A 111,388-nucleotide genomic window follows, 5' to 3' on the forward strand; every position below is an offset into this window, starting at 1 on the left:
GGCTCTTGTAAACGCAGCACACCGAAGTCTCGTTTGACTTGCCCGTAAGCAAGTCCGCAAGAACTTCGCCGTCCACGTTTCTCTTTCTGTCTTCAATTTTCAAACAGCGTGCACTCTACAAATTCCGACAGGAACCCGCCCGGTTACCCGGACATCAGCCCCAGCGTCCTTAGGAAGCGCAGAAGAGGCGCCGCTCAGCGGCGGCGCCGTCTCGATGGGCGGTTTATAGGCCACGGCCGGATCCGATGTCAACACGCTCGATGAAGTTTTTTTGACGGAACGCATTTCTGTCTTCCAGGCGGCTGGAATGGCGACTTTTCGCCTGCTTTTGCAGCTTCCCTTCCACGCAGGGCTCGGCTCCCCGCTTCGGCCCCGCGTCGGGACATCGCCCCTCGCGACCGCCCACGGAGAGAATTGAGCAATCGCCTCTTTAGACAGAGCCCCAGTTCGAGCTGGATATCGCTTGAGTATTGAAACCGCGCGCGCTTGCGTACGCGTTTCGCGGGGGGAGCTCGTGCAGCGCTTCCCAAAACAGCCGCAATCTGCCCGCACAGGAGATCGTCCACGGCTGAACGGATTGATTCCCGCTGCCGGCACGGGCATGGTCTTGGCGCGCTTTCGTCAGGACGCGTTCAAGGCATCTTCGCTGCGGCGGAGTTCGCTATCGAGGTTTCAAGACACCCCGCACGCAGCATAGCCCGCTCCGAGACATGAACGCCCATCCCGAGTTCGCACAGCCGCTCGAGCCGCTCTCCCCCGAGTCAGCCGCCCTGCTCGTCGATCTCGGCATCGAGCCGCCGATCCAGCCGGTCGATTCGCGCCAGCAGCCGCTCGACCGGCGCGGCGTCTCGCTGCGCTGGCTCTTCGCCTGCGCCCTGGTCGGGTCCTGCGGCGCGGCCTTGCTGGGTGCGGCGATCCTCGTCGCCATGCGGGGCGACACAAGCTATCCCGAGCAGCCCGAGACCGTCGCCGTGCGCTCATCCTCGGCGGCGGGAGAGGGCGGCGGCGCGCGCAAGGCCGACAAGCTGGTCGCCGATCAGCCGATCATGTCGGCGCGCCATACGCTGCGTGCGCCGATGTCCCAGAAAGTCGGCAACCGCGAGGTGATCCGCGTACGCCCCTTCGTCCGGCTCGCATCGGACCTGTCACTGACCACCGGCGTCTATGCGAGCAATATCCCGCCTTTCAATCCGCTCCGCCTTTTCGCCGAAGGCGGGCAGCCGGAAGAGCGCTATGCCGAGCCGGCCCAGGATATGCCCGACGCGGACGTCACCATCGTCAAACGCGATCTCGGCGACATCGTCATCCCCGCGGGCAAACCGCAGCTGAGCGACACCGACGTCATCTCCCAGATCGAGGAAGAGCGCGCGAACCTGGCGAATTCGGGCCGCCAGCGCGCCCTGCCGATCCCGCCGCAGCTGATGCTCAGCCGCACCCTGACCGGCGGAGCTGTCGGTGGCGGCGATATCCTCGCCTATGCGCCGGCAACCGATACGCGCTTTTCCGGCATCGAGGTCCGCGTCGTTCCCGAGAACGTCACCAACGCGCCGAAGACGCCGATTCCGGCCTCCCGCGAACCGCTCGTCGAGGACAAGCTGGTGATGGCCAAGCGCGGCGAGAACTTCGAGCAGGTCATGCGCGGCACCGGCGCCACGCCCGAGCAGATCCGCACCATGATCACGGCCTTCGGCGGCAAGGTCCGGACCACCGCCCTGCCCGACGGCCAGGTCCTTCAGGTGCTCTACGCACCCGGTCCGCGCCCCGGCGATGCGCGCCAGATCATGCGTGTCTCGCTGCTGAGCAACGGCCAGCCGGATGGCATGATCGCCATGAACGACAAGGGCGCCTTCGTCGCCGTCGACCTGCCGCGTCAGAATCTGGCCATCCCGCGGCCGCAACGGCAGGAGACCGAGGAAGAGGACGAGAATGAGGGCGCCGGTGGCGCACGACTCTATGAGAGCCTCTACGAGACCGGCGCGCGCCACGATCTCCCGCGGCCGCTCATCGACGAGCTCGTCCGCATCTTCTCCTACGATCTCGATTTCCAGCAGCGCGTCCATGGCGGCGACAATCTGGAGGTGATCTTCACCGAGGAGGACGAGGGCGAGCGGGCCGAGATCCTTTCCGCGTCGCTGACGGTGAATGGCGAGACGCGCCGGGTCTTCCGCTACCAGGCGCCGGATGACGGGCTGATCGAGTATTTCGACGACGAGGGCAAATCGCTGAAGAAGTTCCTGCTGCGCAAGCCGATCGCCGATGGCGAGCTGCGCTCGGGCTTCGGCATGCGCTACCACCCGATCATGCGCTATTCGAAGATGCATACCGGCATCGACTGGGCCAACCGGATCGGTACGCCGATCCTCGCCGCCGGCAACGGCGTCGTCACCAAGGCGGGCTGGTCCTCAGGCTACGGCAAGCACACCGAGATCCAGCACGCCAACGGCTACGTCACCACCTATTCGCACCAGTCGAACTTCGCCTCCGGCATCGTGCCCGGCGCCAAGGTCCGCCAGGGCCAGATCATCGGCTATCTCGGCTCCACCGGCCTGTCGACCGGCCCGCATCTACATTACGAGGTGCTGGTCAACGGCAACTTCGTCAATCCGATGAAGATTCGCGTGCCCCGCGGGCGTGAGCTGCAGGGTCCGACCCTCGGCGAATTCAAGCGCCAGCGCGACGAGATTCGCGGCCTCATCGAGAAGGCGGGCGGAGCGGTCGCACAGTTGCGCTGAGCGCATGCCCGCCTGGCAATCGGGCGCTCGCCACGCTTCTGCCGCTTGACACCATCGCCTTGAGACGACACCGCCTGATCAGGCGCCTTTCTCTCGTGATGCGGGTCCCCCGCCGATGCTCGCTTCCCTTCTCGTCGTCCTGCCCGTCTTCGGGCTGATCGGCCTCGGCTATGTCGCGCGCTGGACGAAGCTCCTGCGCGAGACGACGGGCGAAGGCCTGTCCGATTTCGTCTTCGTGCTGGCCGTTCCCTGCCTGCTGTTCCGGACGCTGGCCAAGGCGGACATTCCGGTGACCCAGCCCTGGGGCTACTGGATCGCCTATTTCGCGGGGCTCGCGGTAGTCTGGGCGCTGGCGATGCTGATCGCCAGCAAGTTCTTCGCGCGGAAGGGACCGGAGTTGGTGGTCTCCGGCTTTGCCGCCGCGCAGTCGAACACGGTTTTCGTTGGCGTCCCGATGATCCTGAAGGCCTATGGCGATGCCGGCGCGGTGCCGCTCGGCCTGCTGCTCGCCATCCATCTTCCCGTGACGATGACGGTCGCGACGCTGCTGGCCGAAGGCCGCTCCGCCTCGGTGCCGCAGCTGATCAAGCGGCTCTTCACCCACCCGATCATCATCGGCATTCTCCTCGGCTCCGCCGTGCGCCCCTTCATCGGCCTGATCCCGGAGCCGGCCTGGACGCTGGTCGATCTGCTGGCGGGAGCAGCCGTTCCCTGCGCGCTGATCAGCCTCGGCATCGCCATGCGCCGCTACGGGCTGGAATCGGGCCTCGCCCTGCCGGCCGTGCTGAGCGGGCTGAAACTCGGCCTGCACCCGCTGCTGGTCTATTGGCTCGCGACGAAGGTCTTCGAGATGCCGGCCCATTGGTCCGGCGTCGCCGTGCTGTTCGCGGCCTGTCCCTGTGGCATCAACGCCTATCTCTTCGCCGAGCGCTACCGGCAGGGCGTCGCCGATGCGTCGAGCGCGATCACGCTTTCGACCCTGCTGTCGCTGTTCACGACCGCGGCTTGGCTGACCTATCTCGGCGTCGGCTGATTCGTTCAGGCGAAGCCGAGCCGCCGCCGGATTTCGGCCGGCCCGACGCCATCTGCTCTCAGCTCCGCGAGGCTTTCCGACCGCCGGCTCTTGGCGAGCTTGCGCCCGTCATCGTCGAGCAGCAGGCGATGAAAATGATAGAGCGGGGTCGGCAGCCCGAGCACGCGCTGCAGCACGACATGGATATCGGTCGCGGCTTCGAGGTCGCGGCCGCGCACGACATGCGTCACGCCCTGCAAGCCGTCGTCGACGACGACCGCAAGGTGATAGCTCGTCGGCACGTCCTTGCGCGCGAGCACGACATCGCCCCAGCGCCCGGGCCTGGCCGGTGCGACCTGGCTGGAACCTGCAGCGTCGAAAACCGTGTAGCTCAACTCCTCTCCGGCCAAAGCGATGGCGCTGGACATATCGAGGCGCAGCACATGCGGCTCGCCGGCCGCGACGCGCATGGCTGCTTCGTTTGGATCCAGTACCTTGCAACGGCCGGGATAAAGGGGCGCGCCATCGGGATCGAGTGGCCAGGGCGGCCCGGATGCCGCTTCGCGCTCCATCACTTCGGCACGAATCTCCTGCCGCGAGCAGAAGCAGGGATAGACCAGCCCACGCGCCTGCAGGACACCGAGAGCCTCCGCGTAATCGTCGAAATGCTGCGATTGCCTGCGGACATCCGGCTCGAAGGCGATCCCGAGCCAATCGAGGTCCGCGACGATCCCTTCGACGAATTCCGGCCTCGAGCGGGTGAGATCGATATCCTCGATCCGCAGCAGGAGATGCCCGCCCACCTGCCGGGCAAGCGCCTCGTTGGTCAGCGCCGAAAGGGCATGGCCGAGATGCAGCCTTCCGTTCGGGCTCGGCGCGAAGCGGAAGACCGGCTTGCCGGAATCGGGTGGAATGGACGCCATCGACCCTGTCTAGGGATTGCCATGCCGCGCGCCAAGCGGCTCCCTCGCTGCTGACGCAACCCGGCTCCTGCGCCATCAAGGCTCTCGTCATGACCGAACGAATCACCTGCGACAGCGACCTCGAAGAAGGCATGGCAGCTCTGGCCGCGATGCATCCGCATTGGAACGCCGTCGTCGCGCGCACCGGCCTGCCCCCGCTCAGGTTGCGCGAAGGCGGCTTCCCCGGCCTCGCCGCCATCATCGTCTCGCAGCAATTGTCGGTCGCGAGCGCCCGCGCCGTCTGGAACCGCTTCGAAAGCGTCTTCGTCCCGTTGACGCCGGAACGGGTGCTGGCTGCGACCGACGACGATATGCGCCTCTCCGGCCTGTCGCGGCCGAAACAGCGCACGCTGCTCGCCCTCGCCGCCGCGCTTGCCGAGAAGCGCTTCGCCTTCGAGGCGCTCGAGCTGGCAACGCCGGAAGAGGTCCACGCCCGGATGACGGCGATCTCCGGCATCGGCCCGTGGACGGCCGATGTCTATCTGCTGTTCTGTCTCGGCCATCGCGACGGCTTCGCTGCCGGCGATCTCGCCATTCAGGAAGCCGCCCGCCATGCCTTCGGCCTCGCGGAGCGGCCGAAGCCGGTGGAGCTCCAGGCCATGGCGGAGGCCTGGCGGCCCTGGCGCGGCGTCGCGGCGCGATTGCTCTGGGCCTATTACGCCGTCCTGAAGCGCCGCGAGGGTATCAACGCCTGATAGCGCGCTCTAGCTGCGCACGATCTTCAGGGCCGTCTGCGTCGCCGCGCGCAGCAGGGCCGAATCGCTCATCACCGTGACCATGCGCGCGCCCATGGCCAGACCCTGCTTGGCGCGCTCGGCCGTCGCCGCATAGAGCGCGACCGGCTTGTTGACGGCGGAAGCCCGGGCGACGACGTGCTTCAGCGCCGCGTCCACTTCGGGCGCAGTCGCATCGACTTGCGCACCGCCGGACAGCGCGATCGACAGATCGGACGGTCCGACAAACAGGGCGTCGATGCCGTCCAGAGCGAGGATGTCGTCGACGATCGCCATCGCCTCGCGCGTCTCGATCATCGCGAAGGTCATGGAGAAGCCGTTGGCCGCCTTGAGATAGGCGTTCTGGTCGAGGCCGGAGGCGATCAGGCCGCCATAGCTGCCCCAGCTGCGCTCGCCCATCGGCGGATATTTGGCATAGGCGGCGAAGCGGCGCGCATCCTCCATGGTGTTGATCATCGGCGCGATCACACCGGAAACGCCGGAATCGAACAGCTTCGAGACGTTCTGGAACTCGCCGACCGGAATGCGCGCAAGCGCCGGCTTGCCGGCCGCATTGATCAGCGGGATCGCGCGGATGACTTCGCCCAGCGTGATCGGCCCGTGCTGCATGTCGAGCGTGATCGCGTCGAAATCCTCCTGCGCCAGGATCGCCGAGATCGAGGGATCGGGCAGGCCGCACCAGGCCGAGACGACGCTGTCGCCCTTGGCGAAGCGGTCGGCGAGGGAAGAGAGGACGGTGGGTTTGGCCATGGTGCGTTCATCCGTTCAAAGCCCGCGCTTCAGACGGCGCGGCGGCTGATGCACGTTGGACCGGCCCGGCCCGGAAATGCAAACGGGCGCCCATGCGCCCGTTTCAGAGACGTCCTGCGTCTGCCGGGATGCGCCCGGAGCCCGATTGAGAATTCGCTGCGGAGAGACAAATGGCGGCGTCTTCGAGAACCGGAGCGGAGCGTACCGGAGTACGTGAGCACCGGAAGCGCAGAAAACGCCGTCAGTTGGCCGCCGCAGTAGAATTCTCGATCAGTCTCTCAGCGCCCGGCCTGAATGTCCTCGGCCGCCTTGATCAGCAGCTCGGTCATCACCGTGCGGATCTCGGTGTCGGACGCGTTGACGTTGGCCAGCACGAAGTCGTTCTTGACCTTGCGCACCACATCCTCGTCGCCGGCCTCCTCGAAATCGGCAACGACGACAGACTTGGCATAGGCATCCGCATCGGCACCGCTCTTGCCGAGCTTCTCGGCGGCCCAGAGCCCGAGCAGCTTGTTGCGCCGGGCGGTCGCCTTGAAGCGCAGCTCCTCGTCATGGGCGAACTTGTTCTCGAAGGCGTCCTTGCGCTGATCGAAGGTCGTCATGCGGCGTCCATATCCTCTCGCGGGCGGGAATTCCTGTATGTCCGACCATATAGGGTGTCGGCGCGGCGAGAGCCAGCCTCCCCGCCGGTTACAGCCGCGCTTAAGCCTTCTGGAGCCTCCGAAAGGCGTTTTGTTGCGTTTGCGGCCGAGACACTCCATATAGCAGGCGCTGCGGGTGCCTTCGGGCACCCTATGCACAACCGGCGCCTGTGCCGGCCCGAAGATCGATCCCCATGGGATCGCCGGGTTGTGCTACAAGACCGACAGTTCAGGGGCCAAGATCCCGCCGCGACCTCATCGCGTCCAGAGAAGGGCCGACCTTTGGATTTCCTCAAGCCACGGTACATCCCCATGAATCGCCGCCGTCGCATCTACGAAGGCAAGGCGAAGGTCCTCTATGAAGGACCCGAGCCCGGTACGCTGATCCAGCATTTCAAGGATGACGCGACCGCCTTCAATGCCAAGAAGCATGAAGTGATCGATGGCAAGGGCGTGCTCAACAACCGCATCTCCGAGCACATCTTCTCGAATCTGAACGATATCGGCGTGCCCACGCATTTCATCCGCCGGCTGAACATGCGCGAGCAGCTCATCCGCGAGGTCGAGATCATCCCGCTCGAAGTCGTGGTGCGCAACATCGCCGCCGGCTCGCTGGCGACCCGCCTCGGCCTCGAGGAGGGCACGCAGCTGCCGCGCTCGATCATCGAGTTCTACTACAAGAACGATGCGCTCAACGACCCGATGGTCTCGGAAGAGCACATCACCGCCTTCGGCTGGGCCACGCCGCAGGAGATCGACGACATCATGGCGCTGGCGATCCGCGTCAACGACTTCCTCTCCGGCCTCTTCCTCGGCGCCGGCATCCGCCTCGTCGATTTCAAGATGGAGACCGGCCGGCTCTGGGAAGGCGAGATGATGCGCATCGTCGTCGCCGACGAGATCAGCCCGGATTCGTGCCGGCTCTGGGACATCAAGTCGAAGGACAAGATGGACAAGGACCGCTTCCGCCGCGACATGGGCGGCCTGATCGAGGCTTACTCGGAAGTCGCCCGCCGTCTCGGCATCCTCGGCGAGAACGAGAACCCCGGCCCGACCGGACCGCGCCTGGTGCAGTGAGGGTCGTCACCCGGCCACAATCGCAGATGAAGCGGGAGCGCATGCGCTCCCGTTTTCATGTCGCGACCCTGATTCTCGCTGCCGGCCTGCTGCTCGCCGGCTGCACGAACCAGTTCGGCGCCGGGATCGCCGACCTGCCGGCCTCGGAGGGCTGGAACCGGCTGCCGATCGGCTCCTGGGTGCTGAATGACGGGCTGGAAGCCCGCGCGATGGTTTTCTGCCCGCGCGAAGCTTGTGTCCAGCAGGGCTTCGCCGCGGTGATCGCCCTTGAAGGTGAACAGGCCAGGCAGATGGAGCAAGCCCTGTCCGAAAGCCCGGCGCGCCTTGGACAGGCCTTCGCCCAGATGGCGGCAGCGAAGGCGGCCGAACGCCGCAAGGCCCAGCGGAACCAGAAGAGGAAGGCCGAGCCGAAGGCGGCCCGCAGCGCGACGGATGTCGCCCGGTTCGATTCGGCGGAAGCGCGCGGCATCCTCGTCACCATCCGCTCGCTCGATACGCCCGGCCGAGAGGCCGTCACCGCCATCCTCTATGCCCGCGAGGCCGACAAGCTGGTCGTCGCGCTCGCCATAAGCGACAGGGCGGACGCCGCCCGCCGCGACGCGGAAGCCGCCTGGCGCAGCCGCTGATTCACGTGAAACGGCGGGAAACGGTTGAGCCCGCCCCGATTCATCGTTAAGGCACGCCCCAACAACGCTCGTCCGGAGATCCCCATGAAAGCCCGCGTCACCGTCACCCTGAAGAACGGCGTGCTCGATCCGCAGGGCAAGGCGATCGAAGGTGCGCTGAAGTCGCTCGGCATCGACGGCGTCGATTCGGTTCGCCAGGGCAAGGTCTTCGACATCGAGCTCTCGGGCTCGGACAAGGCCGCCGCCGAGGCCGCGCTCAAGGCAGCCTGCGACAAGCTCCTCGCCAACACCGTGATCGAGAACTACCGCGTCGAGATCGGAGCCTGAGCAATGAAGGCCGCCGTCATCACCTTTCCCGGCTCCAACCGTGACGGCGACGTCGCCAAGGCGCTGAAGCAGGCTGGCGCCGAAGTCGTCCATGTCTGGCACGGCGATACCGAGCTGCCGGCCGGGATCGACCTCGTCGTGCTGCCGGGAGGCTTCTCCTATGGCGACTATCTGCGCACCGGCGCCATCGCCGGCCGCGCCCACATCATGGACGCAACCCGCGCCCACGCCGCCCGCGGCGGCTATGTGCTCGGCATCTGCAACGGCTTCCAGATCGCCTGCGAGGCGGGCCTTCTGCCCGGCATCCTCGTGCGCAACGCGCATTTGAAATTCGTCTGCAAGCGCCAGCACCTCACGGTCGAGCGCAACGACACGCCCTATACCCGCGCCTATGCCAAGGGGCAGGCTATCGATGTCTGCATCGCACATGGCGAGGGCAACTACATCGCCGATGCCGAGACGTTGGCACGCCTTGAGGGCGAGGGCCTCGTCGCCTTCCGCTACGCCGATGCCGACGGCAAGGTCACGGCCGAAGCGAACCCGAACGGCTCGCTGAACAACATCGCCGGCATCTATTCACCCGGCTTCAACGTGCTCGGCCTGATGCCGCATCCCGAGAATCTGATCGATTCGCTGGTCGGCGGCACCGATGGGCGCGGCCTGTTCGAGAGCCTCGTCTCCAGCCGCAAGGCGGCCTGAACAGCGTCATTCTCGGGCTCGCCCCGAGAATTTCTTCCAGAAGAGACCGCCTCTTTCGGCATGAGATGCTCGGGTCGAGCCCGAGCATGACGCGCTGATCAGCGCGCCTTCAGCGCCCGCGCAAGCAACTTCGCCGCAGCCGCCTGGTCGAGCGGGCCGACATGCTTGTCGAGGATGCGCCCGTCCGGCCCGATGACGAAGGTTTCGGGCACGCCGTAGACGCCCCATTCGATCGCCGACCGCCCGCTGCGATCCACGCCGACGGCCGAGAACGGGTTGCCGAGCGCGCCGAGGAAGCGGCGGGCATTCTCCGCCTCGTCCTTGTAGTTCATCCCGACCAGCGCGATCTTGCCCTGCTTCACGGCGTCCGTTTCGGCGAGGCCGACGAGCACGGGATGCTCGACCCGGCAGGGCGCGCACCAGCTCGCAAAGACGTTGACCAGCGTCGCCCGCCCCTTGGCCAGGTCGGCATTGCCGAAGGCAGGGACCGGCTGCCCGTCGCGCTGCAGGCCTTCCAATGGCGCGAGCGTGATCGCGGGGGCGACGCGCCCGACCAGCGCGGACGGAATCTTGCTGGCATCGCCCGAGAACAGGCCGATGCCGAAGACGATCGCCAGCGCCCCGAAGATGATCAGCGGCACGAGGAAGACGAGCGGCGAACGGCGCGGAGGCAGGGTCTCGATCTGGCTCATGATGCCTCCCGGCCCGAGCGGCGGCCGGCACCGCGCTGCTCCAGCGCGTCGAGCGCGCGCTTCTGGGCGCGGTGATCGCGCAGGATCGAGAGCGTCAGCCCGGCGAGGATGATCACGGCCGCGCCATAGGATGCGAGGATGAAGCCGGCATGCGGCCCGAGGCTGTCCGTGAGTGCGGTCATGCCGGCACGCCCTGCGAAGCGAGCCGGTCGAGCCGCTCCGCTTCGAGGATCGTCAGCGTCCGCACGCGCCGGCGCATGATCTCGGCGCGCATCGCGACCATATGCAGCGCCAGCGCGAACAGCGTGAAGCCGACGGCGAGGATCAGCAGCGGCCACAGCATGGAGGGATGGATCGTCGGCCCGCCCAGGCGCAGCACCGAGGCCGGCTGGTGCAGCGTGTTCCACCAGTCGACCGAGAACTTGATGATCGGCACATTGACGAAGCCGACCAGCGTCAGGATGGCGACGGCGCGCGCCGCGCGCGACGGCTCGTCCAGTACGCGCCAGAGCGCGATAATGCCGAGATAGACCAGCAGCAGCACGAGGACGGAGGTCAGCCGCGCGTCCCATACCCAGTATGTGCCCCACATCGGCTTGCCCCAGAGCGCGCCGGTGATCAGGCAGACCAGCGCGAAGCACGCACCGATCGGCGCCGCCGCCTTCTGCGCGACATCCGCCAGGGGGTGGCGCCAGACCAGCGTGCCGAGCGCCGAGAGCGCCATCAGCGAATAGAACATCATCGCCAGCCAGGCGGCGGGCACATGGATGAACATGATCCGGATCGTCTCGCCCTGCTGGTAATCGGCCGGCGCCACGAACCAGGCGAGATAGAGACCGACGGCGATAAGCAGCAGCGACGCCCCTGCCACCCAAGGCAGGATCGTTGCGGAAAAGCGCATGAAGCGCGTCGGATTGGCCAGATCGATCAGGCGTTGCATGGCGTCGCGGAGCGTCGTTATCGCAGGAAACCGCGTCGAGCGGACGCGGCCCTGATCTAGCAATCGCCTCGGTCCCGCGCAATCGGCCGCATCGGCGCTGCGACAATCGGGCTGAATCAAGCCTCTTCGTCGGACGAAGCTTCAGCTCCCCGGCGGTCGACAATGCCGAATTCTTGAGAACGGACACCTTCGCCCGCGAGGTCGAAGCCCTCGGCCGCGAGGCCGCGTCGCAACAACTCACGCACGGCCGCAGCTCTGCTCGGCATGCGCTTTTCGAAGCGCCAGTTTTCCAGCGCTCGCAGCTCTTCCTGGCTCAGCATCACCTGCAGACGCTCGGCGCGTTCGTCTTCCATCATTTTACTGCGACCACGTCGAATGAGTAAGTGATGTTAACAACGCAAACGGCGTGCATGCAAGCGCTGACGCTTGCGGTGCCCCCGCCTCAGTCGGCGCCGATTCGGCCAGTTTCTAATTTTGCTAAGCCATTGAATATAATGATTTTTCACCAATTCTTAACTTGCTTGGCGGACCTGTCTGGGCTAAACCTCGCTCGTTAGGAGAGCGATGATGTTGATCAAACTGTCGGATGATATGCAGCGCGCCGTGGAGCTGAAGGTGCGCAGCCGTATCGACGAGACACCCGTGCTCGACGTGAACGCCACCGCCGAGGAAATCCGCATGATTTTCGCAGAGCGCAACGTGGCGCGTGAGGACATAGCGGTCTCCGTCGCTCAGTTCGCAACGCAATGCGGCTTCCCGATCGCGTTCGTGGCGCTGGCGCCGCCCCGCGACTGAGCCTACTCGCTCGATCTCAGCGCCGCAGCCGCGGCGACTGTGCCAATCACGACAGCCGCGAGCGAAATCGCGCACAGGATCAGGAAGGGCGTCAGGAACGGCACCGTGCCGCCCTGCGCCGCGTTTGCCGCCGAAACCCCGAAGATCAGCACCGGCACGGTCAGCGGCGCCACGAGCACTGGCACGATCAGCCCCCCGCGCCTGAGGCTTGCGGCGAGCGCGGCCCCGGCGGCGCCGATAAAGCTGAGCGCCGGCGTGCCGACCAGCAAGGTCGCGATCAACGGCAGCACGCCCTCGCCCGGTAACGCCACGAGCAGGCCAAGCAGCGGCGAGACCAGCGCCAGTGGCAGCCCTGTCGTCAGCCAGTGCGCCAGCCCCTTGGCCAGCACCGCCAGTTCGAGCGGCAGCGCCGAGGCACGGATCAGGTCGAGCGAACCGTCTTCCTCGTCGCTCTGAAACAGCCGGTCCAGCCCGATCAGCACCGAGAGCAGCGCGCCTAGCCAGAGAATCGCCGGCCCGATCCGCGACAGCAGATTGAGATCGGGCCCGAGCGCGAAGGGGACGAGCACTACCAGCGTCAGGAAGAAGACGAGCGCCAGCTCGCCCCCGCCGCCGGCCCGCGACGCCAGCGCAAGATCGCGCCTGAGGATGGCAAGGAAGGCGCGCTTCATGCGCCGATCCTGAGTTCACGCGCGCCATCGAGGCCGAGCGGACCGTGCGTCGCCGCTAGGATCGCGCCGCCCGCGAGCAGATGATCGCGCATCAACCCGGCAAGCATGGTCTGGGAGGCCGCATCGAGCGCCGACATCGGCTCGTCGAGCAGCCAGTAGGGCCGGCGCGAGATTAGAAGCCGCGCCAGCGCCACGCGCCGCCTTTGCCCCGCCGACAGGTAACCGACGGGCAATTCGGCCGCGTGAGCGAGGCCGACCGTCGCCAGCGCCTCCCTGGGCGTCAGGGCATCGTCGCCGAGCACCGCCTGGGCGAATACGAGGTTCTCCTGCGCCGTCAGCGCCGTCTTGAGCCCGTCGCGATGGCCGACGAGATGCGAGACCTCGGCCAGATCGGGCTCCTCATCGCCACCCTCGAGCCGGATGCTCCCGCCATCGGGCCGCAGCCGGCCGCACAACATCGCGATCAGGCTGGATTTGCCGGCGCCGTTGCGGCCGGTCAGCGCGATCGCCTCTCCGGGACCGAGATCGAAGCTCAAGCTCTCGAAGATCAGCCGGCCGCCACGGCGGCAAACGAGATTCTCGGCGCGAAGGCGTGTCGGAGGGAACGAATCTTGCGTCAAGGCAGCTCTGCCGCCCATGCATGCGACCACATTTCGTTCATCTAGCGCGCTTCTTGGAATTGCTCTATAGAACCCGCGGCTACGCCGCACGCCGATCCGGCGCGGGGCTCGGGCACTCCCGAGGCGGCGCGCGCGTCATGCGCATTAGGCCTTCGAACGGCGCTGTCCGCAAGGGCATGCCGGTCGCGACCGCAACCCCTTGATCAGGATCAAGCCCGAATGGCCTCGCTCGACTCATTCAAAGCCCGCAAGACGCTCACCGCCGGCGGCAAGACCTACACCTATTATTCCCTTCCCGATGCCGAGAAAAACGGCCTGCCGGGCATCTCGAAGCTGCCCTTCTCGATGAAGGTGCTGCTCGAGAACCTGCTGCGCTTCGAGGACGGCCGCTCGGTCACGAAGTCTGACATCGAGAACTTCGTCGGCTGGCTCGACGACAAGGGCAAGGCCGGCAAGGAGATCGGCTTCCGCCCCGCCCGCGTGCTGATGCAGGACTTCACCGGCGTGCCGGCGGTGGTCGACCTCGCCGCGATGCGCGACGGCGTCAAGGCGCTCGGCGGCGACCCGCAGAAGATCAACCCGCTCGTCCCGGTCGACCTCGTGATCGACCACTCGGTTATCGTCGACGAGTTCGGCTCGCCCAAGGCCTTCGCCCGGAACGTCGAGCTCGAATACGAGCGCAACGAGGAGCGCTACAAGTTCCTGAAATGGGGCCAGGGCGCCTTCGACAATTTCCGCGTCGTGCCGCCCGGCACCGGCATCTGCCACCAGGTCAATCTCGAATACCTCTCCCAGACCGTCTGGACACGTAACGAGACGATCGACGGGCAGGAGGTCGAGGTCGCCTATCCCGACACCCTCGTCGGTACCGATTCGCACACCACCATGGTCAACGGCCTCGCCGTTCTCGGCTGGGGCGTCGGCGGCATCGAAGCCGAGGCCGCGATGCTCGGCCAGCCGCAGTCGATGCTGCTGCCCGAGGTGATCGGCTTCAAGCTGACGGGCTCGCTCAAGGAAGGCATCACCGCCACCGACCTCGTGCTGACCGTCACCCAGATGCTGCGCAAGAAGGGCGTCGTCGGCAAGTTCGTCGAGTTCTTCGGCCCCGGCCTCTACAACCTGACGCTGGCCGACCGCGCCACCATCGCGAACATGGGCCCGGAATACGGCGCGACCTGCGGCTTCTTCCCGGTCGACACCGAGACGCTGGACTACCTGACGACGACCGGCCGCAAGTCCGACCGCATCGCGCTGGTCGAGGCCTACAGCAAGGCGCAAGGGCTGTTCGCCACGCCCGAGACGCCCGACCCGGTGTTCACCGACACGCTCGAGCTCGATCTCTCGACAGTGCAGCCCTCGATGGCCGGCCCGAAGCGTCCGGAAGGCCGCGTCGATCTCGGCGCCGTCGCCAAGGGCTTCGCCGCCGCGATGGAGACCGACTACAAGAAGGGCGCCGAGCTTTCGCGCCGCGTGCCGGTCGAGGGCGAGGACTTCGACCTAGGCCATGGCGACGTCGTCATCGCCGCGATCACCTCCTGCACCAACACCTCGAATCCCTCGGTGCTGATGGCGGCGGGGCTGCTCGCCCGCAAGGCAGTCGCCAAGGGCCTGACGGTGAAGCCCTGGGTCAAGACCTCGCTGGCCCCCGGCTCGCAGGTCGTCGCGGAGTATCTGGCCAAGGCCGGCCTCCAGGAGGACCTCGACAAGCTCGGCTTCAACCTGGTCGGCTTCGGCTGCACCACCTGCATCGGCAATTCCGGCCCGCTGCCGGCGCCGATCTCGAAGACGATCAACGAGAAGGGCCTGATCGCGGGCGCCGTCATCTCCGGCAACCGCAACTTCGAAGGCCGTGTCTCGCCGGACGTGCAGGCGAACTACCTGGCGTCGCCGCCGCTGGTCGTCGCCTATGCGCTCGCCGGCTCCGTCCAGATGGACCTGACGACTCAAGCCATCGGCCGCGGCTCAGACGGCAAGGACGTGTTCCTCAAGGATATCTGGCCCTCCAACAAGGAGATCCAGGACTTCATCCAGCAGAACGTCACCCGCGCGATCTTCGAGGCCAAATATGCCGACGTCTTCAAGGGCGACGAGCATTGGCAGGCCGTGAACGCGCCGACCTCCGAGACCTATGTCTGGGACGACGACTCGACCTATGTGCAGAACCCGCCCTATTTCCGCGGCATGGGCAAGCAGCCGGCGCCGATCACGGACATCAAGGGCGCCCGCATCCTCGGGCTGTTCGGCGACAAGATCACCACCGACCACATCTCTCCGGCCGGTTCGATCAAGGCGGCCTCTCCGGCCGGCGCCTATCTCACCGAGCATGGCGTCGCGGTTGCCGACTTCAACCAGTACGGCACGCGCCGCGGCAACCATGAGGTTATGATGCGGGGCACCTTCGCCAATATCCGCATCCGCAACCACATGCTTGGCCCGAACGGCCGCGAGGGCGGCTACACCATCCACTACCCGTCGAAGGAAGAGCTGCCGATCTACGACGCCTCCATGCGCTATCAGGAGGAGAAGGTCCCGCTGGTGATCTTCGCCGGCGTCGAATACGGCAACGGCTCCTCGCGCGACTGGGCGGCCAAGGGCACCAACCTGCTCGGCGTCAAGGCGGTGATCGCCCAGAGCTTCGAGCGCATCCATCGCTCGAACCTGGTTGGCATGGGCGTGGTCCCCTTCACGCTGGTCGAAGGTACGAGCTGGGCCTCGCTCGATCTCAAGGGCGACGAGTTCGTCACCATCCACGGTTTGGCGAACGTCAAGCCGCGCCAGATGATGGAAGCCGAGATCACCTATGCCGACGGCACGGTGAAGAAGGTCCCGATCCTCTGCCGCATCGATACGCTGGACGAGATCGATTACTACAAGAATGCCGGCATCCTGCATTACGTGCTGCGCGGCCTCGCCGCCTGAGCACGATCACACGGCACTGAAACGGATCATGGCCGGCGCAAGCCGGCCATGACGCATGGGGCCTTGGCCCCGGTTGTCCTCGCGCCCGCTGCAGTGTAAGGGGGCGGTCCAGTCATCCACGGCGGAGGCTTGGGGCAGGCGCTGGCGATATAGCCGCGCTCGGATGTCGTCCGCCATCATCGACAAGAGACGGGAGCACCCGCAGCATGTCCGCCACGTTCGAGACGGTCGCCGGCATCATTTCCGAAACCTGCGATATTCCGCGCGAGAAGATCACGCCGCAGAGCCACGCGATCGACGATCTCGGCATCGATTCCCTCGCCTTCCTCGACATCGCCTTCGCGATCGACAAGGCTTTCGGCATCAAGCTTCCGCTCGAGCAGTGGACGCAGGAGGTCAACGAGGGCAAGGCGCCGGCCGAGCAGTATTTCGTGCTCGAGAACCTCTGCAAGCGCATCGACGATCTGGTCGCCGCCAAGAAGGCGTAAGGCCGAGGTCGAGGCTGCCGGACTTGAGCCGGCGCCCCGCTCCCGATAGAGCATAGGGCCGCTGTGCGGATCGTTCCGATCCGTGCCGCGGCCGCGTGCCGTTCTGGCGCGCCCAGCTGGTCAAGGATCGCATGCGCCTCGAATATTTCGACATGATCGACAGGGTCGTGACCTTCGATCCGTCGCAGAAGCGCATCGTCACGCGCTCCACCGTGCCCACGCAAAGCCCGGTCTTCGAAGGACACTTCCCGGGCCACCCGCTGGTGCCGGGGGTGCTGCTGACCGAAACCATGGCGCAGGCCTCGGGCTATCTCCTGCTCGGCCTCAACGGCCTCACGCAGATGCCGTTCCTCATGACCGTCGACAAGGCCCGCTTCCGGACGTTCGTCGAACCGGAGACCGAGCTGGAAGCCAGCGCCGAACTCGTCATCGAGGGTTCGGGCTATGCGGCGACCAAGGCGAAGCTGACGAGCGGCGGCAAGCCGATCTGCGATGCCGAATTGCGCTTCCGCCTGATGCCCTTCCCCGCCGATATGCGCGCGCTCATGCAAAGCCGCATCGACGCCATCGGCCTGACGCCGGAGCCTGCGCGATGACCAGCGCCCTACCCCGCCGCGATGTGGTCATCACCGGCATCGGCATCGCCTCCAGCCTCGGCGAAGGCGTCGAGGCCCATGCCGCCGCGCTCGCTGCCGGCGGCCCGCCGATCGTCGAGACTGAGGCGTTCAAGCCCTATCCGGTCCATTCGCTGAAGGCGCTGGAGCTGGACAAGCAGATCCCGAAGAAATCCGACCAGCGCCAGATGGAGCCCTGGCAGCGCCTCGGTGTCTATACCGCCGGGCTCGCGCTCGATTCCGCCGGGCTGAAGGACGATCCCGCGGCCAAGAGCGAGCTGCAGGTCATCGTTGCCGCCGGTGGCGGCGAACGCGACCATGCCGTCGATTCCGCCATCCTGAGCGGCCTGCGCGGTGCCAACGAGCCGGGCGCCTTTCTCAACGAGCGGCTGATGGGCGATCTCAGGCCCACGCTCTTCCTGGCCCAACTCTCGAACCTGCTGGCCGGCAACATCGCCATCGTCCATGGCGTCACCGGCGCCTCACGCACCTTCATGGGCGAGGAACAGGCCGGCGTCGACGCGATCCGCACCGCCCATGCCCGCATCGCGTCGGGCCAGTCGGACGTGATGCTCGTTGGCGGCGCCTACAACGCCGAGCGCCGCGACATGCTGCTGCTCTTAGAGCTAGGCGGCTATCTGCGCCATGGCAGCTTCGCCCCCGTCTTCGAGCGGGGCGACGCACCGGGCCTGATCACCGGCAGCGCCGGCGCCTTTCTCGTGCTTGAAGCAGCCGAGCGCGCCGCGGCGCGCGGCGCCAAGGCCTATGCCAGGCTGAGTCATGCTGGCGCCGCCCGCAGCCGTCGCGCAGCGGGCACGGTCGAATCCGCTTTGACGAAACTCGTCGGCGGGTTCGGCACCATTGGCCCCGATAGCCTTGCCATCTCCGCCGCCACCGGCTGCGCGGACATCACGGGCGAAGAGGCCGCAGCGCTCGCCAAGGCGGCTCCCTCCGCCAGGCGCATCGCCGCCGGCGACCTCGTCGGCCATGGCATCGAGGCGGCCTTCCCCGTCTCGGTCGCGCTGGCGGCAATCGCCCTGTCAGCCGGACAGGCGAAGGAAGCCGTGGTGACCGGGGCCGGTCACTGGCGCGGCGAAGGCGCCGCGCGCCTGGTTCAAGCGTAGAGGTCGAAGCCATGAGCACGCATCGTGACGCCAAGGGTCGCCCGCTCGTCGCCGTCACCGGCCTGGGCATCGTCACCTCGCTCGGCCAGGGCAAGGACGCCAACTGGCAGGCGCTGACGGCCGGCAAGTCCGGCATCCACCGCATCGAACGCTTCCCGACCGAGGGCCTGCGCACGACGATCGGCGGCACCGTCGATTTCCTGTTCGATGGCTCCTTTACTGCCCCCCAGCTCTCCGAGAAGCTCGCCACATTGGCGGCCGAGGAGGCTGTCGGCCAGAGCGGCATCGCCAAGGCCGGCGATTTCCCGGGCGAGCTCTTCATGGCCGTCCCGCCCGTCGAGATGGAATGGCCGCAGAAGCAGGAGCTCGCCCAGGCCATCGATGGCGAGGTCGACTATGACGGCCTGCTGCGCACCGCCGCCACCGGCAAATACGCCGCGATGCACGAGCTCTTCGTGTTCGGCGGCGTCGCCGACCACATCGCCGACCGTTTCGGCACCAGGGGCTCGCCGATCTCGCTCTCGACCGCCTGCTCCTCCGGCGCGACCGCGATCCAGATGGGCCTCGAGGCGATCCGGCGTGGCGAAACCGAAGCCGCGCTCTGCATCGGCACCGACGGCTCGATCCACGCCGAGGCGCTGATCCGCTTCTCGCTGCTCTCGGCGCTCTCGACCCAGAACGACCCCGCCGAAGGTGCGGCCAAGCCCTTCTCGAAGAACCGCGACGGCTTCGTCATGGGCGAAGGAGCCGGCGCGCTGGTGCTGGAGGATTACGACCACGCGCTGGCGCGCGGCGCCACCATCCTCGGCATCGTCGCCGGCTGCGGCGAGCGTGGCGACGGCTTCCACCGCACGCGTTCGAGCCCGGACGGCAAGCCCGCCATCCTCGCCATGCAGGACGCGCTGGCGGATGCGGGGCTGACGCCCGACGATGTCGACTACATCAACGCCCACGGCACATCGACGCCGGAGAACGACAAGATGGAGGCGATGAGCTGCGCCGCCGTCTTCGGCGAGCGCATGGCGAAGCTGCCGATCTCCTCCAACAAGTCGATGATCGGACACACGCTGACGGCGGCGGGCGCGGTCGAGGCGGTGATCTCCTTCCTGACCATCGCCAACGGCAAGATTCCGCCGACGATCAACTATGCCAATCCCGACCCGGCGATCACGCTCGACGTCGTGCCGAACACGGCCCGCGACGCCAAGGTGCGCACCATCATCTCCAACTCCTTCGGCTTCGGCGGCCAGAACACCTGCCTCGTGCTGACGGCGCCCCCGGAGGCGGCATGACCAAGATCCTCGTGACGGGCGGCGCCAAGGGTGTCGGCGCCGCGATCGTGCGCGCGCTGGCGGCGGCCGGCCACGATGTCGATTTCACCTTCCGCTCTTCCGCCGACCAGGCGAAGACGCTGGCGAAGGAGATCGCGACGGCCCATCCCGGCCGCACGGTGACCGCGCTGCCGCTCGATCTCTCCGACAAGGCAGCGCTCGACACCTTCTGCGAGGAGCGCGAAGGCGAGAGCTATTTCGGCCTGATTCACAATGCCGGCCAGCCCTATGATTCGCTGGCGGCGATGATGGCGCAGGACAAGGCCGAGGCCGCGATGCAGGTCAATTTCTGGGCCTTCACCCGCCTCGCCAAGAGCCTGATGCGCAACATGATCCGCGCCAGGGCCGGGCGCATCGTCGCCATAGGCTCGGTCGCGGCGCTGCGCGGCAACCCCGGCAACGCGGCCTATGCCGCCTCCAAGGGCGCGCTGATCTCCTATGCGAAGACTCTTGCCGTCGAGACCGGCAAGCGCGGCGTCACCGTCAACGTCATCGCGCCGGGCTTCGTCGACACCGACATGATGGCGCCCTATGCCGCGTATCGCGACAAGATGCAGGCGCAAATCCCGGCCGGCCGCTTCGCCAAGCCGGAGGAGGTCGCGGGCCTCGCCGCCTTCCTGATGAGCGAGCCCGCCGCCTATATCACCGGCACCGTGCTGCCGATCGACGGCGGCGTGACGGCGCATCTCGGCGTGCATCGCTAAGTTCGACTTGCACGGGCAGTTCTGCTAGGTTCATGATGAACCGGAGAGAACCATCCATGACGGCCGCTTTCACTATCCGCCTCGACGACGAAATGCTGGCCAAGCTCGATTCGCTTGCCGCCGATACGGATCGCTCGCGCAGCTGGATCGCGGCGAAGGCGATCGAGAGCTATGTCGAGCTGAATGCCTGGCAGATCGAGCAGATCAAGGCCGGCCTTGCGGAAGCCGATCGCGGTGAGTTCGTCAGCGAGGCCGATCTTGATGCGATCGAAGCCGAGATTCAGGCCAAGATCGACCAGCAATGAATATTGTCTGGACGCCGAGAGCGCAGCGTAACCTGCGCGATACGGCACGCTATCTGACGCAGTTCAACCCATTCGCAGCGTTGTCCGTGATCCGCACGATTCGTATCGCGCCGAAGCAACTTCTGCGTTACCCCGCCAGCGGGCGGCCAGGACGGATTGACGGAACCCGCGAACTCGTCGTCGGCGGAACTTCGTACATCTTGCCGTACCGTGTCCATCAGGACGCCATCGAAATCCTCGCGGTTCTCCATACCTCCCGGCAGTGGCCGGACAAGCTCTGAAAGACCGATTGCCCGATGCGCTCCCTCCAGCTTCATGGTGACCGCGATCTCCGCCTCGAGGAGATCGAGCCGCCGCCGCCACCCGCAGCCGGCGAGGTGCAGATCCGCATCAAGGCGGTGGGCTTGAACTATCTCGATCTCTGGGGCTTTCGCGGCATGGCCTTCGCCAAGCGCAAGATGCCACAGGCCGCTGGCGTCGAGGCAGCCGGCGAGATCGTCTGCGTCGGCGAGGGCGTGACCGGCTTCGCGCCCGGCGACGTCGTCACCGCCTATGGCGCCGACACCTGCGGCCAGTGTAAGGCCTGCCGCGAGGGCCGCGACAATCTCTGCGAGAACGTCGCCGGCATCATGGGCTTCCATATCGACGGTTTCGCCCGCGAATTGCTGAACCGCCCGGCGCGCCTCACCATCAAGGCGCCGAAGGGCGTCTCCTTCGAGGACGCCGCCTGCGCGCCGATCGGCTTCGGCACGGTCCAGCACATGCTGTTCGACAATGCGAGGGTGGAGCCCGGCGAATCAGTGCTCGTCCATGCCGGCGGCTCCGGCATCGGCACGGCCGCGATCCTGATGGCGAAGGCGATCGGCTGCACGGTCTACACCACCGTCGGAGACGATGAGAAAGGCGCCAAGGCCAAGGCGCTCGGCGCCGACCACGTCATCAACTATCGCGAGGACCGCTTCGAGGGCGTCGTCCGCAAGCTCACCGGCCGCAAGGGCGTCGATGTCGTGTTCGAGCATGTCGGCGCCGATACCTGGAACGGCTCCCTGCTCTGCCTGAAGCGCGGCGGCCGGCTCGTCACCTGCGGCGCCACCTCCGGCCCCTCGGCGACGATCAACCTGATGCAGCTCTTCCAGCAGCAATACCGCATCACCGGTTCCTTCGGCTGCCGCATCGAGAATATCGCCCAGTCACTGGCGAAGATGGCCGGCGGCATGAAGCCGGTGATCGACTCGGTCTTCCCGCTCGCCGAATTCGAGAAGGGCCTCGCCCGGATCGAGGGCCGCAAGGTCTTCGGCAAGGTCGTCATCGCCTTCTGAACGACGCCTCCGCCCAGCCAAAGACTTGACGGCAGCGCTTTCCTGCCCCAGATCGCCCCTCTCAAGCCCGGTCTAGCTCTCGGACGGGCGAGCTAGAGCATTTTCAAGCGAAGTCGATCCCGGTTCGCGTGAAGAAAATGCGACCAAACGAAGGGACACAGCAGGTGTGCGTTGCGCAGAAACGCGGACCTGCTCTGGAGCTGGACCGACCTTGAAACGATTGAAGGCAATCGCCGCGCGCGCCGGCGCGGCGGCGATGATCGGCGTGATCCGCGCGCTGTTCGCATTCCTGCGCCTGCTCGGCCCCGAACGCTCCAGCGATGTCGGCGGCTGGCTGCTGCGCACGGTGAGCCCGCTGATCCCGGTTAACGGCGTCGCGCTCGCCAATATCCGTGCAGCCTTCCCCGAGAAGGACGAGGCGGAGGTGAAGCGAATCGCGCGCGGCGCCTGGGAGAATCTCGGCCGCACGGCCGCCGAATACGCGCATCTCAAGACGCTGTTCGATTACGACCATGACAACCCCGACAGGCCCTCCCGCGTCGAGGTCGAGGGTATCGAGCACTTCATCACGCTCAAGGAAGACGACAGGCCCGGCCTGATCTTCTCGGCGCATCTCGCGAATTGGGAACTGCCGGCGATCTGCGCGGCGACCTATGATCTGGAGACGACGGCCGTCTTCCGTGCCCCCAACGATCCTGCGATTGCCGCGATCGTCCACGAAATCCGCTCCGGCGCCATGGGCGGCCTCGCCGCGGCCAAGCAAGGCGCCGCCTTCGCCATGCAGGGCGTGCTGGAAAAAGGCGGCCATCTCGGCATGCTCATCGACCAGCACTTCACGCGCGGCGTTGTGGTACCTTTCATGGGCCGCCCCGCGCTGACCAATCCGATCATGGGCAAGTTCGCCCGCCGCTTCGATTGCCCGGTCCATGGCGTGCGCGTCATCAGGCTGCCGAACCAGCGCTTCCGCATCGAGCTGACGCCACCGCTCGACCTGCCCCGCGATGCCGCCGGCGAGATCGACGTTCAGGGCGCCATGGCGATGATGACGGCGGTCGTGGAGGGCTGGGTGCGCGAACATCCCGAGCAGTGGCTCTGGATGCATCGCCGCTGGCGACCCAATATGATTTCTGCCGCTGCGCTGGCCGGTTTCGATCACGCCCGCGCGACCATGCCCGTTTTCAAGGCAACGTGATTTCCCTCTGCGCCCAATAGCTGGCTTTGGTAACCTCCGGAAAATAAATCGCCCTCAAAGTCGAGCTCATGTTCTCCGTCCTCAGCCAATCCGCTGCGACTATCGCGTTTCTCGTCCTCGGCATGACGATTGCCCAGGCGCAGACGGCTGCGAAATCGCCCAAGGCCGTGATCGAGCTGTTCACCAGCCAGGGTTGCTCATCCTGCCCGCCTGCGGATGCGCTGGTGGTCGAGCTGGCGAAGGACCCCGAGCTGATCGCGCTGACCCTGCCGGTGACTTATTGGGACTATCTCGGCTGGAAGGATACGCTCGGCAAGGATTCCTTCGCGAAACGCCAGAAGTTCTACGCCAAGTCGCGTGGCGACGGGCAGGTCTATACGCCCCAGGTCGTCATCAACGGCGCCGCTCACGCGATCGGCTCCGAGAGGGCGGAAATCGAGAAGGTGGTGAACCAGCTGGCCGTGACCGGCTTCGCCGCGAAACTGGCCCTGAAGGAAGAGAACGGCAGCCTTCAGATCAGGATCGCGCCCACCGGGAGCACGAGCGAGGAAAAGGCCGGCGTCTGGATCATTCCGACGACGCGCCAGGCGACGGTTCCGGTCACGCGCGGCGAGAACCAGGGCAAGACCCTGGCCTACGCGAATGTCGTGCGCGGCATGGTGCGCGTCGGCGACTGGAACGGCCAGGAAGCGACCATCACCGCGCAGCTGACGGCGTTGCAGGCACCGGAGGCCGATGGCTACGTCGTCATCATCCAGGCCGAACGGCCCGGCAAATACGGCATGATGCCGGGCGCCATTCTCGGCGCCGCCCAGGGTCTGGCCTCGCGCTGACGCTTGCGCCCAAGCCTCCCGATCCGGCTGTCCTTCAGAGCAGGATGACCTTGTTCGACAGCTCGTCGACATCGCCCGGCAGCGGCGGAACATGCTGCGCCAGCACCGCGCCGACCCCGTCGACCGCCTTGATCAGCCCCTCGGCCAGCCTGTCCTCGCGCGCCGCGGCCAGCAGCGGCTCGATGATGCCGCGCCAGGTATCCGCAGCGACCAGGCCGTCGATTCCACTATCCGCCAGCACCTCGGCATAGCGCTCCTGTAAGGCGATGTAGAGCAGCACGCCGGTGCGCCCCTTGGTCCGAGTCAGGCCGCGCGCCGTGAACTCCCGCAGCGCCGCCTCATGCGCCCGCCGCCGCTTGACGAAGCCGGGAACGAAGCGGCCGCCACGCCCGTACCAGAGCAGCGCGCCGAGCAGCACCGCCGCGCAAAAGAGCTGGACCATGAAGATGCGCTGGGCGCTCATCACCGTCATCGAGAGCAGCGGCCACGGCACGAACAAGGCCAGCGTCAGAGCCATCATCACCGGCACGTTGCGATAGCTCGACGCCGCCCGGTCGATCACGACGACGATCTCGCCGGCCGTCTGCAATTCGGCGCGGCGCACGGCCTCCGCGATCGCATCCCTGTCCGCATCGTCCATCACCAGTCTCCCGAAGCTCCGCCGCCACCGGAGGAGCCGCCACCGCCCGAGAATCCACCGCCGCCGGAACTCCAGCCACCCCCGCCGCCGCTCCAGCCCGAGCCGGAACCCGTGCCCCAGCTCGTGCTCGGCGGCAGGGTCACCCACTGCCCGTTCCGCAGCCGGTGGCGACGCGCGCCTCCCTGTTGGCTCAAGCCGCGCAGGAAGGCGACGATGAACAGGAAGATGAAGACCATCGCGATGATGACGGCGATATCCTCGCCCAGCGTGCTCTCGTCGGAGCGCACCTCCGCGCGGCGCTGCCATTCCTCGGCATCTCCGGCAAGGATGGTCAGGATGGCATCGACGCCCGCCTCGATGCCACCAGCGAAATCGCCGGTCTTGAATTTCGGCGCGATCGCCGTGGTGATGATGACCTTGGAAAGCGCGTCGGTGAGTGCGCCTTCGAGGCCGTAGCCGACCTCGATGCGGACCTTGCGCTCCTTCGGCGCGACGATCAGCAGCGCGCCGTTGTTCTTCGCCTTCTGGCCGAGCTGCCAGTGGCGGAACAGGCCAATGGCGAAATCCTCGATCGTCACATCCTGCAGCGATGGCACGGTCGCGACCACGACCTGATCCGAAGTCTTGTCCTCATGCGCCTTGAGCTTGTCCTCGATCCGCTGCCGGACATCGGGAGCGAGCAGGTTCGCGCCGTCGACGACGCGCCCCGTCAGCGCGGGATAAGTCGGCTCCGCAGCGTACGCGAGGCCGCTCCACAGGATCAGGAACAGGGCTATGACCCCACGCAACGCCGTCATTCTCGGGCGAAGCGCAGCGCAGACCCGAGAATCTCTGGCAGGAGATGCTCGGGTCGAGCCCGGGCATGACGAGCGAACCGATTTCACAGGCCTCTGCCGCTAGCCTCAGAACTTCACCGCGGGCGGCCGCTCGGCGCCGGACGTGGCCGTGAAGGTCTCCATCGGCTTGGCGCCCCAGAACAGCTTGGCCCAGATCACGCCGGGAAAGGTGCGGATCTCGGTGTTGAAGGCCTGGACCGCCTGGATGTAGTCCCGCCGCGCCACCGCGACCCGGTTCTCGGTGCCTTCGAGCTGGGACTGCAGGGCGAGGAAGTTCTGGTTCGACTTCAGCTCGGGATAGCGCTCGACCGTGACGAGCAGCCGCCCCAGCGCGCCGGTGAGTTGGTTCTGCGCGTCCTGGAATTCCTTGAACTTCGCGGGGTCGTTGATGGTCGAGGCATCGACCTTGACCTGCGTCGCCTTGGCGCGGGCCTCGACGACGGCGGTCAGAACCTCGCGCTCCTGCGCCGCATAGCCCTTCACGGTCTCGACGAGGTTCGGGATCAGGTCGGCGCGGCGCTGATACTGATTCTGCACCTCCGACCAGGCCGCTTTCGCCCTCTCCTCCAGCGTCGGCACGTTGTTGTAGCCGCAGCCGGCGAGCGCAAGGCCCACCAGCCCCAGCGCGAGCCAGGCAAAAGGACGGCGAAGATGGGCGGAAAACGTCATGCCGAAAACCCCTTTTGGCAGCGTCAGAACGGTCTCGATTCGGAACTCTACCTGCCGTGGCCCGCAGGTCCAAGCTGTCAGGCCGCGGCGAATGGCCTATCCTGCCGCCGTACTCGGAGATGAGCCATGCGCCTGCCCGCCCTTCTGCCGCTGACAGTGGCCCTGCTGACCGCCCAGATCGCAACCGCCCAGACGTTCGCACCGGCACCGGAAGCCGCGACCGGGCGCGCAACCAAGACGCTCGGCACGGCCCAGCGCTTCATGGCGGCAGCCGCCAACCCGCTCGCCGCCACGGCCGGCCGCGATATCCTGCGCGCCGGCGGCAGCGCGACCGACGCCGCCATCGCGATCCAGCTCGTGCTCAATCTGGTCGAGCCGCAGAGCTCCGGCATCGGGGGCGGCGCTTTCTTCGTCCATTGGGACGAGGCCGCCCGCAAGGTCACGACGTTGGACGGACGCGAGACGGCGCCCGCCGCGGCGACGCCCGAGCGCTTCATGAAGGACGGCAAGCCGATGCCGTTCCGAGAGGCAGTGGTGGGGGGCCGCTCGGTCGGCGTTCCCGGCACGCTGAAGCTGCTGGAAGAAGCGCATCGCCGCTGGGGCAGATTGCCCTGGGCCGATGTCGTCGCGCCCGCGCTGAAGCTGGCGGAGGAAGGCTTCGCCATTTCGCCGCGTCTCAACGGCCTGCTCGCCGGTGAACGCGACCTGCCAAAGAACCCGATCGCCGCTGCCTATTTCTACGAGCCGGATGGCAAGCCGAAAGCCGTCGGCACGATCCTGAAGAACCCCGCCTTCGCGGCGACGCTGCGCGCGATCGCTGCCAGTGGCGCAAAAGCCTTCTACGAAGGAGCCGTCGCCGAGGACATCGTCGCGACCGTCACCGGCCACCCGAGCAATCCCGGCGACATGACGCTGGCCGACCTCGCCGGCTACAAGGTCGAGGAACGCGAGCCGGTCTGCGGCGCCTACCGCATCTGGCGGCTCTGCGGCATGGGCCCGCCGAGTTCGGGCGCCATCGCCATCCAGCAGATGCTCGGAATGCTGGAGGCTCAGGATCTGCGCCGGCTCGGCCCCGGCGCCGAAGCGGCGCACTGCTTCAGCGAGGCCGGCCGCCTCGCCTTCGCCGACCGCGCGCTCTATCTCGCCGATCCCGCGTTCATCAGCGTCCCCGTGCGCGGCCTGATAGACCGCGACTATATCCGTTCACGCGCCGGCCTGATCGGGCCTGAGCGCTCCATGGGCCGCGCCAAGGCCGGCGACCCACCCCATAGGCGCGCCCAGCTTCTCGCCCCCTCCGACGGCATCGAGAACGGCACCAGCCATATCTCGGTGGTGGACGCCGACGGCAACGCCGTCGCGATGACCACGACGATCGAGGACGGCTTCGGCTCGCGCCTGATGACCAAGAGCGGATTCCTGCTCAACAACGAGCTGACAGACTTCAACTTCGCCCCGGAAGAAGACGGCAAGCCCGTGGCCAACCGCGTCGAGCCCGGCAAGCGGCCGCGCTCCTCGATGGCGCCGACGCTGGTCTTCGATGCCTTCGGGCGGCTTTATGCCGTGGTCGGCTCGCCCGGTGGCAGCCAGATCATCGGCTATGTCGCCAAGACCCTCGTCGCGCTGCTCGACTGGAAGATGGACCCGCAGCAAGCCGTCGATTTCGGCAATTTCGGCAGCCGCAACGGCCCGACCGAGCTGGAGAAGGGCACCGAGGCAGAAGCCTGGAAGGCCGTGCTCGAAGCGAAAGGCCACGAGGTCCGCTTGCTGGAGATGACCTCGGGCACCCAGGCCATCGTTAAGACGCCGGAAGGCTTTTTGGGTGGCGCCGACGGCCGGCGAGAGGGTGTGGCGATTGGGAATTAATCCGCATTGCTTCTGACATGATCGGCCCAGATTGCAGACCTGACGGGACAGAAAGCACGATCTGTCCTAGCCGATTGGAGGGTTAGGAACACCATGGACAGAATCGCCGGCTGGGCTGTCGCTAATCCTTCCGCCGCGGCATCGATTGCATCGGCCATAATCGCTGCGTCGGTAGCCCTGATTGTTTTTACGATTACGCAGATGATCGCACGGAAGCGCGAAGCGACCCAGCTTCTCATGCCAAAGCTCGAACAAGTCTATCTGCTACTCAACGAGCTTTCGGAGCATAATGCCCGTATGTTTAAGCTCTACCATCTCGCGTTGGAAGGTGACGTTGAGGCACAGAAGAAACTAAATGAGATTGACGATCTGACGCACTACGGGCTCGATAGGGCGAAGAAGATCATCATGCACATACGTCTCTACTTTCCTGCGCTAAGCAGAGTTCATCAGATTTTGTTCAATGCGGAACGCCATTTGAACATGTTGCGATATCAAGTCAATTCCGACGATACGGTCGATTCAGAGGCCTTGTTGATGGCGAGCGGCAATGTAGGCCATCTTCTGCAACTGATGGAGAGTGAGATAATTAACAACAGAGATATATTACTGAAGACGAACTGGCTTCCGCGATGGTACAGAGCCGTCACCCAAGAGCAGATCGATAATCCCTCTCCACGACCTGAAGGCCCATATATTCATAAAGCGCAGCCTAGCAAAGGCAAATAGGCACCTACCGGACCCGATATGTATGTTATCCGCTAGAATGTGTTGCTTATGCTAGGGCATAAATATTGCGTTGTTTGGAAAGTACTCAGGCCAAGGCTGATTTTGCAGGATGCGTCAGAAAACGCGCGCGGCGCCGACTTCGAACGAAACTACTGCACCACCGCTACGCCTGACTCACTCGCTGCTCGCCGCCGGCTCCGCGCCCTGCGATCAGCCAGTAGACGAAGCCCGTCGCCGCGCCGACCAGGAAGAGCCCGGAGATGATCTGGAGCTCGGCCGGGCTCGGCGTGCGCGACAGCCTGAGCATGGCGAGCGGCAGCAACGCCGCGAGCAGCCCAGTGAAGCCGGCCTGGAGCAGCCCGCTGCGCAAACGGAACAGCTCCGAGCCGATCGCGACCAGCACGACAGGCGCGACGATGATCGCCAGCCCCAATCGCCCGATCAGCCCGAAGGCCGCCTGCGCGGCCGGCGCCGGATCGATACCGCTCTCGGCCAAGCCGAACAGGATGTCCAATAGCCGCTCGATGCCGCCGCCGATCAGCAGCGCCACGGCCGGCGAGGCAACGCTCGCCATCGCCAGGAAGAACAGAGCCGCCCCCATCGCGACGAGACAGGCGAAGGGCATCAGCAGAATCCAGCGCAGCAAGCGGCTCACTCCGCCGCGACGGCCGGCACGGCTTCCACCTGATCCTGATCCAGCATCAGCCGGGCGCGGGCGGAGAGCTTCTCCGTCTCGCTCTTGAGCTGACCGCAGGCGGCGAGGATGTCGCGCCCGCGCGGGGTGCGCACCGGCGAGGCATAACCGGCGCGGAAGACGATATCGGAGAAACGCTCGATCCGGTCCCAATCCGAGCACTCGTATTTCGTGCCGGGCCAGGGATTGAACGGGATCAGGTTGATCTTGGCCGGAATGCCCTTCAGCAGCCGCACCAGCTCGCGCGCCTCGGCGTCGGAATCGTTAACGCCCTTGAGCATGACGTATTCGAAGGTGATCCGCTTCGCGTTGGAGAGACCCGGATAATTCCGGCAGGCCTCGAGCAGATCCTTGATCGGGTACTTCTTGTTGAGCGGCACCAGCTCGTTGCGCAGCTCGTCGCGCACCGCATGCAGCGAGATCGCCAGCATCGTGCCCATCTCGCCGCCAAGCGGGCCGATCTGCGGCACCACGCCCGAGGTCGAGACGGTGATGCGCCGGCGCCCGATCGAGAGCCCCTGGTCGTCGGACATGATGGCGATCGCATCGCGCACGCCGTCGAAATTATAGAGCGGCTCGCCCATGCCCATGAAGACGATGTTCGTGACCAGGCGCCCGCCATCGTTCGGCACGAAGGCGCCTTCCGGCGGCTTGCGGTTGGGGAAATCGCCGAGACGCTCGCGCGCCACCATCAGCTGTGCGACGATCTCCTCGGCCTTGAGGTTGCGGACGAGACGCTGCGTGCCGGTGTGGCAGAAGGTGCAGGTCAGCGTGCAGCCGACCTGGCTGGAAACGCAGAGCGTGCCGCGGTCGACCTCGGGGATGTAGACGCATTCGATCTCGGCGCCGCGGTCATGCGGCCCGGTCGAGGGCATGCGCATCAGCCATTTGCGCGTGCCGTCGGTCGAGACCTGCTCTGCCGTCACCTCCGGCAGGTCGAGCGAGAAATGCGCGGCGAGTTGGCCACGCAGCCCCTTGCCGATCGTCGTCATCGCGTCGAATTCGCGCACGCCGTAATGGTAGATCCAGTTCCAGAGCTGGCCGACGCGCATGCGCCGCTCCTTCTCGGGAACGCCGATCTCGGCCAGGGCCTCGGCGAGGCCCGCGCGGGTGCGCCCGGCCAGCGACGGGCGCCGCAAAACGGTTTCAGCCGCCGGAGCGGCAGGTGCGGAAACGGACACGGTCATCGGAGCTCTGTCGTCGCCCATACGGGAAGGCGCGGGATTTCCCGCTCCCTAGCACAATTGCCGGAAAACCGGAACCCCGCCGTCATTCTCGGGCGGAGCGAAGCGTAGACCCGAGAATCTCCGGACGAGAAGGCGCCGGGAGTTTTTCCGGCATGAGATGCTCGGGTCAGGCCCGAGCATGACGCGCCCGGTCTCACGGCGGCGCCATGCGCCTTACTTGCAGGCGTCTTCGGCCCGCTTCACGATCTGGCTGATGCCGGCGAGCGAGTATTTGTCGCTGGTCGGGTTGCCGCGCTTCGAGGTGCCCTTGATCTCCAGCCCGGCGCCGCGCCGCATCGAGTCGAGCATGCGCGTCTCCTCGGCCGGGTTCTTCAGCCACATGTTCTGGCCCTTGGCGACCAGCGCGAAGCGGTCCGTGCCGATGAGCGCCTGATGCTCGACGCCTTCCTTGAGGTCGAAGTTCATCACGAAGCTGATCTCGTTGCGCACGCCCTCGCCCGGCCGGCTGGAGACGAAGAGCAACCCTTCGACCTCCTTGAGATTCGCAGGTATGCGGGTTTCGGCCTTGGACAGGGCGTAGCAGACCTTGGAGCGGCCTTGCTGCGACGAGAAGGCCTGCCATTTGCCGGCCGTTTCCAGCAGCATCGCCTGCCCCTGCCCGGAGCTGGCGGCAGCCGGCGTGGCGGCCGGCTTCGGCTTGGCCGGAGCGGCCTGGGCCGACAGCGCGGGCAGACCGAGCAATCCGGTCATCAGGCCGAGCGCGGCGAGGCGGAAAAGAGCGGCGTCGCGGGTACGGAGGAACGAGCTGATCATGGACCGCCATCAGTCACTAAAAATCTTAACACCGCGTTTACCACGAGTGGATCGCGCGGGACGGCGGCATAGAGTGTCACGATCCTGGCGAAAATACGAATGGCGCAGCCGCTGGCCGGTTCCGCGCCATGCGACGCCGTGGCACAGTCCGGCAGCGCGGCGGTGAATGGCGGATCGACGATGAAGGCCTTGCTCTGCGAACATCACGGCCCGGCGGAAGATCTCGTCATCCGCGATCTGCCGGAACCGAGTCCCGGACCCGGCGAGGTCGTCGTTGCCGTCAAGGCGGCCGCCCTCAATTTCTTCGACACGCTGATCATCAAGGGCCGCTATCAGACCAGGCCCGCCTTCCCCTTCTCGCCATCGGCCGAATGCGCGGGCACCATCGCGGCGATCGGCGAGGGCGTCACCGGCTGGCAGCTCGGCGAGCGCGTCGCAGCCTGGCTCGGCTATGGCGCAGCGCGTGAGAAGGTCGTGGTTCCCGCCGAGGCGCTGATCCGCGTGCCGGAGCGGCTCGACGACGCACAGGCTGCAAGCCTTTTCGTCACCTACGGCACGGCGATGCACGGGCTGATCCAGCGCGCCCATCTGAGGGCCGGCGAGACGCTCGCGATCCTCGGTGCCTCCGGCGGCGCCGGCTTGGCGGCGGTCGAGATCGGTGCGTTGCTCGGCGCCCATGTCATCGCCTGCGCCTCATCGCCCGACAAGCTGGCATTGGCTCGCGAGCACGGCGCCCAGGAGGAGGTCGACTATAGCCAGGCCGATATCCGCGCCGCGCTGAAGAGGCTCACCGAGGGGCGCGGCGTCGACGTGCTCTACGACACAGTGGGCGGCGAGCTCGCGGAACCCGCGTTGCGCTCCATGGCCTGGGAAGGCCGCTACCTCGTCGTCGGCTTCGCCGGCGGCGAGATTCCCAAGATTCCGCTCAACCTGCTGCTGCTGAAGGGCTGCGATCTGCGCGGTGTCTTCTGGGGCGAGTTCGTCGCGCGCGAACCGGCAGCGCATCGCCGCAACATGGAACGCCTGCTCGAATGGGCGGCAGGAGACCATATCCGCGCCCATGTCCACGCGACCTTCCCGCTGGAGCGCTGGACCGAAGCCTATGCGCTGATCGGCGATCGCAAGGCCAAGGGCAAGATCGTGCTGACGCTGTGACGAAGCCTAAAGCTCCGCCAGCGCCTTCCTCGCCCGCTCGCGATGCTCCACCTTGATCGAACCGGCCACTGCCGCGATGGCGGCGGCGATCACCGCCGCATCGTCGGTGAAGCCCAGAAGCGGCATGATGTCGGGAATGGCGTCGATCGGCAGCACGAAATAGCCGAGCGCAGCGAGCAGCGTCATCCGCACGCGCCGCGGCGTCGCCGGATCGCGCGCGCAGAACCAGGCCGTCAGCAAATCCTCGGCAAACGGAATACGCTTTGCGACGCGCTTGAGCCGGGACATGAAATCGGTCCCGAACTTCGCCTCGTCGCGCAGGCTCTTGCGGATCGCCTCCATCTCCTCGCGGCTGAAGCTTGCGCTGAACCCTTCGCTCATTCCTGTCTCTCTCCTTCGCGTCCGATGACGCCAATGATCGCGCACCCGGAATCGACGCGCCATGTCGAAAGATGGCCCCGTCGCAATCCTGCACAAGAGGCCTGCCGGAAAACCCGCTTGGAGCGGCACGAAACGCCCTCTAAACCGGCTCCAGAACCAGGACGCACGGGAAACGCACCATGAAGCTCGATTCTTCCCTCGCCGCCATCGTCACCGGCGGCGCCTCCGGCCTCGGCGAGGCGACGGCCCGGATGCTTGCGAGCCAGGGCGTCAAGGTCGCGCTGCTAGACCTCAACGCCGAGCGCGGCGAGGTGATCGCGCAGGAGATCGGCGGTGTCTTCTGTTCCTGCGACGTCACCAACGAGGACTCGGTCGACGAGGCGCTGGCCAAGTCTCGCGCCGCCCATGGCATCGCCCGCATCGTCGTCAACTGCGCCGGCATCGCACCGGGCCGCCGCGTCGTCTCGAAGAAGCGCGAAACCGGCGAGCTCATCGCCCATGACCTCGCCACCTTCGAGAAGGCGGTCGCGATCAACCTCGTCGGCACCTTCCGCGTCATCGCCAAATCGGCGGTCGCGCTCGCCGGGCTGGAGCCGGTTACCGCCGATGGCGGCCGCGGCGTCATCATCTGCACGGCTTCGGTCGCCGCCGAGGACGGCCAGATCGGCCAGGCCGCCTATGCCGCCTCCAAGGCCGGCGTCGCCGGCATGACGCTGCCGATCGCGCGCGATCTGGCTGGTGTCGGCATCCGCATCGTCACGATCATGCCAGGCCTGTTCGAGACGCCGATGTTCGCCGGCCTGCCCGACGACGCCAAGGCCTCGCTCGCCGTCTCGGTGCCGCATCCCTCGCGCCTTGGGCGCCCGGCGGAATATGCCGCGCTCGCGCGCAGCATCATCGAGAACGACATGCTGAACGGCACGTCGATCCGCTTGGACGGCGCGATCCGCCTCGCACCGAAATAGGCGTCAGACGACGCGGTAGACCTCACCGGCGCTGCGGTCCCGGTAGAGGTCCACGCGCTCGCCGTTCCAGTGATAGTCGAGATGCCGCCCCTGCACCGGCTGGCTAGCCCCATCCGGGTAGAACAGCCCGGCGCATTCGCCACCAGGGCAGCGCACGCTGGGATAGGCGATGCCGGCCGAGCCGAGCGCCCGCAAGCCGATGCCGAGTGCCTGGCTCGCGGCATAGTCCGTGGGGTCGAGCACCGGAGCGGCTTCCGCCCCGAACGCCCGCACATCATGAAGGTCGGCGTCGACCTCCAGCACGATCTCGCGGAATTGCGAGGTCCAGCCCGGCGGCTGGGCCGTCGCCAGCATGAAGCGGGCGTGGTGATGGATCGTCTCCAGCAGCGCCACCTCGAAGCGGTCGCCGACATAGAGCACGCCGAAGCTGCCGTCGCTGAAACGGCTCGGCCGGTCCGGGCTGACATGGGTGAAGGGCGCCATCAGCCAGCTCGCGCCCGGTCCCGAGACGCGCCGCTTCGCCGGCACGAGATCGAGATTGCCGATCGTCTCCATCAGGCGCGGATTGGTCTTCTGCTCGGCCGCGATCAGCAGCGGCCAGTCGGCAGGGTCGGCGATGTCCTCGAACAAATCGATCGGCGGGAAGATGCTGCGGATGATCCGGACCGCCCCGCGCCATCTGATTTCTGTGACCGGCAGGCTCGCCGGATCGATCACCAGGCGCCCCGCTCGGCGTCGAGCAGCCGGCGTACCCGCATCAGGTCGGTGAGTTCGCCGCCGAGCATGACATCGACAGCCGATTTGCCACCGAAGTCGCTGTTCGGCCGCTTGATCCAGTCATAGCCACGCTGCGGCTCGGTGAAGATCAGCCTCAGCGCCTTGTGGATGCCCATCAAATTCGACAGCCGCGCCTTGCCATCGCGCGAGATGCGGCCGATCTCGCCGGCTTTCCAGCGGCGGTAGGTCCTGACCGGCAGATCGATCAGCACCGCCGCCTCCTCGTCGGTGACGCGCCAGAGCCGGAACAGGTTGACCGCCGCGCGGAACATCGCCGCCGCCTCGTCGTCGCCAATGGGGTCGGGGACGAAATCGCGTTGGGCGGTCTCGATGCGCAGCAGGGCCGTCACGGCATCATTCTCCATTTGGCATAAAATGGAGACAATCTTGCCAAATGGCAAGAGACACCCAAAACACCACGTCATCCCGGACAACCCGCGTCAGCGGCGACGATCCGGAATCCATGCCTGAACCTCTATCGGACATGCTCCGGAATGGATTCCGGGTCTTCCTTCGGTCCCCCGGGATGACGGCGTGGAGGTTGCTTGACCTTACTCTTCCGCCTTCGCCGGCTTGATCTCATGCTTCAGGATCAGCGGCGTCTGCGCCAGCGCAAAGGCCATGGTCAGCGGCATCACACCCCAGACCTTGAAGGCGACCCAGAAATCCTGGGTCTGCGTCCGCCAGACCACCTCGTTGATCGCCGCCAGCACGAAGAAGAACAGCCCCCAGCGGAAGGTGAGCTTGCGCCAGCCTTCCGCGTCGAGCTGCAGCACCGTCTCCAGAACCAGCGACAGCAGCGACCGGCCGAACAGAAGCCCGCCGAGCAGCACGCTGCCGAACAGCGCGTTGACGATGGTCGGCTTGACCTTGATGAAGAAGGCATCGTCCAGCGCCAGCGTCAGCCCGCCGAAGACGCTGACGACGATGGCGTTCACGATCGCCATGCGCGGCAGATAGCCCATCAGCACTCGCGACAGCGCCAGCGCCACCAGCGAAGCGACGATGAAGATGCCGGTGGCGACGAAGATGCGCCGGTCCTCGGCGACGCCGAGCAGCCTGTCGCCATAGGAATTGGCGAAGAAGAAGATCGCCAGCGGCCCGAACTCGAGCGCCAGCTTCAGCAGCGGGCTTATCGCCTTGCCCTTGGCCGCCCCGACGGGGATTTGTCGTGTGGTGCCGCTCACGCCGCTTCTCCCAACCCCGCCACGGCGCGGGCGAAATCGCGCGCCGAGAACGGTTCCAGATCGTCGACGCTCTCGCCGACGCCGATGAAATGCACGGGCAGGCCGAACTGCGCAGCCAGCGCCACGAGAATGCCGCCGCGCGCCGTGCCGTCGAGCTTGGTCATCACGAGCCCCGTCACGCCCGCCGTCTCGCGGAAGGCCTCGACCTGGCTGATCGCGTTCTGGCCGACGGTGGCATCGAGCACCAGCAATGCCGCGTGCGGCGCGCTCGGATCCTGCTTGCGGATGACGCGAACGACCTTGGCGAGCTCGTCCATCAGGCCCTGCTTGTTCTGAAGCCGCCCGGCCGTGTCGACCAGCAGCACGTCGGTGCCCTCAGCCTTGGCTTTCTCAAGCGCCTCGAAGGCGAGGCCGGCCGCATCCGCGCCCTGCTGGCCGAAGACGACCTTGGCGCCGGTGCGCTCGCCCCAGACCCGCAATTGCTCGATCGCGGCAGCACGGAAGGTGTCGCCGGCGGCGAGCATCACGGATTTGCCCTCGGCGCGGAATTTCGCAGCGAGCTTGCCGATCGTCGTGGTCTTGCCGGAGCCATTGACCCCGACCATCAGGAGCACGAACGGCTTTTTCGTGGCGTCGATCGCAAGCGGCAGCGCCACCGGGGTCAGGATCGTCTCGACCTCGCGCGCCAGGATCGCCTTCACCTCGCTCGGTTCGATCTGCTTGTCGTAGCGGCCATCGCCGACCGCCTTGGCGATACGCGCCGAGGTGGCGAGCCCGAGATCGGCCTGGATCAGGATGTCCTCGAGATCCTCGAGCGTGCCGGCATCGAGCTTGCGCTTGGTGAAGAGGTCGGTGATCCCCGTCGTCAGCGCCGAAGAGGTCCGCGACAGCCCCTCGGTCAGCCGCCGCCACCAGCTCCGCTTCGGCTGAGGCGCGGGCGCCGCAAGCGACGCCGAAGCAACCACAGGCTCGGGCAGCGGAGCGGCGATAGCTTCCAGTTCTGGTTCGGATTCTGCGACAGGCAGGGCGCCGTCGACCGGAACGGGCGGCAAAACCGCATCGGGTGCCGGCTCGGGGACCTCGACGACGGGCGCTTCCGTCTCGGCAACTGGCGACGTGGCCGCTTCCGCTGCTTCCGGTTTGGGCTCTTCGACCGACTCTGCAAGCTGTTCATTCACCGGCTCGACAGCCGGCGCCGGCTGCGCCGTTTCGTCCTCGCGTCCGAACAGCCTCGAAAAGAAGCCGCGTTTCTTCGGTTCGGTCTCGCTCATCGCCATCCTGCCTTCGGTTCGGCGGCTGTCTCGGGTTGCGCCGCCGGGCCGGCTTCGCTAGCGCAATGCCATGGCAGCGCCGGACCGACCAGAAAATTCGCAATCCCCCGGGCAGATCGAGGCCGACCTGCCGGTGCCGGTGCTCTATCGCGACGCCATGATGCTGGTCATCGACAAGCCCGCCGGGCTGCCCTCGCATCGCGGCCCGCAGGCGAAACGCCGCGTCATTCCCGTCCTGACCGACTATCTCGACCAGCTCCGCTTCGGCCTGCCGCGCCGGCCCGAAGCCGCGCACAGGCTCGACAAGGACACCTCCGGCTGCCTCATCCTCGGCCGTCATCCGCGTGCGATGGCCGAGCTCAACCAGATGTTTCGCGACGGGCGCATCGACAAGACCTACTGGGCGATCGTGCGGGGCGAGCCGGCTGATGACGAGGGGCTGATCGACCTCCCCCTCGCCAAGCGCTCGCCCGAGCGTGGCTGGTGGATGAAAGTCGATCCCGCCGGCCTGCCCTCGCAGACGCGTTACAAGGTGCTGGGACGCGGCCGCGACGAAACCGGCCCGCTTGCCTGGCTCGCGCTGGAACCGCTGACCGGCCGGACGCATCAATTGCGCGTTCATTGCGAGGCCAGCGGCTGGCCAATGCTGGGCGACGAAATCTACGGCGACGCTCCGCGCGAAGGCGGGCCGGGCCTCCAGCTCCATGCCCGCGCCGTCACCGTGCCGCTCTACCGCAAGCGCGAACCCATCCGTGTCGAGGCGCCACCCCCGCCGCATATGCTGGCGGCACTGAGGGCGTGCGGTTGGGTTGCATAGCCCTGCTCATCTGAAGATATGCGGGTCATCCCGGACGACCGAAGGGAGATCCGGGATCCATGCCTGAATCCAATCGGAAACGCTCCGACATGGATCCCGGATCGGCGCGGCTGAAGCCGCTTGTCCGGGATGACGGCGTGTTTCCCGAGGATGTCGAAAATCAGTTCCCTAGAGCGTCGACCGCGCGGGCAAGCTTGACGTCGAGTTCGGTCAAGCCACCCGCATCGTGGGTGGCGAGCGTCACTTCCACCGTCCGGTAGACGTTCGACCATTCGGGGTGATGGTTCATCGCCTCGGCCAGCAGCGCCACCCGCGTCATCCAGCCGAAAGCCTCGCTGAAATCGCGGAAGACGAAGCGCTTGGTGATCGCCTCTCGCCCCTGCGCCAGCTTCCAGCCGGTCAGCGTCGCCAGAGCCTCGGCCTGCGCCTCCGGGGAAAGCCGCTTCGGCCGCGTCATCGGCGCATCTCCCGCGACAGGCGGTTCGGATAGGACGGGCCGAGCGGATAAGCGGCCTCCAACACATAAGGCCCGCCGCCGGTCGAATCGCGCGACGACATCAGCGCGACGCGACGCGCCGTGAACGTGATCGGCCTGATGATCGGATGCAGGCCGAGATGATGCGCCACCTCGACCGGCGAGGTGTCGCGCAGTCGTGCCAGCGTAACATGCGGCACGAATTTGCGCCCTTCCGCCGGCAGGCCCAGGCGGCGCATCTGCCGCTCGATATCGGCCTGAAGCTCGGTCAGCGCCCGACTCGGCTGCGCGTGCGCAAAGACGGCGCGCGGCTTGTCGCCGCCGAAGCTGCCGAGCGCATCGAGCGTCACCTCGAAGGGATAGGCTTGCAGGTCGGACAGCATGTGGTCGACATCGTTCGCCATGCGCCGGTCGACATCGCCGAGGAAGCGCAGGGTGATGTGGTAGTCGGCCGGCTCGATCCAGCGCGCGCCCGACAATCCGCCACGATGCAGCGTCAGCTCGGTCGCGACCTCGGCGGGGATTTCCAGAGCGATGAACAGCCTCGGCATGAGCGATTCCTGCCAAGTGATTGTGACTCTGGCGAGACGGTAGAGCAGGAAGCCGGCTCAAGGGAACCGGTTTTCCGCCGCGCGATGCCCGACATCCACCGTCATTCTCAGGCTTGACCCGAGCATCTCAGGAAGGAAGGGCGCTCATTTCTGGACGAGATTCTCGGGTCGAAGCATTGCTTCGCCCGAGAATGACGAGCGTCTGCTCAGGGGCAGGGATTGCCGACGAGCTGATGGATCGCGTCGATCTTGGCCTCGACGTCCGCCGTCAGCTTGACGTCGATCGAGGCGATATCGGTCTTCAGCTGCTCCATCGAGGTCGCGCCGATGATGTTGGACGTGACGAAAGAGCGGCTGTTGACGAAGGCCAGCGCCATCTGGGCCGGATCGAGCCCGGCTTCGCGGGCGAGCGCGATATAGCGCCTGATCGCATCCTCGGCGCCCGCGCCCTCATAGCGCTGGCCCCGATCGAACAGCGTCGTGCGGGCGCCTGCCGGGCGTGCGCCGTCGAGATACTTGCCGGTGAGATAGCCCTGCGCGAGAGGCGAATAGGCGAGCAGCCCGACATCCTCGCGAATCGCCACCTCGGCGAGCGCCGTCTCGAAGGTGCGGTTGAGCAGGTTGTAGGCGTTCTGGATCGACTGCACCCGCGGCGTGCCCCGCGTTTCGGAGTCGGTGACGAAGCGCACCGTGCCCCAGGCGCTCTCGTTGGAGAGGCCGAGATGGCGGATCTTGCCGGCTTTCACGATCTCGGCGAAGGCGTCGAGCTGCTCGGCGATCGAGGTCTCGTCGGCGGGCTTCTCATAGGCGGCTTTCGAGAAGCGCGTCGGATTCGAACCCCAGGGCATCGGCCGCTCGGGGAAATGCACCTGGTAGAGATCGATATAGTCGGTCTGCAGCCGCTGCAGGCTCTTGTCGACCGCCTCCAGGATCTGCTTGCGCGTCAGCCGCGTCGGGCTGCCATCGCCGCGGAACCAGGTGTTGCCGCCGCGCCCGCAGACCTTCGACGCCAGGATGATCTTGTCGCGGTTGCCGCGCGCCTTGAACCAGCTGCCGATGATCCGCTCGGTCGAGCCTTGCGTCTCCGGCTTCGGCGGGATGGAGTAGAGCTCGGCCGTGTCGAAGAAGTTGATGCCCTGCTCGACGGCATAGTCCATCTGGGCATGGCCTTCGGCCTCGGTGTTCTGCTCTCCCCAGGTCATGGTTCCCAGGCAGATCACCGAGACCTTGAGATCGGTGCGTCCGAGGCGGCGATAGTCCATGGCGAAGCAACTCCGGGAGCGGGGCCGGCGGGCGGCGATGCAAGAATCGGGGATTCGTCGCGCGGAGAACCCGCGGACGGATCAGGACCTGGGCGGCAAGCTGGCGATGAAGCGCTCGACCGTCGGCAGGATGGTCCGGACGATGACGTTGACGCCCTCGGCCGTGGGGTGGAGCCCATCCGCCTGGTTCAGCGCGCGGTCGCCCGCGATGCCCTCCAGGAAGAATGGGTAAAGCACCAGCGCGTGCTTTTCCGCAAGCTCGCGATAGATCGCATCGAAGCGTTTCGCATAATCCTCGCCGAGATTGCGCGGCGCATACATGCCGGCGAGCAGGACCGGGATCCTGCGCTCCTTCAGCCGCGTGATCATCGTCTCCAGCGATTGCCGCGTCTGCGCCGGGTCGACGCCGCGCAGCGCGTCGTTGGCGCCGAGTTCGAGGATGACGCCGTCCGTCCCGTCCGGCACCGACCAGTCGAGCCGCTCTAGCCCGCCTTGCGTCGTATCGCCGGAGACGCCGGCGTTCACGATCTCGACAGCGATGCCCTTCCGGCGCAGCGCTTGCTCCAGAACGGCGGGAAAGGCGGCGCTGGCCGGCAGGTTGTAGCCCGCCGACAGCGAATCGCCGAAGGCCACGAGCTTCAGCGGCCTCGCGGCGGCCGGACTCGGGCTGGAGGTCTGGGCGTGGGCCATATCGTGCGAACCGGCGAGAAGCAGCATGAAGGCGACGCAAAACGCCGCAACCGATTGGACAAGCGCGAATCCGCGCCCATATGGCCGCAGACCGCCTTGCGACGCGACGCCGCCCCAATCCGGGCGCGATCCGCTGTCAGCGAGGAAGGTGATGGATAGCGAAGTCAGGATCATGGCGTGATGAGCGAGAAGGCCGCTTCGGCAATCGAGTTGCAGGATGTCCACCTGAGTTTGGGGCGTGGCGCCGCCCGCGTCCATATCCTCAAGGGCGTCTCGGTGTCGCTGGCAGACGGCGAGGCGACCGGCCTCGTCGGCCCCTCCGGCTCCGGCAAGTCGACGCTGCTGATGACCATGGCCGGGCTGGAGCGCCCGGATTCAGGCCTCGTCAGGGTGGCCGGGCAGGATCTCGGCGCCCTCGACGAGGACGGGCTCGCCGTCTTCCGCGGCCGGCATATCGGCATCGTCTTCCAGTCCTTTCATCTCGTCCCGACCATGACGGCGCGCGAGAACGTGGCCCTGCCCCTCGAACTCGCCGGCAGCCCCGAGGCCTTCGCCCGCGCCGAGGCCGAGCTGCGCAATGTCGGCCTCGGACACCGCATGGACCATTACCCCGCCCAGCTTTCCGGCGGCGAGCAGCAGCGCGTCGCTATCGCGCGGGCCGTCGCGCCGGATCCGGCGATCCTCGTCGCCGACGAGCCGACCGGCAATCTCGACGAATCGACCGGCCGCTCCATCGTCGACCTGATCTTCGCGCTGAAGCGCGAGCGCGGCGCGACGCTGGTGCTCGTCACCCACGATCTCTCCCTCGCCGCGCTCTGCGATTCTACGGTCAGGCTGCGCTCCGGCGTGATCGAGGCTGACAGCGAGATGGCGGTCATCTGACGATGCACGCTCCCGTCAAGCCGACCTCGGCCCCGCCCTCGCGCTCCCCCGGCATCGGCCTCGTCCTCCGGCTCGCCATCCGCGACCTGCGCGCGGGCCTGCGCGGCTTCGGCGTCTTCATCGCCTGCCTGGCGCTCGGCGTCATGACCATCGCCGCCGTCGCCTCCGCCTCGCGCGGCCTGACCGAGGGCCTTGCCCGCGAGGGACGGCGCATCCTCGGCGGCGATGCCGCCTTCAGCCTGATCCATCGCGAGGCCTCGCCATCGGAGCTGGCCTTCCTGACGGCGCGCGGCACGGTCTCCAGCATCGCCACGATGCGCGGCATGGCCAATGCCGGCGAGAAGGGCGCGGCGCTGGTCGAGATCAAGGCAGTCGATTCCGCCTATCCCGGCATCGGCACGGTCGAGACCGACCCGCAGCAGCCATTGCCGGGCCTGCTGGAAGCACGCGACGGGGTCTTCGGCGCGGTCGCAGACCCCGTCCTGTTCGGCCGGCTCGACCTGAAGCCCGGCGACACTGTGACGGTCGGCGGCGCTAAATTGCAGCTGCGCGCCAATCTGGTCTCGGAACCCGACAAGATCGCTGCCGGCGTCGGCTTCGGCCCACGCCTCCTGATGTCGCAGGCAGCGCTGCGCGCCACCGGCCTGATCCAGCCGGGCAGCCTGATCCGCTGGACCTATCGCCTGCAGCTCCCGCAAGCCGCCGCAGGCGATGCCGATCTCGAAAAGGTGATCGCAGCGGTCGGCAGCGAGCAGCGCGATGCCGGCTGGGAGATCCGCTCCCGCGCCAACGCGGCGCCGAGCTTCCAGCGCAATCTCGAACGCTTCACCCAGTTCCTGACGCTCGTCGGCCTCACCGCCCTGCTGGTCGGCGGTGTCGGCGTCGCCAATGCGGTGCGCCGCTTCGTCGAGGCCAAGAAGCTCGACTTCGCCACGATGAAGGCGGTCGGCGCCACCGGTGGGCGCGTCGTCGCCATCCACCTGACCGAGGTGATGCTCGTCGCTGCCATCGGCACCGCGATCGGCCTCGTGCTCGGCGCCCTCGCTCCCTTCGGGCTCGGCGCCATCGTCCAGAGCATCCTGCCCGTTCCCTTCGAGCCGACATTGGCGCCGGGCGAGCTCGCCATCGCCGCGCTCTACGGCCTGCTGACGGCGCTCCTCTTCGCGATCATCCCGCTCGGCCGCGCCCACGATATCCCGGTTTCCGCCCTGTTCCGGGACCGCATCGAGCCCGATCCGCGCCGTCCCCGCGCGATCTACCTTGCCTTCTGCGCGCTGGCGCTGGCCGGGCTCGCCGGCGTCGCCATCGGCTTCGCCTATGATCGCCGCATCGCGCTGATCTATATCGGCGTCATGTTCGGCGTCTTCGTGCTGCTGCGCGCCGTCTCTCTCGGCCTGATGGCGCTCGCGCGCCGCATCCCGCGCCCGCGGCGGCCGGCCCTGCGGATGGCGCTCGCCAACAGCCACCGGCCGGGCGCGCTGACGCCCTCGCTCGTGCTCTCGCTGGGCCTGGGTGTCGCGCTGCTCTCCACGCTGTCCTTCATCGATGTCAGCCTGACGCGCCAGCTCACAGGCGCGCTGCCCGACAAGGCGCCGAGCTTCTTCTTCCTCGACGTTCCCAGCCGCGACTCCGACCGCTTCGACGCCTTCCTCGCGGCGGAGCGCCCGGGCGCCCGGACCGAGCGCGTTCCGATGATGCGCGGCCGCATCGTCTCCGTGAACGAGACCCGCGCCGAGGACATCAAGGCGAGCGAGCAGTCCGCCTGGGTGCTCGATGGCGATCGCGGCATCACCTACGCCGCCAGCCTGCCCGAGGGTTCCAGGGTCGCGGCCGGCGAGTGGTGGCCGGCGGATTATCGCGGCGAGCCGCTGGTCTCCTTCGACGCCCAGAATGCCGCCGGCATCGGCCTCAAGATCGGTGACCGGCTCACCGTCAACGTGCTCGGCCGCAACATAACCGCCCGCGTCGCCAATCTGCGCGCGGTCGACTGGCGCTCCTTCGGCATCAACTTCGTGATGGTGTTCTCGCCCAACACCTTCGCGGGCGCGCCGCACACCAACCTCGCCACCATCGCCGCGAGCCCGGACGGCAAGGGTGCCACCGACGCCGTGCTGATTCGCCGCCTCGCGCTCGATTTCCCGGCGGTCACGGCGGTGCGGGTCAAGGACGCGCTCGAAGCGGTCAACACCATCGTCGCCCAGCTCGCCATGGCGATCCGTGGTGCATCGGGTCTCGCCATCGCCGCGAGCCTGCTGGTGCTGGGCGGCGCGCTGGCCGCCGGGCAGAGGGCGCGGCTCTATGACGCGATGATCCTGAAGACCCTCGGCGCGACACGCCGCTTCATACTTTCGTCGTACGCCCTTGAATACGCCGTCATCGGCCTCGTCGCGGCGCTGTTCGGCGTTGTCGCGGGTACTGCGGCGGGGTGGGGCATCGTCACGCAAGTGATGCGGATCGAATTCGTCAGTGATCCCATGGGGGCGATACTGGCTGCGACTGCCGCAGTCGTGGTTACCGTCCTGTTCGGGCTCGTCGGTACGATAAAAATACTGGCGAAGGCGCCGGCTTCTCATCTCAGGAATTTATGATGACTATCTGAGAACGACTCTCGATAGACATTAAAATCCTGTAATTCTGCATGAGCGCGACGCCGAACTTCTATCGCCCGGCCCGCCTTAACCATGGCGGGCTCTTGTAAGAACCGCAAAAGCCCCTCATATTCCGGTCATCGCGACGATCGTGCGCGAGGACGGCTGGCGCGAGGGCGCTCTCCGTCGTCCGAAACAACGTCAGGGGAAACTCTCTTAATGAGCAACTTCGACCGCAATGCTCCAGTCTGGGGTGCCGGCCGCGCACAGCAGACCAGCGCCGTCGAGATGGATCAGGGCCTGCGCTCGTTCATGCTCGGCGTCTACAACAACATGGCGATCGGCCTCGGCATCACCGGCCTCGCCGCGCTCGGCATCTCGATGCTGGCCATCGCCGGCTTCACGCCCGACGGCAAGATCGCCGGGCTGACGGCACTCGGCCAGGCGATCTATCTCAGCCCGCTGAAATGGGTCGTGATGCTCGCGCCGCTCGCCTTCATCATGCTCTTCTCGTTCAAGGCCGAAAGCATGAGCGCCGCCTCGGCGCGGACCATGTTCTTCGCCTTCGCGGCGGTGATGGGCGTCTCGATGTCGTCGATCCTGGTCGTCTTCACCGGCGCTTCGGTGACGCGGGTGTTCTTCATCACGGCCGCCGCCTTCGGCGCGCTGAGCCTCTTCGGCTACACCACGAAGAAGTCGCTCTCGGGCATGGGCTCGTTCCTGATCATGGGCCTGATCGGCCTCGTGATCGCCTCGGTGGTCAACCTGTTCCTGGCCTCGAGCGCGCTGGCCTTCGGCATCTCGGTGATCGGCGTTCTGGTCTTCGCCGGCCTGACCGCCTGGGATACCCAGCGCCTGAAGGAGATGTATCTCTCTTCGGATCTGGATCCGGAATCGGCTGCGAAGCTCTCTGTGAACGGCGCGCTGTCGCTCTACCTGAACTTCATCAACATGTTCCAGATGTTGATCAGCCTGATCGGCGACCGCCGCTAAGTCCTTAGCTTCCGGGCACCACGCCTGGACAGAGCCCCGGCCGCAAGGCCGGGGCTTTTCTTTTGGCAGGCCTTTTCTTTTGGCATGCCCGTTGCTCATCATCCGGGCATGACGACGCCTTCGATCCGCCCGGCCACTCCCGCCGATATCCCCGCCATCACCGCGATCTATGCCCATGCGGTGCTGCATGGCACGGCGTCGTGGGAGCTGGAGCCACCCGGCGAAGCGGAAATGCTGCGGCGCTTCGAGGCCGTGCTGGCGGGCGGCTATCCCTATGTCGTCGCCCATCGCGATGGCGAGCCGCTGGGCTATGCCTATGCTGGCGCCTACCGCCCCCGCCCGGCCTACCGCGCAACGGTCGAGAACTCGATCTACATCGCCCCGGCAGCCCAAGGCCTGGGTATCGGCGGCCTGCTGCTCGATGCGCTGATGACCGCCTGCACGCAGCGCGGTTTCCGCCAGATGATCGCGGTGATCGGGGATGGCACCGGCGCCTCGGTCGGCTCTCGCCGCCTGCATGAGAAGGCCGGCTTCCGCCTGATCGGCGTAGCCGAGAAGGTCGGGTTCAAGCATGGCCGCTGGCTCGACCAGATGCTGATGCAGAAGGAACTGGGTGAAGGCGACCGCACGCCGCCCAGCCCTGAGCCGAGCGGATCCTGAGTTTTAAGGCTCAGCTCACGACGCTCAGCTTGCGGTCGAGCACCTGGAGCACGCGGGACAGTTCGGAGCCGCGCTTGAGGATGAGGCCGGTCGCGGCCACGACGGAATAGGCGCCCTGCCGGCGCGCCAGGGCCGGATCCTTGACGATTCGGTAGAGCGGCATCTCCGAAGAGCGCCGGAACACCGAGAACTGCGCCGTGTCCTTCAGGAAATCGATGGCGTAGTCGCGCCACTCACCCGCCGCGACCATGCGGCCGTAGAGGTTGAGCAGTTCGCTGAGCTCGCGCCGATCGAAGGTGACGGTTGCGGGCCGGGCCGGCGACGGGAAATGGACGACCGCGCCGGCCGATTGCGATTGCGGCGTTTCGCTTTCGCTCATGGCGCCTCCCTGGCCGCCACTCAAGCGGACGACGGTGCGATGATGCGCCCGCACTGCTGCGCTGGCAAGGTATCGCGTTCGTTTGATCGCGTGCGCCCGCATTCGCTTTGGGTCAGCATTATCCGCAAATGCCGCATTTTCGCCGCGAACGCGCCAAGCGACCGCCAAGTTGCGCCGCTCAACTCCCCTCGTTGCCTCGACGGCCCGGTTTCGCTGAACGCCGGTTTGTCAGCCCCCCAGCCCCCCGGAGTTCGGGCGGAGCCGGGCCATCGAGTCGAGGCCAACTAGCGGCTGGCATTGCGCCGGCCGTTTTCTTTTGCGCGGTGCTCTCGCTCGAATCACGGCAGCTGCTCGAGATTTCTACCGCGCCTGCCGATGATACTCGGCGTTCGGCCGCATATCGACGGCCGAGGCCATCCGGTTCGACATGTTGTAGAAGGCCGCGACGGCGCCGATGTCCCAGATGTCGCGCTCGGAGAAACCGGCCTTGCGCAGCGCCCACCGGTCGTCCTCGCCGATCAGATGCGGGGTTTCGGTCAGCTTCACCGAGAAATCGAGCATGGCGCGATGCCGCGCCGACAGGTCCGCGGCCCGATAGTTCATCGCGATCAACTCACCGAGCACCGGATCGCCCGAGAGCTGGCGCACCGCCGCACCATGGGCGGCCAGGCAGTAATAGCAGCGGTTCACGCTCGAGACCGCGACGGCGATCATCTCGCGCTCGAGCTTCGACAGGCCGGACGGCGCCAGCATCAGGTCGTTGTAGAAGGCGGCGAAGCCCGAGAGCTTGGCGTCGTCATGGGCATAGGATGTCAGCACATTCGGCACGAAACCGAGCTTCTCCCGGCACTTCTCGAAATAGGCTTCGTTCTCCGCCGAGAGCTGTCCCGACTTCAGATCAAGCGCCATCACCTGCGGCGGCGCGTCCTGCCGCGCCGGCTCCTCGCCCAGCTTTGGTTTGTCATGCTTTGTAGCCATGGTGCATCCTGTCGGACCGAGGCGGCAATTTGCCGCTTTTTCGGGCAAGTCAAAGTTGAAAGGTTGCGCAGCCTATGCCATCGCTGCGGCAAAACAACTGGGGTGAGACATGGGCAAACGGGTGACGAACGCGACCGCCGAGGCGATCGCAGCCATCGAAGCCGCGGCCACCGGCCTCAAGAGCACGATGCCCGCCGAGTTTCCTCGCCTGCTTTATGGGCGCTCCGTCGCCGAAGATCTCGAAGCGCTGCCGCCGGAGATGCTCGCTCACGCCGCTGCGGCGGCCTACGAGCACCTGACCCAGCCCCGCAAGCCCGACACCATCAATCTCGGCTTCCGCGATGCGGAATTCGGCGAAGGCGATCGCAAGCGCCAGGTCACCATCCTGGAGGTCGTCAACGACAACAAGCCGTTCCTGCTCGACTCGACGCTCGCCGAATTGCAGGAACAGGGCCTCGAGCCGCGTCTCGTCGCCCATCCGATCCTCGCGGTGGCGCGCGATGACAAGGGCAAGTTCCTTTCGCTCGCCGGCGAGGCCACTGGCCGCGCCCCTGAAGGCACGCGGCGCGAGAGCCTGCTGCACATCCATATCCCGCGCATCGATACCCAGGACGCCCGCGAGAAGCTGCGCGCCGGGCTCGAGCGGGTCTATGCCGACGTCGCCATGGCCGTCGACGACTGGGCCGCGATGCGCGGGCGCATCACCGAGGTGATCCAGGCCTATCGCGCCAATCCGCCGCCTCTGCCGGAGGACGAGATCGCCGAGGCGCTGCAGTTCCTCGAATGGATCGCCGGCGACAACTTCACCCTGCTCGGCATCCGCGCCTATCGCTTCCCCGGCGGCGACGTCGCGGCCGATCCGATCGAGGGCTCCGGCCTCGGCATCCTGCGCGACCCCTCCGTCAAGGTGCTGCGCAAGGGCCGCGAGCTGGTGACGACCACGCCGGAGATCCGCTCCTTCCTGGCCAAGCCCCATGCGCTCATCATCACCAAGGCCAACGTCAAGAGCCGGGTGCACCGCCGCGTCCATCTCGACTATGTCGGCGTCAAGCTGTTCACGCCGGACGGGCGGCTCGACGGCGAATTGCGCATCGTCGGCCTGCTGACCTCGAACGCCTATACCGGCTCGGCCCGCGCCATCCCCTATCTCAGGCTCAAGGTCGCCCGCGTCGCCAAGAACATCGGCTTTGACCCTGCGAGCTATTCCGGCCGCTCGCTCATGAATGTGCTCGACGCCTATCCGCGCGACGAGCTCTTCCAGATCGACGTGGCCACGCTCGAGCAGTTCGCGCTCGACATCCTGCAGCTCACCGAGCGGCCGCGCATCCGCGCCCTCGCCCGGGTCGACGAGTTCGACCGCTTCGTCTCGATCCTCGTCTTCATCCCGAAGGATCGCTACGACACCACGGTGCGTCTGCGCGTCGGCGAATTCCTGGCGCGCATCTATGGCGGACGCCTCTCCGCCGCCTATCCGGCCTATCCGGAGGGGCCGCTCTCGCGCACCCACTACATCATCGGGCGCGACGACGGCAAAACCCCGCGCATCGACCGCGCCACGCTCGAATCCGGCATCAGCGCCATCGTCCGGACCTGGGGCGACGGCCTCAAGGACGTCCTCGATCAGGAGAAGGCCGGCCCCGCCGCCCGCGCGCTCGCCGAGCGTTATGCCGAGGCCTTCGGCGCCGCCTATCGCGAGCGCTTCTCGGCCGCCGACGCCCTCATCGACATCGAGATGCTCCAGCAGCTGACGCCGGAGCGGGCACGCTCCGTCAACCTCTACCGGCGCGAGGGCGACGAACCGACGCGCGCCAACCTCAAGGTCTTCTCGCGCGGCGCGCCGATCTCGCTCTCGGCGCGCGTGCCGGTGCTGGAGAACATGGGCTTCCGCGTCATCAACGAGCGGACCTACAACATCATGCCGCAAGGCAACGGCGCCAAGGGCGGCGAGAACGTCCGCGTCTGGTTGCACGACATGACGCTGGAGCGGGCCGACGACGGCACCATCGACATCGAACACCTCGATCCGACGATCGAGGCGGCGCTGATGGCGCAGTTCCGCGGCCTCGCGGAATCCGACCGCTTCGACCAGCTCGTGCTGGCCGCGGGCATGGCATGGCGCGAGGCCGCGCTGCTGCGCGCCTTCGGGCGCTATCTGCGCCAGACCGGCGCGCCCTATGCGCAGAGCTACATCGCCGACGCTCTGACGCGCCACCCCGATATCGCCGCTGGGCTCATCGCCTATTTCAACGCCAAGTTCGATCCGCGCAATCCGGCGGCTGAGCGCGAGCAGCGCATGGCGCAGAAGCGCGCCGAGATCGAGGAGGCGCTCGACGCCGTCACCAGCCTCGACGAAGACCGCATCCTGCGCCGCCTCATCAACCTGGTCGACGCTGCGCTGCGCACCAATTTCTTCCAGACCGGCCCGGACGGCCATCCGCGCCAGACCATCACCTTCAAGTTCGACTGCGCCAAGGTCGACGGCCTGCCGCTGCCGCGCCCGCTCTACGAGATCTTCGTCTATTCTCCGCGCGTCGAGGGCATCCACATGCGCTTCGGCAAGGTCGCGCGCGGCGGCCTGCGCTGGTCCGACCGGCCGCAGGACTTCCGCACCGAGGTGCTCGGCCTCGTCAAGGCGCAGCAGGTCAAGAATGCCGTCATCGTCCCGGTCGGCGCCAAGGGCGGCTTCGTGCCGAAGCAGCTGCCGCCGGCCTCCGACCGTGCGGCCTGGCTGACCGAGGGCACCGAGAGCTATCGCCTCTTCATCCGCAACCTGCTCGAGCTCACCGACAATCTCGACGGCGAGAAGATCCTGCCGCCGCCGGACACGGTGCGTCATGACGGCGACGATCCCTATCTCGTCGTCGCCGCCGACAAGGGCACGGCGACCTTCTCCGACACCGCCAACGCGATCTCGCTGGAGAAGCACCACTGGCTCGGCGATGCCTTCGCCTCCGGCGGCTCGCAGGGCTACGACCACAAGGGCATGGGCATCACGGCGCGCGGCGCCTGGGAGGCGGTGAAGCGCCACTTCCGCGAGGTCGATATCGACATCCAGACGGCGCCCTTCACCGTCGCAGGCGTCGGCGACATGTCGGGCGACGTCTTCGGCAACGGCATGCTGCTGTCGCCGGCGATCAAGCTCGTCGCGGCCTTCGACCATCGCGACATCTTCCTCGATCCCGATCCGGACCAGGCTACGTCGCTGGCCGAGCGCCAGCGCCTCTTCGCCCTGCCGCGCTCGTCCTGGCAGGACTACGACAAGAAGCTGATCTCCAAGGGTGGCGGCATCTTCTCGCGCCAGGCCAAGAGCATCCCGCTCTCGGCCGAGGTTCGCGCCCTGCTCGACATCGACAAGGCGGAGGTATCCCCGCCCGAGCTGATGACCGCGATCCTGAAGGCGCGCGTCGACCTGCTCTGGTTCGGCGGCATCGGCACCTATATCCGCGCGACCGACGAGAGCGACGCCCAGGTCGGCGACCGCGCCAACGATGCCATCCGCATCACCGGCAGCGATCTCCGCGCCCGGGTCATCGGCGAGGGCGCCAATCTCGGCGTGACCCAGCGCGGCCGCATCGAGGCGGCCCGCAAGGGCGTGAAGCTCAACACCGACGCGATCGACAACTCGGCCGGCGTCAACACCTCCGACGTCGAGGTCAACATCAAGATCGCGCTGGCCGGCCCGGTGAAGGACGGACGCCTCAAGGAAGACAAGCGTAACGAACTGCTCGCGGCGATGACCGACGAGGTCGGCGATCTCGTCCTGCGCAACAACTACCTGCAGACGCTCTCGCTGTCGCTGACCGAAGCGCAGGGCATCGCGGCGACGCCGGGCCTGCGCTTCCTGATGCAGACGCTGGAGCAGGACGGCCGGCTCGATCGCTCGGTGGAGTTCCTGCCGAGCGACGCGCAGATCGCCGAACGCGAGAAGCGCAGCGAGGGGTTGACCCGGCCCGAGCTCGCCGTGCTGCTGGCCTATGCCAAGCTCGCGCTGCACGACGCGCTGCTCGAATCCACTGTGCCGGATGATCCCTACCTCGCCAGCGAGCTCGTCCGCTATTTCCCGAAGGCCCTGCGCGAGGCCTATCCGGACGCCATCGCCAGCCACAAGCTGCGCCGCGAAATCGTGGCGACGCAGCTCGCCAACGCCATCGTCAACCGTGGCGGCCCGGCGCTGGTACCGGTACTGGCTGCGCTGACCCGTTCGGACGCGCCGGCCATCGCCGCCGCCTATGCCGTCGCCCGCGACTCCTTCGATCTGATCGCCCTTAACGGCGAGATCGACGCGCTCGACGCCAAAATCCCCGGCAAGACCCAAATGGGGCTCTATGGCGCGGCCCAGGAGCTCGTCACCAACCGGATGAGCTGGTTCCTGCGTCGCGGCGTCGCGAAGCCCGGCACGATCGAGCAGACCATCGCCCACTACGCCAGGGGCGTGAAGGAGCTGTCGGAGGAACTCGGCAGCCTGCTGCCCGAGGCCGCGTCGCAGGCGCGCCTTGCCCGCATCGCCGTGCTGACCTCGGAAGGCGTGCCGGAGGCGCTCGCCGCCCGCATCGCCAGCCTGCCGGCTTTGGCGGAGGCGACAGACATCGTCGACATCGCCGAGCGCAGCCAGCGCCGGATCGGCGACGTCGCCCGCATCCATTTCGGCATCGATGCGCTGTTTGGCCTGTCGAACCTGAAAACGGCGGCTGCGGCAGTGCCTGCGACCGACGACTACGAGCGCCTGGCCCGTGAGCGGGCGCTCGAAACCCTCGACGATGCGCATTCCAACCTGACCCAGGAAGTCTCCGCCTCCGGCGAGGGGCGGGGCACGCTGGAGAGCTGGCTGGCGGAGCGCGGCCAGGAGGCGGACCGGACCCGCACCACCGTCAACGCCATCGTCGGCTCGGGCCTCACCTTGCCCAAGCTGATGGTCGCCGCCGGCATGCTGGCCGATTTGCCGCGCAAGAAGAGCTGAACAGGACGAAACGAATGACCGAAACCAATGTCGGCACGCGCATAGACCCCAAGCTGCTCGAGATCCTGGTCTGCCCGCTGACCAAGGCGACGCTTGAGTACGATGCCGCGAAGCAGGAGCTGATCAGCCGGGCCGCGAAGCTCGCCTATCCGATCCGCGACGGCATTCCGATCATGCTGCCGGAAGAAGCCCGGCAGCTGGAAGACTGAATACCTCCGTCATTCTCGGGCGCCGCACAGCGGCGACCCGGGAATCTCTGCATCAGCTTGCTGGTTTCCGAGATGGTCGGGTCAAGCCCGACCATGACGCATTTTCAAAGCGTCTCGCCCCTGAGCAGCCGCGGCGGCTCACCTGCCACGCCGGCGGCTTCGCGGATGAAGAAGCGCTTCAGCCGCGGCAGCCGATCGACCAGCCCGAGGCCTAGATCGCGCGCCAGCCTGAGCGGCGTGGCGTCGTTCGAGAACAGCCGGTTCAGCCCGTCCGTCACCGCGCCCATCGCGACCGTGTCGAAGCGGCGCGCCTTTTCGTAATCCTCGAGCACATCGAGCGAGCCGGGATCGAGCCCGAGCCGGGCCGCATCGACGACGACCTCAGCCAGCGCGGCGACATCCTTGAGTCCGAGATTGAGTCCCTGCCCGGCGATGGGGTGAATCAGATGAGCGGCATCGCCGAGCAGCGCGAATCGCGCATCGACGAAGCGGCGGGCGACGCCGAACCCGAGCGGATGGGCGCTCACCGGGCTTTCGAGCGCGATCTCGCCGAGTTCCAGTCCGAAACGCGTCTCGATCTCGGCCAGCAGGTCGTCGGCATCGAGCGAAAGCAGGGCCGGCACATTCTCCGCCGTCTCGGTCCAGACGATCGAGGAGCGATGGCCGAGCTTGCCGCCATCGGCGAGCGGCAGGATGGCAAACGGCCCCGAGGGCAGGAAATGCTCGACGGCCCGGCCGTAATGCGATCGCTCATGGCCGATCGTCGCGACGATGCCGGACTGGCCGTAGTTCCAGCTGACCCAGCCGATGCCGGCCTGCTCGCGCAGCTTCGAACGCGCTCCATCGGCCGCGACCAGCAGCGCGGCCTCGCATTGTGAGCCATCGGCGAAGGTGACATCCACCTTGGCGTCCTCGGCCGCGAAGCGCCGCACGCCGATCCCGCGCAATTCCACACCGACCCGCTCGCAGGCCGCCTTGAGCTCCGTCACCAGAGCCGCGTTCTCGACCATATGGGCGAAGGGCTGGCCCGGCTCGACCTCGCCGTCGAAGGTCAGGAAGACCGGGCGCACGGCATCGCTGGTGCGGCTGTCGGAGACGATCATCTCCATCATCGGCTGGGCCGAGCCGGAAACCGCCTGCCAGATTCCGAGCGTCTCCAGCATCGCACGCGCCCCTGCCGCCACCGCATAGGCGCGGTTGTCGGCTCGCGGCGGCGCAATCACGGCCGGATCCGCCAATGTGACCGCAAAGGCGCTGCCGAGCGCCTGCTTCAGCGCCAGCGCCAGGGTCAGCCCCGCGATCCCGCCGCCCGCGATGACGATGCGTGCGCCCGAACCCTGCTCGGTGGCCATGCTGCTGCTCCCTCTGGCGTCTTGACGGCACGGGATGCCTCGGTGCTGATGCGAGACGAACCGGCTGTTCCTTGCGGGCCGCCGGCCGCTCCGTCAACCTGACAGCGATAGCCGCCGCCATGTCCCAGATCAGCGCCTCCCTGACGGCGATTCTCGACCTCGAGCCGCTCGAGCGCAACCTGTTCCGCGGTCGCAGCCCGAAATCGACCTGGCCGCGCGTCTTCGGCGGGCAGGTGATCGCGCAATCGCTCTATGCCGCCTGCAAGACCGTCGAGGTCCGGCAGCCGCATTCGCTGCATGCCTATTTCCTGCTGCCGGGCGACCCGGAGATCCCGATCATCTACGAGGTCGATCGCCTGCGCGACGGCCGCTCCTTCACCACGCGGCGCGTGCTCGCCATCCAGAAGGGCGAGGCGATCTTCGCCATGTCCGCCTCCTTCCAGGTCGAGGAGCCCGGTTTGGAGCATCAGATGCCGATGCCGAAGGTCCCGATGCCCGAGGAGCTGCCGGATCGGGAGGAGATGGCGAAAAGCGTGCTGCCGCATATGCCGGATGCCGTTCAGGCTTATTACCAGCGCAAGCGGCCGATCGAAATCCGCCCCGTCGAGCTGGAGCGCTATCGCACCGGCGGCAAGATGGAGCCGAAGTTCAACGTCTGGATCCGGGCGATGGAGGCCCTGCCCGACGAGCCCGCTTTCCACCAGAGCGTGCTGGCCTACGCCTCCGATCTGATGCTGCTCGATTCCAGCCTGATCGCACATGGAACCACGGTCTTCGATCAGAAGATTCAGGGCGCCAGCCTCGATCATGCGCTGTGGTTCCACCGGCCCTTTCGCGCCGATGACTGGCTGCTGTACTCGCAGGACAGCCCCTCGACCTCTGGCGCGCGCGGCTTCTCGCGCGGTCTCGTTTTCGATCGCCAGGGCCGGCTCGTCGCCTCCGTCGCCCAGGAAGGGCTCATCCGGCCGAGGCCCGATCTCGGCTGACGATATTTTGAGCGGCTGCTTCTCCGTTAATCTGATGCCTATTTTATAGGCAATCCTTGCTTGCCTCACCTGTGATTCCCGCCCTCTGACCTCCGGATGCCCCCTTTCGGGCTCCCGGAGCGGGTTGGCACGCGCCTTGAATTGAGCGCTCCGGTGCACTGCGGTCCGCAGGGCGCGCGAGCTTCAACGAGATCGCCGGGGCTGACGACCGGGCGGCGCAGACGGGGAAACCCAGCACATGAAAATCGTGATGGCGATCATCAAGCCGTTCAAGCTGGAGGAGGTGCGCGACGGGCTCACCGCCATCGGCGTCCACGGCCTGACGGTGACCGAGGTGAAGGGCTACGGCCGCCAGAAGGGTCATACGGAAATCTACCGCGGCGCCGAATATGCCGTGAGCTTCCTGCCGAAGATCAAGATCGAGGTCGCCGTCTCCGACGAGCTCGTCCCGCAGGTGATCGAGGCGATCACCGCCGCGGCCCGCACCGGCCAGATCGGTGACGGCAAGATCTTCGTTTCGTCGCTTGAGAAGGCCGTGCGCATCCGCACCGGCGAGACCGACGCCGACGCCCTCTGAGCCCCGACCCCTTCAGGAGTTTTAGACGATGAATTTCAGGACTTCCTTGCGGGCCGGATTGGCCGGCCTCGCGCTGGTCGCGCTCTCGGCCGGCGCAGCGCTCGCCCAGGCCCCCGCGGCGCCGCCGGTTCCCAACAAGGGCGACGTCGCCTTCATGATGAGCTCGACGGTCCTCGTCCTGCTCATGACCGTTCCCGGCCTCGCGCTCTTCTATGGCGGTCTCGTCCGCTCCAAGAACATGCTCTCGGTGCTGACGCAGGTCTTCGCGATCGTCAGCGTCGTCTGCATCCTCTGGGTCACCTATGGCTACTCGCTCGCCTTCACCAATGGCGGCGGCCTGAACGACTTCGTCGGCGGCTTCTCGAAGGCGTTCCTGAGGGGCGTCGACGCGACGACGGTCGCGGGCACCTTCTCGAACGGCGTCTACATCCCCGAATTCGTCTATATCTGCTTCCAGATGACCTTCGCCTGCATCACGCCGGCGCTCATCGTCGGCGCCTTCGCCGAGCGCATGAAGTTCTCGGCGCTGCTGCTGTTCAGCGTGCTCTGGGTCACCTTCATCTATTTCCCGATGGCCCACATGGTCTGGTACTGGGGCGGGCCTGACGCGGTCGGCAATGCCGCCAAGGCGCTCGCCGAAGCCGGCGCGGACGGCAAGACTGCCGCCCAGTCCGCGCTCGACGCGGTCAATGCCGATGCCGGCATGCTCTTCAAATGGGGCGCGCTCGACTTCGCCGGCGGCACGGTCGTCCACATCAACGCGGGCATCGCCGGCCTCGTCGGCTGCGTGCTGATCGGCAAGCGCATCGGCTACGGCAAGGAGCTGATGGCTCCGCACTCCCTGACCATGACGCTGATCGGCGCCTCGCTGCTGTGGGTCGGCTGGTTCGGCTTCAACGCCGGCTCCAACCTCGAAGCGAACGGCACTGCCGCGCTGGCGATGATCAACACCTTCGTCGCGACCGCTGGCGCCGCCGTCGGCTGGCTGTTCATCGAATGGGCGGTCAAGGGCAAGCCCTCGATGCTCGGCATGGTCTCGGGCGCCGTCGCCGGCCTCGTCGCCGTCACCCCGGCTGCCGGCTTCGCCGGGCCGATGGGCTCGATCCTCCTCGGCATCGTCGCGGGCGTCGTCTGCTTCGTCTTCTGCTCGACGGTGAAGAACGCGCTCGGCTACGACGACTCGCTCGATGTCTTCGGCATCCACTGCGTCGGCGGCATCATCGGCGCGATCGCGACCGGCATCCTGGTCAACACCACGCTCGGCGGCGCCGGCATCCCGGACTACTCGACCAAGCCCGGCGAGCTCGTCGTCGGAGCCTATGAGTTCGGGCCGGCGGTGATGGCGCAGGTCAAGGCCGTGCTGTTCACGCTGGTGTTCAGCGGCGTTGGCTCGGCGATCCTCTACAAGATCGTCGATGTCGTCGTCGGCCTGCGCGTCACCTCCGATCAGGAGCGCGAAGGTCTCGACATCGCCGAGCATGGCGAGCGCGCCTATCACGACTGATCGCCGCGCGATTCACGTGAAATCATCACCCCGGCGGGCGACCGCCGAGGTTTTCTTTTGCGCCGGGGACGGCTTTCAGCCCGGCTCGTTCAGCACGATCTCCAGCACCTGCACGCCTTCGGGCAGCTCGATCAGGAATTCGGCATCGCGCGGCAGGTGGTGGATCCGGCGCGGATCGGGCCCGGCAAAGCGCGACATCGCCTCGACGCTCTCCCAATAGGAGATCGTGACGAACTCGCTCTCGGTCTCCCGGTCTTCCCGAAACATCTGCGCGCCCAGCGCCTTCTCCTGCAAAGGCGTCACGCCTTCCTTGCGGAGATAGGCCACATAATCCTCCGCCTTTTCGCGCGTCGTGCGCCCTCGCCAGATTCGGGCGGTGCGGGCCTGCTTTGTCCTGCTCTCGTCGGACATCGGTCGTTCCTCACGGTTTCCGCCATCCCCGGAGCAAGCGCGGGGCGCCGTCCGGGGTTCCCAGGCTCCCGACAAGACGCGTCAGCAATCCGCGATACGTCTCAAGGTTAAGCGGGTCTTAACCTCGCCTTCCTAACCTCTCGCTGATGGCCGGATGATGCGGCCCCGACAGTCCGGATAACCCGAAGCCGCATGCGCACCATCCGCCGCTCCCAATCGCTCATGGACCGCCTGCCCGATCCGGTGCGGGAGTTCCTGTCGCGCCGCGCCTCGGAAATGACCGGGCTCGGCGTGTTGGCCTTCATGGTCGCGATCGCCGTCGCACTGGCGAGCTGGTCGGTCGACGATCCCAGCCTCAACAACGCCACCAGCGGCGCGGTCCGCAACTGGCTCGGGCGCCCCGGCGCCATGGTCGCCGACCTGCTGATGCAGCTCATCGGCCTCGGCGTCATCGCCCTGCTGTTCCCGCCGATGATCTGGGCGCTCAGGCTCATGCGCTTCCATCTCTTCGATCGTGGCGCGCTCAAGCTCGGCCTCTGGGTCGTCGGCGTCGCCGCGACCGCCGCCGTCGCCAGCGCTCTCCCGGCAACGCCGCGCTGGCCGCTGCCGACCGGCATGGGCGGCGTCATCGGCGACGGCCTGCTCTTCGGCACGCGCAACATCGCGGGCATCGCCGGCAGCGCCGTCGGCAGCCTCGTCGGCTTCCTCTATGCCGGCATCGCCATCCTGGCCGTCACGGCCGCTGCCGGCTTCGGCTTTGTCACCGACGAGGATCCGGCGCTCGACAGCGACGAGGCGGAGGACAGCTGGTCGGACGGCGAGGAGCGCCGCGACGACGAGCCCGGCATCACCGTCATCCTGATCGGCTGGCTCGCCCATGGCGCCATGGCCATGCGCGCGGCGATCCTGCGCCGTCTGCCGCAGCCGCCCGAGCCGGTGGTCGACACGGGCGTCGCCCCGCGTGATGAAAATGGCCGCGTGCGCCGCGAGCCGCAGTTCGGCGAGGCTCCCGCGGCCCGCCGCACCAGTCCCGCTTTCGATCCCGAGCCGCTTCCGGGCGCCCGCCCCGCCGTCGCCAGCCGCCCGGCCGATGATTTCGATGCGCCCTTCGATCTCGATGACGAGCCGCAGGACCTGCGCGATCTCAACGCCCCGCGCGTGGCCATGCCGCGCGGCGCGCCGAAGCCCGGCAAGCGCATCCAGCGCGAGGCCCAGCCCTCCCTGCTCGACCGCGAGAGCTTCGAACTGCCGCCGCTGACCTATCTGGCCGAGCCGAAGAAGGTCGCGGCCAATGCGGTCTCGACCGATGCGCTGGAGCAGAATGCGACGCTGCTCGAAGGCGTGCTCGAGGATTTCGGCGTGCGCGGCGAGATCACTCAGGTCCGACCTGGCCCGGTCGTCACCCTCTATGAGCTTGAGCCAGCCCCGGGCACGAAGTCGTCCCGCGTGATTTCGCTAGCCGACGACATCGCGCGTTCGATGAGCGCGGTGTCGGCGCGTGTCGCGGTGGTGCAGGGCAAGAACGCCATCGGCATCGAGCTGCCCAATGCCAGGCGCGAGACGGTGTTCCTGCGCGAGCTGCTCGCCAGCCAGGATTTCGAGGCGACCAAGCACAAGCTCGCGCTCTGCCTCGGCAAGACCATCGGCGGCGAGCCGGTGATCGCGGATCTGGCGCGCATGCCGCACCTGCTCGTCGCCGGCACCACCGGCTCGGGCAAGTCGGTCGCGATCAACACCATGATCCTGTCGATCCTCTACCGGCTGAAACCGGAGGAGTGCCGCCTGATCATGGTCGATCCCAAGATGCTCGAGCTCTCCGTTTATGACGGCATCCCGCATCTGCTCACTCCCGTCGTCACCGACCCGAAGAAGGCGGTCGTGGCGCTGAAATGGGCGGTGCGCGAGATGGAGGAGCGCTACAAGAAGATGTCGAAGCTCGCGGTGCGCAACATCGACGGCTTCAACGCCCGCGTCGGCGAGGCCAAGGCCGCCGGCGAGGTCATCACCCGCACGGTCCAGACCGGCTTCGACAAGCATTCGGGCGAGGCGATCTACGAGGAGGAGGTCATGGACCTCGAGCCTCTGCCCTATATCGTCGTCATCGTCGACGAGATGGCCGACCTGATGATGGTCGCCGGCAAGGAGATCGAGGGCACGATCCAGCGCCTCGCCCAGATGGCGCGCGCCGCCGGCATCCATGTCGTGCTGGCGACGCAGCGGCCCTCGGTCGACGTCATCACCGGCACGATCAAGGCGAACTTCCCGACCCGGATCTCCTTCCAGGTCACCAGCAAGATCGACTCGCGTACGATCCTGGGCGAGATGGGCGCCGAGCAGTTGCTCGGCCAGGGCGACATGCTCTACATGGCCGGCGGCGGCCGCATCACCCGCGTGCACGGCCCCTTCGTCTCGGACAACGAGGTCGAGAAGGTCGTCGCCCATCTCAAGACGCAAGGCCGGCCGCAATATCTCGACGCCGTCACCTCCGAGGAGGAGGAAGCGGGCGAGGACGAGGACGGCGCCGTCTTCGACAAGACCGGCATGGGTTCGGTCGAGAGCGACGACCCCTACGAGCAGGCGGTTGCGGTCGTTCTGCGCGACAAGAAGGCCTCGACCTCCTACATCCAGCGCCGCCTCCAGATCGGCTACAATCGCGCCGCCTCCATCATGGAGCGCATGGAGAACGAGGGCATCGTCGGACCCGCCAACCACGCAGGGAAACGCGAGATCCTGGTCGAGACCCAGAACCAGCATGACGAATGAGGCGGGCGAAGCGAGGCAAGCTCTTGCAGCCGCCGAGGCCAGTCCTCAAATTGCCATGACGATGCTGCAACCTCGGCAGCTGACCACGCGTTGAACCTTCGGCAGGCCGGCATCCGTCGATCCTCTCGCCGTAACGCGTTTGCAAGCTGCGGCATGGGGATGGCCGGGGCACAGGGAGTGGAGCAGCCTTGCTCGATAGATTGACCCCGGCGGTCCGGACTGCGTTTCTGGCGACGACGGTTTTCGGTTGCGCGATCGCAGCCGCTCCGTTGGCTGCCCAGCCCCTCCAGCTTCTGCCGCCCAAGCCGGTCGCAGCCAAGCCCGCTGCCCCGCGCCTCGTCCTGCCGCCGCCACGCCCTGCCAATCTCGGAGTGCCGCGAACCGCCGCCGCGGATGCACCCGCCGTGCAGCCCGCCTCGTCCAGCGCAGCCGCATCCACGGCAGCATCGGCGCCGGAGTCGGCACAGCCTGCGGCTACCCCCGCAAAAGCCAAGGGCACGGCGCCTGCGACCCAGGAAGAGGCGATCGAGCGGCTCAACACCTATCTCAACAGCTTCGCCACGCTGCAGGGCAATTTCATCCAGTTCGCCGCCAATGGCCGGCGTCTCGAAGGGCGCATCTACATCCAGCGCCCCGGCAAGATGCGCTTCGAATACGAACCGCCCACGACCACCGAGGTCATCTCCGACGGCACCTCGGTCGCCGTCCGCGACAAGCGCCTGGCGACGCAGGACATCTACTCGATCGGCCAGACGCCGCTGAAATTCCTGGTGCGCGAGCGCATGGACCTCGCCCGCGAGGGCACGCTGAAGGGCGCGAGCATCGACGGCGACATCCTGTCGGTCAGGCTGGAGGACCGTTCGACGCTCGGCGGCACCTCGAAGATCACGCTGAAATTCGATCTCGTCGCCAACGAGCTCCGGCAATGGATCGTCATCGATCCACAGGGCTACGAGACCTCGGTCTCGCTCTACAATCTCGACACCCGCCGCCGGCCCGATCCGAAGAATTTCGTGATCGACTACCAGCGCACGCTCTGACGCGGATCGGCAAGCCGAAAACGGCTTGCCTTTTTTTGCTTGCCGAACGAGTTTCCGCCCTCCTCTCGGCCGGAATCCTCGCGTGCAACTCACCGTCACCAGCTGGAACATCAACTCGGTCCGCCTGCGCATCGGCATGGTCGGCGAGTTCCTCGCTCGCTACGCCCCCGACGTCCTCTGCCTGCAGGAGACCAAGACGCCGGACGAGCAGTTCCCGGCCAAGGCCTTCCACCAGTTCGGCTACGTCCACCAGGCCTTCATCGGCCAGAAGGGCTATAACGGTGTCGCCATCGTCTCGAAGCTGCCCTTCAGCGAGAAGGACGCGATGTCCATGTGCGGCCGCAACGATGCCCGGCACATGACGGTGACGCTCGACACCGCGGCCGGGCCCGCTGCCGGCATCGCCATCCATAACTTCTACATCCCGGCCGGCGGCGACATCCCCGACCCCGCGAAGAACGACAAGTTCGCGCACAAGCTCGCCTTCCTCGACGAAATCGGCGCCTGGGGCGTGACGAAGAAGCCGACCGACCGACCCGCGATCCTGCTTGGCGACCTCAACATCGCCCCCTATGAACATGACGTCTGGAGCCACAAGCAGCTGCTCGACGTCGTCAGCCATACGCCGATCGAGACGACGACGCTGGAGCGGCTGCGCAGCGAGCTCGGCTGGACCGACGCGGCCCGCGCTTTGCGCCCCGAGCCGGAGAAGCTCTATTCCTGGTGGAGCTACCGTGCGCAGGACTGGGAAGCATCGAACAGGGGCCGCAGGCTCGACCATATCTGGCTGTCCGATGCGCTGAAGCCGACGCTGCGCGACCTCACCTTCCTGCGCGAGGCCCGGGGTTGGGAGCGTCCGTCCGACCATGTTCCGGTCACGGTGACGCTGAACCTCTGAAGAGGCCCATGCGGCCGACCCATGTGCCGGAGGCGCCACGGACATGCCGCGCCGGGTCATCCTGCCCCGGATTTCCATGATATAGCCGCGGCACGTTTTCTTGCCGCGACCAGAGCCAGTGCAGCCCGCACCCTCCACATCGCTATCCCTGCGCGACGCGCTTCTCACCCTCGCGGTGATGGTGGTCTGGGGCACCAACTTCGTCGTCATCCATGTCGGCGTGGAGCATTTTCCACCGTTGCTCTTCGCCTGCCTGCGCTTCGTGTTCGCGCTTCTGCCGGCGGTCTTCTTCCTGAAGCGGCCGGCCGTGCCCTGGAGCAAGCTCGCGGCCTACGGCATCCTGATCGGCGCCGGCCAGTTCGGACTGCTGTTCATCGCCATCAAGGGTTTCATCGCGCCGGGCCTCGCCTCGCTGGTGGTGCAGGCCCAGTCCTTCTTCACGATCCTGCTCGCCGCGGCGATCACACGCGAGCGCGTCCAGCCCTTCCAGATCGTCGGTCTGCTCCTCGCGGCCAGCGGCATTGCCGTGATCCTCTGGCACGCCGACGGCACGACCACGCCGCTCGGGGTCATCCTCGTGCTCGGCGCCGCGCTCTGCTGGGCGTCCGGCAACACCGTGGCGCGCAGCACCCCGCAGGTCGACATGCTCGCCTATGTCGTCTGGACCAGCCTGTTCGCCGTGCCGCCCCTGTTCGCGCTGTCATGGCTTTTCGAGGGTTGGCCTGCGATCCGCGACGGATTGACCGGCGCGCCTCTCGCCGCCTGGGCGGCCGCGATCTGGCAGGCTGTCGGCAACGTCATGTTCGGCTATGCCGTCTGGGGCTGGCTGCTGTCGCGCTACGCCGCCGCCACCGTCGCGCCGACATCCCTGCTGGTTCCCGTCTTCGGCATGGGCGCCGCCGCGCTCTGGCTCGGCGAACCCCTGCCGGGCTGGAAATTCCTGGCGGCCGGCCTCGTGCTGTCCGGCCTGTGCATCAATATCCTCTGGCCGCGATTCGCGGCGATCCGCGCCGCCAGGCACCCGCCATCGTCGTGAGGGGCCGCGCCTCCCGGCGCTTACTTGCGGTCGATGGCGCCGAGCGCCCTCTGCACGGCCGACAGCTCGCCCACGAAGCCGCGCAGCCTGTCGCCGATCGCGGCCATGATCGCCTCGGCCGAATCGGGCGATTCGCCGAGCACGCGCCGCATCACGCTGCGCGGCAGCCGCATGACCTGCGACGGCTCGCGCGCGATGGCCGTGACCTGGCGGGGCACCGAGGTGAAGAGCGCGAGCTCGCCGATCATGGCACCGGGTCCGATGATCTCGCTCGCCGGCTGGCCATCATCCTGGGCCGTCAGCGCGATGGCGCCGGACACGACCAGAACCGCGCCGTCCGAAGGTTCGCCAGCACGGAACAGCACGTCGCCGGCGCGCAGGATGCGGCTTTCCGCCGCGAAGGCGAGCAACCGCAGCGCGTCGCGTTCCATCAGGCTCAGCAGCGGCTGCCGGGCCAGCAGTGCCATGTCGTCGTCGAGGGCCATCCGTCAGGGATTCAGCCGGTAGCCGCCGGCATCGGTGACCAGCAGCCGGGCATTGCCCGGATCAGGTTCGATCTTCTGGCGCAGCCGGTAGATATGCGTCTCCAGCGTATGGGTCGTGACCTGGCTGTTATAGCCCCAGACCTCCTGTAGCAGCACCTCGCGGGCGATCGGCTTCCTGCCCGCGCGATAGAGAAAGCGCAGGATCGCGGTCTCCTTCTCGGTGAGCTTGGTTTTCGAGCCCTTCTCGCTGACGAGCAGCTTCGATCCTGGGTGGAAGGTGTAGGGACCGACTTGAAAGATCGCATCCTCGCTCGCCTCGTATTGGCGCAGATGGGCGCGGATGCGCGCCAGCAGCACGGCGAACTTGAACGGCTTCACCACATAATCGTTCGCGCCGGCTTCCAGCCCCAGCACCGTGTCGGCGTCCGAGCCTTGGCCGGTCAGCATCACCACGGGGCTCTTGAAGCCGTTCTTGCGCATCACCTTGACCGCCTCGCGCCCGTCCATGTCGGGCAGGCCGACATCCATGACCACGAGATCGACGCGCTCGCCCTGCACGGCCTTGACCGCCGCCGCAGCCGTGCCGGCCGTCGTCAGCCTGAACTCCTCATAGAGTGCAAGCTGCTCGGCCAGCGCATCGCGCAGGGTCTGGTCGTCATCGACCAGGAGAATATGATGGACGACGGACATGAGGCGGTTCGCTCGGAAGCAATCGTTAGGGCAACATGAGCCCGCTGAGTCGTCATCGCAAGTCAGGCAGCCTGGAATCCCCGTGAGAAACCGTCCGCATCCCCCCTTTGGCCCGCGCAATCTCTCCTCGCTGCGGGTCTTCGCGTCCGTTCGCGACCGCCGCAAGGGCTTCCTCGTTGCCGGCTCGGCGGTGTTTCCCTGCGCGCTCGGCCGCGGCGGCATCCGCACCGACAAGCGCGAAGGCGACGGCGGCACGCCGCGTACCAGCCTGCCGCTGCGCAGCGTCTTCTACCGCGCCGACCGTCTCGCCCGCCCCCGCACGCTGCTGCCGCTGAAGCGGATCGGACCGCGCGACGCCTGGTGCGACGACCAGAAAGACCGGCGCTACAACCGCCTGATCGATCGCCCGCCCGGCAAAGCCGAGGAGCGGCTCCAGCGCGAGGATCATCTCTACGACGTCATCGTCGAGCTCGGCTGGAACGACAGGCCGGTGATTCGCGGGCGCGGCAGTGCGATTTTCTGGCACCTTGCCCGCCCGGGCTTCACACCCACGGCCGGCTGCGTCGCGGTCGAGGGGCATGTCTTCGCCAAGGTGCTGCCGCGCCTGGCGCGGCATTGCCGGATTCTGGTCAGATAGGCCCCATTGCGCTAGAAGCGCTCCCGAGCACCGTCTCGAACATCCTCTCCGGACTCGGCCGACGCCTCGGGCACCGCCCCGCATCGTCGCGCCGCTCCCAGCTAGAGAACCTGCGATGACTGATTCGGTCTCCACCGGCCTCGCTTCGGGCGGATCGCCGCCATGCTGCCCGTCGCCGACATGGCGCGCGCCTGCGATTTTTACATCGGCGCCTCGGCTTCCGGAAAACCTTCGAGAACGGCAATCCCGTCGGCTTCATGATTCTGCAGCGGGATGCGGCCGAGCTGCACCTGACGCTCCAGCCCGGCCACGAGCCGGCCGCTTTCAACGTCGCCCATATGATGGTCGAGGATATCGACGCCATGCACGCCATCGTCCGCGAGCGCGGCCTGCGCATCGTCAAGGGCCTGCGCGACAAGGATTACGGCCTGCGCGCCTTCGTCTTCGAGGACCCGGACGGCAACCGCATCGATGTCGGCGAGCCGCTGAAGTAGATCGTCATTCTCGGGCGGAGCGAAGCTCAGACCGAGAATCTCCGGCCAAAGGAGGCCCCTGAGCCTGCCCGAGCATGACGCCGCGCTATCCCCGCGCGCCGAAAATCGCGCTGCCGACGCGCACATAGGTCGCGCCGAGCTGGATCGCCGCCTCGTAATCGGCACTCATGCCCATGGACAGGCCCTTGAGACCGTTGCGGTCGGCGATCTTAGCGAGCAGGCCGAAATGCGGCGAAGGCGGCTCGTCGGCAGGCGGGATGCACATGAGCCCCTCGATCACCAGACCGTGAACATCGCGGCAGCGCGCGAGGAACGCATCCGCATCGGCCGGCATGACGCCGCCCTTCTGGGCTTCCTCGCCCGTGTTGACCTGTACCAGCAGGCGCGGCGCCCGCCCCGCCCGCGCGATCTCGCGCGCCAGCTCCTTCGCCAGGCTCTCGCGGTCGAGCGAATGGATCGCATCGAAGAGCTCGACCGCTTCGCGCGCCTTGTTGGACTGCAACGGGCCGATCATGTGCAGCTCGGCATCGGGAAAGCGTTCTTTGAGCGCCGGCCACTTCGCCTTGGCCTCCTGCACGTAGTTCTCGCCGAAGATGCGCTGGCCGGCTTCGAGCGCCGGCAGGATCGCCTCGGCCGGCATCGTCTTCGAGACGGCGATCAGCGTGACGCTCTCGGGCTTGCGCCCGAAATCGCGCGCGACTCGCGCGATCGCCCCCCGGGTCGCCTCCAAACGCGTAACCGTATCGCTCATCTGCCAGCCTCTCATGCCCTGCGCGCCGTTGACCGCGTGCGCGCAATGGTGTCCTAGAGCAGATTGCGAGAATCCGGCATCCGGTTTTTGCATTCAGCCCCTGCGCCGGCCTGCCTCCGGGAGCCGGCAAACCCGCAAGAATTGCCCGCTGACATGGCCGTCGAACGTTACAACCCGAAAGAGTCCGAGCCGAAATGGCGCGCCGTCTGGGAGGAGCGCAAGCTCTTCGAGACGAGGAACGACGATACGCGGCCGAGCTACTACGTCCTCGAGATGTTCCCCTACCCGTCCGGCCGCATCCATATGGGCCATGTCCGCAACTATGCGATGGGCGACGTCGTCGCGCGCTACAAGCGCGCCAAGGGCTTCTCGGTGCTGCATCCGATGGGCTGGGATGCTTTCGGCCTGCCGGCCGAGAACGCCGCCAAGCAGAAGAAGGTCCATCCGCGCGAGTGGACCTACGAGAACATCGCGACGATGCGCAAGCAGCTCAAATCGATGGGCCTGTCGCTCGACTGGAGCCGCGAGCTGGCGACCTGCGACCCCAGCTATTATCGCCACCAGCAGAAGATGTTCCTGGATTTCCTGAAGGCCGGGCTGGTCGACCGCAAGACCGCCAAGGTCAACTGGGACCCGGTCGACGAGACCGTGCTCGCCAACGAGCAGGTCATCGACGGACGCGGCTGGCGCTCCGGCGCGCCGGTCGAGATCCGCGAGCTGACCCAGTGGTTCTTCAAGATTACCGAGTATGGCCAGGAGCTGCACGACGCGCTCGACGGCCTGACCCGCTGGCCGGACAAGGTCCGGCTGATGCAGAGGAACTGGATCGGCCGTTCCGAAGGCCTGTTGGTTCGTTTCGCTCTCGAATCGAATGCCGTTCGGCAGGATGAGGTCGAGGTCTACACGACCCGCCCGGATACGCTGTTCGGCGCCAGGTTCGTCGCGGTTGCTCCCGACCATCCGATCGCCAAGGCGATGGCCACGAACAATCCCGCGTTGCAGGCCTTCATCGAGGAATGCAAGCGCACCGGCACGGCGCAGGAGAACATCGACAAGGCCGAGAAGCTCGGTTTCGACACCGGCCTGCGCGCCGTCCATCCCTTCGATCCCAACTGGACGCTGCCGGTCTACGTCGCCAACTTCATCCTGATGGAATACGGCACCGGCGCCATCTTCGGCTGCCCGGCGCATGACCAGCGCGACCTCGACTTCGTCAACAAGTATGACCTGGGTAATACCCCGGTCGTGGCGCCCGAAGGCACCGATCCGGCGGATTTTGTCATCACCGACACCGCCTATGACGGTGACGGCCGCATGATCAACTCGCGCTTCCTCGACGGTATGACCATCGCGGAAGCCAAGGAGGAGGTCGCGCGCCGCCTCGAGAGCGAAACCCGGGGCAACCGCCCCGTCGGCCAGCGCAAGGTCAATTTCCGCCTGCGCGACTGGGGCATCTCGCGGCAGCGCTACTGGGGCTGCCCGATCCCGGTCCTCCATTGTTCCGACTGCGGAACGATCCCTGTTCCCGATGCGGATCTGCCGGTGAAATTGCCGGACGACGTCTCCTTCGAGAAGCCGGGCAACCCGCTCGACCATCATCCGGCCTGGAAGCATGTCGCCTGCCCGCAATGCGGCAAGGATGCCCGGCGCGAGACGGACACGATGGACACGTTCGTCGATTCGTCCTGGTACTTCGCACGCTTCACCGATCCCTGGCGGACCGAGAGCCCGACCGACCGCAAGGCGGTCGATCGCTTCCTGCCGGTCGACCAGTATATCGGCGGCGTCGAGCACGCGATCCTCCACCTGCTCTATTCGCGCTTCTTCACCCGCGCGATGAAGAAGACCGGCCATGCCGGGTTGGACGAGCCCTTCGCCGGCATGTTCACCCAGGGCATGGTCGTGCACGAGACCTATCGCGCCGCCGATGGCAGCTGGGTCGAGCCCGGCAACGTCCGCATCGATGTCTCCGGCAACGAACGCAAGGGTTTCGATGTCGAGACCGGCGCTCCGATCGAGATCGGCGCGATCGAGAAGATGTCGAAGTCCAAGAAGAACGTCGTGGACCCCGACGACATCATCGCCTCCTACGGCGCCGACACCGCGCGCTGGTTCATGCTCTCCGATTCGCCGCCCGATCGCGACGTGATCTGGACCGATGAGGGCGTGCAGGGCGCCGCCCGCTTCGTCCAGCGTCTGTGGCGCCTGGTCGCGGAGATTGCCGAGCGCACCGGCGGCAAGGCCGCAAAGCCCGCCGCGATCGGCGAGGCGGCGCTGACGCTGCGCAAGGCGAGCCATCGTGCCCTCGACGCGGTCGCCGCCGATATCGAGCGTCTCGCCTTCAATCGCTGCATCGCGCATGTCTATACGCTCACCAACGCCATCGGTAAGGCGCTCGATGTCGCGGCCGAGAAGGCTGAGCTCGATGCCGATATCGCCTTCGCCCTCCTTGAGGCCGCCACGATCGTGACCCAGCTTGTGGCGCCGATGATGCCGCATCTGGCCGAGGAGTGCTGGCAGGCGCTGGGCCTGCCGGGTCTCGCCGGAGAGGCATCGTGGCCGGAGGTCGAAACCGCGCTGCTGAAGGACGACAGCATCACGCTGCCCGTCCAGCTCAACGGCAAGAAGCGCGCGGAGGTGACGGTTCCGGCCGATGCCGATACGATGGCGGTCGAAACCGTCGTTCGCGGCAACGAAGCGGTGCAGCGGGCCCTCGAAGGGCGCGCCATCCGCAAGATCATCGTGGTTCCCGGGAGAATCGTGAATGTCGTCGTCTGAAGCCGTTCTCCCCCGTCGCACGCTACTGGCAGCCATTCTTGCTGCAGCGGCGCTCGCCGGCGGCTGCTTCCAGCCGCTCTACTCCGAATACACCTCGAGCACGGTGGGCGGCAGCGTAAAGTCGGCGATGCGCAGCATCGAGATTCCCGAGATCAAGGGCCTTATGGGCCATTATTTCCGCAACGAACTGGTCTTCGAGCTCGACGGCGGCGGCGAGCCCGACGCCCAGCGAAAGCTGAAGCTCGACGCGGCGATCTCGGAGTCCGTCGAGGTCGTCACCGTCGACTACGCCAATGGCCGGGCCGATTCGGCGGTTCTGGTCGCAACGGCGACCTGGAAGGTCACACGCATCGGAACGGGCGAGGTCGTCTCATCCGGCACCAACTCCGTCCGCGCCCCCTATGAGCGTTCCTCCCAGCGCTTCGCCACGGTGCGCGCGGCACGCGACGCCCAGGTCCGCGCGGCGAAGAACCTCGCCACCATCGTCCGGGGACTGATCGCCGCCGACCTTACCTCCTGATCGGTCATGGTCGCGATCAAGGCCCATGAGGCGGAACGCACGCTGGCGCGCCTCGATCCGGCCTGGCGCCTTGTCCTGATCTACGGCCCCGATGCGGGGCTCGTCTCCGAGCGGGCAAGCGCGCTGGGCCGATCCAGCGTCGACGATCCGAACGATGCTTTCCAGCTCATCCGCATGGACGGCGATGTCGTGGCCGCCGATCCCCTGAGACTGGTCGACGAAGCCAACACCATCGGCCTCTTCGGCGGCCGGCGCGCCATTCGCGTCTCCCCGACATCCAAGCCCTTGCAGGCCGCCGTCGAGCCGCTGCTGGCGACGCCCTCGCAGGACGCGCTCGTCATCGTCGAAGCCGGCGATCTCCAGCGTACGAACCCGCTGCGCACGGCCTGCGAGAGGGCCAGGACCGCCCTCGCAGTGCCGTGCTATGGCGATGCCGCCCGCGATCTCGGCACGATCATCGACGAGATGGTCCGGGGCGCCGCGAAGTCGATCGACAGGAACACCCGGGATCATCTCGCCGGTTTGCTGGGGGGCGACAGGCAGACTTCGCGCCGGGAGATCGAGAAGCTTCTGCTCTATGTCGGCTCGGAGCCCGCCATCCTCGCCGAACATGTCGAAGCGGTTGTCGGCGACACCGCCCAGCGCGAGCAGGCCATGCTCGTCGATGCCGTCTTTGCCGGAAAGCTGCCCGTGCTCGATCTCGCCCAGGCCAAGCTCAGCAGCGAGGGGCTCGACCCCAGCGTGATGCTCGGCGCCGTGCTGCGCCAGGCCTTGGCCTTGCTCAAGGCCCGTCAGGCGATCGATGCCGGGCGAGGTGTCAGGGACGTCGTGGGAACCATGCGCCTGCCCTATCCGCGCATCGCGACCACGGAAGCCGCCCTCAATACCTGGTCCAGCGCCAAGCTGAACGATGCGGTCGGCCTGCTCGGCAACGCCATCCTGGCCACGCGCCAGAGCGCCGATATGGGCCGCGCTATCGCAACCCGCGCCTTGTGGACGCTTGCCCGTGTCGGGCGAACCAATCGAGCGGACTGATCAGGCCTTCAGGCGGCGGCAGAGCGCGTCAAGCTGTTCGAGCGTCTTGTAGCCGATCTTGACCTCGCCCGACCCGTTGGGACGATGTCCAATGGAAACGGCAAGGCCGAGGGCTTCCTCGAGAGCCTTTTCGAGAGCTCTTGTGTCCGGATCCTTCTCCACCCTGGGCTTCGCCGGGACGGCACTTTTCGTTTCGCCCCGGGATTCTTCCTGCACGACCCGCTCGATGTCGCGAACGCTCAGACCTTCGTCGACTATCTTGCGCGCCATGAATTCCGGGTCCGAAACGGAAAGCAATGCACGTGCATGCCCAGCCGAAACGGCGCCTTCACTCACCATCTTGCGCACCGATTCCGGCAGCTTCGACAGGCGCAACGTATTGGCGACATGGCTGCGGCTCTTGCCGATGACGCGGGCCAGATCGTTCTGCGTGTAGCTGAACTCGGCAATCAGCCGCTCATAGCCGGCGGCTTCCTCTATCGCATTGAGGTCCGTGCGCTGGACGTTCTCGACGATGGCGATCTCGAGCGCCTCTCGATCATCAGCCTCGACGAGGATGACCGGCACATCGTGCAACTCGGCGCGCTGCGCCGCGCGCCAGCGGCGTTCGCCGGCGATGATCTCATAGGCGTCGATCATGCCGGGGATCGAGCGAACGATGATGGGCTGCAGGATGCCCCGCTCGCGGACGGAGGTCGTCAGCTCCTCCAGATCATCCTCGGCGAAGCTGCGGCGTGGATTGCGGGCGCTCGGCCGCAGGAACTCGACGGGGACCCGGCGCTGGCCGCGCGCCCGCTCGATCGCGCCGATTTCCTCGCCGACATCGCCGATCAGTGCCGCCAGACCGCGGCCAAGGCGGGAACGCCCCTGTTCTTCGGCCATCGCCATTCCTCGTAACCTCGTTGCTTGCTTCAGGCGGCCGCGCGCAGGGCGCGCTCGCGCTTGATCACTTCCGACGCCAGCCGCAGATAGGCCTGCGACCCCGAACAGCGCAGATCATAGAGCAGTGCAGGCTTGCCATAGGACGGGGCCTCGGAAATCCGCACATTACGTGGGATCACAGTCTCATAAACCTTGTCTCCAAGGAAACTCTTCACATCTGCCATAACCTGGCCCGACAGATTGTTGCGCGGATCGAACATGGTGAGCACCACGCCCTGGATGATCAGACGCGGATTGAGGCCGGCGCGGACCTGCTCCACCGTCTTGAGCAGCTGGCTGAGACCCTCCAGCGCAAAGAATTCGCACTGCAGCGGTACCAGCACGGCATCGGCGGCCGTCATCGCGTTGATGGTGATCAGGCTGAGCGAAGGCGGGCAATCGATCAGGACATAGGTCAAATCCTGGCAGCGCTGGTCGTAGCACAGCTCGTCGATTGCGGTCTTCAACCGGTGTGCACGATCCTTGGCGGAGGCAATCTCCAGCTCCACGCCAAGCAGATCGAGTGTCGAAGGCGCCAGCGACAAGCCGGGCACAGCCGTCGGCTGGAGCGCCTGACCCAAGCCGACATCGCCGCAAAGCACGTCATAGGTCGAGGATTTCCGGTTGCGGCGATCGACGCCCAGCCCGGTCGAAGCGTTGCCCTGTGGATCGAGATCGACGATCAGCACCTTCTCGCCGATCGCCGCTAGCGCCGTCCCCAGATTGATCGCCGTCGTCGTTTTGCCGACGCCGCCCTTCTGGTTGGCGAGCGCGATCACGCGCGGGCGGCGCGATGGTGTCGCAGATGGAACCTCAGTCATGAATCGGCTCGTCTCTCGGCCGAGCGAACCATCAGGATTCGCGCAGCGGCATCTGTCACGGAGGAAACCGTCGTAGCCTGAATCTTCCAATATCTTGCTGAGTCGGTCAATTCCGCATCTAGATGTTGTCCCTTGGGAAAGAGGCCGAGAGTGCCGTTTCTCAATAAATCTTCGCACCAATCGAGAAGCTGGGTCAGTGACGCCAACGCGCGCGCTGTGACGACATCGACCTTGCCGTTGAAATCGCCGATCGCATCCTCGATCCGTGCCGCATGCACCCGGACCGGTGCTCCGGTGACGCGAGCCGCGTGCCGCAGAAACGCGCATTTGCGGGCATTGCTCTCGACAAGATCGATCTGGCCCCGGCCCTGCTCTGCCAAGCAAATGCCGATCACCAGACCGGGAAAACCGCCTCCCGAGCCAAGATCGAGCCAGCGCTCGCACCCGGCCGCGAGATTGAAGATTTGCAGCGAATCCGCGATGTGACGCGTCCAGACCTCGGACAGAGTTGCCGAGGAGACGAGGTTCTTCGCCGCCTGCCAACGCTCCAACTCCGCGACGAGCAGGGCCAGTCGCTCCTCTGTTTCACGTGAAACAGGCGTCAAGCGCAAAGCGTGCTGACGGTCTTCCTTATCAACAGTCACGTCGGTCCTGTGGATAAAACTGCCGCGGCCCGGGTTTTTCGCGCATGCGCCGCCAGCAACGTCAAAGCCGCTGGAGTCATGCCTTCAATCTTCCCAGCCTGCGCCAGATCAGCCGGTCGCTGCAACGCAAGCTTCGCCTTGAGCTCGTTCGACAGCCCGGAAATGGCGTCGAGATTCAGATCGACGGGGACCTTCAGCGATTGGTCCCGGCGATAGGCCTGAATCTCCGCGGCCTGCCGGTCGAGATAAACCGCATAGACGGCATCCGCCGTGACGCGCGCCGTCACCGAGGCCGGCCAGCGGTGCAACTCTGTCCAAACCGCCGCTAGCCGCCCGAAATCGACATCCGGGTAGGAGAGGATCTGATACGCGCTACGTCGCACCCCGTCGCGATTGAGCTGCAGGCCAACGCTGTCTGCCTGCTGAGGCGTCAGCCACAGGTTTTGCAGCGTCTCGCGCAACATCCCGATCTCTCGGTGCCGGTCGTCGAACGCCGCCTGTCGGATCGAGCCGACAATTCCGAGTTGGACACCCAGCGCCGTCAGCCGCTCGTCCGCATTGTCGACGCGGAGCGACAAGCGGAATTCCGCTCGCGACGTGAACATTCGGTACGGTTCCGTAACGCCGTGCGTGACGAGATCGTCGACGAGAACGCCGATATAGGATTGGGTCCGATCGAAGACCACCGGCTCAGCGCCGCCAGCAAGTCGCGCGGCATTGAGCCCTGCGAGCAGGCCCTGCGCGCCCGCCTCTTCATAACCAGTCGTGCCGTTGATCTGTCCCGCCAGGAACAGTCCACCGATGGTGCGAGTCTCCAGCGTGTTCTTCAGCGCGCGCGGATCGACGAAGTCATACTCGATCGCATAGCCGGGCCGCAGCATCGCCGCGCGTTCGAGACCGGGGATCGTCTTCAACAGACCAAGCTGAACATCCTCAGGCAGCGAGGTCGAGATGCCGTTCGGATAGACGGTGTCGTCGTCCAGGCCCTCGGGCTCGAGGAATATCTGGTGGCCGTCGCGGTCGCCGAAACGCCCGACCTTGTCCTCGATCGATGGGCAATAGCGTGGGCCGCGTCCCTCGATCTGGCCTGAGAACATCGGCGCGCGATGCAGATTGGCCCGGATCAGCTCGTGGCTCGCCAGCGTCGTGCGCGTGATTCCGCAGGAGATCTGTGGGTTGGTGATCGCCGTGGTCAGCGCTGAGAACGGCTCCGGCGGCTCGTCGCCGGCCTGCATTTCGAGCGCCGCCCAATCGATGCTGCGGCCGTCGAGCCGGGGAGGGGTTCCGGTCTTGAGCCGTCCCAATGGAAAACCGTGACGCTCCAGCGTGGCCGAGAGGCCGAGGGACGGCGCTTCGCCGACGCGCCCGGCCGGGATGCGGGTCTCGCCGACATGGATCAGGCCACGCAGGAAGGTGCCGGTTGTCAGCACGACCGTTCCGGTAACGAATCGACGTCCATCCGCCAGCACGACGCCGACGACGCGCTCCGCGTCGACCAAGAGGTCGAAGACCTCGCCGGCAACGATGTCGAGGTTCTCTTGCCGCGCAAGCAACTCCTGCACGGCAAGGCGATAGAGTTTCCGATCGGCCTGGGCGCGCGGGCCGCGCACGGCCGGACCCTTGCGCCGATTAAGCATGCGGAACTGGATGCCGCCCAAATCGGCGGCATGCGCCATGATCCCGTCGAGCGCATCGATCTCCCGGACCAGATGACCCTTGCCGAGCCCGCCGATGGCCGGGTTGCACGACATCACGCCGATCGTCTCGGGCTTATGCGTCACCAGCGCGGTGCGCGCGCCATAGCGCGCCGCGGCGGCAGCCGCTTCGGTTCCGGCATGGCCGCCACCGACGACGACGACGTCGTAATGCTGCGGATGAATGGACATGGTGTTTCGCTAGCGAAGCGAGACAGGTGGGTCAACGGCAATCGCGGAAAAGCGATGAAATGGGACGCCGGCTGTCACTTTCCGATGCAGAATCCAGAAAACAGCTGGTCGAGCACATCCTCGACATCGATGCGGCCGACCAGCCGTTCCAAGGCGACGACGGCCAGGCGCATATCTTCCGCCAGCAGTTCGCTTTGCCCGTGACCCGCCGTCACGGCTCGCTCCAATGCAGTGATCGCATCCGTCACCGCGGCGCGGTGGCGTTCACGTGTCACGAGTGCCGGTTCGGCCTGACCCAGCGCTTGCAAACGCGTAACGATCTCCGTCAGAAGCCCGGAAAGCCCGTCGCCGCTTTTGACCGAGATGGCCCGTTCGCCGGGGAGGGCAGCTCCGCCCAAATCCGACTTCGTCGCAATTGGCAGCGTCGGAGCAGCTTCATGGATTCGATACGGCTCCGAATCGATGCTTCGCAGAGCGAGGACGAGGTCCGCTCGATCCACAAGCGCCCGGGCGCGCCTGACGCCTTCGGCCTCGATTGGATCGATGCTGTCTCGCAGGCCGGCCGTGTCGATCAGAATGACGGGCAAGCCAGCGAGATCGAGGCGCACTTCGAGTGCGTCGCGCGTCGTACCGGCGATGGGTGAAACGATCGCCACCTCACGCCGCGCCAATGCATTCAGCAGTGTCGACTTGCCGGCATTGGGCGGCCCGGCCAGCACGACCACAAAACCTTCCCGCACACGCTCGCCCATGGCGAAGCTGCCGAGGGCATCGCGCAGCGACGCCAGAACCTCCACCGCGAGCCCCAGCGCCTGTTCCTGCAGCGGCCCTGACACATCACCTTCATCGGAGAAATCAAGCTCCGCGGCCAGCAGGCTCATCGCCTCGATGAGCTTGCCCCGCCATGCCTGCGCGACAACACCGAGAGCGCCGTCCATCTGGCGCAGCGCCTGCTTGCGCTGCCATTCCGTTTCCGAATCGATCAGATCGGCCAGGCCCTCGACCGCGGCCAGATCGAGCTTTCCCGCCTCGAAGGCGCGGCGGGTAAACTCTCCCGCTTCGGCCAGTCTGACTCCCGGTAGTGCCGCGAGTATGGCCAGAATTCGCGCGAGAACTGCGCGGGAACCGTGAATGTGGAACTCAGCGACATCATCGCCGGTAAAACTCGCCGGCGCCGCGAAGAACAACACCAGCGCAGTATCCACGGTCATACCGTTTCCATCCGACAACCGGCGCAATGTCGCCATACGCGGCTCGGGTATGACTCCTGCAACCGTTTCCAGAACGAATCGAACGCGCGGGCCCGACACTCGCACAACCGCCACGCCAGCGCGGCCAGGCGCCGACGACAAAGCGACGATGGTGGGATGGGCTTCGGATGTGTCGGTATCTGCTGCGGCCATGGTGGCTGATCGATGCTCGGTGAGGCTTTGTGAGGGTGTGCTTTACCAGCGAGGGCCAGTCAAACCCTGCCGAGCCTTCCAGCCCGTGCTGCCAGCAATGCCCGCCGGATGGGAGGCACTGCGTTTCGCACCGGCCGCGCTGATGCTTAGGCGTGCTCGGCTGCAAACCAGCAGCAACCGGCTATCTTCCGCCTTTTGGCAATCATTACGCTACCGAATCGGAGATCAGGGAATGCCTCTCGTTGCCCTCAGCGCGAGTTCGCGCGTCCGACTGCCGTTTGGAACAGCGGTATGACTCTGCGGAAGATGGCAAAGCGCGAAGAAACGCGGAGGTCATACCTAGTCGGCCTGCGGACACCAACCGACTCCAGACAAAGATGACCGACTCCGAATCGATCAACGCGCCACGGTTGGTCAAAAAAGCGTCTGCCCACAAAACGACTTCGCCGCCGCACCGACTGCCGGCTTAGGCAATCGATACGGCGGCGAATCAAATCAGTCTTCTCGAGGCAGGTCCCTCAGGTGTTCATCGAATCGAAGAACTCGGAGTTCTGTTTGGTCTGGCGGAGCTTGTCGATCAGGAACTCGATCGCGTCCTGCGGACCCATCGGGTTGAGGATGCGGCGCAGCACATAGGTCTTCTGCAGATCGGAGCGCGGCGTGATGAGTTCCTCCTTGCGGGTTCCGGATTTGAGGATGTCGATCGCCGGGAAGATGCGCTTGTCGGCCACCTTGCGGTCGAGCACGATTTCCGAGTTACCCGTGCCCTTGAACTCCTCGAAGATCACCTCGTCCATCCGCGAGCCCGTATCGATCAGCGCGGTCGCGACGATAGTGAGCGAGCCGCCCTCTTCGATATTACGAGCTGCACCGAAGAAGCGCTTCGGCCGCTGCAGGGCGTTGGCGTCGACACCGCCGGTCAGCACCTTGCCGGAGGACGGCACGACGGTGTTGTAGGCACGGCCAAGGCGCGTGATCGAATCGAGCAGGATGACGACGTCACGGCCGTGCTCGACCAGGCGTTTGGCCTTTTCGATGACCATCTCGGCAACCTGGACGTGGCGCGAGGCGGGCTCGTCGAAGGTCGAGGACACGACCTCGCCCTTCACCGAGCGCTGCATGTCCGTGACTTCTTCCGGCCGCTCGTCGATCAGCAGAACGATCAGATAGCATTCCGGATGATTGGTGGTGATCGACTGCGCGATGTTCTGCAGCAGCACGGTCTTGCCGGTCCGCGGCGGCGCGACGATCAGGGCGCGCTGGCCCTTGCCGATCGGCGCGACGATATCGATCACGCGCGGCGAGAAATCCTTCTTGGTCGGATCCTGCACTTCGAGCTTCAGCCGCTGGTCCGGGTAGAGCGGCGTCAGGTTGTCGAAGTGGATCTTGTGCTTGATCTTCTCCGGGTCCTCGAAATTGACGGTGTTGACCTTGAGCAGGGCGAAATAGCGCTCGCCATCCTTCGGGCCGCGGATCGGGCCTTCGACAGTGTCGCCCGTGCGCAGGCCGAACTTCCGGATCTGCGACGGCGAGACGTAGATGTCGTCAGGCCCTGGCAGGTAGTTCGAATCGGGCGAACGCAGGAAGCCAAACCCGTCCTGCAGAACCTCGACCACACCCTCGCCCAGGATCTCGGTCTCGCGGGCGGCGAGCTGCTTGAGGATGGCGAACATCAGCTCCTGCTTGCGCATCGTGCTGGCGTTCTCGACCTCGACCCCCTCGGCGAAAGCCAGCAGTTCGGTCGGCGATTTGCTCTTGAGCTCTTGAAGCTTGATTTCCCGCATGGGGCACCCGGATCGTGAACGCCCTGCGAACCAGCAGGGGCGGGGGACGGTACTGGATTGATCGACTTCGGTCCTGGCCGGACCTGCGCGGAGGTTGCGCGACATGAGCTGCTGCAGCGGCAGATCGCTCACGAATAGTCGACAACAGGGAGGACGCTGGAGAAGCGCAGTGTCCTGATAGCGGGAAATGCGCCGGGACTCAAGCCGGAAGCATGATAGGCCTTCAGAACGGCTTGACGATGACGAGAATGACGATTGCGAGCATCAGAACGGCCGGCACCTCGTTGATCATGCGGAAGTAGCGGGCCGGCTTCTGGTTCCGATCCTCCGCAAAGGCCCGAACGTGTTTGGCCAGCATCCCGTGAATACCGGAGAGGATGACGACCAGCAGCAGCTTGGCGTGCAGCCAGCCACCTTTGAAGCCGAACGCATACCAAGCGAGGTAGAGGCCAAGCACCCAGGTCAGCATCATCGCCGGGTTGATGATGCCCTTCAGCAGCCGCCGCTCCATGATCTTGAAGGTCTCGGACTGGATCGAGCCGGTCTGGGCTTCGGCATGGTAGACCATCAGCCTCGGCAGATAGAGCATGCCGGCCATCCACGAGATGACGGCGACGACGTGGAAAGCCTTGATCCACTCATACATGTCCTGATCCTCAGCCCCGAACCGCCTTCAGCAACCGCTCGACATGGGCGATCGGCGTGTCCGGCAGAATGCCGTGCCCGAGATTGAAGATGAATGGCCGGTCGCCAAAGGCAGTCAGGATCATCTCGATCTCCTTTTCCAGTTCCGCTCCGCCGGCCCTGAGCAGGAGCGGATCGAGATGGCCCTGAACCGGCACGATCGACTGGATCGCCTCGCGGGCAAAGCTCCGGTCGATATCGGTTTCGAGCCCTACGGCATCGACGCCGGTACCGGTAACGTATTCCGGGATCAGCCTGCCGGCTCCACGCGGGAAGCCGATGATGCGGGCCTGGGGATGAACGGCCCGGACGCCGTCGACGATTCGCCGCGTCGGCGCGATGCACCAGCGCCTGAAATCATCGGGGCCGAGCGCTCCCGCCCAACTGTCGAAGATCTGCACCGCATCGACGCCGGCAGCGATCTGCGCGTTGAGATAACTGATCGAGGCATCGACGATGCGATCGACGATCGCCTGGAACAGCTCCGGGTCTTTGGCGAAGAGCGCCTTGGCAGGCCCCTGATCCGGCGTGCCGCGCCCGGCGACCATATAGGTCGCAACGGTCCAGGGCGCCCCACAGAAGCCGATGAAGCCTGTCGCTGCGGGCAGGGTACGGCGCACCCGCTGCACGGTCTCCACGATAGGGTCGAGCTGGCTCACGGTGGCAACGCGATCGATCTCGGCCAGACGGCCAGCATCAGCGACGGGTTCGAGCCGCGGACCTTCCCCCTCGACGAACCAGAGCTTCTGGCCGAGCGCTTGCGGCACGACCAGGATATCGGAGAACAGGATCGCCGCATCGAAGCCGAAGCGTCTGATCGGCTGAAGCGTCACCTCGGCGGCAAGTTCGGGATTGTAGCAGAGCGCGAGGAAGCTACCGGCTTTCGCCCTGACCTCCCGATACTCCGGCAGATAGCGACCGGCCTGACGCATCAGCCAGACGGGAGGGACGGGCAGAGTCTCGCCAGCGAGAGCCCGAAGGAAGATGGGCATTTCACTGGCCATTCCGAGTGCTCGCCGATCCATCTCGCTTCCTCTCTAAAAAGAGATTCTATGAAAGACTCTCTTTCTTTGACTCTTGGACAGGGGAGATAGCCCGGCCCAATCCTGTCCACAACCGTTCCACAGGCAGTGGGACAGCGGGTCGCGGGCTGGCAGGAGCCGCCACCGGCCATTAAGGCTTTATTAACGAATTGGAATCCGCCGCTCCGGCGAGACCGCCAAAATGATTCACGTGAAACACTTCCTTAACCATGCACAGCCGGCCGGCTGTTGATGGTTGGGGTGAGTTATACAAGGCCTCCGGTGGCGGCCGTCTGGATGCGCAGTTGTCCACACCGCTCCCCATGCCCCGGGAAAACTCGGTCCGGCTGCTGTGGCGGTCCTTTCTGCCCGAATGTCCGATTCCGGTCCGGCTGAAAGCGCGCTAAATGAAGTGAGTGCTTCGAGCCGGGGAACGACGTGGTCCGTAACTATTTTCACCTGCATCTGGTGTCGGACGCGACGGGCGAGACCCTGATCGCGGTCAGCCGTGCCGCGGCGGCGCAGTATGAAAGCGTCTCCGCGATCGAGCATGTCTACCCTCTGGTTCGCTCGGAGGCGCAGCTCGCCCGTGTGCTGGCGGAGATCGAATCCTCGCCGGGCGTCGTGCTCTACACGCTGGTCGAGCCGGAATGGCAGGAGAAGCTCGAGAACTTCTGCCGCGAGCTCGGCTGCCCCTGCCTCTCGGTGCTGCAGCCGGTGCTGTCGCTGTTCCAGTCCTATCTCGGCCAGGCCTCGGCCACGAAGCCGGGCGCGCAGCATGTGCTCAACACCGAATATTTCCGCCGCATCGACGCGATGAACTACACGCTCCTGCACGATGACGGGCAGATGGGCGGCGATCTCGACAATGCCGATGTGATCCTCGTCGGCATCAGCCGGACCTCGAAGACACCGACGAGCATCTATCTCGCCAATCGCGGCATCAAGACCGCCAACATCCCGCTGGTGCCGAACATCCCGCTGCCGCCGGAGCTTGAAGGTGCGAAGAAGCCGCTGATCGTCGGCCTGATCGCCAGCCCCGATCGCATCGTTCAGATCCGCCAGAACCGCTTGCTCTCGCTGCGCGCAGACGACGAAACCTCCTATGTCGATCCCGCCGCGGTCGCCGATGAGGTCACCCAATCGCGCCGGCTTTGTGCCCGCAAGGGCTGGCCCGTCATCGACGTGACCCGCCGTTCTATCGAGGAGACGGCAGCGTCGATCGTCGACCTGCTGCGCGACCACCGCATGAAGTTCATCGCGACATGACCGTACCGACCGGCCTCTGGCTCGAAGCGGAGCCCTTGATCCTCGCCTCGGGGAGTTCGACCCGCCGCGACATGCTGGCCGCGGCGGGTATCCCGGTCGAGGTCCTGAAACCCGGGATCGATGAACGCGCGGTCGAGCACCCGCTCGTCGAGAAGAAGGTGCCGGCGGATCAGGTCGCGGCGGCGCTCGCCTGTGCCAAGGCACTTGCTGTCTCTCATGATCGGCCCGGCCGTCTCGTCCTGGCCGCCGACCAGACTCTGACCTGCGACGGAATCGCCTTTCACAAGCCGGTCGACAGCTTTGCCGCAGCCGAGCAGATCGCGGCGCTGGCAGGCAGGACCCATGAACTCCATTCCGCCTTCGTGCTGGCCAGGAATGGTGCGCCGATCGCCGAAGGGCGCGAGACGGCCCGGCTGACGATGCGCTCCCTCGATAGCGATTTTATCGGGCTCTATGTCGAGACGGTCGGTCCTGGGGTCCTGTCCAGCGTCGGCGGCTATCAGCTTGAGGGATTGGGATCGCATCTCTTCGACCGTGTCGAAGGCAATCACTTCACCATATTGGGCCTCCCCCTGCTCGCCGTTCTCGACGCCCTGCGCGATCTCGGCTGCCTCGCCCGTTAATCGGACTGCCTCATGTCGCCTCGCTGCTTCGTCGTCGGACACCCCATTGCCCATTCGCGCTCGCCGCTGATCCATGGCGAATGGCTGCGCCAGCATCGGATCGGCGGTTCCTACGAACGCCTGGACGTCGCGCCGTCCGATCTGCCGGCCTTCGTTGCTCGCCTGCGCGATGGCGAATTCAGCGGCGGCAATGTCACAGTTCCGCATAAGGAAGCGATGATGGCGCTGGTCGATGAGGTCAGCGAAGCCGGGAGGGCCGTCGGCGCGGTCAACACGCTCTGGCGCGATGGCGGGCGCATCCTGGCTGATAACAGCGACGTGTCGGGCTTCCTCGCCCATCTCGATGCGAGTGTGCCGGACTGGCAGAAACGGGTCGGAACCGCGCTGATCCTCGGAGCCGGCGGTGCGGCGCGTGGTGTCTGTTACGGCCTGAAGGCGCGGGGAGTCGGTCGCATCCTCATCGTCAACCGCAGCCGCGGACGTGCCGAAGAGCTGGCTGCGGCTCTCGGTCGGCCGCTCGAAGCCGGCGAGTGGAGCGAACGCGATCGGCTCGTCGGGCAGGCGGACCTCATCGTCAACACCACCGCGCTTGGCATGCAGGGCAAGCCGCCGCTGGAAATCGATCTCTCCGGCCTCCGGCCTGGGACCATCGTCGACGACATCGTCTACGTGCCCCTGAAGACCGCTTTGCTGGCCGAGACCGAACGGCGCGGCGGCATTCCGGTCGATGGCCTGGGCATGCTGCTCCATCAGGCCGTGCCGGGCTTCGCCCGCTGGTTCGGTGTGACGCCGCAGGTGACGCCGGCACTGCGCGCCTTGATCGAAGCCGATATCCTGAAGGCCTGATTCGTCGGAGAGATCATGACCTTCGTACTGGGCCTGACGGGCTCCATCGGCATGGGGAAGTCGACGACGGCCGGCCTGTTCGTCGAGCGTGGCGTGCCGCTGCATGATGCGGACGCGGCCGTGCATCGCCTGCATCGTGGGCGCGCCGCGTCCCCGATCGAGGCAGCCTTCCCGGGCACGGTGATCGACGGTGCGGTCGATCGGGCGAAGCTCGGCGCTGCCGTCCTCGGCAACCCGGAGGCGCTGCGCCGACTGGAAGCGATCATCCACCCGCTGGTGCGGGAGGAGGAGGAAGCCTTTGTCGCGCGCTGTCGCCGCGAGGGAGTGGGGCTCGCGATCATCGACGTGCCGCTGCTGCTAGAGACCGGCGGTGAAGAGCGTTGCGACGCGGTTCTCGTCGTGACCGCGCCGGCCGAGGTTCAGCGCGAGCGCGTCCTCGCGCGGCCGGGCATGAGTGCCGAGAAGCTTGCAGCGATCCTCTCTCGCCAGATGCCGGACGCCGAAAAGCGGCGCCATGCCCATTTCCTTGTGGACACCTCGCATGGGCTCGTGGCCGCAGGCCGGGAGGTCGGCTCTATCCTGAAGGCGCTCGCCGGCCGGCCCGGGCGCGGCGCGGCCAAGAGATTCCAAGCGAGGTCCTGAACCGATGCGCGAGATCGTTCTCGATACCGAAACCACCGGCGTCGAAGCCAATAACGGCGACCGCATCGTCGAGATCGGTTGCGTCGAGCTGCTCAACCATTGCCCGAGCGGCCGCAACTACCACGTCTACATCAACCCAGAGCGCGGAATGCCGGTCGAGGCGTTCAACGTCCATGGCCTCTCTGAGGCTTTCCTCTCGGACAAGCCGGTCTTCGCCGCCGTCGCCCAGGAGTTCGCGGAGTTCATCGCCGGCGCGCGGCTGGTGATCCACAACGCCGCCTTCGACGTCGGCTTCATCAATATGGAGTTCAAGCGCCTCGGCCTGCCGCCGATCGAGCAGGCTCGCGTGGTCGACACGCTGTCGATGGCGCGCCGCAAGCATCCCGGTGCCTCGAACAGCCTCGATGCGCTCTGCTCGCGCTATGGCATCGACAACAGCCGCCGCACCAAGCACGGTGCGCTGCTCGATTCCGAGATCCTGGCCGAGGTCTATATCGAGCTGATCGGTGGCAAGCAGGCGTCGCTCGGCCTCGGCGTCGAGGCTGCGGCGGGCCGCGCGGGCCTATCCGTCGTGACCGTCGAGAAGCCGCAGCGCCAGCGCCCGCTCGCGCCACGCCTCGACGAAGCCGCGCTCAAGGCGCATGAGGCCTTCGTGCTCGGCTCCCTGAAGGCGCCGCTCTGGAAGGGCTATCTCGGCATCACCGACGACGCGGCCCAGTAGGGCCGCGCCGCCCGGTCCGGCGGGCTCATCCGCCGATGTCGGTCCGCGCCGGCCGGCGCGACAGCATGTTGAGCGCCTCGACCAGGGCCGAGAACGCCATCGCGGCGTAGATGTAGCCCTTCGGCACATGCACGCCGAAGCCTTCCGCGATCAGCGTGCCGCCGATCATCAGCAGGAAGCCGAGCGCCAGCATCACGATGGTCGGGTTCTTGTCGATGAAGCGCGCCAGCGGATCGGCGGCGAGCAGCATCGTCAGCACCGCTACGATGACGGCGATCACCATCACCGGGACGTGCTCGGTCATGCCGACGGCGGTGATGATCGAGTCGATCGAGAAGACGATGTCGAGCAGCAGGATCTGGAAGATCGCGGCGCCGAAGGTCAGCGTCGCCGCGCGGCCGCCACCTGCGGCGAGGGCGGAATCGGGATCGGGATCGACTTTGTGATGGATCTCCTTCGTCGCCTTCCAGACCAGGAAGAGGCCGCCGGCGATCAGGATCAGGTCGCGCCAGGAGAAGGACTGGCCCAGGACCGAGAAGATCGGCGCGGTCAGCTTGACGATGAAGGCGACGGTGCTGAGCAGGGCGAGGCGCAGGACGAGCGCCAGGCCGATGCCGATCTTGCGGCCCTTCGAGCGCTGGTGCTCCGGCAGCTTGTTGGTCAGGATCGAGATGAAGATCAGGTTGTCGATGCCGAGCACGACCTCCATGGCGATCAATGCCCCGAGCGCGGCCCAGACAGCGGGGTCGGCGGCAAGTGTCAGAAGGGCGTCCATCAGGTCTCCATCGGATACGGAAAAGGCGGGCGTCCCTGCTGGGGCGTCCGCCATCGATCAGCGCGAAATGGAGAGGCAGTGGAGGCTTCGCAAGGACAACAATAATCCGCAACAAATGAAAAAGGGCCCGCAAGGGGCCCTTCCTCTGATCGTTTCCGCGCCTGAAGGCGTCAGTTGGCGGTGGCGCCGGGCTGGCCCTGCAGCTCCTGCATGCGCTGCTGGTAGAGCGAGGCGAAGTCGATCGGCGGAATGTAGAAGGGCGGGAAGCCGCCGTTCTGCACCGCTTCGGCGACGATCTGGCGCGCGAACGGGAAGAGCAGGCGGGCGCAGTCGATCACCAGCACGGGGTGGATGTGCTCCTGCGGGATGTTCTGCAGGCGGAACACGCCGGCATAGCTGAGGTCGAAGGCGAAGAGCGTCTCGCCCTTCAGCTCGGCCTTGCCTTCCAGCCGCAGCACGGTCTCGTAGTCGGCGTCACCGAGCGCGGTGCTGCCGACATTGACCTGCAGCGACATCTGCGGGCCCTGCTGGGCCTCCTGCTGGGCGAGCGAGCGCGGCGCCTTGGGGTTCTCGAAGGAGAAGTCCTTCGTGTACTGGACTAGGGCGTTCAAGCTCGGAGCCGCTTCCGCAGCGCCCGTGCCATTGCCGTTGGGGAGTTCGTTGGCCATCGGTCCCATCTTGTTCTGGCAGGCTGTCTCGGGAAATCCCGCGCCATTGCCGGCGTTCGGGACTGCGCCCACTTTCAGCGGGCGGCGCGCGCGTCGGCTATCATGGACGCCGGGTCGGCACAAGAAGTCGCCTTCACAAGGTGGGGGGTGGATGTTACGAGCCTGTCTTACCATATGACGGCTAAGGCGTTCCGCAGCTGCGCGGGAAGGCCATAAGCCATGACGGGGAGCGCGGGTCCGCCTAAATGCAAAATTCCTTCGACATGACGACTCTGGTCTTCTTGGCTCTGGCCGTTTTCGTCGCCTGGAAGCTGCGCTCCGTCCTTGGCCAGAAGACCGGCCACGAGCAGCCCAAGGACCCCTTCGCGCGCCGCGAGACGCCGCCGATGCGGCCCGACCAGGCGCAAGGCGCGGACAAGCGGGACAATGTGATCCGTTTGCCGGGCGCGGCTAATGATCCGGTCGCCGCCGAGCCGCCGGCGGCCGAGCGCTGGAAGGATCTGGCCCCGCCGGATTCGCCGATCAGCGCCGGCATCGAGGCGATCATCCGCCAGGAGCCGAGCTTCGATCCGCATGAGTTCGTCTCCGGCGCCAAGTCCGCCTATGAGGCGATCGTCACCGCCTTCGCCCGCGGCGACCGCAAGATGCTGAAGGGTCTGCTTGCGAAGGACGTCTATGACGGCTTCGAGCAGGCCATCACCGAGCGCGAGAAGCGCGGCGAGAAGGCGGAATCCAACTTCGTGTCGATCGACAAGGCCGATCTCGCCGCCGTCGACGTCAAGGGCAAGACCGCCCAGGTGACCATCGCCTTCATCTCCCAGCTGATCAGCGTCACCCGCGACGCGCAGGGCGCCGTCGTCGACGGCAGCGCCGAGCAGGTCTCCGAGGTCAACGACATCTGGACCTTCTCGCGCCAGCTCGGCAGCCGTGATCCGAACTGGCTGCTCGTCGCCACCGAATCGGCTGCGTGACCCGTGCCAAGGGGATCGCGCTGTCGCTTTCGGCGGCGATCCTCCTTGCATCCATGACCGCCATGGCCGCTCCCTTTCCCTTGCCGGATGGTGCCCGGGCCGAGCAACTCTCGCCCGGGGAGATCGACGGCTGGGCAAGGGACGACCATGCCAGGGCCTTCACGATCTTCGCGCGCGGCTGCATGGCCGATCCGCCGCTGCGCCAGGCGGTGCCGCTTCCAGACGCTCTCACCGCCGCCTGCGACAAGGCCAGGGCGTTGGCCGCGAAGGGTCAGGTCGGCCGCAATCTGGCCCGCGATTTCTTCGAACGGCATTTCAGTTTCTGGCGCATCCGCCCCTCCGGGGCCGAGAACGGCTTCACCACCGGCTATTTCGAGCCGGAATTCGAAGGCTCCCTGACCCGTTCCGATGCCTTCCCGACGCCGCTCTACGATCGGCCGAAGGACCTCGTGACGCGTTTCCCGGATGATGACTGGCCGGGTCTCGACAAGACCCTCTCCGCCGCCCGCCGCACCGACAAAGGCCTCGAGCCCTTTCCGGACCGCACTGCGATCGAAACCGGCGCGCTCGACGGACAGGGGCTCGAAATCCTCTGGCTGCGCGATCCCGTCGATCGTTTCGTGTTGCAGGTCCAGGGCTCCGGCCGGGTGCGCCTGCCTGACGGGTCTGTCACGCGGCTGACCTATTCCGGCCGCAACGGCCATCCCTACACCTCGCTCGGCCGTGTTCTCAGCCAGCGCGAGGGCATTCCGCCCGAGCAGATGACGATGGACCGGCTCGTCGCCCGGCTGAAGGCCGATCCCGCTTTCGCCCGCGACCTCATCCGCGTGAACAGATCCTTCGTCTTCTTCGCCCGCCGCGACGACCTGCCGCCCGAGAGCGGGCCGATCGGCGGCGCCGGCCTGCCGCTGACGCCTTTGCGCAGCATCGCCATCGACCGCACGGCCTGGCCCTATGGCCTGCCGGTCTGGATCGATGCGACGATTCCCGATGGCAGCGGCGGGGACGAGCGGCTGGCGCGGCTGATGATCGCGCAGGACACCGGATCCGCCATTCTCGGCCCGGCCCGGATGGACATCTTCGTCGGCTCGGGCCCGGCTGCCGGCCATCGCGCCGGGTTGATCCGGCATCCCGTCGCCTTCACCGTGCTCTGGCCGCGCTGAAATGCGTTCGCGCCGGGGCAAGACGCTGACGGAGACCGATATCGCGCTCTGGCGACAGGTGGCGCGGTCGGTCAAGCCGCTGCCCGGCCGTGCGCCGATCGAGCCGGAACCGGCCCCCCAGACGCCTCCGGCGCCGGCGACCGAGACGGCTGTACTGATCGCCGCGGCCTCTGTCACAGTGCCCAAGACCCTGCCCGTGGCACCACCGCTCGCGCCGATCGAGCGCCGTTTGCGGACGCAGCTGCGTCGCGGCCAGCAGGGCGTCGAGGCGGTCATCGACCTGCACGGCATGCGCCAGGACGAGGCCCATCTGGCGCTGCGCGGCTTCCTGCGCCGCGAGCAGTCCCGCGGCACCCGCCTGACCCTCGTCGTGACCGGGAAGGGCGGAGCGGGGCCAAGCCTGTTCGGCGAGGAGCGCGGGGTGCTGCGCCGCATGGTTCCGCATTGGCTCAGGCTTTCCGAACTGCGCTCGCTCGTGCTCGGCTTCGAGGAGGCCGAGCAGCGCCATGGCGGCTCCGGCGCGCTTTATGTCCGTCTGCGGCGGCTCAAGGAATACGGGCCGTGACGCCCTTCGGCCGGCGCGTGCGCGAACTCAGGCAGCGCCGTGGCCTCACCCTCGCTGAGATGGCGGAGGGCCTTGGCGTCACGCCGGCCTATCTCTCGGCGCTCGAGCACGGCAAGCGCGGCCGCCCCACCTTCACCCTGATCCAGGGCACCATCCATCTCCTTGGCGTGATCTGGGACGAGGCCGACGAACTCGTCCGCCTCGCCGACCTCTCGCACCCACGCGTCACGGTCGATACCGCCGGCCTCGATGCCGAAGCGACGCTGCTCGCCAACCGCCTCGCCCGCGAGATCGGCGAGCTCGACGTCGACGATCTGCGGCGGCTCGCCGCCATCCTCGACGAGGCCATCGCGCGGCGCGATATAGGTTGAACAGCTCCGCTTGACCCCGCGCCGTGCGGATGCGACACGCCCGCACCTTCCTTTCCGGCACTTCCGCCGCGCAATCCCGGACACCAGCCCATGACCAAGCCCCGCACGGATGTCCTCGCCCTCGGCAACGCCATCGTCGATGTCCTGGCCGCAGCCGAGGAGGATTTCCTCGTCGCTCAGAAGCTGACAAAGGGCGCGATGATGCTGATCGACGAGGCCCGTGCGGAATCGATCTATGCGGCGATGGGGCCGGCGCGCGTCATCTCGGGTGGCTCGGCCGCCAACACCATCGCCGGCCTCGCCTCCTTCGGCGGCAACGGCGCCTTCATCGGCAAGGTCAAGGCCGACGAGCTCGGCAAGCTCTACCGCCACGATCTGACCTCGCTCGGCGTCTCCTTCGGCACGGCCGATGCGGCGGACGGCCCGGCGACCGCGCGCTCCTTCATCATCGTCACGCCCGATGGCGAGCGCACGATGAACACCTATCTCGGTGCCTGCCAGGGCCTGTCGGTCGCCGATGTCGATGCGGTGGCGGTCGAGAACGCCGACATCATCTATCTCGAAGGCTATCTCTGGGACCCGCCGGCGGCAAAGGAAGCCTTCCGCAAGGCTTCCGAGATCGCGCACAAGGCCGGTGGCCGGGTTGCCATCACCCTGTCCGATTCTTTCTGCGTCGACCGCTATCGCGACGAGTTCATCGGCCTGATCCGCAACCGCATGGTCGATCTCGTCTTCGCCAATGAGCACGAGCTCAAGAGCCTCTACCAGAGCAGCGATTTCGATACCGCGCTGGCGGCGCTGCGGGCCGAGAACATCCTTGCGGTCGTCACCCGCTCCGAGAAGGGCGCGCTGGCGGTGACGCCGGATGGCATCGTCGAGGAGCCGGTCTTCCCGATCGAGCGCGTCGTCGATGCGACCGGCGCTGGCGATCTCTTCGCCGCCGGCTTCCTCTTCGGCCTGACCTCGGGCCGCGAGGTCCGCGACTCCCTGCGCCTCGGCGCTCTGGCCGCGGCCGAGATCATCTCGCATGTCGGCGCCCGGCCGGATGTCAGCCTGAAGAGGCTGGCGGGGAACGAAGGGCTGCTGTGATTCTTCCTTCTCCCCTCGGGGGGAAGTGTCTGTGCAGCAGACGGATGAGGGAGGGGTCGCGCAAGCGGCCCTTTCTTGTTTTCAGTGGGGGCTCGGCCCTCATCCGTCACGGCTTCGCCGTGCCACCTTCTCCCCCGAGGGGAGAAGGGCGGCGCCCTCCTCAATACAGCGTGGCCTTGACCCGGGCCGGCAGCGCTTCGTCATAGGCCTTGCCGTCGAAGGTCTCGACCTCGGCATTGCGCGCCGTGATGTCGCGCAGGATCGTGCCGGGCGACGGCAGCTTGCGCTTGTCGACCTGCCGCTCCGGGTTCCAGAGCTCGGCCCGCACCACCGCGCGCGAGCACTGGAAGTAGACGGCGTCGACATGAACGATCATGACGCTCGCCGGCAGCTTTCCGGCCATCTCGAAGCGCGAACACAACCCAGGATCGCAGGATAGCTCGGCGCGTCCGTTGACGCGTAGCGTCTCGCCGTAACCGGGGATCAGGAAGAGCATTCCGATTCGATCGTCGAACAGGATATTTCTTAACGAATCCAGTCGGTTATTGCCTTTTCGGTCGGGAATGAGCAGCGTTTTCGCGTCCCGGACCGTGACGAAGCCCGGCAAATCCCCACGCGGTGAACAGTCCAGCCCCTCCGGACCGACCGTCGTGAGCACGAAAAACGGCGAGGCGGCGATCAACGCTGCATAATTCTCGTCGACATGATCGATCTCCTTGAAGACCGATGCCGGGGCAGATGGGTTGGGATAAGCGCGGGCGAGGTCGTCAAGCGAGGCGATGCGGTGGTCGGACATGCCGGTCTCCATGAATCGGCATATGTCTAGACTATTGATCGCAGCGCGTCACCCTGCCGCTGGCGCCCCGTTCTTCACGACAGCGCCGCGGCAATCGCCCGGCTGAGGCCGCCCGGATTCTCCCAGGCCATCGAGTGCCCCGCATCCGGTACGACGATACTGGCTACCCCGGATTCCGGCAGGCCTTCCGCGTCGTCATAGGGCAACGACCTTTCGCCGATGATGATCGTTCTTGGCCGGGTGAGGCTCGTCACCACGCTTCGCCATGTCGGATCGCTGCCCGCGATCAGAGAACGCGCCGTCCGATGAACGGCATGGGGTGCGCTCCTTGCGAGCGACGCGGCCCAGATATCATTGCCTTCGTCCCGGCTGGCACGGACCAGCGACGCCTGGCCATGGTCGACATAATCCTCCTCGCTCATCGCGGCGATCCTGCGGCTGAAGAAGCCGCCGCCGGGATCGAGATTGGGCTCCCCGACGACGAGCCGGCCGATACGCTCCTTCAGCATCGTGGCCGCGGCGATGGCGACCGCGCCGCCCATGCTATGGCCGAAAAGGTCGAGCTCTCTCAGATCCAGCGCCTCGGCGAGTGCAACGATACTACGCGCATGGTCGTCGATCGTGTAGCCGAAGGCCTGCGGCCGATCGCTGAAGCCGGAGCCGAGCAGATCGACCAGCAGCATGCGGCGACCTTGTAGGGCGCCATTGGCGGCGACCGCGGGATAGTCGCAGGACGACGCGCAGCCGAGGCCATGGATGAACAGCAGCGCCGGTCCATCGCCCGTGATGTCATGGAACCGCAGCCGCGCGTCGATTCCGGGAAGAGGACAGGATTTCATCGGCACGCCTTCCGCTCGTCTCCGGCATGGCAAGCCGATGCGCCGGAGCATGTCAGTAGCGGCACAAACGAAAACGCCCCGCATCCTGCGATGCGGGGCGTCTCGTTTCACGTGAATCGCGGCGGGTGAATTACTCGGCCGCGCCCTGCTTCTCGCGGCTCTTCTCGGCGTCGCGCTGCGCCTTGAGCTTCTCGGTCAGGTCCTCGCCGGTCTCCTGGTCGACGACCTTCATCGAGAGGCGGATCTTGCCGCGCTCGTCCTGGCCGAGGAACTTGACCTTGACCTTGTCGCCTTCCTTGACGACGTCCGAGACCTTCTGGACGCGCTGCGGGGCGAGTTCGGAGATGTGGACGAGGCCGTCCTTGGCGCCGAAGAAGTTCACGAAGGCGCCGAACTCCATGATCTTTACGACCGTGCCGTCATAGATCACGCCCGGCTCGGCTTCCGAGACGATCGACTTGATCCACTTGATTGCGGCTTCGATCGACTTGCCGTCGGCCGAGGCGATCTTGATGGTGCCGTCGTCCTCGATGTTGACCTTGGCGCCGGTCTTCTCGACGATCTCGCGGATCACCTTGCCGCCCGAACCGATGACTTCGCGGATCTTGTCGACCGGGATCTTCATCGTCTCGATGCGCGGCGCGAACTCGCCGAGCTGGCTGCGCGAGGCCGAGAGCGCCTTGTTCATCTCGCCGAGGATGTGATCGCGCCCGCCCTTGGCCTGGTCGAGGGCGACCTTCATGATCTCCTCGGTGATGCCGGCGATCTTGATGTCCATCTGCAGCGAGGTGATGCCCTCGGCGGTACCGGCGACCTTGAAGTCCATGTCGCCGAGATGGTCCTCGTCGCCGAGGATGTCGGAGAGCACGGCGAAGCGCTCACCCTCGAGGATGAGGCCCATGGCGATGCCCGCGACCGGCGCCTTCAGCGGCACGCCGGCATCCATCAGCGCCAGCGAGGTGCCGCAGACGGTGGCCATCGAGGAGGAGCCGTTCGACTCGGTGATCTCCGAGACGACGCGGATCGTGTAGGGGAATTCCGCCTTCGCCGGCAGCATCGGGCGGATGGCGCGCCAGGCGAGCTTGCCATGGCCGATTTCGCGGCGGCCGGGCGAACCCATCCGGCCGGTCTCGCCGACGGAGTAGGGAGGGAAGTTGTAGTGCAGCAGGAAGGTTTCCTTGTAGGTGCCTTCCAGCGAGTCGATGAACTGCTCGTCGTCGCCGGTGCCGAGCGTGGTCACGACCAGCGCCTGCGTCTCGCCGCGGGTGAACAGGGCCGAGCCGTGGGTGCGCGGCAGCATGCCGGCTTCGGCGACGATCTTGCGCACGGTCTTGAGGTCGCGGCCGTCGATGCGGGTGCCGTCGTCGAGGATGGTCCAGCGCACGACCTTGGCCTGGGCTTCCTTGAACTGGCCGCCGACCTGCTCCTTGGTGAAGGTGGTCTTGCCGTCGGGCTCGGCCGAGATCAGCGAGGCGACCTTGGCCTTGGCGGCGTCCAGCGCCTTGTAGCGCTCGGCCTTGGTGGTGATCTTGTAGGCGGCGCGCAGATCGGCGTCGACGAGCTTGAGGACGGCGTCCAGAACCACCGAGTTGTCGGCCGGGGTGTAGTCGCGCGGCTCCTTGGCGGCCTTCTCGGCCAGACGGATGATCGCATCGATCACCGGCTGGAAATGCTTGTGGCCGAACATCACGGCGCCGAGCATCACGTCCTCGGGAAGCTCCTTGGCCTCCGATTCGACCATCAGCACCGCGTCCTGCGTGCCGGCGACGACGAGGTCGAGAACCGACTCCTTGGCCTCCTCGACCGTCGGGTTCAGCTTGTAGGCGCCGTCGATATAGCCGACGCGCGCGCCGCCGATCGGGCCCATGAAGGGCACGCCGGAGAGCGTCAGAGCGGCCGAGGTGGCGACCATCGCCAGAATGTCGGGATCGTTCTCCAGATCATGCTGGAGCACGGTGACGACGACCTGCGTGTCGTTCTTGTAGCCTTCGACGAAGAGCGGGCGGATCGGACGGTCGATCAGGCGGGAGACCAGCGTCTCCTTCTCGCTCGGGCGCCCCTCGCGCTTGAAGTAGCCGCCGGGGATGCGGCCGGCGGCGAAGGTCTTCTCCTGATAGTTCACCGTCAGGGGGAAGAAGTCGAAGCCCGGCTTCGGCTCCTTGGCCGAGACGACGGTGGCGAGCACGACGGTCTCGCCATAGGTGGCGAGCACGGCGCCGTCGGCCTGACGGGCGATCTTGCCGGTTTCGAGGACGAGCTTGCGGCCGCCCCAGATCAGTTCTTCGGTTTGGATATCGAACATGAGATTCGTCTTTCGGTCGGGTTCGACCCGTCCGGTGCCTTCAGGCCCATGGGCAAGACGGCGGAACGCTCGGTGAGGAGGATGGAGCCCGAGCGCTCGGCGATCCTGCCATGGACGTCTTCGGCGCCCGGCGGGTCACGCGGGAGGACCGCCCCATGCGGTCGCCGCGGAAGTCAGGTGGTCCGCCCCATGGCGGCATCGCCTGAAAAGGAGCCGCCCGGAGCGGGTCGCACCGGGCGGAAACGGTTCAGCCTACGATCAGCGGCGGATGCCGAGCTTCTCGATCAGCGTCTTGTAGCGGCCTTCGTCCTTGCCCTTGAGATAGTCGAGCAGCGAACGGCGCTGCGAAACCAGCTTGAGCAGGCCGCGGCGGGAGTGGTTGTCCTTCGCGTGCGACTTGAAGTGGCCGGTCAGGTTGTTGATGCGCTCGGTCAGGATCGCGACCTGCACTTCCGGCGAGCCGGTGTCGTTCGGCTTGGTGGCGTGTTCGTTGATGAGCGCGGTCTTGCGCTCGGCAGTGATCGACATCGGGATGTCCTCTTGTTTCGGGTTGATCTGGCGGGCCAGGCCGGGATGTCGTCCAGCAAGGTCCGAAGCCCACGAGCCGCCTCATCGCGGAGGGGTCGCGCAGCCGGCTCATTCGGGCCGGTTGCGGCGCGTATACACGAAATCGGCGGAAATGCCAGCGTCCTGCGGAACATGGCTGGCCGCGGCCCGTTTGACTCGATCACTCAGTTCCGGCTGCGGGAGTCTTGTCATGGCCGTTCCGTCGAAGAGCACGGTTTCACCGAAGGACCGGCTCATCATCGCGCTTGCCGCCCAGCTCCGGGCCGAGCGCGAGACACGCGCCGCCCTAGCGGAAATCGTCGCCAATGGCCAGCTCGACCGGGAGGTGCTGGAGGCGGTCCTGACCGATCCCGTTCCTGTCATCACGCAGGAGGATGTCGCCCATGCCGAGCGCCTCGCCATGGAGCCTGCACGGCTGGCCCGCCATCGGGAGACGCATTGATGGCACCGCGTCCGGCCTGGAAAGGCTATCTCAAGCTTTCGCTCGTCTCTTGCGCGGTGGAGGTCACCGGCGCGACCAGCCAGAGCGAGAAGGTTTCCTTCCGCATCATCAACCGCAAGACCGGTAACACCGTCCGCCGCCAGTATATCGACAGCGTCTCGGGTAAGCCGGTCGCCGACGATGACGAGGTCAAGGGTTACGAGATAGGCGACGATGAGTACCTCCTGATCGAGGAGGACGAGATCGAGGCCGTCCAGATCGAATCCTCGCACACTCTGGCGATCGAGAGTTTCGTCGACCGCGCCGACATCCCGCAGATCTATTTCGACACGCCGTATTACGTCACGCCCGCCGACGAGGTCTCCGAGGAAGCCTTCGCCGTGATCCGCGAAGCCATGGCTAAGCAGAAGAAGGCCGGCATCGCCCGCATCGTGCTCTATCGCCGGGAGCGCCCCGTGATGATCGAGCCCTTCGACAAGGGCCTGCTGCTGACGACGCTACGCTACGACAAGACAGTCCGAAAGCCCGAGGAGATCTTCGACGGGCTCGGCAAGGAGAAGACCGATCCCGAGCTGATCGACCTCGCCACCCATATCATCGAGAAGAAGCAGGCGACGTTCGACCCGTCGAGCTTCGAAGACCATTACGAAGACGCGCTGCTGGAGCTGATCCAGGCCAAGCAGAAAGGCAAAAAGCCTCCCGTCGTTCAGGCGGCGGAGCGGCCGGCCAATGTGGTCAACCTGTTCGAGGCGCTGAAGAAAAGCCTTGCAGGCGACGACGGCGGCAAGCCGGCTTCGAAGTCCGATTCAACGCCTGCCAAATCGAAATCGACGCCGAAAAAACCCGCGGGCAAGGCGCGCAAAAGCGCTTGAAGCGCGATCGACGTTGAGGAGGGCCGATGTCCACGCTCGATCTCTACCGCTCCAAACGCGATTTCACGCGCACGCGCGCGCCCAAAGGCACCGGCAAGGGAAAGAAGGGGGCAGCTGCGCAGGGCGGTGCCTTCGTCGTCCAGAAGCACGCAGCCCGGCGCCTCCATTACGATTTCAGGCTCGAACATGCCGGCGTCCTCTGGTCCTGGGCGGTGACGCGGGGCCCGAGTCTCGACCCGGACGAGAAGCGGCTTGCCGTCCATGTCGAGGACCACCCGCTGGAGTACGGCGGCTTCGAAGGCACGATTCCGGCCGGCCAATATGGCGGCGGATCGGTGATCGTGTGGGACGAGGGCCGCTGGTTGCCGGAGGGCGACCCGGCGGCGGGCATGAAGAAGGGGCACCTCGTCTTCACGCTGGAAGGCCATAAGCTCCATGGCCGCTGGCATCTCGTGCGGCTGAAGCCCCGGCGTGGAGAGAAGCGGGACAACTGGCTGCTGATCAAATCCGAGGACGAGTTTGCCAGGACCGACGAGGATATTCTCGAAACGCAGCCGGATTCAGTGAAGTCCGGCCTTTCGGTCGAAGCCATCGGCAGCGATGCGGAAAAGGGCGGCGTCTGGGATACGACAAAGCCTGCGAAACGCGCCGCAGCAGCAGCGAAACCGGCCCAAAAGGCGCGTCGGAAAAGCGATGACGGCGAACTGCCGCCCTTCATCGATCCCTGTCTCGCGACGCTGCAAGAAAAACCGCCCCCCGGCGAGAATTGGCTGCATGAGGTCAAGTTCGACGGCTATCGCTTGCAGGCGCGTATCGACCATGGCGCGGTGAAACTGCTAACGCGGTCCGGTCTCGACTGGACCTCGCGCTTCGGCAAAAGCCTTGTCGCGGCGCTGGCGGCCCTGCCCTGCGATGAGGCGCTGATCGATGGCGAATTGGTAGCGCTCGCCGAAAGCGGCATTTCTTCTTTCTCGGCCCTGCAGGAGGCGTTGTCCGAAGGCCGTAGCGCCGGCCTTGTATATTTCGCCTTCGATCTGCTCCATCTCGACGGTGAAGATCTGCGCAGCGAGCCGCTTCTGGCCCGCAAGGAGCGGTTAGAGCATCTGCTGCAGCACGGTGCCCCCGCTGAAAGTTTGGTGCGCTACAGCGAGCATTTCGTCGAACCGGGACAGACCATGCTGAACCATGCCTGCCGCATGGGGCTCGAGGGTGTCATATCGAAGCGTGCGGACGCACCCTATCGCAGCGGGCGCGGTCGCGACTGGATCAAGTCGAAATGCACCCAGCGCCAGGAGTTCGTGATCGCCGGCTATGTCCCGTCCCAGGCTTCGCCGCGCAAGCTCGGCTCGATCGTCACGGGCTACCATGAGGATGGCGAACTGAAGCCCGCGGGCCGCGTCGGCACCGGCTTTACCGTAAAATCGGCCGCAGCGCTGAAGGCGAAGCTCGATGCGATCGCGAGCGATGCGTCGCCCTTCTCGGGCGCCGCCGCGCGGGAGCGAGGTGTCGTCTGGGTGAAGCCGGAATTGGTTGCGGAAGTCGAATTTCGGGCCTGGACCGCCTCGAAGACCCTGCGGCACGCTTCATTCATGGGATTGCGCGAGGATAAGCCGGCTGGCGAGATCGTCGCCGAATTGCCGGTTAAACCGGCCCTGGAGAAGGCCAAAAAGGCGACATTGGGTTCTGAAAAGGCGCCGCCTGTGAAGACGACGGTGAAGCTGTCGAACCCCGACAAGCCGCTCTGGCCGGATATCGGCTTCACCAAGCAGGATCTGCTCGCCTATTACGCCAAGGTCTGGCCGCTGATGCAGCGCTTCGTCGTCGGCCGGCCCTTGAGCCTGGTGCGGGCGCCGAATGGCATCGAGGGCCACCGCTTCTTCCAGAAGCATGCCGGCCCGGGGATGCACGAGGCCGTCAAGCGCCGGAAGGACAAGGATGGCGAGGAGCTGATCTATATCGAGGATTTCGACGGGCTCGCTGCGCTCGTCCAGCTCGGAACGGTCGAAATCCATGTCTGGGGCGCGGCGATGGAAGCCGTCGAAACGCCCGATCAGGTCATCTTCGATCTCGATCCCGATACGGGCGTGCCGCTCGAACGGGTGCGCGACGCGGCAATGACGATCAGGCGCCATCTCGAGGAACTCGGCTACGAGAGCTTCCTCAAGGTTTCCGGCGGCAAGGGCTTCCATGTCGTGCTGCCGCTGAAGCCGAAGGCCGGCTGGGATCGCGTCAAGGATTTCGCCCGCGACTTCGCCAAGGCGATGGAGCACGCCGAACCGAAGCTCTACACCGCGACGCTCTCGAAGAAGGCGCGGCGTGGCCGCATCTTCATCGATTATCTGCGCAATGGGCGCGGCGCGACTGCGATCGCCCCTTATTCCACTCGCGCAAGGCCGGCCGCAACGGTTGCGATGCCCGTGCCCTGGGAGGAGATCGGCGCCCTGAAGCCCGACGCCTTCACGGCGCCGGATATCAATCCGCGGTGATATGCTGGAGGATCTCTGGAACGGGTTCTTCGCTGCTGCCAAGCCGCTCACCGGCGACTGAGCGCCGGCGTTGCTGCAGGCGGCGTCAGGCCGCGGTCGTAAAGCTGCTGCGCGGCTTCGACCTCGCCGATATGGCTCTCGGCCCAGAGCGTGAGCTGGTTCACAGTCTGCGCCAGGGTGCGGCCGAGCTCGGTGAGCGAGTATTCGACGGTGACGGGCACGGTCGCGAATACTTCGCGCCGGACCAGCCCGTCGCGCTCCAGGCTTTTCAATGTCTGCGACAGCATCTTCTGCGAGATGTTCTCGATGCGCCGCCGCAATGCGTTGAAGCGCAGTGTGCCACCATCGAGCGAGATCAGGATCAGCACCGCCCAGGTATCGCCGATGCGGTCGAGCACGCGCCGCGTCGGGCAGAGCGCCTGGAAAGGGTCGGGGCGTTTCAGCATGGCGGTTTCCGGCAGGTGACCATGTCGCGTGAAAGTGCCTTCTTTACGGGGCCACACAGCGTGATCAGATAGGTTCCATCGGGATGCAGGTATCTGTTGGATACTAACATAAGGAACCCCTGTCATGAAAGTTGCCTTGATCGGAGCCAGCGGCTTCATCGGCTCGCGCCTGCTGGCCGAGCTCGCATTTCGCGGTCACGCCGTCACCGCGATCGTCCGCAATCCCGAAAAGGTTTCGGCCCTCCAAGGCGTCACGGCGGTGAAGGGCGATGTCTTCGACAAGGAGGGGCTGACAAAGCTCCTCGCCGGCCACGACGCGGTGATCAGCGCCGTGCATTTCACCGCCAGCGATCCGCAGGCCCTGCTCGCAGCAGTCAGGCAGTCGGGGGTGAAGCGTTATCTCGTCGTCGGTGGCGCTGGGAGCCTCGAGGTCGCGCCGGGCGTCAAGCTGTTCGACACGCCCGAATTCCCGGCGATCTACCTCGACGAAGCGAAAAAGGGCGGTGCCTTCCTCGAGCTGCTGAAGCAGGAACAGGCGCTGGACTGGACCTTCCTCTCGCCTTCGGCCCTGATCCAGCCAGGCGAGCGCACCGGCACATTCCGGCGCGGAGCCGACCGGCTCCTCGTCGACGACAAGGGCAACAGCGCGATCTCGGCGGAGGATTACGCGATCGCCCTCGTCGACGAGCTGGAAAAGCCGGCCCATAGCCGCCGGCGTTTCACCGTCGGTTACTGACCGGCTCTCTGATCTACGCCGGAAACAATAAGGGCCATGCCACCGATCGGAGGCATGGCCCTTCTGCATTCAATGACCGGTCACGCCTTGCGGAAGCGCTTCTCGCCGATGCTGAGCGTGCCGCGCTTCAATTTGCCGAGGGCGACCCAGCCGGTTTCGCCCTCGAAATAGAGCTTCGAGCGGTCGACGGCATAGCGGCCGCGATGCTGGCCGCCCGCAGCCGGCTTCTCTTTTTGGAACTGCCCGTCGGGCCTGAGGTCGATGAGGATCGCTCCGTCCTCCGTCGTCCAGGTGCCGATCGCTGCCTGTTCGAAGGGGCTGGGGCCATCCGTCTCGATGAAATCGATTTCGAGCGGGCGTACGGAACGGCTGCTCGGCGTGAAGTCCGAGGCGAGCTGGCCGAGAGCCTGAAGAACCTGGCTGAATGGCATGGTTCGTCTCCCTGTTGTGGTGACGGCTGAAACCGCTTGTCGCAGACATCCCCGTCGGGATCTGTCAGCAAGCGGTTTGGCATCCGCCGCTTCCGGGGAAGCGGCCTGACGATCGTCACGGATCTGTTTGCGATGGCGGCGTCGTGAGGGGGCATGAAGCCCCGGCGCCTCTCGCACAGATAGGTCGATACCGGCCCGGCACAAGGCGCGGTCGTACAAAAATCTGATCGCCTGAAAGAAAACGGCGCCCTTTCGGGCGCCGCATGGTGTCGGGATGGATCGGCCGCGTGGTCTGCGGCCGGCGCGTCTGCCGTCTCAGAACTCTTCCCATCCGGCATCCTGGGCGCGTCCGTTGGCGACCTTGCGCGGGGCGGGAGTGGCCTTGGACTGGGCGAAGGCGGCTTCGGCGAGCTGGCGCAGGCGCTCGGGCTCGGCGCCGGCCGGAGCCCGGACGGATGCCGCCGGGGACGCTGCCGCAACCGCGACCGGCCGGGCCGGGGCCCGAGCCGGCGCCACGGTTTTCAGGGCGCGCGCCGCGGAGGAGGCCGCCATGACCGGCTGCGGATAGCCGCTCTGGCCGACAGCCTCGCGGCCGGTGCGGAAGGCCGCGACCAGCTCGTTGAGCTGGCCGATCCGGCCGGTCAGCGCATTGGCGGAGGCCGCGCTCTGCTCGGCCAGCGCCGCGTTCTGCTGGGTCATCTCGTCGAGATGGGCGACGGCCTGACTCATCTCGTCGATGCCGTTGGCCTGCTCGCCCGAGGCGGCCGAGATGTCGGCGATGGTGGCCGCCACCTTCTGCGAGGCGGCGAGGATGCGCGCGAGCTGGTCGCCGGCCTGGCGCACCAGTTTCACGCCCTCGCCGACCTCGGTGTTCGAGGAGGAGATCAGCCCGGAGATGTCCTTGGCCGCCTCGCCCGAGCGCTGCGCCAGAGTGCGCACCTCGGAAGCGACGACGGCGAAGCCCTTGCCGGCCTCGCCGGCGCGGGCCGCCTCGACCGCGGCGTTCAGCGCCAGCAGATTGGTCTGGAAGGCGATGTCGTCGATCACCCGGATGATGTCGGAGATCTTCTGCGAGGCGCTCTCGATGCGGGCCATGGCATCGACCGCCTGGCCGGCGATGGCGCCGCCGGACTGGGCGGCCTGCATGGCCTCGTCGGCGATGCGGGCGGCATCCTTCGAGGCCTGGGCCGAAGCCTTGACCGAGGCTGCGAGCTCCTCGGTGGTGGCGGCGGTCTGCTCGAGCGAGCTCGCCTGCTCCTCGGTGCGCTTGGAGAGGTCGTCGGCGCCCATGTTGATCTCGCGCGCCGCGAGCCCGACATCGGCCGAGGTGGCCTGGATCGTCGCGACCGTGGCCGAGAGCCGGTCCACCGTCTCGTTGATCGCGCCCTTGAGATCGGCGAAGCGGCCGCGATAGGCGGTCTCGACCCGGTTGGTCAGATCCCCGCCCGCAATCGCCGACAAAGCCTGCGCAAACTCCGTCGTCGCAGAATCAACAACTATGTTGATCTCGTTGATGCCGGCCACCAGCCGCTTCATCTGCTCGTCTGCATCCTCGATCTGCAGCCGGGCCGAGAAGTCGCCGGCCGCTGCGGCGGCCACGACCTCGCCGACATCCGACACCACGGCCTCCATCGACTGGGCACGCGCCAGACGGGCCGCGGCTGCGGCGCGCTCCTGTTCCTGCAGCAAGGCGACCTGCTCGGTGCTCTGGCGCAGCACCGAGACGGCGCGCGCCATCGCACCGATTTCGTCCGGACGGTCGGCATGAGGGACGTCGACGCGGGTATCGCCGGCGGTCAGCTTCTCCATGACCTTGCTGAGGTCGAGGATCGGGCGCGTGATCGAGCGCTGGGCGAAGATGAGGGCGACGCCGACGGAGACCAGCAGGGTCGCCAGCAGGACGATGGGCAGGACCCACTGCACCTGGCGGGTAAAGGCGGTCGCCTCGTCGCCGACGAGGATGCCGGCTTTCTCGGTGGCCTGGCTGAAGGTGATGAGCACGTCGTTCAGCGCCTTGCGATTGGCGCGGTTCTGATCGTTGTTGCCCTGGGCGTTGGCGGCCTCGGGCGAGACGGCGCGTGCGAGGCGAACGGTTTCGCTGCGGAAGGTGATGAAGTCCTCGACCGCCTTGCCGATCTGCCCGACGGTTTCGCGCTGCTCGGCCGGCGCGATCTTCTGGAGATCGGCGACGAGCTTGCGCAGTGTCGGGAAGCGATCCTCGACGCCCTTGGCGAAAGGCTCGGCCTCCTGGGGGGTCTTCGACATGTAGATTCCGCGCGCATCCATGACCACGGCCGTGACCACGCCGTTGATCCGCTGCGTCAGGAGCGCGACATTGGCCTGGATCTCGGAGCGCGTGTTCAGATCATCGGCCCTGTGCAGGCCGTAGAGACTGATGATCGCAGACAGAATGGCCCCGCCGGCGACGATGGCGAGCATGGCGAGAATCTTCAGGCGAATGGATTTCATGATAACGGTCCCAGGACAGCCTCCTGACCGGGGAAGCCGTTTCAACAAACCGACCATTCGTCATTAAGGCTAAAAAACTGCTTAAAAATTTTTGCGCCGGGTGACGTAGAATTCTGGGACGACCCTTCGGCAACAGCCAAGAGAATCGTTCACAGCTAAACATTGAATAACGCAGTCGCCGGTGCAGCTTCCATGGAAGTATTCTGTTCGTCTTGAAGAGCACAGCATAAGCCTGACGATCGAGGCCATGTCCGCATCGCCATCGGTCGCTCGATCGTGATCGAGGGCGATGTCGCGCGGCTTCCCTCTTGATAGAGCGGCCTCGCCTGAACATGTTGGCGTCTTCCGCAGTCCAGCTTTCCGGTTCCTGATCCTCATGTCCGAACACAGCAATACCCCCGTGATGCACGCCACCACCATCCTGATGGTGCGCAAGGGCGGGCGTGTCGTCATCGGCGGCGACGGACAGGTCTCGCTCGGCCAGACGATCATGAAGGGCAATGCCAGGAAGGTCCGCCGCCTCGCCAAGGGCGCCGTGATCGCGGGCTTTGCCGGCGCGACTGCCGATGCCTTCACCCTGTTCGAGCGTCTGGAAAGCAAGCTCGAGCAATACCCGACGCAATTGCTGCGGGCCTGCGTCGAGCTCGCCAAGGATTGGCGGACCGATCGCTATCTGCGCCGGCTGGAGGCGATGCTGCTCGTCGCCGACAAGGAGGTCTCGCTGCTGATCTCCGGCACGGGCGACGTGCTGGAGCCGGAGGCGAGCGAGCACGGCGCGGTGATGGCGATCGGCTCCGGTGGTAACTACGCACTCTCCGCGGCGCGCGCCTTGATCGATATCGAGCCTGATGCGGAGGCGATCGTCCGCAAGGCGATGAAGATCGCGGGCGACATCTGCGTCTACACCAACCACAGCCTCGTCATAGAGACGTTGGAGTCCGCATGATCGCTCAGGAGGATATCCAGGAGGCTGTTACCCAAGGGATCATCGACCAGGCCCAGGCTGTGCGGATCGTGCATTTGGCGCGGTTGCGGCAGGTTGCGCAACCTGCCGTCGAGGCGGAGAGCGTCGATCCTGATGACGAGCATTTCCGGCTGATCGGCGGCTTCAACGACGTCTTCGTCGGCATCGGCGTAGCGCTGCTGGCCGGCGCGTTGATCGGTCTTTCGCGTGTGCTCGGCTTCGGCAAGGCTTTCGCGTTGACAGCGGCGCTCGCAGCCTGGGGGCTGAGCGAGATTTTTGCACGGCGGATGAGGCTTGCGCTTCCATCGATCCTGCTTGCGGTGATGTTCGCCGGCTCTGCGGGAGTATTCGCCAGTATCCTCGGAGGACCGCAAAGCTTCAGTTCGGGGTCCTTTCGCGCCGAGAGCAGCTACTCGACTTTTGCCTTCGCAGGCTTCGGTCTGGCGGCCGCTCTGCATTACTGGCGCTTCCGGGTCTCGATCGATCCCGCCCTGGCTGCCATCGGCGCGCTTGGAGCCATAGTCGCCGCCCTGTTCATACTCGCGCCAGACTTCATGCACAGCTTTGCCAATGCTATTTTTGTTGCGGGGGGGCTGACGATCTTCGCGGTTGCGCTGAAGCTTGACATGGCCGATCCCAACCGGCGCACGCGGCATTCGGACGCCGCCCTCTGGCTTCATTTGTTGGCGGCCGGCCTGATCGTCCATCCGATTTTCCGGGCCATCGCCTTCACGGGGCGGTTAGGTTCTGCCGAAGCGGCCCTGATCCTTTGCCTGTTCGTCATTCTCGGCATCGTTGCGCTGGTAATCGACCGGCGTGCACTGCTGGTCTCGGGGCTGAGCTATGCCGGCATCGCGCTCGGTTATCTGATCACGCGCAATGTCTCTGACAGTCTGGGCCTGCCGCTCGCCTTGCTTGGACTTGCGGTCCTCGTGCTCGCGCTATCTGCGGGTTGGCGGCGCCTGCGCGGCACGATTTTGCCCCACCTACCGCTCGGCAGCCTGCGCGAGAGGTTGCCGCCGGTCGCGCTACCGCAATGATCATGCAGTTTCACCCGGATAGTCCAGCCCAATGACCAGCTTTTCTCCCCGCGAGATCGTCTCCGAGCTCGATCGCTTCATCGTTGGCCAGAGGGATGCCAAGCGCGCCGTCGCCATCGCGCTGCGCAATCGCTGGCGCCGCCAGCAGCTCGAAGGGCCGCTGCGTGAGGAGGTTTCGCCGAAGAACATCCTGATGATCGGGCCGACCGGCTGCGGCAAGACCGAGATCGCCCGCCGCCTCGCCAAGCTCGCCAACGCGCCCTTCCTCAAGGTCGAGGCCACCAAGTTCACCGAGGTCGGCTATGTCGGCCGCGACGTCGAATCGATCGTGCGCGACCTCGTCGAGATCGCGATCGCGCTGGTGCGAGAGAGCCGGCGCAAGGACGTGCAGGCAAAAGCCCATGTCGCGGCCGAGGAACGCGTGCTCGATGCGCTGGTGGGGGCCAATTCCAGCCAGGCGACGCGCGATTCCTTCCGCCGCAAGCTGCGCGCCAACGAACTCGACGAAAAGGAGATCGAGGTCGAGGTGGCGGCAGGCAGTGGCTCTGCCACGCCGATGTTCGAATTGCCGGGGATGCCGGGCGCCTCGATCGGCGCGATCAATCTCGGCGACATGTTCGGCAAGGCCTTTGGCCAGAAGGGCAAGCCGAAGCGCATGCAGGTCAAGGACGCCTACCAGCCGCTGCTGGCCGAGGAGAGCGACAAGCTGATCGACCAGGAGGCGATCATCCAGGCGGCGATCCGCGAGGTTGAGAACAACGGCATCGTCTTCCTCGACGAGATCGACAAGATCTGCGCCCGCGAGGGCAAGGGCGGCGCCGATGTCTCCCGCGAAGGCGTGCAGCGCGACCTGCTGCCGCTGATCGAGGGCACCACCGTCGCGACCAAGCATGGCGCGGTGAAGAGCGACCACATCCTCTTCATCGCCTCGGGCGCCTTCCACGTCTCGCGTCCCTCCGACCTGCTGCCGGAATTGCAGGGCCGCCTGCCGATCCGCGTCGAGCTCAACCCGCTCGACATCGAGGATTTCAAGCGCATCCTGACCGAGACCGAGGCGAGCCTGATCAAGCAGTCGGTCGCGCTGATGGCGACCGAGGAGGTGACGGTCGAGTTCAAGCCCGACGCCATCGACGCCATCGCCCGCATCGCGGTGGAGGTGAACTCCACGGTCGAGAACATCGGCGCGCGGCGTCTCCAGACCGTGATCGAGCGCATTCTCGACGACGTCTCCTTCACCGCGCCGGACCGCTCGGGCGAGACCGTCGTCATCGATGCGGCCTATGTCGAGATGCGCATCGGCGATCTCGCGAAGAACGCCGATCTGAGCCGGTTCATCCTCTGAAGCAGCGGAAGCCGTCTCCGGCTGTCATAGCTTCTGTCTTCAGGATTGTGTATCTTGAAGACAGAAGGAGGAAGCCATGGCCCGCACGACGACAATGACGGTCCGAATCGGCAGCGCGCTTGGCGATTTCGTGGCCCGCAATGTCGGCGAGGACGGCGTTTATGAGAATGTCAGTGAATATGTCCGGGATCTGATTCGGCGTGACAAGGAGCGTGTCGAGCAGGAGGCGTTCGAGCGGCTCAAGGCCGAGTTGACTCATGCCTTCTCCGCTCCCGATGAATCCTATCGTCCGCTGACAGCGGCCGAGGTGATCGCGCGCAACAAGGCCTCCGCGTGACGGCCATCCGCGTCCAGGAAGCGGCATCGCGGCGACTGGACGAGATCTATCTCTATACGCGGGATGCCTTCGGGGCCGCGCAGGCCGAAGGCTACATCGAAGGCCTGTTCGAAGCTTTCGGGAGGATCGAATCTCATGCCGTTCTGTCGCGGCCCATTCCGGCGGAATTCGGCGTCGATGGCTTCTTCTTTCGTTACGAGCGCCATGTCGTTTACTGGCGCAGGCTGGCGAACGGCGATATCGGCATCGTGACCATTCTGCATGCGCGGATGCACCAAATCAGTCGCTTCCTTGAGGATTTCGGGCTGTGACCGGGGAATGTGGCTTTGACCTCCGACGCTGAGCCCTCCCGTCTTGCCCGCGATTCGGCCGTCGTCGGTGCCGCCACGGTTGCCTCGCGCCTGCTCGGTTTCGCCCGCGATGTGCTGATCGCCCGCCTGCTCGGTGGCGGTCCTGTGGCGGACGCCTATCTGGCCGCGCTGCGCCTGCCCAATCTCGTCCGCCGCGTGCTGGGCGAGGGCGGGCTCAACGCACCCTTCGTGCCGCTCTATCTCGGCATTGCGCGCGAGCGGGGCCCGGAGGAGGCGCGCCGCTTCGCCGCCGAGGCGACCGGCAACCTCGCCTTCCTGCTTCTGCTGCTGGTCGCGGTGGGAGAACTCTTCGCGCCCTGGCTGGTGCTCGGCCTCGCCGGCGGCTTTGCCGAGGAGCCGGCGACGCTGGCCTTCGCCGCGTATTACACCCGGCTGATGCTGCCTTTCCTGCTGCTGACCACCTTGGCGTCGCTGCTGGCTGCGCTGCTCAATGCCGAGAAGCGCTTCGCCGTGGTGGCGCTGGCGCCGGCTCTGATGAATGCGATCCTGCTGGCCCTGCTGCTCGGGCTGCATCTCAACGGCACGCCGCCGGAGAGCGCGGCGCGATGGCTCGCCATCTGCGTCAGCCTGACCGGCGTCGCCCATCTCGGCATGATCCTGCTGGCGCTGCGCGGCCTCGGTCTGCCGCGCCCCGTGCTGCGCTGGTCGCCTGACATGACGCGCCTCCTGCGCACGGGCGGCGCGACTTTGCTCGCGGCCTCCGCCGCGCAGCTCGTGCTGCTGGTCGCGACGCAGGTCGCCTCGACCGAGCCCGGCGCCGTCGCCGCGCTCTACTATGCCGATCGCGTCTTCCAGCTCCCGCTCGGCTTCGTCGGCGTGGCGATGGGAACGGTCGTGCTGTCGGACATGGCGAGCGCGGCCGGGCGGGACGGGCCGGACGTAATGCTGGGGCACTCGCTGGCGCTGGGCCTGGCGCTCGCGCTGCCGGCCGGTACCGCTCTCGTCGCACTGGCCGATCCGATCGTCTCCGTGCTGTTCGAGCATGGCCGCTTCGGGGCCGCCGATCGCGCGCGGACGGCTGCGGCGCTCGCTGCCTTCGGCTATGGTCTGCCCTTCGCCATTGCTGCCAAGGTCTTCGGCCAGGTCTATTTCGCCCGGCACCTGCCGCGCTTGCCGCTGCTTTCGGGCTGCCTCGCGGTGCTGGTGGCGGCGCTGGCCGGTTTCGGCCTGGCCGATGGCAGCAATGCCGCGCAGATGGCGGCTTTCGCCGCGACGCTGGCTTTCGCCGTGCAGGCCACGATGCTCGGCGTCATGCTGATCCGGGACGGTATCTGGCGGCCCAGCCCCGGCAATCTGCGGCCCATCGTCGCCAGCCTCATCGCGAGCACGATCATGCTGGGCACGCTGCCGCTGCTGTTGAGGGCGCTGGCGCCGTCGCTCGCCCTCGATCAGCCGATCCTGCAGCGTGTCGGCGCGCTCGCGCTGCTCTGTCTTGGGGGACTCTTCGTCTATGGCGGCACCGGCTGGGTGCTCGGCGCCTTCGGCGCTCTCCCCTTGCGCAAGCGGCGGGCTTGAGCCAGAAGCGCCGCTTCCTTCCTCCATCGTGACGACGGAGTGCCCCCATGTCGGGTTTTCATCAGCGCGTTTTTTCAGGCATGCAGCCGACCTCAACGCTGCATCTCGGCAATTATTTGGGCGCGCTGACCAACTGGGTGGCGATGCAGAAGACGCATGAGTGCATCTATTGCGTCGTCGACATGCACGCGATCACGATGTGGCAGGATCCGGCCGATCTGAAGCGCGCGATCCGCGAGGTCACGGCCGCCTATATCGCGGCCGGTGTCGATCCCAAGTCGAGCATCATCTTCAACCAGAGCCAGGTGCCGGGCCACGCCGAGCTTGCCTGGGTGTTCAACTGCGTCGCGCGCCTCGGCTGGCTGAACCGCATGACCCAGTTCAAGGAGAAGGCCGGCAAGGACCGCGAGAACGCCTCGGTGGGCCTGTATGCCTATCCGAACCTGATGGCGGCCGACATCCTGCTCTACAAGGCGACGCATGTGCCGGTGGGCGAGGACCAGAAGCAGCATCTCGAGCTGACCCGCGACATCGCCCAGAAGTTCAACAACGATTTCGGCCCGCAGATTGCCGAGCTCGGCCTTGGCACCGGGGAGCTCGGTTTCTTCCCGCTGCCCGAGCCGATGATCCAGGGGCCGGCGCCGCGCGTGATGAGCCTGCGCGACGGCACCAAGAAGATGTCGAAATCCGATGCCTCGGACTATTCGCGCATCAATCTGACGGATGATGCCGAGACCATCGCCCAGAAGATCCGCAAGGCGAAGACCGATCCCGACGCGCTGCCTTCCGAGGAGAAGGGGCTGGAGGGGCGTCCCGAAGCGGAGAATCTCGTCGGCATCTATGCCGGGCTCTCGGGTGCGACGAAAAGCGCGGTGCTCCAGCAGTTCGGCGGCGGCCAGTTCTCGGGCTTCAAGGCGGCGCTGGTCGATCTCGCGGTCGAGAAGCTCGCGCCGATCGCCGGCGAGATGCGCCGCCTTCTGGCCGAGCCCAAGCATATCGACGCCATCCTCGGCGGGGGCGCGGCCCGCGCCGACGTCATCGCCGCGCCGATCATGCGCGAGGTCAAGGACATCGTCGGCTTCGTGCGCGGCTGAAGGCAGGGCTTTAGGGGCGGGCTTGCGCCGGGGGGCCGACGCGGGCCACCATGGCGCTCCCTCAGGCGGCGGCAGGGGATAGTTTCATGGTCAAGAGACGGCGGTCCTACGAGACGGGCCATCGCCCCAAATTCCTCGCGGTGGTCGACGACAGCGAGGAATGCGCCAAGGCGATTCGCTTCGCCGCGCGTCGCTGCGCCCGCGTCGGCGCTGCGATCGTTCTGCTTGCCGTCGCCCCGCCGCCCGAGCACGAGACCTGGCTCGGTGTCGGAGACGTGATGCGGGCGGAAGCCGAGGCCGAGGCCGAAAAGCGGCTCGACACGGCCGCGGCCGCGGTGCGGACGCTCGCCGGCCTGGAACCGGAGCGGATCGTGCGCACCGGCGACAAGGCCGGCGAACTGGTCAAGCTGATCGAGGAGGACGAGGACATCTCGCTTCTGGTGCTGGCTGCTGGCACCGGGCGCGACGGTCCGGGGCCGCTGGTCAGCGCTCTTGCCGGAAAATCCTCGGCGAGCTTCCCGATTCCGGTGGCCATCGTGCCCGGTCATCTGGAGGATGAGGAGATCGACGCGCTCGCCTGAGCGGGGCGCGACGACGCTTCACGCGCTTGTCGCTGGAATGATTCCAGCCCTCGGCCTATATCGGAGCCAGGAACGGCGACCTTGAATCGCCGGGACCGGAGATTGAGCCATGTTCATCCAGACCGAAGCCACGCCGAACCCGGCGACCCTCAAATTTCTTCCAGGACGTGCCGTCATGCCTGACGGCACGCTCGATCTGCGCGATTCCGCCGATGCCGAGCGCTCCCCGCTGGCCCAGCGCCTGTTCGGCGTTTCCGGCGTTTCCGGCGTCTTCCTCGGCTCCGATTTCATCACCGTGACGAAGTCGGATGGCGAATGGCCGCATCTGAAGCCGGCCATTCTCGGCGCGATCATGGAACACTTCATGTCCGGCGCGCCGGTGCTGGCCGACGGCTCGGCCGCCGACATCATCGAGGAGGGCGAGTTCTTCGCCCCCGAGGATGCCCAGACTGTCGAGACCATCAAGGACCTGCTCGAGACCCGCATCCGCCCGGCCGTGGCCGGAGATGGCGGCGACATCACCTTCCGGGGCTATCGCGACGGCACGGTCTATCTGGCCATGAAGGGCTCCTGCTCGGGTTGCCCGTCCTCGACGGCGACGCTGAAGCACGGCATCCAGAACTTGCTGCGCCACTTCCTGCCGGATGTGCGCGAGGTCGAGGCCGTTTGAGCGGGCGTGACCTCTATCAAGTGACGACAAGCCGGGCTTTCGCGGAATGAAGATCTGATGCGCATTCTCGCGATCGACACGGCGCTCGGGGCCTGCTCCGCCTGCGTGCTCGAAGCCGGTGTTGCCGAGCCGCTGGCGCAGGAACAGCTTCTCATGGACCGCGGCCATGCCGAGGCGCTGATGCCGCTGGTCGAGCGGGTGATGAAGGCGGTCGAGGGCGGCTTTTCCTCGCTCGGGCGCGTCGCCGTCACCGTCGGGCCCGGCAGCTATACCGGCCTGCGGGTCGGCGTCAGTGCGGCGCGGGCGATCGCCTTCGCCGCCGGCATACCGGCCGTCGGCGTCACGACAGTCGCCGCCTGCGCGGCGCCGCTGATCGGGCGCGAATCCGGCCGCGTCATCGCGGCCGCCCTCGATGCCAGGCATGGGCAGGTCTGGTTCCAGGCGCTGACCTCCGAAGGCAAGCCGCTCGTCTCGCTCCGGCAGGTCAGCTACCGCGACGCGGCGCGCGCCATCGGCGCCGGCCCGGTCAGCCTCGTCGGTTCTTCGGCGCTCGCCGTCGCCAACGAGGCCTGGGCGATCGGCCTCGATGCGGTCGTCATCGACGATGCGAAGGCGCCCGATATCGCCTGGGTGGCGCGGCTCGGCCTGATCGCCGACCCGGAGAGCGCGCCGCCGCGCCCGCTTTACCTGAAGGCGCCGGAGACGACGCCGCAGGACAAAGCCCGCCTGCCGCGCCGGTGAGCTCATCCTCCAAATGGTGGTTGACCCTGCGTCAGCCCATGCGAACAAGCGGCATGGATTGGCTGCGCAAACTCCTGCACCCTGATTCGGCGCCTGCGCGCACGATGCGGCTCGACGCCGGTCACGCACGGCAGGTCGCGATCCTGCATCATCAGGGCGGTTTCGCCCGCGGCTGGGAGCCGGCCGAATGCGCCGCGCTGATCGCGGATGCCGGCGTCGCCACCGACGGCGTCTTCGGCAAGGGGGCCGAGCCCACCGGCTTCGTTATGTCCCGCAAGGCGGCCGACGAGGCGGAGATCCTGAGCATCGTGGTCGCATCGGCACGGCGCGGTGATGGTCTCGGCCGCGCCCTGCTCTCGGCGCATCTCGCCAGGCTGGCGGAGGACGGCGTCGCGCATGTCTTTCTCGAGGTCGAGGAAGGCAACCTGCCTGCCGAGCGGCTCTACCGGCATTTCGGTTTCCGCGAAGTCGGCCGCCGCAAGGGCTACTATCCCAAGGCCGATGGCAGCCGCGCGACGGCGATCGCGATGCGGCTCGATCTCGCGTGACATCGCCGCGCAATCGCGGCATTGACCGCGTTCCGAGCCCGCTTGAGACGCCAGCCTTGCCGATGACCGGACCCGCCTGCGCATGAAGGGACTACGCGTCGGCGCGCTCGCTCGCCTAGCCCTGCTGGTGAGTGCCACGATGGGGCTCGTTTTGCTCCAGCTCGTGGTCATGCGTGTCCTGCCGAGCAGGCGCGGCGTCCTGCCGCTGCGCTTTCACCGCTTGGTCTGCTGGTGTCTCGGAGTTCGCCGCCATGTCAGG

The 111,388-nt window shown here is 66.4% G+C and carries 115 protein-coding genes and 1 pseudogene (1 of these 116 only partly in view); 68 read left to right on the top strand and 48 right to left on the bottom strand.

Going from position 1 to position 111,388, the window contains the following annotated elements; all coding sequences use genetic code 11:
- The first annotated feature begins 710 nt into the window (after positions 1-710).
- Together NWE53_RS18610 and NWE53_RS18615 are read left to right on the top strand one after the other, a co-directional pair.
- On the top strand, positions 711-2,732 hold the full coding sequence (locus NWE53_RS18610; protein WP_265050856.1) for a M23 family metallopeptidase: 2,022 nt from the start codon (positions 711-713) through the stop codon (positions 2,730-2,732).
- 115 nt (positions 2,733-2,847) lie between these two features.
- The gene (locus tag NWE53_RS18615) at positions 2,848-3,765 is read left to right on the top strand and encodes an AEC family transporter (RefSeq protein WP_265050857.1); all 918 of its coding nucleotides are present in this window, start codon (positions 2,848-2,850) and stop codon (positions 3,763-3,765) included.
- Positions 3,766-3,770: 5 nt separating this feature from the next.
- On the opposite strand, the gene gluQRS is transcribed toward NWE53_RS18615, so the two are convergent.
- A complete protein-coding gene (gluQRS, locus tag NWE53_RS18620; RefSeq protein WP_265050858.1) occupies positions 3,771-4,667 on the bottom strand; it encodes a tRNA glutamyl-Q(34) synthetase GluQRS in 897 nt (298 codons plus the stop codon).
- Positions 4,668-4,756: 89 nt separating this feature from the next.
- Here gluQRS and NWE53_RS18625 point away from each other — a divergent pair, with 89 nt between their 5' ends.
- A complete protein-coding gene (locus NWE53_RS18625) occupies positions 4,757-5,401 on the top strand; it encodes a DNA-3-methyladenine glycosylase family protein (protein WP_265050859.1) in 645 nt (214 codons plus the stop codon).
- A gap of 9 nt (positions 5,402-5,410) precedes the next feature.
- Here NWE53_RS18625 and NWE53_RS18630 read toward each other — a convergent pair whose 3' ends face one another.
- A complete protein-coding gene (locus NWE53_RS18630) occupies positions 5,411-6,190 on the bottom strand; it encodes an HpcH/HpaI aldolase family protein (RefSeq protein WP_265050860.1) in 780 nt (259 codons plus the stop codon).
- 278 nt (positions 6,191-6,468) lie between these two features.
- Positions 6,469-6,792, bottom strand: coding sequence for a DUF1476 domain-containing protein (locus NWE53_RS18635; RefSeq protein ID WP_265050861.1), 324 nt, complete (start codon positions 6,790-6,792; stop codon positions 6,469-6,471).
- A 321-nt stretch (positions 6,793-7,113) separates the two neighbouring features.
- Here NWE53_RS18635 and purC point away from each other — a divergent pair, with 321 nt between their 5' ends.
- From purC to purQ, 4 genes are all read left to right on the top strand, one after another.
- Complete coding sequence (gene purC / locus NWE53_RS18640; RefSeq protein ID WP_199092193.1) at positions 7,114-7,908, top strand: phosphoribosylaminoimidazolesuccinocarboxamide synthase; 795 nt, start codon at positions 7,114-7,116, stop codon at positions 7,906-7,908.
- Between the two features lie 41 nt (positions 7,909-7,949).
- On the top strand, positions 7,950-8,534 hold the full coding sequence (locus tag NWE53_RS18645) for a hypothetical protein (RefSeq protein ID WP_265050862.1): 585 nt from the start codon (positions 7,950-7,952) through the stop codon (positions 8,532-8,534).
- 84 nt (positions 8,535-8,618) lie between these two features.
- A complete protein-coding gene (gene purS, locus NWE53_RS18650; protein WP_257735086.1) occupies positions 8,619-8,861 on the top strand; it encodes a phosphoribosylformylglycinamidine synthase subunit PurS in 243 nt (80 codons plus the stop codon).
- A 3-nt stretch (positions 8,862-8,864) separates the two neighbouring features.
- Positions 8,865-9,560, top strand: a complete 696-nt coding sequence (gene purQ, locus NWE53_RS18655; protein ID WP_265050863.1) for a phosphoribosylformylglycinamidine synthase subunit PurQ — start codon at positions 8,865-8,867, stop codon at positions 9,558-9,560.
- A 98-nt stretch (positions 9,561-9,658) separates the two neighbouring features.
- Here the strand turns inward: purQ and NWE53_RS18660 are convergent, their stop codons facing one another.
- From NWE53_RS18660 to NWE53_RS18675, 4 genes are all read right to left on the bottom strand, one after another.
- A complete protein-coding gene (locus NWE53_RS18660) occupies positions 9,659-10,252 on the bottom strand; it encodes a DsbE family thiol:disulfide interchange protein (protein WP_265050864.1) in 594 nt (197 codons plus the stop codon).
- A complete protein-coding gene (ccmD, locus tag NWE53_RS18665; protein ID WP_265050865.1) occupies positions 10,249-10,434 on the bottom strand; it encodes a heme exporter protein CcmD in 186 nt (61 codons plus the stop codon). The genes NWE53_RS18660 and ccmD overlap by 4 nt, the downstream gene beginning before the upstream one ends.
- Complete coding sequence (locus NWE53_RS18670; protein ID WP_265050866.1) at positions 10,431-11,192, bottom strand: heme ABC transporter permease; 762 nt, start codon at positions 11,190-11,192, stop codon at positions 10,431-10,433. The genes ccmD and NWE53_RS18670 overlap by 4 nt, the downstream gene beginning before the upstream one ends.
- Before the next feature lie 116 nt (positions 11,193-11,308).
- A complete protein-coding gene (locus tag NWE53_RS18675) occupies positions 11,309-11,548 on the bottom strand; it encodes a hypothetical protein (RefSeq protein ID WP_265050867.1) in 240 nt (79 codons plus the stop codon).
- Positions 11,549-11,759: 211 nt separating this feature from the next.
- On the opposite strand from NWE53_RS18675, the gene NWE53_RS18680 reads away from it, so the two are divergent.
- Positions 11,760-11,987, top strand: coding sequence for a hypothetical protein (locus NWE53_RS18680; protein ID WP_265050868.1), 228 nt, complete (start codon positions 11,760-11,762; stop codon positions 11,985-11,987).
- Between the two features lie 2 nt (positions 11,988-11,989).
- Here NWE53_RS18680 and ccmB read toward each other — a convergent pair whose 3' ends face one another.
- Positions 11,990-12,658 (bottom strand): heme exporter protein CcmB, encoded by a 669-nt coding sequence (gene ccmB, locus NWE53_RS18685; protein WP_265050869.1) that lies wholly within the window; start codon positions 12,656-12,658, stop codon positions 11,990-11,992.
- Entirely contained in the window at positions 12,655-13,278 is a 624-nt protein-coding gene (ccmA, locus tag NWE53_RS18690; protein ID WP_265050870.1) for a heme ABC exporter ATP-binding protein CcmA, read from the bottom strand. Before ccmA ends, ccmB begins: the two co-directional genes overlap by 4 nt.
- A 219-nt stretch (positions 13,279-13,497) precedes the next feature.
- On the opposite strand from ccmA, the gene acnA reads away from it, so the two are divergent.
- From acnA to NWE53_RS18745, 11 genes are all read left to right on the top strand, one after another.
- Complete coding sequence (gene acnA / locus NWE53_RS18695) at positions 13,498-16,197, top strand: aconitate hydratase AcnA (protein ID WP_265050871.1); 2,700 nt, start codon at positions 13,498-13,500, stop codon at positions 16,195-16,197.
- A gap of 206 nt (positions 16,198-16,403) precedes the next feature.
- A complete protein-coding gene (locus NWE53_RS18700; protein ID WP_038358122.1) occupies positions 16,404-16,685 on the top strand; it encodes an acyl carrier protein in 282 nt (93 codons plus the stop codon).
- A gap of 131 nt (positions 16,686-16,816) precedes the next feature.
- A complete protein-coding gene (locus tag NWE53_RS18705; RefSeq protein ID WP_265050872.1) occupies positions 16,817-17,281 on the top strand; it encodes a 3-hydroxyacyl-ACP dehydratase FabZ family protein in 465 nt (154 codons plus the stop codon).
- Positions 17,278-18,423 carry a beta-ketoacyl-ACP synthase gene (locus tag NWE53_RS18710; protein WP_265050873.1) on the top strand — a complete coding sequence of 382 codons (1,146 nt, stop codon included), beginning with the start codon at positions 17,278-17,280 and terminating at the stop codon, positions 18,421-18,423. The genes NWE53_RS18705 and NWE53_RS18710 overlap by 4 nt, the downstream gene beginning before the upstream one ends.
- A gap of 11 nt (positions 18,424-18,434) precedes the next feature.
- Complete coding sequence (locus NWE53_RS18715) at positions 18,435-19,715, top strand: beta-ketoacyl-ACP synthase (protein WP_265050874.1); 1,281 nt, start codon at positions 18,435-18,437, stop codon at positions 19,713-19,715.
- Positions 19,712-20,458, top strand: coding sequence for an SDR family oxidoreductase (locus tag NWE53_RS18720; protein WP_265050875.1), 747 nt, complete (start codon positions 19,712-19,714; stop codon positions 20,456-20,458). Before NWE53_RS18715 ends, NWE53_RS18720 begins: the two co-directional genes overlap by 4 nt.
- A 56-nt stretch (positions 20,459-20,514) precedes the next feature.
- Positions 20,515-20,763: a CopG family ribbon-helix-helix protein gene (locus tag NWE53_RS18725; RefSeq protein WP_265050876.1), complete on the top strand. Its 249-nt coding sequence runs from the start codon at positions 20,515-20,517 to the stop codon at positions 20,761-20,763.
- Positions 20,760-21,044, top strand: coding sequence for a type II toxin-antitoxin system RelE/ParE family toxin (locus NWE53_RS18730; protein WP_265050877.1), 285 nt, complete (start codon positions 20,760-20,762; stop codon positions 21,042-21,044). The genes NWE53_RS18725 and NWE53_RS18730 overlap by 4 nt, the downstream gene beginning before the upstream one ends.
- Positions 21,045-21,059: 15 nt before the next feature.
- Complete coding sequence (locus tag NWE53_RS18735) at positions 21,060-22,082, top strand: zinc-binding dehydrogenase (protein WP_265050878.1); 1,023 nt, start codon at positions 21,060-21,062, stop codon at positions 22,080-22,082.
- A gap of 211 nt (positions 22,083-22,293) precedes the next feature.
- On the top strand, positions 22,294-23,274 hold the full coding sequence (locus NWE53_RS18740; protein WP_265050879.1) for a lipid A biosynthesis lauroyl acyltransferase: 981 nt from the start codon (positions 22,294-22,296) through the stop codon (positions 23,272-23,274).
- 68 nt (positions 23,275-23,342) lie between these two features.
- Positions 23,343-24,107, top strand: a complete 765-nt coding sequence (locus tag NWE53_RS18745; RefSeq protein WP_265050880.1) for a DUF1223 domain-containing protein — start codon at positions 23,343-23,345, stop codon at positions 24,105-24,107.
- A 34-nt stretch (positions 24,108-24,141) separates the two neighbouring features.
- Here the strand turns inward: NWE53_RS18745 and NWE53_RS18750 are convergent, their stop codons facing one another.
- The 3 genes from NWE53_RS18750 to NWE53_RS18760 form a co-directional block, all read right to left on the bottom strand.
- Positions 24,142-24,747 carry a TPM domain-containing protein gene (locus NWE53_RS18750; protein ID WP_265050881.1) on the bottom strand — a complete coding sequence of 202 codons (606 nt, stop codon included), beginning with the start codon at positions 24,745-24,747 and terminating at the stop codon, positions 24,142-24,144.
- Positions 24,747-25,544: a TPM domain-containing protein gene (locus tag NWE53_RS18755; RefSeq protein WP_265050882.1), complete on the bottom strand. Its 798-nt coding sequence runs from the start codon at positions 25,542-25,544 to the stop codon at positions 24,747-24,749. The genes NWE53_RS18750 and NWE53_RS18755 overlap by 1 nt, the downstream gene beginning before the upstream one ends.
- 105 nt (positions 25,545-25,649) lie before the next feature.
- Positions 25,650-26,252, bottom strand: a complete 603-nt coding sequence (locus NWE53_RS18760; protein ID WP_265050883.1) for a LemA family protein — start codon at positions 26,250-26,252, stop codon at positions 25,650-25,652.
- Positions 26,253-26,378: 126 nt separating this feature from the next.
- Here NWE53_RS18760 and ggt point away from each other — a divergent pair, with 126 nt between their 5' ends.
- Positions 26,379-28,115 carry a gamma-glutamyltransferase gene (gene ggt / locus NWE53_RS18765; RefSeq protein WP_265050884.1) on the top strand — a complete coding sequence of 579 codons (1,737 nt, stop codon included), beginning with the start codon at positions 26,379-26,381 and terminating at the stop codon, positions 28,113-28,115.
- 93 nt (positions 28,116-28,208) lie between these two features.
- Entirely contained in the window at positions 28,209-28,844 is a 636-nt protein-coding gene (locus NWE53_RS18770) for a hypothetical protein (RefSeq protein ID WP_265050885.1), read from the top strand.
- A 163-nt stretch (positions 28,845-29,007) separates the two neighbouring features.
- Here NWE53_RS18770 and NWE53_RS18775 read toward each other — a convergent pair whose 3' ends face one another.
- From NWE53_RS18775 to NWE53_RS18785, 3 genes are all read right to left on the bottom strand, one after another.
- Entirely contained in the window at positions 29,008-29,490 is a 483-nt protein-coding gene (locus tag NWE53_RS18775; protein WP_265050886.1) for a hypothetical protein, read from the bottom strand.
- A 5-nt stretch (positions 29,491-29,495) separates the two neighbouring features.
- Complete coding sequence (rlmN, locus tag NWE53_RS18780) at positions 29,496-30,725, bottom strand: dual-specificity RNA methyltransferase RlmN (RefSeq protein WP_265050887.1); 1,230 nt, start codon at positions 30,723-30,725, stop codon at positions 29,496-29,498.
- Between the two features lie 213 nt (positions 30,726-30,938).
- The gene (locus tag NWE53_RS18785; RefSeq protein ID WP_265050888.1) at positions 30,939-31,538 is read right to left on the bottom strand and encodes a hypothetical protein; all 600 of its coding nucleotides are present in this window, start codon (positions 31,536-31,538) and stop codon (positions 30,939-30,941) included.
- A gap of 180 nt (positions 31,539-31,718) precedes the next feature.
- Between NWE53_RS18785 and NWE53_RS18790 the strand changes: the two genes are divergently transcribed.
- Entirely contained in the window at positions 31,719-32,693 is a 975-nt protein-coding gene (locus NWE53_RS18790) for an NADPH:quinone oxidoreductase family protein (protein WP_265054944.1), read from the top strand.
- Positions 32,694-32,699: 6 nt separating this feature from the next.
- Here NWE53_RS18790 and NWE53_RS18795 read toward each other — a convergent pair whose 3' ends face one another.
- On the bottom strand, positions 32,700-33,035 hold the full coding sequence (locus NWE53_RS18795; protein ID WP_265054945.1) for a YkvA family protein: 336 nt from the start codon (positions 33,033-33,035) through the stop codon (positions 32,700-32,702).
- Positions 33,036-33,253: 218 nt separating this feature from the next.
- Here NWE53_RS18795 and NWE53_RS18800 point away from each other — a divergent pair, with 218 nt between their 5' ends.
- A complete protein-coding gene (locus NWE53_RS18800; RefSeq protein WP_265050889.1) occupies positions 33,254-34,039 on the top strand; it encodes an SDR family NAD(P)-dependent oxidoreductase in 786 nt (261 codons plus the stop codon).
- A gap of 3 nt (positions 34,040-34,042) precedes the next feature.
- Here NWE53_RS18800 and NWE53_RS18805 read toward each other — a convergent pair whose 3' ends face one another.
- The 4 genes from NWE53_RS18805 to ftsY form a co-directional block, all read right to left on the bottom strand.
- Entirely contained in the window at positions 34,043-34,756 is a 714-nt protein-coding gene (locus tag NWE53_RS18805) for an RES family NAD+ phosphorylase (protein WP_265050890.1), read from the bottom strand.
- Complete coding sequence (locus NWE53_RS18810; protein ID WP_442864847.1) at positions 34,753-35,166, bottom strand: MbcA/ParS/Xre antitoxin family protein; 414 nt, start codon at positions 35,164-35,166, stop codon at positions 34,753-34,755. The genes NWE53_RS18805 and NWE53_RS18810 overlap by 4 nt, the downstream gene beginning before the upstream one ends.
- Before the next feature lie 201 nt (positions 35,167-35,367).
- Positions 35,368-36,003, bottom strand: a complete 636-nt coding sequence (locus NWE53_RS18815) for a septation protein A (RefSeq protein ID WP_265050891.1) — start codon at positions 36,001-36,003, stop codon at positions 35,368-35,370.
- Positions 36,000-37,274, bottom strand: a complete 1,275-nt coding sequence (gene ftsY / locus NWE53_RS18820) for a signal recognition particle-docking protein FtsY (protein ID WP_265050892.1) — start codon at positions 37,272-37,274, stop codon at positions 36,000-36,002. Before ftsY ends, NWE53_RS18815 begins: the two co-directional genes overlap by 4 nt.
- A gap of 157 nt (positions 37,275-37,431) precedes the next feature.
- Between ftsY and NWE53_RS18825 the strand changes: the two genes are divergently transcribed.
- A complete protein-coding gene (locus tag NWE53_RS18825) occupies positions 37,432-38,091 on the top strand; it encodes an RluA family pseudouridine synthase (RefSeq protein ID WP_442865043.1) in 660 nt (219 codons plus the stop codon).
- A 160-nt stretch (positions 38,092-38,251) separates the two neighbouring features.
- On the opposite strand, the gene NWE53_RS18830 is transcribed toward NWE53_RS18825, so the two are convergent.
- The 4 genes from NWE53_RS18830 to NWE53_RS18845 form a co-directional block, all read right to left on the bottom strand.
- Entirely contained in the window at positions 38,252-38,548 is a 297-nt protein-coding gene (locus tag NWE53_RS18830) for a 4a-hydroxytetrahydrobiopterin dehydratase (RefSeq protein ID WP_265050894.1), read from the bottom strand.
- The gene (gene thpR / locus NWE53_RS18835) at positions 38,545-39,117 is read right to left on the bottom strand and encodes an RNA 2',3'-cyclic phosphodiesterase (protein ID WP_265050895.1); all 573 of its coding nucleotides are present in this window, start codon (positions 39,115-39,117) and stop codon (positions 38,545-38,547) included. Before thpR ends, NWE53_RS18830 begins: the two co-directional genes overlap by 4 nt.
- Before the next feature lie 206 nt (positions 39,118-39,323).
- The gene (locus NWE53_RS18840) at positions 39,324-40,379 is read right to left on the bottom strand and encodes an aldo/keto reductase (RefSeq protein WP_265050896.1); all 1,056 of its coding nucleotides are present in this window, start codon (positions 40,377-40,379) and stop codon (positions 39,324-39,326) included.
- A gap of 81 nt (positions 40,380-40,460) precedes the next feature.
- Complete coding sequence (locus NWE53_RS18845) at positions 40,461-41,096, bottom strand: arylesterase (RefSeq protein WP_442864848.1); 636 nt, start codon at positions 41,094-41,096, stop codon at positions 40,461-40,463.
- A 153-nt stretch (positions 41,097-41,249) separates the two neighbouring features.
- Here NWE53_RS18845 and NWE53_RS18850 point away from each other — a divergent pair, with 153 nt between their 5' ends.
- The 4 genes from NWE53_RS18850 to NWE53_RS18865 all read left to right on the top strand — a co-directional run bounded on the left by NWE53_RS18850 (position 41,250) and on the right by NWE53_RS18865 (position 46,192).
- Positions 41,250-41,951 carry an ABC transporter ATP-binding protein gene (locus tag NWE53_RS18850; RefSeq protein ID WP_265050897.1) on the top strand — a complete coding sequence of 234 codons (702 nt, stop codon included), beginning with the start codon at positions 41,250-41,252 and terminating at the stop codon, positions 41,949-41,951.
- Positions 41,952-41,953: 2 nt separating this feature from the next.
- Complete coding sequence (locus tag NWE53_RS18855; protein ID WP_265050898.1) at positions 41,954-44,539, top strand: ABC transporter permease; 2,586 nt, start codon at positions 41,954-41,956, stop codon at positions 44,537-44,539.
- A gap of 219 nt (positions 44,540-44,758) precedes the next feature.
- Positions 44,759-45,532, top strand: coding sequence for a Bax inhibitor-1/YccA family protein (locus NWE53_RS18860; RefSeq protein ID WP_265050899.1), 774 nt, complete (start codon positions 44,759-44,761; stop codon positions 45,530-45,532).
- A 108-nt stretch (positions 45,533-45,640) separates the two neighbouring features.
- Positions 45,641-46,192, top strand: coding sequence for a GNAT family N-acetyltransferase (locus NWE53_RS18865; protein WP_265050900.1), 552 nt, complete (start codon positions 45,641-45,643; stop codon positions 46,190-46,192).
- Between the two features lie 10 nt (positions 46,193-46,202).
- Here NWE53_RS18865 and NWE53_RS18870 read toward each other — a convergent pair whose 3' ends face one another.
- Together NWE53_RS18870 and NWE53_RS18875 are read right to left on the bottom strand one after the other, a co-directional pair.
- Complete coding sequence (locus NWE53_RS18870; protein WP_265050901.1) at positions 46,203-46,571, bottom strand: DUF2794 domain-containing protein; 369 nt, start codon at positions 46,569-46,571, stop codon at positions 46,203-46,205.
- A gap of 360 nt (positions 46,572-46,931) precedes the next feature.
- On the bottom strand, positions 46,932-47,480 hold the full coding sequence (locus NWE53_RS18875; protein ID WP_265054948.1) for a peroxidase-related enzyme: 549 nt from the start codon (positions 47,478-47,480) through the stop codon (positions 46,932-46,934).
- A gap of 178 nt (positions 47,481-47,658) precedes the next feature.
- Between NWE53_RS18875 and NWE53_RS18880 the strand changes: the two genes are divergently transcribed.
- Together NWE53_RS18880 and NWE53_RS18885 are read left to right on the top strand one after the other, a co-directional pair.
- The gene (locus NWE53_RS18880) at positions 47,659-52,506 is read left to right on the top strand and encodes an NAD-glutamate dehydrogenase (RefSeq protein WP_442864849.1); all 4,848 of its coding nucleotides are present in this window, start codon (positions 47,659-47,661) and stop codon (positions 52,504-52,506) included.
- A gap of 14 nt (positions 52,507-52,520) precedes the next feature.
- Positions 52,521-52,715, top strand: coding sequence for a Trm112 family protein (locus NWE53_RS18885; RefSeq protein ID WP_265050903.1), 195 nt, complete (start codon positions 52,521-52,523; stop codon positions 52,713-52,715).
- A gap of 104 nt (positions 52,716-52,819) precedes the next feature.
- On the opposite strand, the gene NWE53_RS18890 is transcribed toward NWE53_RS18885, so the two are convergent.
- Positions 52,820-54,067, bottom strand: a complete 1,248-nt coding sequence (locus tag NWE53_RS18890; protein WP_265050904.1) for a ubiquinone biosynthesis hydroxylase — start codon at positions 54,065-54,067, stop codon at positions 52,820-52,822.
- A gap of 119 nt (positions 54,068-54,186) precedes the next feature.
- Here NWE53_RS18890 and tesB point away from each other — a divergent pair, with 119 nt between their 5' ends.
- From tesB to NWE53_RS18905, 3 genes are all read left to right on the top strand, one after another.
- Entirely contained in the window at positions 54,187-55,053 is an 867-nt protein-coding gene (gene tesB, locus NWE53_RS18895; protein WP_265050905.1) for an acyl-CoA thioesterase II, read from the top strand.
- A 238-nt stretch (positions 55,054-55,291) separates the two neighbouring features.
- Positions 55,292-55,630 carry a P-II family nitrogen regulator gene (locus tag NWE53_RS18900; RefSeq protein WP_265050906.1) on the top strand — a complete coding sequence of 113 codons (339 nt, stop codon included), beginning with the start codon at positions 55,292-55,294 and terminating at the stop codon, positions 55,628-55,630.
- A gap of 28 nt (positions 55,631-55,658) precedes the next feature.
- On the top strand, positions 55,659-57,134 hold the full coding sequence (locus tag NWE53_RS18905) for an ammonium transporter (RefSeq protein ID WP_265050907.1): 1,476 nt from the start codon (positions 55,659-55,661) through the stop codon (positions 57,132-57,134).
- Between the two features lie 75 nt (positions 57,135-57,209).
- Here the strand turns inward: NWE53_RS18905 and NWE53_RS18910 are convergent, their stop codons facing one another.
- The gene (locus tag NWE53_RS18910; RefSeq protein WP_265050908.1) at positions 57,210-57,545 is read right to left on the bottom strand and encodes a hypothetical protein; all 336 of its coding nucleotides are present in this window, start codon (positions 57,543-57,545) and stop codon (positions 57,210-57,212) included.
- Between the two features lie 192 nt (positions 57,546-57,737).
- On the opposite strand from NWE53_RS18910, the gene NWE53_RS18915 reads away from it, so the two are divergent.
- The 4 genes from NWE53_RS18915 to NWE53_RS18930 all read left to right on the top strand — a co-directional run bounded on the left by NWE53_RS18915 (position 57,738) and on the right by NWE53_RS18930 (position 63,282).
- Complete coding sequence (locus tag NWE53_RS18915) at positions 57,738-60,308, top strand: DNA translocase FtsK (protein ID WP_265050909.1); 2,571 nt, start codon at positions 57,738-57,740, stop codon at positions 60,306-60,308.
- A gap of 269 nt (positions 60,309-60,577) precedes the next feature.
- The gene (locus NWE53_RS18920) at positions 60,578-61,348 is read left to right on the top strand and encodes a LolA family protein (RefSeq protein WP_265050910.1); all 771 of its coding nucleotides are present in this window, start codon (positions 60,578-60,580) and stop codon (positions 61,346-61,348) included.
- Positions 61,349-61,430: 82 nt separating this feature from the next.
- Complete coding sequence (xth, locus tag NWE53_RS18925) at positions 61,431-62,246, top strand: exodeoxyribonuclease III (RefSeq protein ID WP_265050911.1); 816 nt, start codon at positions 61,431-61,433, stop codon at positions 62,244-62,246.
- 118 nt (positions 62,247-62,364) lie between these two features.
- The gene (locus tag NWE53_RS18930; protein WP_265050912.1) at positions 62,365-63,282 is read left to right on the top strand and encodes an EamA family transporter; all 918 of its coding nucleotides are present in this window, start codon (positions 62,365-62,367) and stop codon (positions 63,280-63,282) included.
- A gap of 20 nt (positions 63,283-63,302) precedes the next feature.
- Here NWE53_RS18930 and NWE53_RS18935 read toward each other — a convergent pair whose 3' ends face one another.
- Together NWE53_RS18935 and NWE53_RS18940 are read right to left on the bottom strand one after the other, a co-directional pair.
- Positions 63,303-63,767, bottom strand: a complete 465-nt coding sequence (locus tag NWE53_RS18935) for a cyclic nucleotide-binding domain-containing protein (RefSeq protein WP_265050913.1) — start codon at positions 63,765-63,767, stop codon at positions 63,303-63,305.
- 3 nt (positions 63,768-63,770) lie between these two features.
- Positions 63,771-64,457 carry a response regulator transcription factor gene (locus NWE53_RS18940; RefSeq protein WP_265050914.1) on the bottom strand — a complete coding sequence of 229 codons (687 nt, stop codon included), beginning with the start codon at positions 64,455-64,457 and terminating at the stop codon, positions 63,771-63,773.
- 82 nt (positions 64,458-64,539) lie between these two features.
- Here NWE53_RS18940 and NWE53_RS18945 point away from each other — a divergent pair, with 82 nt between their 5' ends.
- Complete coding sequence (locus NWE53_RS18945) at positions 64,540-65,094, top strand: L,D-transpeptidase family protein (RefSeq protein WP_265050915.1); 555 nt, start codon at positions 64,540-64,542, stop codon at positions 65,092-65,094.
- 162 nt (positions 65,095-65,256) lie between these two features.
- Positions 65,257-65,588, top strand: a pseudogene (locus NWE53_RS18950) (bleomycin resistance protein).
- Between the two features lie 85 nt (positions 65,589-65,673).
- Here NWE53_RS18950 and NWE53_RS18955 read toward each other — a convergent pair.
- Positions 65,674-66,339 (bottom strand): YggS family pyridoxal phosphate-dependent enzyme, encoded by a 666-nt coding sequence (locus NWE53_RS18955; RefSeq protein ID WP_265050916.1) that lies wholly within the window; start codon positions 66,337-66,339, stop codon positions 65,674-65,676.
- 153 nt (positions 66,340-66,492) lie between these two features.
- On the opposite strand from NWE53_RS18955, the gene leuS reads away from it, so the two are divergent.
- The 3 genes from leuS to holA are packed head-to-tail and all read left to right on the top strand — an operon-like array spanning position 66,493 to position 70,672.
- Positions 66,493-69,117, top strand: coding sequence for a leucine--tRNA ligase (gene leuS, locus NWE53_RS18960; protein ID WP_265050917.1), 2,625 nt, complete (start codon positions 66,493-66,495; stop codon positions 69,115-69,117).
- Positions 69,104-69,637: an LPS assembly lipoprotein LptE gene (locus NWE53_RS18965; RefSeq protein ID WP_265050918.1), complete on the top strand. Its 534-nt coding sequence runs from the start codon at positions 69,104-69,106 to the stop codon at positions 69,635-69,637. The genes leuS and NWE53_RS18965 overlap by 14 nt, the downstream gene beginning before the upstream one ends.
- 6 nt (positions 69,638-69,643) lie before the next feature.
- Positions 69,644-70,672, top strand: coding sequence for a DNA polymerase III subunit delta (gene holA, locus NWE53_RS18970; RefSeq protein WP_265050919.1), 1,029 nt, complete (start codon positions 69,644-69,646; stop codon positions 70,670-70,672).
- On the opposite strand, the gene NWE53_RS18975 is transcribed toward holA, so the two are convergent.
- The 8 genes from NWE53_RS18975 to hemE form a co-directional block, all read right to left on the bottom strand.
- On the bottom strand, positions 70,673-71,554 hold the full coding sequence (locus NWE53_RS18975) for a ParB/RepB/Spo0J family partition protein (RefSeq protein ID WP_265050920.1): 882 nt from the start codon (positions 71,552-71,554) through the stop codon (positions 70,673-70,675).
- Between the two features lie 29 nt (positions 71,555-71,583).
- A complete protein-coding gene (locus NWE53_RS18980) occupies positions 71,584-72,414 on the bottom strand; it encodes a ParA family protein (RefSeq protein WP_265050921.1) in 831 nt (276 codons plus the stop codon).
- Positions 72,411-73,058 (bottom strand): 16S rRNA (guanine(527)-N(7))-methyltransferase RsmG, encoded by a 648-nt coding sequence (rsmG, locus tag NWE53_RS18985; protein ID WP_265050922.1) that lies wholly within the window; start codon positions 73,056-73,058, stop codon positions 72,411-72,413. Before rsmG ends, NWE53_RS18980 begins: the two co-directional genes overlap by 4 nt.
- Entirely contained in the window at positions 73,055-74,944 is a 1,890-nt protein-coding gene (gene mnmG, locus NWE53_RS18990) for a tRNA uridine-5-carboxymethylaminomethyl(34) synthesis enzyme MnmG (protein ID WP_265050923.1), read from the bottom strand. The genes rsmG and mnmG overlap by 4 nt, the downstream gene beginning before the upstream one ends.
- A gap of 74 nt (positions 74,945-75,018) precedes the next feature.
- Positions 75,019-76,347 carry a tRNA uridine-5-carboxymethylaminomethyl(34) synthesis GTPase MnmE gene (mnmE, locus tag NWE53_RS18995; RefSeq protein WP_265050924.1) on the bottom strand — a complete coding sequence of 443 codons (1,329 nt, stop codon included), beginning with the start codon at positions 76,345-76,347 and terminating at the stop codon, positions 75,019-75,021.
- A 518-nt stretch (positions 76,348-76,865) separates the two neighbouring features.
- Positions 76,866-78,131, bottom strand: a complete 1,266-nt coding sequence (gene rho / locus NWE53_RS19000; protein ID WP_265050925.1) for a transcription termination factor Rho — start codon at positions 78,129-78,131, stop codon at positions 76,866-76,868.
- Positions 78,132-78,354: 223 nt separating this feature from the next.
- Positions 78,355-78,777 carry a protoporphyrinogen oxidase HemJ gene (gene hemJ, locus NWE53_RS19005; RefSeq protein ID WP_265050926.1) on the bottom strand — a complete coding sequence of 141 codons (423 nt, stop codon included), beginning with the start codon at positions 78,775-78,777 and terminating at the stop codon, positions 78,355-78,357.
- Between the two features lie 10 nt (positions 78,778-78,787).
- Entirely contained in the window at positions 78,788-79,807 is a 1,020-nt protein-coding gene (gene hemE, locus NWE53_RS19010; RefSeq protein WP_265050927.1) for a uroporphyrinogen decarboxylase, read from the bottom strand.
- Positions 79,808-80,275: 468 nt separating this feature from the next.
- Here hemE and NWE53_RS19015 point away from each other — a divergent pair, with 468 nt between their 5' ends.
- The 5 genes from NWE53_RS19015 to dnaQ are packed head-to-tail and all read left to right on the top strand — an operon-like array spanning position 80,276 to position 83,938.
- A complete protein-coding gene (locus tag NWE53_RS19015) occupies positions 80,276-81,106 on the top strand; it encodes a pyruvate, water dikinase regulatory protein (protein WP_265050928.1) in 831 nt (276 codons plus the stop codon).
- Positions 81,103-81,729, top strand: coding sequence for a Maf family protein (locus NWE53_RS19020; RefSeq protein WP_265050929.1), 627 nt, complete (start codon positions 81,103-81,105; stop codon positions 81,727-81,729). The genes NWE53_RS19015 and NWE53_RS19020 overlap by 4 nt, the downstream gene beginning before the upstream one ends.
- 12 nt (positions 81,730-81,741) lie before the next feature.
- Entirely contained in the window at positions 81,742-82,575 is an 834-nt protein-coding gene (locus NWE53_RS19025; RefSeq protein ID WP_265050930.1) for a shikimate dehydrogenase, read from the top strand.
- 15 nt (positions 82,576-82,590) lie between these two features.
- Positions 82,591-83,217, top strand: coding sequence for a dephospho-CoA kinase (gene coaE, locus NWE53_RS19030; protein ID WP_265050931.1), 627 nt, complete (start codon positions 82,591-82,593; stop codon positions 83,215-83,217).
- Positions 83,218-83,221: 4 nt separating this feature from the next.
- The gene (gene dnaQ / locus NWE53_RS19035) at positions 83,222-83,938 is read left to right on the top strand and encodes a DNA polymerase III subunit epsilon (protein WP_265050932.1); all 717 of its coding nucleotides are present in this window, start codon (positions 83,222-83,224) and stop codon (positions 83,936-83,938) included.
- A gap of 25 nt (positions 83,939-83,963) precedes the next feature.
- Here dnaQ and NWE53_RS19040 read toward each other — a convergent pair whose 3' ends face one another.
- On the bottom strand, positions 83,964-84,713 hold the full coding sequence (locus NWE53_RS19040; protein WP_265050933.1) for a TerC family protein: 750 nt from the start codon (positions 84,711-84,713) through the stop codon (positions 83,964-83,966).
- A gap of 170 nt (positions 84,714-84,883) precedes the next feature.
- Positions 84,884-85,381 carry a protein-export chaperone SecB gene (secB, locus tag NWE53_RS19045; RefSeq protein ID WP_265050934.1) on the bottom strand — a complete coding sequence of 166 codons (498 nt, stop codon included), beginning with the start codon at positions 85,379-85,381 and terminating at the stop codon, positions 84,884-84,886.
- Between the two features lie 245 nt (positions 85,382-85,626).
- On the opposite strand from secB, the gene NWE53_RS19050 reads away from it, so the two are divergent.
- The 5 genes from NWE53_RS19050 to NWE53_RS19070 all read left to right on the top strand — a co-directional run bounded on the left by NWE53_RS19050 (position 85,627) and on the right by NWE53_RS19070 (position 89,540).
- Complete coding sequence (locus NWE53_RS19050) at positions 85,627-86,352, top strand: Tim44/TimA family putative adaptor protein (protein ID WP_265050935.1); 726 nt, start codon at positions 85,627-85,629, stop codon at positions 86,350-86,352.
- Positions 86,349-87,515 carry a murein transglycosylase A gene (mltA, locus tag NWE53_RS19055; protein ID WP_265050936.1) on the top strand — a complete coding sequence of 389 codons (1,167 nt, stop codon included), beginning with the start codon at positions 86,349-86,351 and terminating at the stop codon, positions 87,513-87,515. The genes NWE53_RS19050 and mltA overlap by 4 nt, the downstream gene beginning before the upstream one ends.
- 1 nt (position 87,516) lies before the next feature.
- Positions 87,517-88,080: a Smr/MutS family protein gene (locus NWE53_RS19060; RefSeq protein WP_265050937.1), complete on the top strand. Its 564-nt coding sequence runs from the start codon at positions 87,517-87,519 to the stop codon at positions 88,078-88,080.
- Positions 88,077-88,451: a helix-turn-helix domain-containing protein gene (locus NWE53_RS19065; RefSeq protein WP_265050938.1), complete on the top strand. Its 375-nt coding sequence runs from the start codon at positions 88,077-88,079 to the stop codon at positions 88,449-88,451. The genes NWE53_RS19060 and NWE53_RS19065 overlap by 4 nt, the downstream gene beginning before the upstream one ends.
- 90 nt (positions 88,452-88,541) lie before the next feature.
- Positions 88,542-89,540, top strand: a complete 999-nt coding sequence (locus NWE53_RS19070) for an adenosine kinase (protein ID WP_265050939.1) — start codon at positions 88,542-88,544, stop codon at positions 89,538-89,540.
- 160 nt (positions 89,541-89,700) lie between these two features.
- Here the strand turns inward: NWE53_RS19070 and NWE53_RS19075 are convergent, their stop codons facing one another.
- The 4 genes from NWE53_RS19075 to rpsO all read right to left on the bottom strand — a co-directional run bounded on the left by NWE53_RS19075 (position 89,701) and on the right by rpsO (position 94,005).
- Positions 89,701-90,336, bottom strand: coding sequence for a pyridoxamine 5'-phosphate oxidase family protein (locus NWE53_RS19075; protein WP_265050940.1), 636 nt, complete (start codon positions 90,334-90,336; stop codon positions 89,701-89,703).
- Between the two features lie 74 nt (positions 90,337-90,410).
- Positions 90,411-91,175 carry an alpha/beta fold hydrolase gene (locus tag NWE53_RS19080; RefSeq protein ID WP_265050941.1) on the bottom strand — a complete coding sequence of 255 codons (765 nt, stop codon included), beginning with the start codon at positions 91,173-91,175 and terminating at the stop codon, positions 90,411-90,413.
- A gap of 130 nt (positions 91,176-91,305) precedes the next feature.
- Positions 91,306-93,477, bottom strand: a complete 2,172-nt coding sequence (pnp, locus tag NWE53_RS19085) for a polyribonucleotide nucleotidyltransferase (RefSeq protein WP_265050942.1) — start codon at positions 93,475-93,477, stop codon at positions 91,306-91,308.
- Between the two features lie 258 nt (positions 93,478-93,735).
- The gene (rpsO, locus tag NWE53_RS19090; RefSeq protein WP_265050943.1) at positions 93,736-94,005 is read right to left on the bottom strand and encodes a 30S ribosomal protein S15; all 270 of its coding nucleotides are present in this window, start codon (positions 94,003-94,005) and stop codon (positions 93,736-93,738) included.
- 229 nt (positions 94,006-94,234) lie between these two features.
- On the opposite strand from rpsO, the gene NWE53_RS19095 reads away from it, so the two are divergent.
- The 3 genes from NWE53_RS19095 to ligD are packed head-to-tail and all read left to right on the top strand — an operon-like array spanning position 94,235 to position 97,844.
- Positions 94,235-94,486 carry a hypothetical protein gene (locus tag NWE53_RS19095; protein ID WP_265050944.1) on the top strand — a complete coding sequence of 84 codons (252 nt, stop codon included), beginning with the start codon at positions 94,235-94,237 and terminating at the stop codon, positions 94,484-94,486.
- Positions 94,486-95,358 carry a non-homologous end joining protein Ku gene (gene ku / locus NWE53_RS19100; protein WP_265050945.1) on the top strand — a complete coding sequence of 291 codons (873 nt, stop codon included), beginning with the start codon at positions 94,486-94,488 and terminating at the stop codon, positions 95,356-95,358. The genes NWE53_RS19095 and ku overlap by 1 nt, the downstream gene beginning before the upstream one ends.
- A gap of 26 nt (positions 95,359-95,384) precedes the next feature.
- Positions 95,385-97,844: a DNA ligase D gene (ligD, locus tag NWE53_RS19105; RefSeq protein ID WP_265050946.1), complete on the top strand. Its 2,460-nt coding sequence runs from the start codon at positions 95,385-95,387 to the stop codon at positions 97,842-97,844.
- Positions 97,845-97,891: 47 nt separating this feature from the next.
- Here the strand turns inward: ligD and NWE53_RS19110 are convergent, their stop codons facing one another.
- Positions 97,892-98,290 carry a winged helix-turn-helix transcriptional regulator gene (locus NWE53_RS19110; RefSeq protein WP_265050947.1) on the bottom strand — a complete coding sequence of 133 codons (399 nt, stop codon included), beginning with the start codon at positions 98,288-98,290 and terminating at the stop codon, positions 97,892-97,894.
- 124 nt (positions 98,291-98,414) lie between these two features.
- Between NWE53_RS19110 and NWE53_RS19115 the strand changes: the two genes are divergently transcribed.
- Positions 98,415-99,026 carry an NAD(P)-dependent oxidoreductase gene (locus NWE53_RS19115; RefSeq protein WP_265050948.1) on the top strand — a complete coding sequence of 204 codons (612 nt, stop codon included), beginning with the start codon at positions 98,415-98,417 and terminating at the stop codon, positions 99,024-99,026.
- An 80-nt stretch (positions 99,027-99,106) separates the two neighbouring features.
- Here NWE53_RS19115 and NWE53_RS19120 read toward each other — a convergent pair whose 3' ends face one another.
- Complete coding sequence (locus tag NWE53_RS19120) at positions 99,107-99,457, bottom strand: Atu4866 domain-containing protein (RefSeq protein WP_265050949.1); 351 nt, start codon at positions 99,455-99,457, stop codon at positions 99,107-99,109.
- 315 nt (positions 99,458-99,772) lie between these two features.
- On the bottom strand, positions 99,773-101,926 hold the full coding sequence (locus NWE53_RS19125; protein WP_320109519.1) for a methyl-accepting chemotaxis protein: 2,154 nt from the start codon (positions 101,924-101,926) through the stop codon (positions 99,773-99,775).
- A gap of 376 nt (positions 101,927-102,302) precedes the next feature.
- On the opposite strand from NWE53_RS19125, the gene hslV reads away from it, so the two are divergent.
- The 12 genes from hslV to NWE53_RS19185 form a co-directional block, all read left to right on the top strand.
- The gene (gene hslV, locus NWE53_RS19130) at positions 102,303-102,872 is read left to right on the top strand and encodes an ATP-dependent protease subunit HslV (RefSeq protein WP_320109520.1); all 570 of its coding nucleotides are present in this window, start codon (positions 102,303-102,305) and stop codon (positions 102,870-102,872) included.
- Positions 102,869-103,930 carry a hypothetical protein gene (locus tag NWE53_RS19135; RefSeq protein ID WP_265050950.1) on the top strand — a complete coding sequence of 354 codons (1,062 nt, stop codon included), beginning with the start codon at positions 102,869-102,871 and terminating at the stop codon, positions 103,928-103,930. The genes hslV and NWE53_RS19135 overlap by 4 nt, the downstream gene beginning before the upstream one ends.
- A gap of 31 nt (positions 103,931-103,961) precedes the next feature.
- Positions 103,962-105,272, top strand: a complete 1,311-nt coding sequence (gene hslU, locus NWE53_RS19140; RefSeq protein ID WP_265050951.1) for an ATP-dependent protease ATPase subunit HslU — start codon at positions 103,962-103,964, stop codon at positions 105,270-105,272.
- 76 nt (positions 105,273-105,348) lie between these two features.
- Complete coding sequence (locus tag NWE53_RS19145) at positions 105,349-105,609, top strand: ribbon-helix-helix domain-containing protein (RefSeq protein ID WP_265050952.1); 261 nt, start codon at positions 105,349-105,351, stop codon at positions 105,607-105,609.
- Complete coding sequence (locus NWE53_RS19150; RefSeq protein WP_265050953.1) at positions 105,606-105,920, top strand: type II toxin-antitoxin system RelE/ParE family toxin; 315 nt, start codon at positions 105,606-105,608, stop codon at positions 105,918-105,920. Before NWE53_RS19145 ends, NWE53_RS19150 begins: the two co-directional genes overlap by 4 nt.
- A 15-nt stretch (positions 105,921-105,935) precedes the next feature.
- Positions 105,936-107,495, top strand: a complete 1,560-nt coding sequence (gene murJ / locus NWE53_RS19155; RefSeq protein WP_265050954.1) for a murein biosynthesis integral membrane protein MurJ — start codon at positions 105,936-105,938, stop codon at positions 107,493-107,495.
- A 47-nt stretch (positions 107,496-107,542) separates the two neighbouring features.
- Positions 107,543-108,589: a tryptophan--tRNA ligase gene (gene trpS / locus NWE53_RS19160; RefSeq protein ID WP_265050955.1), complete on the top strand. Its 1,047-nt coding sequence runs from the start codon at positions 107,543-107,545 to the stop codon at positions 108,587-108,589.
- Between the two features lie 86 nt (positions 108,590-108,675).
- The gene (locus NWE53_RS19165) at positions 108,676-109,170 is read left to right on the top strand and encodes a universal stress protein (RefSeq protein WP_265050956.1); all 495 of its coding nucleotides are present in this window, start codon (positions 108,676-108,678) and stop codon (positions 109,168-109,170) included.
- Positions 109,171-109,279: 109 nt separating this feature from the next.
- Positions 109,280-109,840, top strand: coding sequence for a NifU family protein (locus NWE53_RS19170; RefSeq protein WP_265050957.1), 561 nt, complete (start codon positions 109,280-109,282; stop codon positions 109,838-109,840).
- A 57-nt stretch (positions 109,841-109,897) separates the two neighbouring features.
- Positions 109,898-110,581 (top strand): tRNA (adenosine(37)-N6)-threonylcarbamoyltransferase complex dimerization subunit type 1 TsaB, encoded by a 684-nt coding sequence (gene tsaB / locus NWE53_RS19175; RefSeq protein WP_265050958.1) that lies wholly within the window; start codon positions 109,898-109,900, stop codon positions 110,579-110,581.
- Positions 110,582-110,634: 53 nt separating this feature from the next.
- The gene (locus tag NWE53_RS19180) at positions 110,635-111,129 is read left to right on the top strand and encodes a GNAT family N-acetyltransferase (protein WP_265050959.1); all 495 of its coding nucleotides are present in this window, start codon (positions 110,635-110,637) and stop codon (positions 111,127-111,129) included.
- 82 nt (positions 111,130-111,211) lie between these two features.
- A protein-coding gene (locus NWE53_RS19185; protein ID WP_265050960.1) for a lysophospholipid acyltransferase family protein crosses the window boundary here: on the top strand, positions 111,212-111,388 show its 5' end (the start). It continues 624 nt past the right edge of the window; only the first 177 of its 801 coding nucleotides appear in the window; it begins with the start codon at positions 111,212-111,214; its stop codon lies off the right edge, out of view.

The sequence above is a fragment of the Bosea sp. NBC_00550 genome (assembly GCF_026020075.1).
GTDB lineage: Bacteria > Pseudomonadota > Alphaproteobacteria > Rhizobiales > Beijerinckiaceae > Allobosea.

Coding starts and splice junctions, on each gene's coding strand:
- NWE53_RS18610 (WP_265050856.1), top strand. CDS start 711: ATGAACGCCCATCCCGAGTTCGCACAGCCGCTCGAGCCGCTCTCCCCC.
- NWE53_RS18615 (WP_265050857.1), top strand. CDS start 2,848: ATGCTCGCTTCCCTTCTCGTCGTCCTGCCCGTCTTCGGGCTGATCGGC.
- gluQRS (WP_265050858.1), bottom strand. CDS start 4,667: ATGGCGTCCATTCCACCCGATTCCGGCAAGCCGGTCTTCCGCTTCGCG.
- NWE53_RS18625 (WP_265050859.1), top strand. CDS start 4,757: ATGACCGAACGAATCACCTGCGACAGCGACCTCGAAGAAGGCATGGCA.
- NWE53_RS18630 (WP_265050860.1), bottom strand. CDS start 6,190: ATGGCCAAACCCACCGTCCTCTCTTCCCTCGCCGACCGCTTCGCCAAG.
- NWE53_RS18635 (WP_265050861.1), bottom strand. CDS start 6,792: ATGACGACCTTCGATCAGCGCAAGGACGCCTTCGAGAACAAGTTCGCC.
- NWE53_RS18645 (WP_265050862.1), top strand. CDS start 7,950: ATGCGCTCCCGTTTTCATGTCGCGACCCTGATTCTCGCTGCCGGCCTG.
- purS (WP_257735086.1), top strand. CDS start 8,619: ATGAAAGCCCGCGTCACCGTCACCCTGAAGAACGGCGTGCTCGATCCG.
- purQ (WP_265050863.1), top strand. CDS start 8,865: ATGAAGGCCGCCGTCATCACCTTTCCCGGCTCCAACCGTGACGGCGAC.
- NWE53_RS18660 (WP_265050864.1), bottom strand. CDS start 10,252: ATGAGCCAGATCGAGACCCTGCCTCCGCGCCGTTCGCCGCTCGTCTTC.
- ccmD (WP_265050865.1), bottom strand. CDS start 10,434: ATGACCGCACTCACGGACAGCCTCGGGCCGCATGCCGGCTTCATCCTC.
- NWE53_RS18670 (WP_265050866.1), bottom strand. CDS start 11,192: ATGCAACGCCTGATCGATCTGGCCAATCCGACGCGCTTCATGCGCTTT.
- NWE53_RS18675 (WP_265050867.1), bottom strand. CDS start 11,548: ATGATGGAAGACGAACGCGCCGAGCGTCTGCAGGTGATGCTGAGCCAG.
- NWE53_RS18680 (WP_265050868.1), top strand. CDS start 11,760: ATGTTGATCAAACTGTCGGATGATATGCAGCGCGCCGTGGAGCTGAAG.
- ccmB (WP_265050869.1), bottom strand. CDS start 12,658: ATGAAGCGCGCCTTCCTTGCCATCCTCAGGCGCGATCTTGCGCTGGCG.
- acnA (WP_265050871.1), top strand. CDS start 13,498: ATGGCCTCGCTCGACTCATTCAAAGCCCGCAAGACGCTCACCGCCGGC.
- NWE53_RS18700 (WP_038358122.1), top strand. CDS start 16,404: ATGTCCGCCACGTTCGAGACGGTCGCCGGCATCATTTCCGAAACCTGC.
- NWE53_RS18705 (WP_265050872.1), top strand. CDS start 16,817: ATGCGCCTCGAATATTTCGACATGATCGACAGGGTCGTGACCTTCGAT.
- NWE53_RS18710 (WP_265050873.1), top strand. CDS start 17,278: ATGACCAGCGCCCTACCCCGCCGCGATGTGGTCATCACCGGCATCGGC.
- NWE53_RS18715 (WP_265050874.1), top strand. CDS start 18,435: ATGAGCACGCATCGTGACGCCAAGGGTCGCCCGCTCGTCGCCGTCACC.
- NWE53_RS18720 (WP_265050875.1), top strand. CDS start 19,712: ATGACCAAGATCCTCGTGACGGGCGGCGCCAAGGGTGTCGGCGCCGCG.
- NWE53_RS18725 (WP_265050876.1), top strand. CDS start 20,515: ATGACGGCCGCTTTCACTATCCGCCTCGACGACGAAATGCTGGCCAAG.
- NWE53_RS18730 (WP_265050877.1), top strand. CDS start 20,760: ATGAATATTGTCTGGACGCCGAGAGCGCAGCGTAACCTGCGCGATACG.
- NWE53_RS18735 (WP_265050878.1), top strand. CDS start 21,060: ATGCGCTCCCTCCAGCTTCATGGTGACCGCGATCTCCGCCTCGAGGAG.
- NWE53_RS18745 (WP_265050880.1), top strand. CDS start 23,343: ATGTTCTCCGTCCTCAGCCAATCCGCTGCGACTATCGCGTTTCTCGTC.
- NWE53_RS18750 (WP_265050881.1), bottom strand. CDS start 24,747: ATGGACGATGCGGACAGGGATGCGATCGCGGAGGCCGTGCGCCGCGCC.
- NWE53_RS18755 (WP_265050882.1), bottom strand. CDS start 25,544: ATGACGGCGTTGCGTGGGGTCATAGCCCTGTTCCTGATCCTGTGGAGC.
- NWE53_RS18760 (WP_265050883.1), bottom strand. CDS start 26,252: ATGACGTTTTCCGCCCATCTTCGCCGTCCTTTTGCCTGGCTCGCGCTG.
- ggt (WP_265050884.1), top strand. CDS start 26,379: ATGCGCCTGCCCGCCCTTCTGCCGCTGACAGTGGCCCTGCTGACCGCC.
- NWE53_RS18770 (WP_265050885.1), top strand. CDS start 28,209: ATGGACAGAATCGCCGGCTGGGCTGTCGCTAATCCTTCCGCCGCGGCA.
- rlmN (WP_265050887.1), bottom strand. CDS start 30,725: ATGACCGTGTCCGTTTCCGCACCTGCCGCTCCGGCGGCTGAAACCGTT.
- NWE53_RS18785 (WP_265050888.1), bottom strand. CDS start 31,538: ATGATCAGCTCGTTCCTCCGTACCCGCGACGCCGCTCTTTTCCGCCTC.
- NWE53_RS18790 (WP_265054944.1), top strand. CDS start 31,719: ATGAAGGCCTTGCTCTGCGAACATCACGGCCCGGCGGAAGATCTCGTC.
- NWE53_RS18795 (WP_265054945.1), bottom strand. CDS start 33,035: ATGGAGGCGATCCGCAAGAGCCTGCGCGACGAGGCGAAGTTCGGGACC.
- NWE53_RS18800 (WP_265050889.1), top strand. CDS start 33,254: ATGAAGCTCGATTCTTCCCTCGCCGCCATCGTCACCGGCGGCGCCTCC.
- ftsY (WP_265050892.1), bottom strand. CDS start 37,274: ATGAGCGAGACCGAACCGAAGAAACGCGGCTTCTTTTCGAGGCTGTTC.
- NWE53_RS18825 (WP_442865043.1), top strand. CDS start 37,432: ATGATGCTGGTCATCGACAAGCCCGCCGGGCTGCCCTCGCATCGCGGC.
- NWE53_RS18830 (WP_265050894.1), bottom strand. CDS start 38,548: ATGACGCGGCCGAAGCGGCTTTCCCCGGAGGCGCAGGCCGAGGCTCTG.
- thpR (WP_265050895.1), bottom strand. CDS start 39,117: ATGCCGAGGCTGTTCATCGCTCTGGAAATCCCCGCCGAGGTCGCGACC.
- NWE53_RS18840 (WP_265050896.1), bottom strand. CDS start 40,379: ATGGACTATCGCCGCCTCGGACGCACCGATCTCAAGGTCTCGGTGATC.
- NWE53_RS18845 (WP_442864848.1), bottom strand. CDS start 41,096: ATGCTGCTTCTCGCCGGTTCGCACGATATGGCCCACGCCCAGACCTCC.
- NWE53_RS18850 (WP_265050897.1), top strand. CDS start 41,250: ATGAGCGAGAAGGCCGCTTCGGCAATCGAGTTGCAGGATGTCCACCTG.
- NWE53_RS18855 (WP_265050898.1), top strand. CDS start 41,954: ATGCACGCTCCCGTCAAGCCGACCTCGGCCCCGCCCTCGCGCTCCCCC.
- NWE53_RS18860 (WP_265050899.1), top strand. CDS start 44,759: ATGAGCAACTTCGACCGCAATGCTCCAGTCTGGGGTGCCGGCCGCGCA.
- NWE53_RS18865 (WP_265050900.1), top strand. CDS start 45,641: ATGACGACGCCTTCGATCCGCCCGGCCACTCCCGCCGATATCCCCGCC.
- NWE53_RS18870 (WP_265050901.1), bottom strand. CDS start 46,571: ATGAGCGAAAGCGAAACGCCGCAATCGCAATCGGCCGGCGCGGTCGTC.
- NWE53_RS18875 (WP_265054948.1), bottom strand. CDS start 47,480: ATGGCGCTTGATCTGAAGTCGGGACAGCTCTCGGCGGAGAACGAAGCC.
- NWE53_RS18880 (WP_442864849.1), top strand. CDS start 47,659: ATGGGCAAACGGGTGACGAACGCGACCGCCGAGGCGATCGCAGCCATC.
- NWE53_RS18885 (WP_265050903.1), top strand. CDS start 52,521: ATGACCGAAACCAATGTCGGCACGCGCATAGACCCCAAGCTGCTCGAG.
- NWE53_RS18890 (WP_265050904.1), bottom strand. CDS start 54,067: ATGGCCACCGAGCAGGGTTCGGGCGCACGCATCGTCATCGCGGGCGGC.
- tesB (WP_265050905.1), top strand. CDS start 54,187: ATGTCCCAGATCAGCGCCTCCCTGACGGCGATTCTCGACCTCGAGCCG.
- NWE53_RS18900 (WP_265050906.1), top strand. CDS start 55,292: ATGAAAATCGTGATGGCGATCATCAAGCCGTTCAAGCTGGAGGAGGTG.
- NWE53_RS18905 (WP_265050907.1), top strand. CDS start 55,659: ATGAATTTCAGGACTTCCTTGCGGGCCGGATTGGCCGGCCTCGCGCTG.
- NWE53_RS18910 (WP_265050908.1), bottom strand. CDS start 57,545: ATGTCCGACGAGAGCAGGACAAAGCAGGCCCGCACCGCCCGAATCTGG.
- NWE53_RS18915 (WP_265050909.1), top strand. CDS start 57,738: ATGCGCACCATCCGCCGCTCCCAATCGCTCATGGACCGCCTGCCCGAT.
- NWE53_RS18935 (WP_265050913.1), bottom strand. CDS start 63,767: ATGGCCCTCGACGACGACATGGCACTGCTGGCCCGGCAGCCGCTGCTG.
- NWE53_RS18940 (WP_265050914.1), bottom strand. CDS start 64,457: ATGTCCGTCGTCCATCATATTCTCCTGGTCGATGACGACCAGACCCTG.
- NWE53_RS18955 (WP_265050916.1), bottom strand. CDS start 66,339: ATGAGCGATACGGTTACGCGTTTGGAGGCGACCCGGGGGGCGATCGCG.
- leuS (WP_265050917.1), top strand. CDS start 66,493: ATGGCCGTCGAACGTTACAACCCGAAAGAGTCCGAGCCGAAATGGCGC.
- NWE53_RS18965 (WP_265050918.1), top strand. CDS start 69,104: ATGTCGTCGTCTGAAGCCGTTCTCCCCCGTCGCACGCTACTGGCAGCC.
- holA (WP_265050919.1), top strand. CDS start 69,644: ATGGTCGCGATCAAGGCCCATGAGGCGGAACGCACGCTGGCGCGCCTC.
- NWE53_RS18975 (WP_265050920.1), bottom strand. CDS start 71,554: ATGGCCGAAGAACAGGGGCGTTCCCGCCTTGGCCGCGGTCTGGCGGCA.
- NWE53_RS18980 (WP_265050921.1), bottom strand. CDS start 72,414: ATGACTGAGGTTCCATCTGCGACACCATCGCGCCGCCCGCGCGTGATC.
- mnmG (WP_265050923.1), bottom strand. CDS start 74,944: ATGTCCATTCATCCGCAGCATTACGACGTCGTCGTCGTCGGTGGCGGC.
- mnmE (WP_265050924.1), bottom strand. CDS start 76,347: ATGGCCGCAGCAGATACCGACACATCCGAAGCCCATCCCACCATCGTC.
- rho (WP_265050925.1), bottom strand. CDS start 78,131: ATGCGGGAAATCAAGCTTCAAGAGCTCAAGAGCAAATCGCCGACCGAA.
- hemJ (WP_265050926.1), bottom strand. CDS start 78,777: ATGTATGAGTGGATCAAGGCTTTCCACGTCGTCGCCGTCATCTCGTGG.
- hemE (WP_265050927.1), bottom strand. CDS start 79,807: ATGCCCATCTTCCTTCGGGCTCTCGCTGGCGAGACTCTGCCCGTCCCT.
- NWE53_RS19020 (WP_265050929.1), top strand. CDS start 81,103: ATGACCGTACCGACCGGCCTCTGGCTCGAAGCGGAGCCCTTGATCCTC.
- NWE53_RS19025 (WP_265050930.1), top strand. CDS start 81,742: ATGTCGCCTCGCTGCTTCGTCGTCGGACACCCCATTGCCCATTCGCGC.
- coaE (WP_265050931.1), top strand. CDS start 82,591: ATGACCTTCGTACTGGGCCTGACGGGCTCCATCGGCATGGGGAAGTCG.
- dnaQ (WP_265050932.1), top strand. CDS start 83,222: ATGCGCGAGATCGTTCTCGATACCGAAACCACCGGCGTCGAAGCCAAT.
- NWE53_RS19040 (WP_265050933.1), bottom strand. CDS start 84,713: ATGGACGCCCTTCTGACACTTGCCGCCGACCCCGCTGTCTGGGCCGCG.
- secB (WP_265050934.1), bottom strand. CDS start 85,381: ATGGCCAACGAACTCCCCAACGGCAATGGCACGGGCGCTGCGGAAGCG.
- NWE53_RS19050 (WP_265050935.1), top strand. CDS start 85,627: ATGCAAAATTCCTTCGACATGACGACTCTGGTCTTCTTGGCTCTGGCC.
- NWE53_RS19060 (WP_265050937.1), top strand. CDS start 87,517: ATGCGTTCGCGCCGGGGCAAGACGCTGACGGAGACCGATATCGCGCTC.
- NWE53_RS19070 (WP_265050939.1), top strand. CDS start 88,542: ATGACCAAGCCCCGCACGGATGTCCTCGCCCTCGGCAACGCCATCGTC.
- NWE53_RS19075 (WP_265050940.1), bottom strand. CDS start 90,336: ATGTCCGACCACCGCATCGCCTCGCTTGACGACCTCGCCCGCGCTTAT.
- NWE53_RS19080 (WP_265050941.1), bottom strand. CDS start 91,175: ATGAAATCCTGTCCTCTTCCCGGAATCGACGCGCGGCTGCGGTTCCAT.
- pnp (WP_265050942.1), bottom strand. CDS start 93,477: ATGTTCGATATCCAAACCGAAGAACTGATCTGGGGCGGCCGCAAGCTC.
- rpsO (WP_265050943.1), bottom strand. CDS start 94,005: ATGTCGATCACTGCCGAGCGCAAGACCGCGCTCATCAACGAACACGCC.
- NWE53_RS19095 (WP_265050944.1), top strand. CDS start 94,235: ATGGCCGTTCCGTCGAAGAGCACGGTTTCACCGAAGGACCGGCTCATC.
- ku (WP_265050945.1), top strand. CDS start 94,486: ATGGCACCGCGTCCGGCCTGGAAAGGCTATCTCAAGCTTTCGCTCGTC.
- ligD (WP_265050946.1), top strand. CDS start 95,385: ATGTCCACGCTCGATCTCTACCGCTCCAAACGCGATTTCACGCGCACG.
- NWE53_RS19110 (WP_265050947.1), bottom strand. CDS start 98,290: ATGCTGAAACGCCCCGACCCTTTCCAGGCGCTCTGCCCGACGCGGCGC.
- NWE53_RS19115 (WP_265050948.1), top strand. CDS start 98,415: ATGAAAGTTGCCTTGATCGGAGCCAGCGGCTTCATCGGCTCGCGCCTG.
- NWE53_RS19120 (WP_265050949.1), bottom strand. CDS start 99,457: ATGCCATTCAGCCAGGTTCTTCAGGCTCTCGGCCAGCTCGCCTCGGAC.
- NWE53_RS19125 (WP_320109519.1), bottom strand. CDS start 101,926: ATGAAATCCATTCGCCTGAAGATTCTCGCCATGCTCGCCATCGTCGCC.
- hslV (WP_320109520.1), top strand. CDS start 102,303: ATGTCCGAACACAGCAATACCCCCGTGATGCACGCCACCACCATCCTG.
- NWE53_RS19135 (WP_265050950.1), top strand. CDS start 102,869: ATGATCGCTCAGGAGGATATCCAGGAGGCTGTTACCCAAGGGATCATC.
- hslU (WP_265050951.1), top strand. CDS start 103,962: ATGACCAGCTTTTCTCCCCGCGAGATCGTCTCCGAGCTCGATCGCTTC.
- NWE53_RS19145 (WP_265050952.1), top strand. CDS start 105,349: ATGGCCCGCACGACGACAATGACGGTCCGAATCGGCAGCGCGCTTGGC.
- trpS (WP_265050955.1), top strand. CDS start 107,543: ATGTCGGGTTTTCATCAGCGCGTTTTTTCAGGCATGCAGCCGACCTCA.
- NWE53_RS19165 (WP_265050956.1), top strand. CDS start 108,676: ATGGTCAAGAGACGGCGGTCCTACGAGACGGGCCATCGCCCCAAATTC.
- NWE53_RS19170 (WP_265050957.1), top strand. CDS start 109,280: ATGTTCATCCAGACCGAAGCCACGCCGAACCCGGCGACCCTCAAATTT.
- tsaB (WP_265050958.1), top strand. CDS start 109,898: ATGCGCATTCTCGCGATCGACACGGCGCTCGGGGCCTGCTCCGCCTGC.
- NWE53_RS19180 (WP_265050959.1), top strand. CDS start 110,635: ATGGATTGGCTGCGCAAACTCCTGCACCCTGATTCGGCGCCTGCGCGC.